Annotated in this window: 58 protein-coding genes, 1 other RNA gene and 2 pseudogenes (1 of these 61 running past the window's edge); 27 read left to right on the top strand and 34 right to left on the bottom strand. The window is 33.6% G+C overall.

The window, feature by feature from the left end; translation table 11 throughout:
• Nucleotides 1–131 precede the first annotated feature (131 nt).
• The 8 genes from ABD935_RS10150 to rpsA all read right to left on the bottom strand — a co-directional run bounded on the left by ABD935_RS10150 (nucleotide 132) and on the right by rpsA (nucleotide 7,631).
• Nucleotides 132–629, bottom strand: a complete 498-nt coding sequence (locus ABD935_RS10150; RefSeq protein WP_345191900.1) for a CAP domain-containing protein — start codon at nucleotides 627–629, stop codon at nucleotides 132–134.
• 160 nt (nucleotides 630–789) lie between these two features.
• Nucleotides 790–1,437, bottom strand: a complete 648-nt coding sequence (gene pdxH / locus ABD935_RS10145) for a pyridoxamine 5'-phosphate oxidase (protein ID WP_345191898.1) — start codon at nucleotides 1,435–1,437, stop codon at nucleotides 790–792.
• 492 nt (nucleotides 1,438–1,929) lie between these two features.
• Nucleotides 1,930–2,835, bottom strand: a complete 906-nt coding sequence (locus ABD935_RS10140) for a ribonuclease Z (protein WP_345191895.1) — start codon at nucleotides 2,833–2,835, stop codon at nucleotides 1,930–1,932.
• 4 nt (nucleotides 2,836–2,839) lie between these two features.
• The gene (locus ABD935_RS10135; RefSeq protein ID WP_345191893.1) at nucleotides 2,840–3,310 is read right to left on the bottom strand and encodes a DUF3291 domain-containing protein; all 471 of its coding nucleotides are present in this window, start codon (nucleotides 3,308–3,310) and stop codon (nucleotides 2,840–2,842) included.
• Between the two features lies 1 nt (nucleotide 3,311).
• Nucleotides 3,312–3,644, bottom strand: a complete 333-nt coding sequence (locus tag ABD935_RS10130) for a ribonuclease Z (protein ID WP_345191892.1) — start codon at nucleotides 3,642–3,644, stop codon at nucleotides 3,312–3,314.
• A gap of 3 nt (nucleotides 3,645–3,647) precedes the next feature.
• Nucleotides 3,648–4,577 (bottom strand): aspartate carbamoyltransferase catalytic subunit, encoded by a 930-nt coding sequence (locus tag ABD935_RS10125; protein WP_345191890.1) that lies wholly within the window; start codon nucleotides 4,575–4,577, stop codon nucleotides 3,648–3,650.
• A gap of 88 nt (nucleotides 4,578–4,665) precedes the next feature.
• Nucleotides 4,666–5,205: a bifunctional pyr operon transcriptional regulator/uracil phosphoribosyltransferase PyrR gene (pyrR, locus tag ABD935_RS10120; RefSeq protein ID WP_345191888.1), complete on the bottom strand. Its 540-nt coding sequence runs from the start codon at nucleotides 5,203–5,205 to the stop codon at nucleotides 4,666–4,668.
• A 581-nt stretch (nucleotides 5,206–5,786) separates the two neighbouring features.
• Nucleotides 5,787–7,631: a 30S ribosomal protein S1 gene (gene rpsA, locus ABD935_RS10115; RefSeq protein ID WP_345191885.1), complete on the bottom strand. Its 1,845-nt coding sequence runs from the start codon at nucleotides 7,629–7,631 to the stop codon at nucleotides 5,787–5,789.
• A 325-nt stretch (nucleotides 7,632–7,956) separates the two neighbouring features.
• Between rpsA and ABD935_RS10110 the strand changes: the two genes are divergently transcribed.
• The gene (locus ABD935_RS10110) at nucleotides 7,957–8,334 is read left to right on the top strand and encodes a LysM peptidoglycan-binding domain-containing protein (RefSeq protein WP_345191884.1); all 378 of its coding nucleotides are present in this window, start codon (nucleotides 7,957–7,959) and stop codon (nucleotides 8,332–8,334) included.
• Between the two features lie 479 nt (nucleotides 8,335–8,813).
• Nucleotides 8,814–9,140, top strand: a complete 327-nt coding sequence (locus ABD935_RS10105; protein WP_345191882.1) for a GIY-YIG nuclease family protein — start codon at nucleotides 8,814–8,816, stop codon at nucleotides 9,138–9,140.
• 141 nt (nucleotides 9,141–9,281) lie between these two features.
• Here ABD935_RS10105 and cmk read toward each other — a convergent pair whose 3' ends face one another.
• From cmk to ABD935_RS10085, 4 genes are all read right to left on the bottom strand, one after another.
• Nucleotides 9,282–9,977, bottom strand: a complete 696-nt coding sequence (cmk, locus tag ABD935_RS10100; RefSeq protein ID WP_345191881.1) for a (d)CMP kinase — start codon at nucleotides 9,975–9,977, stop codon at nucleotides 9,282–9,284.
• A 140-nt stretch (nucleotides 9,978–10,117) separates the two neighbouring features.
• A complete protein-coding gene (gene porQ / locus ABD935_RS10095; RefSeq protein WP_345191880.1) occupies nucleotides 10,118–11,137 on the bottom strand; it encodes a type IX secretion system protein PorQ in 1,020 nt (339 codons plus the stop codon).
• A 175-nt stretch (nucleotides 11,138–11,312) separates the two neighbouring features.
• The gene (lon, locus tag ABD935_RS10090; RefSeq protein ID WP_345191878.1) at nucleotides 11,313–13,763 is read right to left on the bottom strand and encodes an endopeptidase La; all 2,451 of its coding nucleotides are present in this window, start codon (nucleotides 13,761–13,763) and stop codon (nucleotides 11,313–11,315) included.
• Nucleotides 13,764–13,930: 167 nt separating this feature from the next.
• Nucleotides 13,931–14,581, bottom strand: coding sequence for a rhomboid family intramembrane serine protease (locus ABD935_RS10085; RefSeq protein ID WP_345191877.1), 651 nt, complete (start codon nucleotides 14,579–14,581; stop codon nucleotides 13,931–13,933).
• 56 nt (nucleotides 14,582–14,637) lie between these two features.
• Between ABD935_RS10085 and ABD935_RS10080 the strand changes: the two genes are divergently transcribed.
• Together ABD935_RS10080 and ABD935_RS16630 are read left to right on the top strand one after the other, a co-directional pair.
• Nucleotides 14,638–15,525 (top strand): lysophospholipid acyltransferase family protein, encoded by an 888-nt coding sequence (locus ABD935_RS10080; RefSeq protein WP_345191875.1) that lies wholly within the window; start codon nucleotides 14,638–14,640, stop codon nucleotides 15,523–15,525.
• 407 nt (nucleotides 15,526–15,932) lie between these two features.
• A pseudogene (locus tag ABD935_RS16630) lies at nucleotides 15,933–16,049 on the top strand (lipid A biosynthesis acyltransferase); the annotation flags it as partial.
• Nucleotides 16,050–16,059: 10 nt separating this feature from the next.
• On the opposite strand, the gene ABD935_RS10075 reads toward ABD935_RS16630, so the two are convergent.
• The gene (locus ABD935_RS10075) at nucleotides 16,060–17,592 is read right to left on the bottom strand and encodes a sulfatase family protein (protein WP_345191874.1); all 1,533 of its coding nucleotides are present in this window, start codon (nucleotides 17,590–17,592) and stop codon (nucleotides 16,060–16,062) included.
• A 259-nt stretch (nucleotides 17,593–17,851) separates the two neighbouring features.
• The gene (glmM, locus tag ABD935_RS10070; RefSeq protein WP_345191873.1) at nucleotides 17,852–19,240 is read right to left on the bottom strand and encodes a phosphoglucosamine mutase; all 1,389 of its coding nucleotides are present in this window, start codon (nucleotides 19,238–19,240) and stop codon (nucleotides 17,852–17,854) included.
• Nucleotides 19,241–19,320: 80 nt separating this feature from the next.
• Between glmM and ABD935_RS10065 the strand changes: the two genes are divergently transcribed.
• The 11 genes from ABD935_RS10065 (at nucleotide 19,321) to ABD935_RS10015 (ending at nucleotide 36,126) form a co-directional block, all read left to right on the top strand.
• Nucleotides 19,321–19,923, top strand: a complete 603-nt coding sequence (locus tag ABD935_RS10065) for an acyl carrier protein phosphodiesterase (RefSeq protein WP_345191872.1) — start codon at nucleotides 19,321–19,323, stop codon at nucleotides 19,921–19,923.
• Nucleotides 19,916–21,616, top strand: a complete 1,701-nt coding sequence (ggt, locus tag ABD935_RS10060) for a gamma-glutamyltransferase (protein WP_345191870.1) — start codon at nucleotides 19,916–19,918, stop codon at nucleotides 21,614–21,616. The genes ABD935_RS10065 and ggt overlap by 8 nt, the downstream gene beginning before the upstream one ends.
• Before the next feature lie 102 nt (nucleotides 21,617–21,718).
• Nucleotides 21,719–22,435 carry a hypothetical protein gene (locus ABD935_RS10055; RefSeq protein ID WP_345191869.1) on the top strand — a complete coding sequence of 239 codons (717 nt, stop codon included), beginning with the start codon at nucleotides 21,719–21,721 and terminating at the stop codon, nucleotides 22,433–22,435.
• A gap of 353 nt (nucleotides 22,436–22,788) precedes the next feature.
• Nucleotides 22,789–25,620: an excinuclease ABC subunit UvrA gene (gene uvrA / locus ABD935_RS10050; RefSeq protein ID WP_345191867.1), complete on the top strand. Its 2,832-nt coding sequence runs from the start codon at nucleotides 22,789–22,791 to the stop codon at nucleotides 25,618–25,620.
• A gap of 90 nt (nucleotides 25,621–25,710) precedes the next feature.
• Entirely contained in the window at nucleotides 25,711–26,400 is a 690-nt protein-coding gene (locus ABD935_RS10045; protein WP_345191865.1) for an LOG family protein, read from the top strand.
• Between the two features lie 129 nt (nucleotides 26,401–26,529).
• Nucleotides 26,530–29,361 carry a gluzincin family metallopeptidase gene (locus tag ABD935_RS10040; protein WP_345191863.1) on the top strand — a complete coding sequence of 944 codons (2,832 nt, stop codon included), beginning with the start codon at nucleotides 26,530–26,532 and terminating at the stop codon, nucleotides 29,359–29,361.
• A 167-nt stretch (nucleotides 29,362–29,528) separates the two neighbouring features.
• Complete coding sequence (locus tag ABD935_RS10035) at nucleotides 29,529–31,940, top strand: alpha-ketoacid dehydrogenase subunit alpha/beta (protein ID WP_345191862.1); 2,412 nt, start codon at nucleotides 29,529–29,531, stop codon at nucleotides 31,938–31,940.
• 12 nt (nucleotides 31,941–31,952) lie between these two features.
• The gene (locus ABD935_RS10030; protein ID WP_345191860.1) at nucleotides 31,953–32,435 is read left to right on the top strand and encodes a hypothetical protein; all 483 of its coding nucleotides are present in this window, start codon (nucleotides 31,953–31,955) and stop codon (nucleotides 32,433–32,435) included.
• A gap of 85 nt (nucleotides 32,436–32,520) precedes the next feature.
• Nucleotides 32,521–34,947 carry a phenylalanine--tRNA ligase subunit beta gene (gene pheT, locus ABD935_RS10025; RefSeq protein WP_345191859.1) on the top strand — a complete coding sequence of 809 codons (2,427 nt, stop codon included), beginning with the start codon at nucleotides 32,521–32,523 and terminating at the stop codon, nucleotides 34,945–34,947.
• A gap of 7 nt (nucleotides 34,948–34,954) precedes the next feature.
• A complete protein-coding gene (locus ABD935_RS10020; RefSeq protein WP_345191857.1) occupies nucleotides 34,955–35,803 on the top strand; it encodes a phosphatase PAP2 family protein in 849 nt (282 codons plus the stop codon).
• Nucleotides 35,804–35,895: 92 nt separating this feature from the next.
• Nucleotides 35,896–36,126, top strand: coding sequence for a putative signal transducing protein (locus ABD935_RS10015; protein WP_345191856.1), 231 nt, complete (start codon nucleotides 35,896–35,898; stop codon nucleotides 36,124–36,126).
• A gap of 58 nt (nucleotides 36,127–36,184) precedes the next feature.
• Here the strand turns inward: ABD935_RS10015 and ABD935_RS10010 are convergent, their stop codons facing one another.
• Nucleotides 36,185–37,810, bottom strand: coding sequence for an ABC-F family ATP-binding cassette domain-containing protein (locus tag ABD935_RS10010; RefSeq protein WP_345191855.1), 1,626 nt, complete (start codon nucleotides 37,808–37,810; stop codon nucleotides 36,185–36,187).
• Between the two features lie 189 nt (nucleotides 37,811–37,999).
• Between ABD935_RS10010 and ABD935_RS10005 the strand changes: the two genes are divergently transcribed.
• Nucleotides 38,000–39,424, top strand: coding sequence for a hypothetical protein (locus ABD935_RS10005; RefSeq protein ID WP_345191854.1), 1,425 nt, complete (start codon nucleotides 38,000–38,002; stop codon nucleotides 39,422–39,424).
• 34 nt (nucleotides 39,425–39,458) lie between these two features.
• On the opposite strand, the gene ABD935_RS10000 is transcribed toward ABD935_RS10005, so the two are convergent.
• Together ABD935_RS10000 and ffs are read right to left on the bottom strand one after the other, a co-directional pair.
• Complete coding sequence (locus ABD935_RS10000) at nucleotides 39,459–40,262, bottom strand: SDR family oxidoreductase (RefSeq protein ID WP_345191852.1); 804 nt, start codon at nucleotides 40,260–40,262, stop codon at nucleotides 39,459–39,461.
• Between the two features lie 223 nt (nucleotides 40,263–40,485).
• Nucleotides 40,486–40,584: signal recognition particle sRNA small type (ffs, locus tag ABD935_RS09995), an RNA gene on the bottom strand.
• An 88-nt stretch (nucleotides 40,585–40,672) separates the two neighbouring features.
• Here ffs and ABD935_RS09990 point away from each other — a divergent pair.
• A complete protein-coding gene (locus ABD935_RS09990; protein WP_345191851.1) occupies nucleotides 40,673–41,707 on the top strand; it encodes a glutaminyl-peptide cyclotransferase in 1,035 nt (344 codons plus the stop codon).
• A 283-nt stretch (nucleotides 41,708–41,990) separates the two neighbouring features.
• Here the strand turns inward: ABD935_RS09990 and ABD935_RS09985 are convergent, their stop codons facing one another.
• The 7 genes from ABD935_RS09985 to glgP form a co-directional block, all read right to left on the bottom strand.
• Nucleotides 41,991–42,974, bottom strand: a complete 984-nt coding sequence (locus tag ABD935_RS09985) for a PorP/SprF family type IX secretion system membrane protein (RefSeq protein WP_345191850.1) — start codon at nucleotides 42,972–42,974, stop codon at nucleotides 41,991–41,993.
• Nucleotides 42,975–43,010: 36 nt separating this feature from the next.
• Nucleotides 43,011–51,236 carry a T9SS type B sorting domain-containing protein gene (locus ABD935_RS09980; RefSeq protein ID WP_345191848.1) on the bottom strand — a complete coding sequence of 2,742 codons (8,226 nt, stop codon included), beginning with the start codon at nucleotides 51,234–51,236 and terminating at the stop codon, nucleotides 43,011–43,013.
• 613 nt (nucleotides 51,237–51,849) lie between these two features.
• The gene (locus ABD935_RS09975) at nucleotides 51,850–54,519 is read right to left on the bottom strand and encodes a PorP/SprF family type IX secretion system membrane protein (protein ID WP_345191847.1); all 2,670 of its coding nucleotides are present in this window, start codon (nucleotides 54,517–54,519) and stop codon (nucleotides 51,850–51,852) included.
• 1 nt (nucleotide 54,520) lies between these two features.
• A complete protein-coding gene (locus ABD935_RS09970) occupies nucleotides 54,521–55,966 on the bottom strand; it encodes a T9SS type B sorting domain-containing protein (RefSeq protein WP_345191845.1) in 1,446 nt (481 codons plus the stop codon).
• A 136-nt stretch (nucleotides 55,967–56,102) separates the two neighbouring features.
• Nucleotides 56,103–57,428 carry a hypothetical protein gene (locus ABD935_RS09965; protein ID WP_345191843.1) on the bottom strand — a complete coding sequence of 442 codons (1,326 nt, stop codon included), beginning with the start codon at nucleotides 57,426–57,428 and terminating at the stop codon, nucleotides 56,103–56,105.
• Nucleotides 57,429–57,771: 343 nt separating this feature from the next.
• Nucleotides 57,772–58,218, bottom strand: a complete 447-nt coding sequence (locus ABD935_RS09960; protein ID WP_345191842.1) for a hypothetical protein — start codon at nucleotides 58,216–58,218, stop codon at nucleotides 57,772–57,774.
• Nucleotides 58,219–58,393: 175 nt separating this feature from the next.
• Nucleotides 58,394–60,034, bottom strand: coding sequence for an alpha-glucan family phosphorylase (gene glgP / locus ABD935_RS09955; protein WP_345191840.1), 1,641 nt, complete (start codon nucleotides 60,032–60,034; stop codon nucleotides 58,394–58,396).
• A 604-nt stretch (nucleotides 60,035–60,638) separates the two neighbouring features.
• Here glgP and ABD935_RS09950 point away from each other — a divergent pair.
• From ABD935_RS09950 to ABD935_RS09940, 3 genes are all read left to right on the top strand, one after another.
• On the top strand, nucleotides 60,639–61,076 hold the full coding sequence (locus tag ABD935_RS09950) for an Hsp20/alpha crystallin family protein (protein WP_345191838.1): 438 nt from the start codon (nucleotides 60,639–60,641) through the stop codon (nucleotides 61,074–61,076).
• A gap of 156 nt (nucleotides 61,077–61,232) precedes the next feature.
• The gene (locus ABD935_RS09945; RefSeq protein WP_345191837.1) at nucleotides 61,233–63,893 is read left to right on the top strand and encodes a cation-translocating P-type ATPase; all 2,661 of its coding nucleotides are present in this window, start codon (nucleotides 61,233–61,235) and stop codon (nucleotides 63,891–63,893) included.
• 229 nt (nucleotides 63,894–64,122) lie between these two features.
• Entirely contained in the window at nucleotides 64,123–66,069 is a 1,947-nt protein-coding gene (locus ABD935_RS09940; protein WP_345191835.1) for an erythromycin esterase family protein, read from the top strand.
• Between the two features lie 163 nt (nucleotides 66,070–66,232).
• On the opposite strand, the gene ABD935_RS09935 is transcribed toward ABD935_RS09940, so the two are convergent.
• On the bottom strand, nucleotides 66,233–66,865 hold the full coding sequence (locus tag ABD935_RS09935) for a phosphoribosyltransferase (protein WP_345191833.1): 633 nt from the start codon (nucleotides 66,863–66,865) through the stop codon (nucleotides 66,233–66,235).
• Nucleotides 66,866–67,297: 432 nt separating this feature from the next.
• Between ABD935_RS09935 and ABD935_RS09930 the strand changes: the two genes are divergently transcribed.
• From ABD935_RS09930 to ABD935_RS09915, 4 genes are all read left to right on the top strand, one after another.
• A complete protein-coding gene (locus tag ABD935_RS09930) occupies nucleotides 67,298–68,149 on the top strand; it encodes a mechanosensitive ion channel family protein (protein WP_345191831.1) in 852 nt (283 codons plus the stop codon).
• 32 nt (nucleotides 68,150–68,181) lie between these two features.
• Nucleotides 68,182–71,820 carry a PAS domain S-box protein gene (locus ABD935_RS09925; protein ID WP_345191830.1) on the top strand — a complete coding sequence of 1,213 codons (3,639 nt, stop codon included), beginning with the start codon at nucleotides 68,182–68,184 and terminating at the stop codon, nucleotides 71,818–71,820.
• A gap of 503 nt (nucleotides 71,821–72,323) precedes the next feature.
• Nucleotides 72,324–73,394 carry a response regulator gene (locus ABD935_RS09920; RefSeq protein ID WP_345191828.1) on the top strand — a complete coding sequence of 357 codons (1,071 nt, stop codon included), beginning with the start codon at nucleotides 72,324–72,326 and terminating at the stop codon, nucleotides 73,392–73,394.
• A 106-nt stretch (nucleotides 73,395–73,500) separates the two neighbouring features.
• Nucleotides 73,501–73,992, top strand: coding sequence for a hypothetical protein (locus tag ABD935_RS09915; protein ID WP_345191826.1), 492 nt, complete (start codon nucleotides 73,501–73,503; stop codon nucleotides 73,990–73,992).
• A 950-nt stretch (nucleotides 73,993–74,942) separates the two neighbouring features.
• Here the strand turns inward: ABD935_RS09915 and ABD935_RS09910 are convergent.
• The 6 genes and pseudogenes from ABD935_RS09910 to ABD935_RS16625 form a co-directional block, all read right to left on the bottom strand.
• Nucleotides 74,943–75,794, bottom strand: coding sequence for an OmpA/MotB family protein (locus tag ABD935_RS09910; RefSeq protein ID WP_345191825.1), 852 nt, complete (start codon nucleotides 75,792–75,794; stop codon nucleotides 74,943–74,945).
• Nucleotides 75,795–75,961: 167 nt separating this feature from the next.
• Nucleotides 75,962–76,411 carry a DUF2267 domain-containing protein gene (locus ABD935_RS09905; protein ID WP_345191823.1) on the bottom strand — a complete coding sequence of 150 codons (450 nt, stop codon included), beginning with the start codon at nucleotides 76,409–76,411 and terminating at the stop codon, nucleotides 75,962–75,964.
• A gap of 11 nt (nucleotides 76,412–76,422) precedes the next feature.
• Complete coding sequence (locus tag ABD935_RS09900; protein WP_345191822.1) at nucleotides 76,423–77,055, bottom strand: phosphoribosyltransferase; 633 nt, start codon at nucleotides 77,053–77,055, stop codon at nucleotides 76,423–76,425.
• A complete protein-coding gene (locus ABD935_RS09895; protein ID WP_345191821.1) occupies nucleotides 77,048–77,713 on the bottom strand; it encodes a dienelactone hydrolase family protein in 666 nt (221 codons plus the stop codon). Before ABD935_RS09895 ends, ABD935_RS09900 begins: the two co-directional genes overlap by 8 nt.
• A gap of 91 nt (nucleotides 77,714–77,804) precedes the next feature.
• Nucleotides 77,805–80,198 carry a phosphoenolpyruvate synthase gene (ppsA, locus tag ABD935_RS09890; protein WP_345191819.1) on the bottom strand — a complete coding sequence of 798 codons (2,394 nt, stop codon included), beginning with the start codon at nucleotides 80,196–80,198 and terminating at the stop codon, nucleotides 77,805–77,807.
• 140 nt (nucleotides 80,199–80,338) lie between these two features.
• Nucleotides 80,339–80,428: pseudogene (locus ABD935_RS16625) on the bottom strand (hypothetical protein); the annotation flags it as partial.
• Nucleotides 80,429–80,670: 242 nt separating this feature from the next.
• Here ABD935_RS16625 and ABD935_RS09885 point away from each other — a divergent pair.
• On the top strand, nucleotides 80,671–80,877 hold the full coding sequence (locus tag ABD935_RS09885) for a dodecin family protein (RefSeq protein WP_345191818.1): 207 nt from the start codon (nucleotides 80,671–80,673) through the stop codon (nucleotides 80,875–80,877).
• 94 nt (nucleotides 80,878–80,971) lie between these two features.
• Here the strand turns inward: ABD935_RS09885 and ABD935_RS09880 are convergent, their stop codons facing one another.
• The 3 genes from ABD935_RS09880 to ABD935_RS09870 form a co-directional block, all read right to left on the bottom strand.
• Nucleotides 80,972–82,129, bottom strand: coding sequence for a baeRF7 domain-containing protein (locus tag ABD935_RS09880; protein WP_345191817.1), 1,158 nt, complete (start codon nucleotides 82,127–82,129; stop codon nucleotides 80,972–80,974).
• A 176-nt stretch (nucleotides 82,130–82,305) separates the two neighbouring features.
• Nucleotides 82,306–83,205 carry a non-homologous end-joining DNA ligase gene (gene ligD, locus ABD935_RS09875; RefSeq protein ID WP_345191815.1) on the bottom strand — a complete coding sequence of 300 codons (900 nt, stop codon included), beginning with the start codon at nucleotides 83,203–83,205 and terminating at the stop codon, nucleotides 82,306–82,308.
• Nucleotides 83,206–83,354: 149 nt separating this feature from the next.
• Complete coding sequence (locus ABD935_RS09870; protein ID WP_345191814.1) at nucleotides 83,355–84,023, bottom strand: BON domain-containing protein; 669 nt, start codon at nucleotides 84,021–84,023, stop codon at nucleotides 83,355–83,357.
• A 214-nt stretch (nucleotides 84,024–84,237) separates the two neighbouring features.
• On the opposite strand from ABD935_RS09870, the gene ABD935_RS09865 reads away from it, so the two are divergent.
• Nucleotides 84,238–85,008, top strand: a complete 771-nt coding sequence (locus ABD935_RS09865) for an RNA polymerase sigma factor (RefSeq protein ID WP_345191812.1) — start codon at nucleotides 84,238–84,240, stop codon at nucleotides 85,006–85,008.
• 52 nt (nucleotides 85,009–85,060) lie between these two features.
• A protein-coding gene (locus ABD935_RS09860) for a hypothetical protein (RefSeq protein ID WP_345191811.1) crosses the window boundary here: on the top strand, nucleotides 85,061–85,113 show its beginning. The gene runs 304 nt beyond the window's last position; only the first 53 of its 357 coding nucleotides appear in the window; the start codon lies at nucleotides 85,061–85,063; its stop codon lies off the right edge, out of view.

Raw genomic sequence — 85,113 nt, 5'->3', positions numbered from 1 at the left:
TAGAAATGTATAATCAAAATGTAGCAGCTTAAATCTCGCAATTAATTGTCCACTTTTTTATTGCAAGTCCAAGTAAATTAAAATGGTTATGGGGTTTAATGTTTTATACCAATTATTATATAAAAACACTATTATTTTTTTATAAAGATATTGGTGTAATAATATCTTCCGTCTTCGTTTCTTTCGGCTGAAATATCAAAATTTGTATAATCGCCTTCAATGTTTGCTTTATGCCCTTCACTTTTAATCCAAGCTTTTACAACAGATTCCGCTGAACTATATCCATAAGCCACATTTTCAGATACTTTTTTAGCACCTGCGTTAGATTTTAAGTAATTACTACGTCTAAAAAAGTTATCGTGAGATACTGCATCGTTATCTACCATATAATCGGTATGACTATACGCTACAGATTTTACAACCGGCATATCTGCCAAAGGCTCTAATCCTAAAGATAGTCTATGGTCATTAATAAGATCTAGGATTTCTACTTCAATGGTTTTTGCCTGAATTTCTTGAAGGCTTAATTCCATAGCATCTGCTTTATCGTCAATGTTGTCTGTTGTACAAGAGGATAGTGTCAATATAGCTAATAATGCCACTAAGGGTAGTTTGGTTAATAACTTCATGGTTAAGTAGGTTTGGTTATGTAAAAATAACCTCCTAACCCGAAGTAAATGTTAAAGAAGTGTTAAAATCGATGAAAAACGTGCTGTTTGTCGATTTTATGTGTTTTTAATCGATGAAATACATAATTTCAACTAACCTAAATGTATTTCACCGTAAATATCATGGAGATAGTCGATTAATTTGCCAATTATAATCTTTTTGAAGTCTGTACCTAATTCTGTCATGAAGCCTATTTGGTCTGCCTTGCCAAAATTCAATTTCAACAGGTTTTACAATATAGCCTCCCCAATTTGAAGGTCTTTGGATGTCCTTACCTTCATATTCGGTTTCTAACTTAGAAAGGTTTTCTTCAAGATATTGTCTGTCTTTTACAACCTCACTTTGGTTAGAAACTAGTGCGCCCAATTGACTGCCACGTGGTCTAGATTCAAAATAGCCATCGCTTAAATTTTCTGCAATCTTTTCAGCTTTTCCTTTTATGATGATTTGTCTTTCGGCGCCATGCCAGAAAAAAGACAAACAAACATTTGAGTTTGCCTCAATGGCCTTTCCTTTGTCGCTATTATAATTGGTATAAAAAATAAAACCTTCATACGTGTATTTTTTAAGCAGTACTACCCTATTCTTCGGATAGCCATCTGGTCCTATGGTAGAAATAGTCATCGCATTGGTTTCATCTTCAGCAAAATGAATATCGATTTCATAAAACCATTTTTGGAATAATTCCATAGGGTTTTCTGGCACTTCTTTTAAAAGTAACTCGCCTTTTTCATAAGACTTTCTGTAATTGCTTAAATCCTTTTCCATACACTTGCAATTTACGTGTTTTTTAAAATAGAACTCATTTAAACTTTTTTTTATTGGCTGTAAAATGAATTTTAAAATTATGAAGGTAAATTTGAATTACATTTTCTATAAATAAGATAGAAAATATAAGTATAGCATTACCCCGATAGCTATCGGCAATAGAAACGAATTTAAGGAATTTGTAATAAACGTCATTGCCAAACTGTTCCCAGGATTGTTAAAAAAAACGAGTTGATAAGTGGTTCCTTAACTTTAAAGATCATGTAGAAAGTAAATATGTTTCTAACCTGAGTTTGACGCAGGAACAAGCATAACCTAATGTAAATCATGGAATTATGTTTCAGTGTCAGGTTGAGCGCAGTCGAAACCCAAAAATTTGTTGATTTCAAAGACCTTTCGACTTCGCTCAAGGCGACAATCATCTGTTTTGTTGATTTTTATCATGGAAATGGACTTTCTTATACCAAACACAGATTTCTAGTATAAATTCATCTAAAACTTAAATGTTTTCCCATCTTCTGCTAACTCAACATGTTCAAATACGGCTTGAGCTTCTTCCTTAAAGGCATTTAAACCATCGTAACGCGTGGAATAATGACCAAGTAGCAATGTGCCAACATGGGCTTGTTTGGCAATACTAGCGGCTTGCTTGGCTGTAGCATGTTTTGTTTTTTCTGCCAAATGAGCATGTTGCTCTAAAAACGTAGATTCATGATACAGCACATCTACATTTTTTATAATAGGTACAATATCTTCTTTGTACATCGTATCACTACAAAACGCATAACTCTTAGGTTTTCGTCCCGGTTTAGTTACGGTTTCGTTTTTTATGGTAACACCATCTTCATTTACCACATCAAAACCCTGTTTAAGTTTTCTGTAATATGCCACATTGATGTTAGCATTTTCAACAGCTCCAATACTCAACTTACGTTCGCCTGGTTTTTCTTTAAACAAATAGCCGTTTGTATAAACCCTATGATTTAAAGGAATGGTGTGTACTTCTACTTTATCGTCATCAAAAATTAATTCTGATTTTTTTGAAGTCAGTTCATGGAAATATAAGTTGTAATTGGTCCAAGAATCTGCTAATTTCATTTGAAGTGTCACCACTTCTTTAATGCCTTTTGGTCCATAGATATGCAAATCGGTTTCGCGGGTAAGCAGTCTAAATGTTGAAATCAACCCTACTAAACCAAAAAAATGATCACCATGCAAATGTGAAATAAAAATGTGCTTAATCCTATTAAACTTGATTTTATGCTTACGTAATTGTACCTGTGTCCCTTCTCCACAATCAATTAAAAACATGTGGTTGTTTATTTCTAATACTTGCGATGTGGTATTATTTAAAGTTCTTGGAGTGGCACTATAACAGCCTAAAATAGAAAGCTTCATGTTTTTATATTATGGCTTTATAGTTTTGTGAATCTTCTACCGAAAATTTACTTTTAAATGAAAAAGCAAAAGGTGTATCGCCATAAGCGTTTAAATAATCCAAACGTTTTTTAGCATCCTGAAATGTGGGTTTGTAACCTTCGGGAACATACCAAAAAGCCATATGCATCATTTTCATTTTACTAAACCATTCTTTTTTACGCTTAAAAACTTCTACATGTCCAGAATTATAAGTGTAATTAAAAAGCGCATTTAAATCCTTCCAAACAGACATATTAATTACTAATGTATCATCTTGAAAAACATGTACTGCTTCATCTTTATCTTCATCTTGCAAGCGCCAAATAAAACCATCGCTTAAATCTGCTATAGCATTAATGTTATCAACATTATTTATAAAATCTTGCATAATGGGGTCGTCCATAGGTGCCAACCGTTTTGCTATATTTACTTGTGCAAGGTGAAGCTTAGCCATGTTAAAACCCTAAATCGCGTTCCATATCCTCCATTTCAATAATATCATAAGCCTCTTGAATGGTTGGCACGACAATAATATCATCTGGAACAAGATCCAAGTCTATTTTATCTGAAACAACCACAAAAGAATGTTTTGCCGCTCTGTGTGTTTTTGATATTTGAAGAAACTCAACAATATCAGCTTTAGTTAGTGCTTCTAACGATGTTAAAGTAACAATGATGTTATCATTCTTAAATTTTGGATATATAGCTTGTAGTTTTTTAACTAATTCTATAACCGTAGCTTTTTCTTGCGTGATTATAGATGTGTTTCCGTTTTGGTCTAATATCATAATCTACTGTTTTATTTTTGATGCTAATAAATAGATAACCGCCATTCTTACCGCAACCCCATTTTGTACTTGATCCAGTATTATGGATTGTTTGGAATCTGCAACATCACTGGTAATCTCTACTCCTCTATTTATTGGTCCAGGGTGCATGATTGTAATGTCTTTATCTAACGAATCTAGCAAATCTTTATTGACTCCAAATTGTTGCGTGTACTCTCTGGTAGATGGAAAATAACTAATATCCATACGTTCATTTTGCACACGAAGCATATTTGCTACATCGCACCAATTAAGTGCTTTACGTAAGTTTGTCTCCACTTTTACTCCAAGCTTATCAATATACTTTGGAATTAAAGTTTTAGGCCCACAAACCATTACCTCTGCGCCTTGTAATTGCAGTGCAAATATATTTGAAAGTGCTACTCTACTGTGCAGAATATCTCCGACAATAACTACCTTTTTACCTTTTACATCGCCTAGTCGTTCCCTAATTGAATAGGAATCCAACAAAGCTTGTGTAGGGTGTTCGTGGGCACCGTCGCCCGCATTTATGATACTTGCTTTTACATGTTTTGACAAGAACACGCCAGCTCCAGGGTTTGGATGACGCATCACTACCATATCTACTTTCATAGATAATATGTTGTTTACAGTATCTATTAAGGTTTCGCCTTTTTTAACTGAAGATTGTGATGATGAAAAATTAAGCACATCTGCAGACAAACGCTTTTCTGCAAGCTCAAAAGATAATTTTGTTCGTGTTGAATTTTCAAAAAAAAGATTGGCAATGGTTATATCTCTAAGCGAAGGTACTTTTTTTATGGGACGATTAATCACTTCTTTAAAATGATCGGCAGTTTCAAAAATAAGTTGGATATCTTGTTTGTTAAGATATTTTATTCCTAATAAGTGATTGACACTTAATTCGCTCATGTTCTTTTAGTATTCAGTTGTTTTATATTTAGGTCTCGACTGCGCTCGACCAGACAATACTTCAAGCTTCAAGCTTCAAGCTTTACTTCTATTTTTCAATTAAGTAAACCGAATCTTCATTATCGTGTTCTTTCCAATTTACTTGTACTTTTTCGTTATTTATAACATCCACTTGGCGTCCTCTATAATCTGGTTGAATGGGTAAATGCCTGCTAAAACGCCTGTCAATCAACGTTAACAACTCTATTTCATTCGGTCTTCCAAAAGATTGTATGGCTGTTAGTGCCGCTCTAATACTTCGTCCTGTATAGAGTACATCATCAATAAACACGATGTTTTTGTCTTCTACTATAAAATTGATTTTTGTAGTATTGGCTTCTAATGTTTTATCACCACGACGAAAATCATCTCTATAAAATGTAATATCTAAATATCCTAATTGAATGTTTTTCACCTTGTAGTCTTCTCTTAGTATTTTAGCTAATCTATCGGCTAAAAACACGCCACGTGGCTGTAAACCAATGAGTACCGTGTTAGAAAAGTCGTTGTGTTTTTCAATAAGTTGACAAGCCAATCGGTGAAGAATGATGTTTACCTCTTTTTCGTTAAGTAAAACTTTTTGACTCATATACTATCCAAACGTATTTGGAGTACAAAGGTAATGCAAAAAATTAGAAGTTAAAACCATTAATGTTAATCTTTATTTGGGCGCATCCCAAAAGGGTCGGGCTATACGTTGCAAGTCCTCGCACCTCCTGCGTCGGGCTGTGGGCTTTTCACTTCTATCCCTTGCGCGCTAACCGCAGCGATAGTAATATGCAGCTATTTCATTTTTTCGTTGCGCTCTCCGCTGCGCAAAGTCTCCCGACTTAGCGGAAAACTAAATTTATGACGTAATGTCCTCAAAGTCGGGAGACTTTGCGGAACTGGACTCTTTTAATGACTATACTCTCAACCCTCCTAATTTCGATTAATCGAAATTGTCCTCCTTTTAAAACAAAAGGGAGGAACAAGTTCGACTTATATTTTTGGGAAAAATTGCAACATGAGGAATTAATGAATACTATTTACAAAAAAGACCCTTCAGGTTTTAAAAACCTGAAGGGTCTAGAATTTAATAAACAAAAAAAAAGCCTTCAATTTCTTGAAGGCTTTAAATTATAAACAGATTTCCGTCTTCACGAAAATGAAAAGAATAATATTTTTAAATTATTTCTTCCCGTCCATTTTATCTTTAAGAGCTTGTAAAGCATCATTAGCATCACCTAAAGTAGGTTTAGCTTCTGCTGCTGCACTTGCCGCTTTCTTAACAGCCGCTTTTACATTCTTAATCTCTTCTTCTTTAAAGATAGCTGTATGAGATGCTACAACACGTTTAAACTCTTTGTTAAATTCAATGATTTTAAAGTCTGCGCTTTCACCTTTCTTAAGTTTGCTTCCGTCTTCTTTTTCTAAGTGACGAGAAGGTACAAAAGCAACGATATCTTCGTTAAATGTAACCGTAGCGCCTTTATCAACTATTTCAGTGATTTCTGAAGCATGAACGGTACCTAAAGCAAATTCAGTTTCATATTTATCCCAAGGATTATCAGTAGTTTGTTTATGACCTAAACTTAATTTACGTCCTTCTACATCTAACTCTAATACAACAACATCTAACTTATCACCTACAGCACAAAACTCAGATGGGTGCTTGATTTTCTTAGTCCAAGATAAATCTGAGATGTAAATTAATCCATCAATACCTTCTTCTAATTCAACAAAAACACCAAAGTTTGTAAAGTTACGTACAATACCTGTGTGCTTAGACCCTAATGGGTATTTAGTAGTAATATCTGTCCATGGATCTGGCGTTAATTGCTTGATACCAAGAGACATTTTACGATCTTCTCTATCTAAAGTTAAGATTACTGCATCTACTTCATCTCCAACAGAAACGAAATCTTGAGCAGAACGTAAATGTGTAGACCAAGACATTTCAGAAACGTGAATTAATCCTTCAACACCATCAGCTACTTCAATAAACGCACCGTAATCTGCAATTACAACTACTTTACCTTTTACTTTGTCACCAACTTTTACCTCTTCAGCAAGCGCTTCCCAAGGGTGTTTAGATAATTGTTTAAGACCTAATTGGATTCTTGATTTGTTTTCATCAAAATCAAGGATTACCACATTTAATTTTTGATCTAACTCAACAATCTCATTTGGATGGTTGATTCTAGACCAAGATAAATCTGTAATATGAACTAATCCGTCAACACCACCAAGATCAATAAATACACCGTAAGACGTAATGTTCTTAACAATACCTTCTAGTACTTGACCTTTTTCTAATTGACCAATAATTTCTTTCTTTTGTTCTTCAATATCAGCTTCAATTAAAGCTTTATGAGACACCACTACGTTTTTGAATTCGTGGTTGATTTTCACAACTTTGAATTCCATAGTTTTATTTACATACTGATCGTAATCTCTAATTGGCTTAACATCAATTTGAGAACCTGGTAAGAATGCTTCAATTCCAAAAACATCTACAATCATACCACCTTTAGTTCTGCATTTTACAAAACCATTAACGATTTCACCGGTATCATGAGCATTGTTCACACGATCCCATGCTTTAATAACACGTGCTTTTCTATGAGATAATACTAATTGTCCTGTTGCATCTTCACGTACATCAATTAATACTTCTACCTTATCCCCAACTTTTAAACCTGGGTTGTAACGAAATTCGTTTAAAGAAATAACACCTTCAGATTTTGCATTGATATCAATAATGGCATCTCTATCAGAAATGTGAACTACTGTACCTTCAACAACTTCATCATCTAAAGTGTCAACGAAATTTTCAGCTACTAATTTTTCAAATTCTTTAAGTTGTTGATCATCAACCTCATCAATACCTTCTTGGTAATTGTGCCAGTTAAAATCAGCTAAGAATTTTTCAGGATTTGCTTGTGCTTCAGATACTACTGGAGCTTCTACTTGTGGAGTTTCTTGCGCTTCTACTGATACTTCAGCATCTGCTTGTTTTGCTTTTTCAGCCATTTAAAATAAAATATGTAATAAAATCTGTTTATTCAGAAACCTTATTACATGATGTTTGTATTCTATGTGTTTCGGAAGAATTAAGCAATTAACACACAGAAGTGTTATTTATATTTATAGTTTCATCCCTTTTATCTTCCCGACGATTTGCTAAAAGGAGTGCAAAAATACATAATATTGATATAATTACCTAAAAATGAGAAAATAAAATAGTGTGACTTTTACAAAGAGATGTGTCTAAATAATTAGAAATAATATTTGAACAAAACATTCGAATAATTTATTATATTGTTGTTCACAAATAATCAGTAAAAACTCATAAATCATGATCAAAGCAAAATACCAAGACGTTTTAAATTTAGGTGAAGCGTTAAACATCCAAAACGGTGATGTAAAAGAAGAAAATGGTGTTCTAAAAATTAAAGGAACTGCCAACACCCCATATGAAAAAGACATTCTTTGGGATAAAATAAAAGAAGTAGGTGGTGAAAACCCTTCAGATATTATGGCGGATATTAAAGTAGCTGATGATAGTGTTTATCACAGGCACGTTGTAAAAAGCGGGGAAACTTTAGGAAAAATAGCTATTCAGTATTACGGAAAAGCGTCTAAATATCAAGATATTTTTAAAGCGAATTCCGATATATTAAAGAATCCCGATTTAATTCACCCAGATCAAGAATTGATTATTCCAAAATTATAGGAATACGCAATCTTTAAAATTACAGAACGAGCCTTTATTTAAAGGTTCGTTTTTTTTTACGTCATTACGAAGGAAGTATGACTGAAGCAATCTCATGAATCCAAATGTCATTACGAAGGAGGCACGACTGAAGTAATCCCATGAATTGGAACTCCAATTATACAGATTGCTTCGTGCCTCGCAATGACGTGTACGACTGAAGTAATCTCATGAATCCAAACGTCATTACGAAGGAGGCACGACTGAAGTAATCCCATGAATTGGAACTCCAATTATACAGATTGCTTCGTGCCTCGCAATGACGTGTACGACTGAAGTAATCTCATGAAGTGAACCGTCATTACGAGGGAGGCACGACTGAAGTAATCTCATGAGGTGAACTCCAATTAAACAGATTGCTTCGTACCTCGCAATGACGGAAACAACAAACAGATTGCTTCGTTTCTCTCGCTATGACGAGTAATTGTTATATTTGAAATATGAAGAAATCCTACGTTTATTTTTTAACTAACAAAAACAAAACGGTTGTTTATATTGGCGTTACAAGTAATTTAGTAAAACGCGTTTATCAGCATAAAACCAAACAGTTCAAAGGATTTACCAGCAAATACAATTGCGATATATTGGTATATTATGAAGAGTTTAGTGATATTAATGAAGCAATTCTGAGAGAAAAACAACTTAAAGCAGGAAATAGAAAACGGAAAGAGGATTTAATAAATTCTATGAATCCAGAATGGAATGATCTGTCTGAGGGCTGGTTGTTTTATTTTGATCAACCGTCATTACGAGGGAAGTACGATTGAAGTAACCTTATGAATTGGAACTATAATTTAACAGATTGCTTCGTACCTCGCAATGACGATAACGACAAACACATTACTTCGTACCTCGCAATGACGGAAACGACAAACAGCTTGGTTCACTGCGTTCGCAATGACGTAAAATCACTCCAAATCCTCAATAGTCATTTTTGCCAATTGTAAAATTTTATTGAATTGTTCATCTAAAGTCATATGGGAATTATCAATTTCAATGGCATCCTTGGCTTTTACTAATGGCGAGTCTTTTCTATTAGAATCTATATAATCGCGTTCTTGAACATTTTGAAGAACGTCTTTGTAATCCACTTTATCACCTCTTTCAATTAATTCTTGATAACGTCTTTTTGCTCTTGTTTCCGCGGAAGCGGTCATAAATAATTTAAGCTTAGCGTCAGGAAACACCACGGTTCCAATATCTCTACCGTCCATTACAACGCCTTTATCTTGCCCCATTTTTTTCTGTTGTTCCACTAACTTCTGACGAACTTCAGATATGGCTGCTACTTTACTAACATAACTTGACACTTCGAGGTTTCTAATTTCTTTTTCAATATTAACACCATTCAAATACACTTCTGCAAAACCTAAAGCTTCATTAAACTTAAAAGTAATTTCAATATTTGGTAATTGATATATTAAGGCTTCTTTATTAAAATCCACAGCACTAATAAGTCCATTTTGCATGGCATAAAACGTAACAGCTCTATACATAGCACCGGTATCTACATATACATACCCTAAATGTTTTGCCAGTTGTTTGGCGACAGTGCTTTTTCCTGTTGATGAAAACCCGTCTATGGCTATGGTTATTTTGTTCATGTTAATCTTAAAAGTTAAAAAGTGTCTAAAGTACTTAAAGTGCGCTAAAGAGGAAAATGCTAATCACTTTAATTATTGATAATGCCGAAATATTTATTTAGGTGAGACTGAATACTGCGACTGTTTACTGCAAACTGGCTTTACTGTAAATCTATTTGCAAACCAAAGAAGTTTGAATTTGCTGCACTTGTGTATTTTGCATGCGTATAGCTAAAGCGCATTTTATTCATTTTTATAGATATTCCCGCTGACAACCCAGAAAAATTACGTTGGTCTAAAATACGTAGTTCCTCCCCTCTTCTAAAATTATAAGCCAATCTAATATTAAAACCACCTTCTGGAAATAGTTCTGCACCAACAATGGTATGTCTTATTACTTGACCAATGAATCCAACTTTTTCTGAAGATTGATTACCTGACAAATCGCTTGTAGCTCGTGCTGGATTTGCTGTTGCAATTGGCCACTCTTGCAAATTCTCTAATGTAATATGCCAACGAATAGGTACATTTTCTAAACGTTGAGACATCCCAAAAGCAACTTCAAAAGGCAATTTTTCATTAAGTCCTGCATAAGTGGTTATTTGAGAGCCTAAATTCCTAATGACTAATGCGGCATTAAAATCTAAATACTCATCGATGTATATTAGTCCCAAATCTACTGCAGCTCCAAGTGAATTATATTGCTCTAATTTAGAAGTGATCAGTTTAACGTTAGCTCCAAAATAAAAATCTGAATACTCTATTTGTGTAGCATAACCAAACGATAGTGCTGCTTCGTTACCTGTAAATGTGCCTGTAGAATTGCCAGCCTCATCATAACCATCAAAGGAACCATAATTAATGTAAGTGATCCCAGCATGAAATGTTTGTGTACGTCTATCAACAGTATAAGCGTAAGCCGCTGTACCGTAACTAATACCCCCTAAATAACTGCTATAGTTTATTGCTAGTTGATTATCCATTTCAACATTTATAGTCGCTGGATTAAACAACCCTTGAGTGACATCATAATCCACATTAGTGAACACCTTTCCTCCCAATGCTGCTTGACGAGGAGATGACACCAAATTCAAAAACTGATAGGTACTCTCTCCACCAACCTGAGCCATGGTCAAACCACTAACAAACAAACAAAAAATCGAGATAATTTTTCTTAGCATATTTACGACACAAAGTAAACGAATCTATCTTAAAACGATAGCATGTATCTTTTATTTTAATCTAAAAAACATTCCTCAAGACTTTGTCTTGAGGTTTCTATTAAAATTATCATTCTCGTGAAAACGGGAATCAGAAAAAACCCCGAAATTAATCGAGGCCTCTTCATGATTTTAATTATATTTTTTTAGCGTTTTTAACTTTTTGGTTTGTAATAGCCAGTTTAATAACATCGCTCATATCGGTCACATAGTGAAATTTTAAACCTTTTAAGTACTCTGGTTTTATTTCTTCTATATCCCTTCTGTTTTCTTCACACAATAAAATCTCTTTTATTCTAGCACGTTTTGCTGCTAAAATCTTTTCTTTTATCCCTCCAACTGGAAGCACCTTTCCACGAAGTGTAATTTCGCCTGTCATGGCTAAACTTTTCTTTACTTTTCTCTGCGTGAACAAAGACACTAAAGAAGTCAGCATTGTAATTCCTGCACTCGGTCCGTCTTTAGGCGTAGCACCTTCTGGTACGTGAATATGCACATTATATTTATCGAAAACAGTAGCATCTATTCCAAATTCTTCTGCATTTGATTTTATGTATTCCATAGCAATTGTGGCAGATTCTTTCATCACCTTACCAAGATTTCCGGTAATGGTCATGAGGCCTTTTCCTTTTGTAAGGATAGATTCAATAAATAATATATCGCCACCAACACGTGTCCATGCTAAACCTGTTACTACTCCAGCTACATTATTGTTTTCGTATTTATCACGTTCTAACTTTGGCCCGCCTAAAACTTCAATAATATCTTCATTGGACACTTTGATATTATAGTCTTCTTCCATAGCAATATTTTTGGCCGCATAACGTACCATTTTTGCTACTTGCTTTTCTAAGCCACGAACACCAGATTCACGTGTGTAACCTTCAACAATTTTCTCTAATTGAGGTTTTCCGATTTTTAAATGTTTATCGGTTAAGCCATGCTCTTTCAATTGCTTTGGTAATAAATGGCGTTTAGCAATCTCTACCTTTTCTTCAATGGTATAACCCGTTACATTTATAATTTCCATTCTATCAAGCAAAGCAGGTTGAATGGTAGACAAACTGTTTGAAGTTGCTATAAACATGACTTTAGAAAGGTCGTAACTCATTTCTAGGAAATTATCATAGAACTCGCTATTTTGTTCTGGGTCCAAGACTTCTAACATGGCAGAAGAAGGATCGCCCTGATTGGAATTTGACAACTTATCTATTTCATCCAAAACAAAAACAGGGTTTGATGTTCCCGCTTTTTTTAAACTTTGAATAATACGTCCTGGCATAGCACCAATATAGGTTTTTCTATGTCCACGTATTTCAGCTTCATCACGCAAACCACCTAACGAAATTCTAACATATTCTCTTCCTAAGGCTTCTGCAATTGACTTCCCTAATGAGGTTTTACCAACTCCTGGAGGGCCGTATAAACACAAAATAGGCGACTTCATATCATTGCGAAGTTTCAACACTGCCAAATACTCAATGATCCTTTGCTTTACATCTTCTAAACCAAAGTGATCTCTATCAAGAATTTTCATGGCACGTTTTAAATCGAATTTATCTTTGCTAAATTCATTCCATGGTAAATCTAAAAACAACTCCAAATAATTGCGCTGTATCGAGTATTCCGCCACCTGCGGATTCATGCGCTGCATTTTGGCTATTTCTTTTTCAAAATGCTTTGCAACATCTTCATCCCAAAGTTTTTTGCTTGCCTTGGCTTTCATTTCATCTATTTCCTCATCATGACTAACACCACCCAACTCTTCTTGAATGGTTTTCATTTGCTGATGCAAGAAATACTCACGTTGTTGCTGGCTCATATCCATTTGAACACGAGACTGAATATCATTCTTAAGTTCTAACTTCTGAAACTCAACATTCATATACTTAAGCGTAGCTAAAGCACGTTTCTTAAGATCGTCTATTTCTAAAAGCTCTTGCTTTTCCTCTACAGAAAGGTTCATGTTTGAAGACACAAAGTTTATCAAAAATGAATTGCTTTCAATATTTTTAATAGCGAAAGAAGCCTCACTAGGGATATTTGGGCTTTCCTTGATGATTTCTAAAGCTAAATCTTTTATAGAATCTATAATTGCAGAAAACTCCTTATTTTTTATTGCTGGCTTAGCCTCAGGAATATCTCTAATAGTCGCGTTCATGTAAGGCTCTTCAGTAAGAACTTCGGCTACTTTAAATCGCTTTTTTCCTTGAATGATAACGGTTACATTGCCATCAGGCATTTTTAAAACACGTAATATTCGAGCAACGGTACCTGTTTCATGAATTTCTTTTGCTGTCGGATCTTCAATAGATTCGTCTTTTTGAGCAACTACACCAATAACTTTTCCGCCTTTATTAGCATCGTTTATTAGCTTTATCGACTTATCTCTACCTGCAGTAATTGGAATAACCACACCAGGAAACAATACCGTATTTCTTAACGATAAAATGGGTAAGGTTTCGGGTAATTCCTCATTATTTATAGCTTCTTCGTCCTCTGGTGTCATTAATGGAATTAATTCTGAGTTTTCATCAAATTCCTGTAATGACAAACTGTCAAGGGTAGTAAATTTTGATTTCTTCATAAATATAATTAGGTCAATCTGTCATTAAAACAAAATTGAACATGTCTTAGGGTTCTTTTTCAGTAAATTAAAATATTGAATATCAGTGACTTAAAATAAAATCTAAATATCCAACACTACTATAAATTCAATAGCTATGCCATATATGAAATTCTAGGATTGAAATTTTACATCATCCCCATTTTCTTCAAAACAAATAATAAAACAATTGGAATTGCCAATAAACCAATCATCAATAAATTGGTTTCAAAAAGCCATGGTGATAACATTAAAGTAATAACGTAGCCTCCAATAGCGCCACCAAAATGCGCGTCATGACCAATGTTACCTATCTTGTTTTTCATGCCGTAAATGGAATACAATAAATAGCCAATTCCAAAAATGTAAGCGGGAATCGGAATTGGTATAAAAAACATATATAGGCTCATACCAGGTTGCAATAAAATAGCGGAATATAAAATCCCCATAACGGCACCACTTGCTCCTACTGCGCTATAATGGTATTCGTTTTTATGAAAATAGAGCGATAATAAACTCCCCAAAAACAAACTACCAAAATAGATTAAAAGAAATTGTATCGGATTTAAAAGTGAGATCACTACATGTGCAAAAAAATAGAGGGTTAGCATATTTAACAATAAATGCTGAGTATCTGCATGCAAAAACCCAGAACTAACCATTCGTATTTTTTCGCCGCGTTGAACGCCACCTATGTGAAATTTATATTTCTCAAAAAAACCATAATCACTAAATCCCTTATAGGATATCATAACGTTTGCAGCTATTATAATGATGGTGATGATGTCTAAATTGGCCATAAGGTTTGAATGTTTAAAATCAAATTAACATATATTTGCAAATCTAAAATTAATTCATGCAATTACTAGCTTATATTCTTCTTTATCCATTTTTATGGCTAATTTCTATTTTGCCTTTTAGATTGTTATACTTCATTTCCGATGGTTTATATATAATAATCTACTACATTATTGGGTACAGAAAAAAAGTAGTCACAGAAAACTTGAATCTTGTTTTTCCTAAGAAAACCGAAAATGAGATTGCATTAATCCAGAAAAAATTCTATCATCATTTATGTGACATGATTCTTGAAGCGATAAAATCCATTACCATTTCTGAATCTGAAATGAAAAAACGCTATGTTTTCACCAATGTTGAAGAAATCCATAAACTTGAAAAAGAAAACAAAAGTGTGGTACTATTAATGGGGCATTATGCCAGTTGGGAATGGGTTTTTATTTTACAAAAAAGCGTTAACCATAAAGGTTATGCCGTTTATAAACAATTGAGCAATAAATATTTTGATGCCTTAGTAAAAAGGATACGAGCCAAGTATAATAGCTATTTAATCACTACAAAAGAAACCTTTCCTATACTTATTAAAGCCAAACGAAATAACGAATTAACTTTTAATGGTTTTGTGTTTGATCAATCTCCAAAAATTCAAAAAGCAATGTATTGGCAACCCTTTATGGGCATAAATGTACCTGTGCATGTTGGTGCAGAAATACTTGCCAAACGATTAGATATGGCAACGGTTTTCTTAAAAGTAAAAAAAGTAAAACGTGGCTATTACGAAGCGACCTTCACAGACATTATCAAAACACCCAAAGATTTTGATGATTTTGATATAACTGATATGGCCTTAAAACGTGTTGAAGAACAAATTCATGAAGCACCAGAATATTATTTATGGACACATAAACGCTGGAAGCATCGTGGTAAGGAGCATGCAAATAAGTAATTTCAACTATCTAGTCCTTTACTTTTTTTTTAGTGCTTTGCTAATTTAAGTGCTGTTTTAAAAAATTCTATAGATTTTGATATGTCATTTTTAGTTGTAGCCCAAGAGCAAAAAATTATTCGCATAGCTCAATAACCCGATTTCGATATCAAAACCTCCATTTTTAGGATAAAAATCAACCAATATATTTTGATTGTAAAAGCAATAATATTTGATGATAAGATCCTGCCTTTGTTGAAATAACAGGTTATAGCAGATGGGTTAGCCCCGATTGAAACGGCATCCTTTTTAAAACCTTAGAAAATAGAAACTTTGCTATTTACGAAGAATGAGCAAATTATTACATTGCTCATTCCTTAAATTAAGTTGTTTTAAAAAGATATAGTGGAAAGCGGGATTCAAAAGCATATAAAGACTATGAACTAACTGACATGTTTTTACGTGAACTTGAAAACCAAATTTATGAAGTGCCGGAATATTATTTCTGGACTCACAAACGTTGGAAACACCGAAAAACGGATTAATTCCTATTCTTTATTTAACCTTCGTTTTTTCAAAATCTGGATTAATTAATGTTATTCCTGCCTTTTGAGCCTTTACATATTCTGCTTTTGATGGTCTCGGGCGAATACGATATTTAGTTGGCATTCCAGTATCCCTATTAAAATCATCATTCAAACGAACAGCTGGTAAAAAATCATTTGTTGCTTCTCTCAATTCATGAAGTCTAGCACGCATATTATTAAGTTCTACGCTAAAATTACCTTGTAAAACTAAATTATTTAACTCAAAAGGATCATTAATAATATCATATAATTCTTCTTCAGGTCTAGGAATTTCAAAACAAAGCATTTGATACTCATTTAGATTACCTTTTTTGTATTCTGAAACCATACTTTGCCATGTTAAATCTCTAATAATATCTGCTGAAGGCGTATTTGGTAAATCTGTATAGTAGTTTTTAATGTATTTATATTTCTTAGTTCTTACAGCCCTTGTATAATCTTCAAAATCATGAAAATGATCTTCAGCATACACATCTTCTCTGATTACTTTTGATACATCTGTTAGCATCGGTTCAAAACTGAAGCCATCAAAGTCTTCTAAGGGTTCTAATCCAGCAACACGCATCATAGTAGGCGCAATATCAACAGCACTAATTAAATTATTATTCATACTTCCTGCTTTTACTTTCGCTGGCCATTTCACTATCCATGGTGTTTTTATTCCTCCATCATAAAGGGTTGTTTTATCTCTTGGGAATGCTCTACCATTATCTGAAATAAATAAAATCATAGTATTTTCACTAACACCTTGAGCTTCTAATTCTTCTACAACTTTACCAATGTAATCATCCATTCTTGCAATTTCATCATAATACAAGGCAAAATCTTTCTTAATAGTATCGTTTACAGGAACATAAGGTGGCAAAATAACATCATCATAGTTATGTGGATCATCACTCATGCCTTCATAAAATGGTCTGTGCGCATCAAATGACGCTAGCCACAAAAAGAAGGGCTTATCCTGTGGTCGTTTTTTTAACAAATCCATCCAATCGTCACAACCACTTCCATCACCAACCAATCTTCTATCAATACCTATAGGAGCATCTTTCCATTGCATTTCCAAAAGCGCATCAAAATCATCCCTTACAGGATCTCCCATATGATATTTCCCAGCTAAACCAGTCCAATATCCTGATGCTTTTAATTCTTGCACAAAAGTGTTTTTAGTATCTGGTAAAGGCCATGATAATTGTTCTGCATCGGTGTTATGTGGATAAAGCCCCGAAATAATGCTCGTTCTACTTGGACTACAAGAACTTGTTGTTAAAAAAGCTTCTTTAAAAATCATGCCTTCCTTTGCCAATGCCTCAAGATTTGGTGTTTTAACTTTTGGGTGTCCGTAAGGCCCTATGTCATTCCAACTGACATCATCTGCAATTATTAATACAATATTTGGTCTTCCCTCAGGTATATTCTTTTTTTTAGATTGACAAGACCATAAAAAAACAACAGAAAAGAATAAAGATAAAATGAATGAAAGTTTTTTGAAATAAGACATAAGAATAGAATATTTTTTAGTGTTACAATAAATTTAACCATTTAAAATTTGAAAAAAATGGTTTAGTAGAAGAATTAACCATAAGTGATATAAATTAGAACTAAACTGTTATTGTTTTATTCCTGCCAGAAAATTAGAAAAGCGCAATAAATGCGCTTTTCTAATTAATATATGATGTATTTAATTAGATTCCCCTTTTCACGGGAATGACAATTTCAAAGGAAACCCCGATTCAAGCATACGGAGAATTTTTTTTAGATTAAGCCTTCGCTATTGCTTCAATTTCTTCAATAAATTTATCAGCTAAAGCATTAGCTTCATCTTGAGATTTTGCTTCAGTATATATTCTAATAATTGGCTCTGTATTACTTTTACGAAGGTGTACCCAGCTTTCTGGAAAATCAATTTTCACACCGTCAATGGTTGTAAGTTGTTCATTTTTATAACGATCTTCCATCGTTTTTAATATGCCATCAACATCTAAACCCGGTGTTAATTCAATTTTCTTTTTCCCCATAAAATAACTTGGATAGGTTTTTCTAAGTGAGCTGACACTCATTTTCTTATCAGCTAATAAGCTTAAAAATAAAGCAACACCAACCAAAGCATCACGACCATAATGTGCATCAGGGTAAATAATACCTCCATTTCCTTCTCCACCAATAACCACTTTATTTTTCTTCATCAAGTTTACAACATTTACCTCACCAACTGCACTAGCTTCATACATACCGCCGTGTTTCTCAGTAACATCTCTCAAGGCTCTTGTTGAACTCATATTACTTACCGTATTTCCAGGTGTTTTACTCAAAACATAATCTGCACATGCTACTAAAGTGTATTCTTCACCAAACATCTCTCCGTTTTCATCCATAAAAGCTAAACGATCAACATCTGGATCTACCACAATTCCAAAATCAGCGTTATGTTTTTTCACTTCTGCTGACAAATCTGTTAAATGCTCTTTTAATGGTTCTGGGTTATGAGGGAAATGTCCATTAGGCTCGCAGTATAACTTTATAACATCAACACCTAAACGCTCTAACAATAAAGGAATAGCAATACCCCCAGTTGAATTTACACCATCTACAACCACTCTAAAACGAGCAGCTTCAATAGCCTTAACGTTAACGAGGTCTAAATCTAGAACCTCAATAATATGTAGATCTATATAAGCCTTGTTTTTTGTGATTTTTCCTAGATTATCAACATCAGCAAAAGTCATGTGGTCACTTTCAGCAATCTCTAAAATTTTGGCACCTTCAACAGCATCTAAAAACTCGCCTTTTTCATTTAAGAGTTTTAAGGCATTCCATTGTTTTGGGTTATGACTTGCGGTTAAAATAATACCTCCATCGGCATGTTCCAAAGGTACAGCAACTTCTACGGTAGGTGTTGTAGAAAGTCCCACATCAACCACATCAATGCCTAATCCAATAAGTGTATTCATGACCAAATTTTGAATCATTTTCCCAGAGATACGTGCATCCCGTCCAACCACAACTTTATAGTTTTCTTTTTCGCGTTGCTGCTTTAGCCAAACCCCATAAGCTGATGCAAATTTTACCGCATCAATCGGTGTTAAATTCTCGCCTACTTGTCCGCCAATAGTTCCTCTTATTCCAGAAATTGATTTTATAAGTGTCATAGTACCTTTTTTACAAATTAAAAGACAAATATAGTATTTCAAAATTGCATTTCTTAATACGGAATTCGTAAATTTCACGAATGAACTACTTAGCGCATATTTATCTGTCAGGTGAAAACGACTTAGTTACCATAGGGAATTTTATAGCAGATGGCATCAAGGGAAAAGCCTATAAAGAACATCAAAAAGAGATTCAAATTGGCATATTGCTCCATCGCCATATAGATACGTTTACCGATGCCCATAAAACAGTAAGACAAAGCACCAAACGCTTACATAAAAAATACGGACACTATTCGGGTGTTATTGTAGATATTCTTTACGACCATTTTCTGGCTAAAAATTGGAGTAGATATAGTGATCTGCCTTTAAGTAATTATGTTGACTATTTTTATGATTCATTGGAAGCAAATTATGACATGCTTCCGCAGCGCATCCAAAAAATGATGCCTTATATGCTGGCTGATAATTGGTTATTAAGCTATGCTTCCATAGAAGGGATAACAGTGGTTCTAGAGGGTATGAACAGACGTACCAAAAATCGTTCTAGCATGAATGAAGCCATACATGAACTTGAAGCGTTTTATACGGAATTCGAAAATGAATTTTCGGCATTTTTTGATGAGTTGATTACTTTTTCAAAAGAAAAACTAATTGAATTAAGCCAAAAATTAAATGATTAAAAATTTCGCATATATTCTAGCTTTGTTATGCTTTTTTGTGTCATGCAAAAAAAATAACGACATAAAAGAAACCCGTAAAAAAGGATTAATTACCCAAAACGCCATGGTTGTTTCGGCTCGTGTTGAAGCGTCTAAAATTGGAAGTGATATCCTAAAAAAAGGAGGTAATGCTTTTGATGCTATGTGCGCTACACAATTATCCTTAGCTATAGCCTATCCCTATGCTGGCAACTTAGGTGGTGGTGGATTTATGGTTTACAGAAAGGCGAATGGCAATATCGGCTCAATTGACTTTAGGGAAAAAGCTCCTATGGCCGCAACAAAAGATATGTATTTAGATGAAAACGGTGAAGTAATTCCTGAAAAGAGCACCCTTGGCGCTATGGCAGTAGGGGTTCCTGGAACTATTGCCGGTGTTTTTGAAGTGCATGAAAAATTAGGGTCTTTGCCTATTGAAGATATTCTAAAACCTGTTATTGCATTAGCACACAAAGGTGTTGTGGTAACTGAAAAACAAGAAAAAAGAATTAAACATTACCAACCTTTTTTCCCTAAAGCCAATAAAGACTCTATTATTCTAGATAAACTTTGGAAAGCTAACGATACCATAAAGTACCCTGCACTAGCCAAAACTTTAGAGCGTATTTTAAAACATGGTAGAGATGAATTTTATAAAGGAGAAACTGCCAAAATATTAGTGAAATTTATACAAGAAAACGGCGGTATTATTACCGAAGAAGATTTAGCAAGATATAAAGCCCAGTGGCGAACTCCTATCACATTTACTTATGATGATTTAAATATCATTTCCATGTCTCCACCGTCCAGTGGAGGCGTTTGCTTAGCACAAATCATGAAAATGATTGAACCTTTTCATCTTGATGAATACGGACACAATTCGCTCAAAGCCATTCAAGCCATTACCGAAGCTGAAAGACGCGCTTATGCCGATAGAAGTTTTTATCTGGGCGACCCTGATTTTGTTAAAATCCCCATTGAAACACTTATTAATGACGCTTATTTGAGTGGACGCATGGCAGATTTTTCATTTGAAAAAGCCACATTATCAAGTGATGTATCACATGGTAACATTCAAATAATTGAAAGCAATGAAACCACACATTATTCTATTATAGACCAATTTGGCAATGCCATTTCAGCTACCACTACTTTAAATGGTGCCTACGGCTCAAAGCTGTATTGCTCTGAACTTGGTTTCTTTTTAAATAATGAAATGGACGATTTTAGCAGCAAACCCGGAGAACCTAATATGTTTGGGTTGATTGGTGCCGAAGCGAACAGTATTATTCCAGAAAAACGCATGTTAAGTTCCATGACCCCAACTATTGTTGAAAAAAACGGCAAACTATACATGTCTGTTGGTACACCAGGTGGGGCGACTATCATAACTTGTGTTTTACAAACTATTTTAAATATTCATGAGTTTGGTATGACCATGCAAGAAGCGGTTGATGCACCACGTTTTCATCATCAGTGGTTACCAGATGTGATTATGATGGAACCCAATTCATTTGACAAATCCATCATTCAGCAACTTGAAAAATTAGGATACACTATTAATGAAGAAGACTCTCCCGTAATAGGCATAGTCGATGGAATACTTGTTTTAGATGACAACTCGTATGAAGGTGGTGCAGATCGTCGAGGAGATGATACGGCGGTCGGTTTTTAGCATTTTTTCTTTTGTAACTCATTTATAATAAATATTTTAGCCAAACGCTATACCCATTGATAGGTATAACACATTTGTTGATAATTAAATTCAAGCCCCATTTTGAAAATCAATAAAACTTTAAAAATCATTTTAGGAATTGTAATCTTCTTTACACTTCCAAGCTTACTGTTTTTTGGATTTGTTTATTTTAAATATAACGAAGATTTGCCAGTTGGTATTCAAGGTGAACAAGCTGATGCTTTGGCGCACAAAATGTTAGATGCTTTAGATTATGAAGCCTATAAAAATACCAATCAATTGGAATGGACCTTCAAAAAACGACATCATTATAGTTGGGATAAAGCAAATAATATCTGCGAAGTTTATTGGAAAGAAAACAAAGTCATTCTCGACTTAAACCATACGGACCAAAGCAAAGTATATATCCATAGTTTTAAAAACGAAAGTGATATGGCTAAGGATTTAATTGAAAAAGCCATTAAATATTTTAATAACGATTCCTTTTGGCTAGTTGCCCCTTATAAAGTTTTTGATGCAGGTGTTGAACGCAGATTGGTCAAAACAGAACATAACAAAGACGCGCTTTTAGTAACATATACTTCTGGTGGCTCTACTCCTGGCGATTCTTATTTATGGCTACTTGATGATAACGGTAAGCCAACAGCTTTTAAAATGTGGACTTCTGCCCTGCCTATCAATGGTTTAGAAGCCTCTTGGTGTGATTGGACAACTACCGAAAGCGGTGCACAATTACCAATATTCCATAAGTTTTTGTTTTTTGGTTTGGAGATTGATGGAGTTAAAGGAACGGAGTAAGTTCGAGGTAATAGTCATTCAGTCTTATATATTATTCTTAATCTATTCAATCATAAATTTTTAAATTCAACAAAAAATTTGCGCCTGTCTGCGCTAAAATTATAGCCAGCATTATTTATCCGCTAAGTTTAATTCTAAATCTTAAAATGTGAATAGTTGTTAGCACAGCTCATACAATGTGTTGTCCCCTTGAGGATTATAGAAATGAAAATATATTTTCGTTTTCAGCTATTCAACTTAATGCAATAACGCCTTCATTCAAGCAAAAACTTAGTTAGAATTTAACAAAACAACAAGACAAACCCATTTCATTTTTAAACTCAAAAAACGTAACTTCGCAACTTTGCGATTTTATGAGCCATTTCAACGAGTTTATTGAAGTTAAAGGAGCTAGAGTACACAATCTTAAAAACATTGATGTATCCATTCCTAGAGAAAAACTTGTAGTTATTACAGGTTTATCAGGCAGTGGAAAATCCTCATTAGCTTTTGACACTATTTATGCAGAAGGACAACGTAGATATATTGAAACATTTTCAGCGTATGCCAGACAATTTCTAGGAGGGTTAGAACGTCCAGATGTTGATAAAATTGATGGTTTATCTCCAGTTATTGCTATTGAACAAAAAACAACTAGTAAATCGCCACGCTCTACAGTTGGCACGATTACCGAAATTTACGATTTTATGCGTTTACTTTTTGCTCGTGCCAGTGATGCTTATAGTTACAACACAGGCGACAAAATGATTAGCTATAGCGATGCGCAAATAAAAGAACTCATTCTTAGAGATTTTAAAGGAAAACGCATCAATATTTTAGCACCTGTTGTACGTTCTAGAAAAGGACATTATCGCGAATTGTTTGAGCAGATTGCCAAACAAGGTTTTGTAAAAGTAAGAACAGATGGCGAGATTCGTGATATTGTAAAAGGCATGAAATTGGATCGCTACAAAATCCATGATATCGAAACGGTAATTGACCGATTGGTTATTGATGATTCCGTTGATAATGATAAACGCTTAACCGAAACCATTAATACCGCCATGTATCATGGCGAAGATGTACTCCTGGTTATCGACCAAGACACAAATGAAGCACGGTATTTTAGTAGGAATTTAATGTGTCCATCTTCAGGAGTTTCATACCCAAACCCAGAGCCTAATAATTTTTCATTCAATTCCCCAAAAGGAGCTTGCGATAACTGTAACGGTATTGGGACGCTCTATCAAATAAATGAAGACAAAATCATTCCAGACCATACGCTTTCAATAAAAAATGGTGCTTTAGCTCCTCATGGCCCTCAAAAAAATAGTTGGATTTTTAAACAGTTTGAAACCATTGCTCAACGCTTCAATTTTAAATTAACGGATCCCTATAAAGATATTCCAGAAGAAGCTAAGCAAATCATTTTATATGGTGGCAACGATAAATTTTCAGTAGAAAGTAAAACCTTAGGAGTTACTCGTGATTATAAAATAGATTTTGAAGGGGTTGCCAATTTTATTGATAATCAATATAAAACAGCAGAATCTAGATCTTTAAAACGTTGGGCAAAAGATTACATGGATAAAGTTAAATGTCCAGTTTGTGAAGGTTCTCGTTTAAAAAAAGAATCGCTTTACTTTAAAATAAACAACAAAAATATAGCCGAACTTGCTAATAAAGATATTGTTGAACTCGCCGATTGGTTTAACAAATTGCAAGAACATCTTTCTGAAAAACAATTAAAGATTGCTGAAGAAGTTATAAAAGAAATAAAATCTCGTCTTCAGTTTTTATTAGATGTTGGTTTAGATTACCTATCCATAAATAGAAGTTCAAAATCATTATCCGGCGGTGAAGCTCAACGTATTCGATTAGCCACGCAAATTGGATCACAATTAGTAGGTGTACTTTATATATTAGATGAACCAAGTATTGGTTTGCATCAACGTGATAATGAAAAACTTATAAATTCTTTAATATCGCTCCGTGATATTGGGAATTCAGTCATCGTTGTTGAGCATGATAAAGACATGATTGAACGTGCCGATTATGTAATAGATATTGGTCCAAAAGCAGGGAAATACGGTGGAGAAATTATTAGCATTGGAAATCCTGATGAATTAAAAACCCACGACACCCTTACTGCAGATTATTTAAACGGTAAAAAAGAAATTGAAGTCCCTAAAAAACGCAGAAAAGGAAATGGTAAATTCTTAGAACTTAAAGGCTGTACAGGAAACAATCTTAAAAACGTATCTATTAAATTGCCTCTAGGAGAAATGATTGGTGTTACTGGCGTTTCAGGAAGTGGTAAATCTACATTGATTAACGAAACGCTTTACCCCATTTTAAATGCATATTATTTTAATGGTGTAAAAAAACCAATGCCTTATAAAAGCATTAAAGGTTTAGAGCATATTGATAAGGTTATTGATATTAACCAATCGCCAATTGGAAGAACACCTAGAAGCAACCCTGCAACCTACACTGGGACTTTTAGCGAAATAAGAGCACTATTTGCTAAAATACCAGAAGCTATGATTCGTGGTTACAAAGCAGGGCGTTTTAGTTTTAATGTAAAAGGTGGACGCTGTGAAACCTGTCAAGGTGGTGGTTTGCGGGTTATTGAAATGAATTTTCTTCCGGATGTTTATGTAGAATGCGAAACCTGCCAAGGCAAACGCTTTAATCGCGAAACTTTAGAAATTCGCTATAAAGGAAAATCAATTAGCGATGTGCTAAACATGACCATGAATGAAGCTGTCGCGTTTTTTGAGCACATTCCTAAAATCCATAAAAAGCTTAAAACAATTGTAGATGTTGGTTTAGGATATATTACTCTGGGGCAACAAAGCACAACCCTTTCTGGTGGTGAAGCGCAACGTATAAAACTTGCTACAGAACTTTCAAAAAGAGACACAGGAAATACCTTTTATATTTTAGACGAACCCACTACGGGTTTGCACTTTGAAGATATTAGAGTACTCATGATAGTACTTAATAAGTTAGCCGACAAAGGCAATACCGTTCTTATTATAGAACACAATTTAGATGTTATTAAAACCGTAGATTATATTATAGATATTGGCTACGAAGGCGGAAAAGGTGGTGGCGAAATAATTGTTGAAGGTACTCCAGAAACGGTTGCAAAACACAAAAAAAGTTATACCGCTAAATTCCTTAGAAAAGAATTGAAATAGCTAATCAGTCTTTAGTCCTTTGACTTTAGACGCTTAAATAGAAAAAAAAAAACTAACGTCTAATTGCTTTAGACTAAAGACTTAAAAACAATGAGAACAGAAAAACACCATAAAGGTTGGAATGAAATAAAAACAAACGATTCTTGGGCTATATTCAAAATCATGGGCGAGTTTGTTAATGGCTATGAAAAACTCAGTAAAATAGGACCTTGTGTATCCATATTTGGGTCAGCAAGAACAAAGCCAGATAATAAATATTACTTATTAGCAGAAAATATTGCCAAACGCATTGTAGAGGCTGGTTACGGGGTCATTACTGGCGGTGGCCCTGGCATTATGGAAGCAGGTAACAAAGGTGCGCATTTAGCAGGTGGAACATCTGTTGGGCTTAATATAGAATTACCTTTCGAGCAGCATGACAACCCCTATATAGACCAAGATAAAAGTTTAGATTTTGATTATTTCTTTGTTAGAAAAGTTATGTTCGTAAAGTATTCCCAAGGTTTTGTAGTCATGCCAGGTGGTTTTGGTACGCTAGACGAGCTGTTTGAAGCCATGACACTTATACAAACGCATAAAATTGGAAAATTCCCTATAGTACTTGTTGGCACTGATTTTTGGGATGGTTTAATAGATTGGGTAAAAAAGACACTCTTAAGCACATTTGAAAACATCAGTAAAAAAGATTTGGATTTGATTCATGTAGTTGATACCGAAGATGAAGTAATAGACATACTTGATGACTTCTATAAAAAGTCCGCCTTGAGTCCTAATTTTTAATATAACAACATTCTTTTGAATGTTAAATATTGTGATAATACAATCATAAAAAAGATTAAGCCGTCATATTTTGCTATATTGCAGAGCCTCATACCAAAGAATTATTAACCATTTAATGCTATTGAAAAATTGAAATTGCGCTTATTTTATTGTATCATTTTCTCTCTAATATCTTTTACCAGTTTTTCTCAAAACAAAATTGAAGTAAAGGCGGTTTTTGATATAGAGAATAAACAAATCAAAATATCGCAAACCATTCATTATCATAATACTTCACAAGATGAATTGCAAACAATTTATCTAAACGATTGGAATAATAGCTTTGCTACAAAAAAAACACCATTAGCTATTCGTATTGCTGATGAATACAAAAACGATTTTCATTTAGCAAAAAACGAAGACAGAGGTTTTTCCGTCATTACGTCTATCAAACAAAATAACGAAGACTTAATATATAAGCAACTTAAAAATCAAATAGACGTTATTAAGGTTGAATTAAAAACACCTTTAAAACCAAATGACACTTACACTATACAATTAGAATATCTTGTGCAAATACCAAATGCCAAGTTCACAGGTTATGGCATAACAGATTCTGGAGATTTAAATTTGAGATACTGGTACATTACACCAGCAATTTATAATGGCGAATGGCAATATTATAGCAATAAAAATTTGGATGACTTATTTGTTCCAAAATCTGAAGTTTTATTACAGATTGAACACCCAAATGGTTACGCTTTAACTTCAGAATTAGATACAAGTAACATAATACAACTTACTAACAAACAAATAGTTAACTTAAAAGGAGAAAACAGAATAAACAATAAATTATTTCTTAGTAAAAAATCTGATTTTAAAACATTGCAAGCAGACGACCTTGCTATTGTTTCAAATATAAATGATGAAGGTCTTGAGATTATAGATAAAGTTTTAATCACTGAAAAAATCACGAAATTTATTTTTAATAACCTCGGTACTTACCCTCACAAAAGACTGTTATTAACGCAAATTGATTACGATAAAGACCCCGTTTATGGTTTGAATTTTTTACCAAGTTTTGTACAACTCTATCCCAATCACTTTCAATATGAATTAAGGCTTTTAAAGATTGCTTTACACAATTACCTCGAAAATACACTTCTGGTAAATCCACGAAAAGAACAATGGCTATTAGATGGTATCCAGATATATTATTTAATGAGTTACGTCGAGGAACACTACCCAAACATGAAATTTCTTGGATCTATTGCCGATTTTTGGGGCGTTCGATCTTTTCATGCATCAGACATGAAATTTAACGATAAATACATTTTAGCATTTATGCTAATGGCAAGAACCAATAGAGACCAACCCTTGGCTATGCAAAAAGATTCGTTGTTAAAATTTAATAAAAATATTGCAAATAAATATAAAGCTGGAGTTGGACTTAAATATTTAGATGATTTTGTAAACAGTGATATTGTTGAAAACAGTATAGAATCGTTTTTAAGTGAAAATAAATTAATCCCTACTAGTGCTAAAGATTTTGAAATTTATATAAAATCAAAAACCAATAAAGACATAAATTGGTTTTTTAATGATTACTTAACCACCCGAAAAAAGATAGATTTCAAAATAAGAAAGGTTATAAAAACTGAAGATTCCATTACTTTAACCATAAAAAATAAACGTAAAAACAGCATGCCTGTTTCGCTATACAGCTTAAACAATGACAGTATTGTGTCTAAAATTTGGGTTGAAAACATCAATAAAAACAAAACATTAACCATTCCTAGAAACGACGCAAATAAGCTAGTTTTAAACTATAATAGCGTTATTCCTGAAATTAATTTACGAGATAACTGGAAATCATTAAAAGGGTATTTTTTTAATAATAAGCCATTGCAATTTAGACTTTTTCAAGATATTGAAGACCCCAATTATAATCAGGTCTTTTTTATGCCTATAGTTGAGTTTAATAACATTTACGACGGTTTCACTTTAGGCGGAAAACTTTATAACAAAACATTGTTAAGAAAGCTTTTTAACTATAAAATAGCACCTAGGTACTCTTTAAAATCAAGAACAATTACAGGTTCGGCGGCCGTTTCAAAAAATCATTATTTTGAAAACAGCAACCTATATTATATTAATTATGGTATTTCTGCTGGTTATTCATCATATGCTGAAGATTTGTTTGTTAGCAAAATAGTACCTATAATACAATTTCATTTTAGGCAATATGATGATTTCCGCTCCAACAAACGAAAGTCTTTATTTTTAAGATATGTAAATATTAATAGAGATAAAGATGACAACAATATTTTAACAAGCAGTGAACCTAATTATAATATTGTTAATTTACGCTATATCAATTCAAATGACAACCTGATACATTTCAAGAAATGGTATACCGATTTTCAAGTAGGTAAAAAGTTTAGTAAGTTAGCTTTCAACTACGAATACAGACGATTATTTGAAAGTAACAGACAATTGAATATTCGGGCATTTTCTGGGGCTTTTTTAAAGAATAACACAAACTCTAATTCCCCCTATTTTAGTTTTGCGTTAGACCGACCTACCGATTATTTATTCGACTACAACTATTTAGGTCGATCTGAAGATGAAGGCATTTTCAGTCAACAATATATTGAAGCCGAAGGAGGGTTTAAATCGAAATTAGATACCCCTTTCGCTAATCAATGGATAACAACGCTTAACGCCAGTACAACACTCTGGAAATATGTATTAGCTTATGGGGACATTGGTCTTGTAAAAAACAAGCATAAACCAGCAAATTTTGTTTATGATTCTGGAATAAGAATAAATTTAGTTACAGACTATTTTGAAATTTATCTTCCTATCTATTCAAATCTTGGTTGGGAAATTGGCCAACCTAATTACGATCAAAGGATTAGATTCAAATTCACAGTAGATCCACAATCACTTTTAGGGCTCTTTAGAAGGCGATGGTACTAAATAAAATATTGAACTATTATCATTTAAACAATGATTTAAATAAATAATATTCAACAAAAATCGTTTTAAATTTATTTTTTTATTGATATCGCAACAAATAACAGGTTGATATAATTGTAAAAAAGCTTGGTTTTTACTATTTTTGTAAACATATAAAGCATTCTTCCATGCAAACCATACCCAATTTGAAAAACAACTTATCGTTCGAAGATTTTAAAACAGAAGTTATAGCTGATTATAAAATAGCTGTTGAAAGTCGAGAATGTAGCTTATTAGGACGTCGAGAGGTATTAACTGGTAAAGCAAAGTTTGGAATTTTTGGTGACGGAAAAGAAGTGCCACAATTAGCTATGGCAAAGGCATTCCTAAAAGGTGATTGGAGATCGGGTTATTATCGTGACCAAACCTTTATGATGGCCATTGGAGAACTAACAATGGAACAGTTTTTTGCTGGTCTATATGCTAATACCAATTTGGAACATGAACCCATGTCGGCAGGTCGGCAAATGGGAGGGCATTTTGTAACCCATAGTTTAAATACTAATGGTAGTTGGAAAGATCTTACTGCACAATATAATTCTAGTGCAGACATCTCTCCTACTGCTTCACAAATGCCTCGATTATTAGGTTTAGCTCAGGCTTCTAAGATTTTCAGAGAAGTTGATGGTATAAACACCACGAACTTTTCTAAAAAAGGTAATGAAGTTGCTTGGGGCACTATTGGCAATGCGAGTACTAGCGAGGGTCTATTTTTTGAAACCATAAATGCGGCTGGTGTTTTACAAGTACCCATGGTAGTAAGTGTTTGGGATGATGAATATGGTATTTCTGTACATGCAAAACACCACACCACTAAAGAGAATATTTCAGAAGTCTTAAAAGGATTTCAACGTGATAAGAATCTTAAAGGATTTGAAATTCTGCGTGTAAAAGGTTGGGATTATGCTAACCTTATTGAAACCTATCAAGAGGCTGCCGCGATTGCAAGAGAAGAACATGTCCCTGTTTTAATTCACGTTTTAGAGCTTACACAACCTCAAGGTCACTCTACTTCAGGGTCCCATGAGCGTTATAAAAGCGCCGAGCGATTAGAATGGGAAACGAGTCATGATTGTAAGGCAAAAATGCGTAAATGGATTATTGAAAGTGGCATTGCTACAAATGAAACACTAATTGAAATTGAGCGTGCTGCAAAACGAGAAGTTAGAGAAGCTAGAAAAAATGCATGGAACACCTTTTTAAAGCCTGTAAAAAAAGAACACCAAGAATTATTATCTATTCTTAAGCAAGTTGCTAACATAAGTATTAATAGGGTGTTCTTATTAAAAATTCATGAGAGTTTAGCTAACAAAGGAGAACCTACTCGTAAAGATATTTTTTCGCATGCTAGAAAAGCTTTACGTTATACTGTTGGAGAATCATTTGCTGAAAAAAAAGTACTTAGCAATTGGATTGATAAGATGTTTGAAAATATTCAGCCTAAGTTTAGTTCACATTTATATTCTGAAACGCAAGGTTCAAATATTCGAATAAAAGAAACAAAACCTACTTATAATGACGATGCCGAACTTGTTGACGGTCGTATTATTATTCGTGATAATTTTGATGCTATTTTTAATAATTACCCTGAAGCCTTAGTTTTTGGGGAAGACACTGGGAACATTGGTGATGTAAATCAAGGACTGGAAGGTTTACAAGATAAATATGGAGAACTACGTGTTGCTGATACAGGTATTCGGGAAGCTACTATTGTTGGTCAAGGTATTGGCATGGCGTTACGCGGATTAAGACCCATTGCCGAAATTCAGTATTTAGATTATATACTCTACGCATTACAAATAATAAGCGACGATTTAGCAACTTTACATTATAGAACTAAGGGCAGGCAAAAAGCACCTTTAATAATTAGAACACGTGGACACAGGCTTGAAGGTATATGGCATTCTGGTTCGCCAATGGGCGGTGTTTTAAACTTGGTAAAAGGCGTTAATTTACTAGTGCCCAGAAACATGACTAAAGCTGCCGGTTTCTACAACACCCTTTTACTTGGAGATGACCCTGCTATTGTTATAGAATGTTTAAATGGTTATCGATTAAAAGAAAAAATGCCAAACAACCTGAGCGCTATCAAAACACCTATTGGAGTTGTTGAAACTATAAAAGAAGGCTCAGATATTACTTTGGTATCGTACGGCTCTACATTGCGTATTGTTGAACAAACCGCAAAAGATTTATTAGCCGTTGGTATTGATGCTGAAATTATAGATGTGCAATCATTAATTCCATTTGATTTGAATCATGATATTGTTAAAAGCATTGCGAAGACAAATCGAATTATGATTATTGATGAAGACGTTCCCGGAGGTGCATCGGCATATATTTTAGATCAAATTTTAAATACCCAAAACGGGTTTCAATATTTAGATAGTTCGCCAAAAACGTTAACAGCAAAAGCACACAGACCAGCTTACGGTAACGATGGCGATTATTTCTCGAAGCCTTCTGCCGAAGATATTTTTGAAGCAGTTTATGGGGTTATGCACGAATCGAATCCTAATGATTTTCCTAAACTGAGATAGTTCCTTTTCAATATGAAAGCTGTATCGGTAGTTACTATTAAAAAAGAATTACAACATCAATCTAAAGAAGAATTAATAGCACTCTGCTTAAGACTATCTCGTTTTAAAAAGGAAAATAAAGAACTCCTCACCTATTTATTATTTGAATCGGAACATGAAGAAGGCTATATACAATCCGTAAAGACCTACATGGATGATGAGTTCGAAATCATAAATCGCGACAGCTATTTTTATATAAGAAAAAGTGTTCGTAAAATTCTTCGTAACGTAAAAAAGTATGTTCGGTATTCTCAAAAAAAAGAAACAGAAGCCGAATTACTCATTTATTTCTGCCAAATACTAAAAGACTACTCTCCCAGCATAACACGCAGCACACAACTACTCAACATGTACAACCGCCAATTACTTTTGGCAAAAAAGATTATTTCTGGTTTACATGAAGATTTACAGTATGATTACAATGAAATGCTTGAAGATTTACCCCATACTTATTAAATACTTTATCCATATAAACTTTCATGCTTTGTTTGAATGCTGACAGCAATATTTTATCTTTGCTCGCTTAATACGATAATGATTTATGAAGATTTCATACAATTGGTTAAAACAATTTATTAAAACAGATTGGACACCAGAACAAACCAGCGAATTACTCACAGATTTAGGACTTGAAGTTGAAGGTGTTGATGTCTATCAATCTGTAAAAGGTGGATTAGAGGGTATTGTAGTTGGCGAAGTGTTAACCTGTGTTAAACATCCAAATGCAGACAAACTTAAAGTTACCACTGTAGATGTTGGAGGAGATTCTCATTTACAAATTGTATGTGGAGCACCTAATGTTGCTGCTGGACAAAAAGTACCTGTTGCAACAATTGGAACGACTTTATATACCGAAGAAGGTGAATCTTGGACCATAAAAAAAGGAAAAATTAGAGGTGAAGAAAGCTTCGGAATGATTTGCGCCGAAGATGAACTAGGATTAGGAAAATCACATGACGGTATTTTAGTATTAGATGATAAAATTAAGATAGGTACACTTGCTGCCAATATTTTTGATATTGAAAACGACCAAGTTTTTGAAATTGGTTTAACACCAAACCGAGCAGATGCCATGAGCCATCTGGGTACTGCTCGCGATTTAAAAGCAGGTTTGGTGCAAAAGGATATTAATTTAGAATTGATTACGCCTTCTGTAAGTGCGTTTCATGTTGATAACCGCACTTTAAAAATAGATGTGAATGTTATAAACAAAGATTTAGCACCGCGCTATTGCGGTGTTACCATTTCTGGTTTAAAAGTTAAAGAATCTCCTGCTTGGTTGCAGCACCGCTTGAAAGCTATTGGATTAAGCCCTATTAACAATATTGTTGATGCCACAAATTATGTGTTACATGAACTAGGACAGCCTTTACATGCCTTTGATACTGTAAAAATGTCTGGCAATAAGGTAGAAGTTAAAACCTTAAAAGCAGGTACCAAGTTTGTAACTTTAGATGGTGTTGAACGCGAATTGCATGAAGATGACCTAATGATTTGTGATGCTGAAAAACCAATGTGTATTGCCGGTGTTTTTGGAGGTATTGATTCTGGAGTTACAGAAAACACAACCAGCATATTTTTAGAAAGCGCCTATTTTAACCCTGTAAGCATTCGTAAAACGGCTAAACGCCATGCGCTAAATACAGACGCCTCATTTAGATTTGAGCGTGGTATAGACCCAAATATTACTGAATATGCTTTAAAACGAGCCGCTTTATTAATTCAAGAGATAGCTGGCGGCGAAATAACCAGCGATATTATTGATGTCTACCCTAAAAAAATTAAAGATTTCGAGGTTCGTTTAAGTTTTGAAAACGCCAAAAAATTAATTGGAGAAGAAATCCCGAAAGAAATCATTAAACGTATTTTAACATCCTTAGATATAAAAGTAAACAATGTTACTGAAGCCGGTTTAGGCTTAACCGTGCCCGCATATAGGAATGATGTACAACGTGAAGCTGATATTATTGAAGAAATATTAAGGGTTTATGGGTACAACAATATTAAAACTACAGAAAAATTAAACGCTTCTATTTCTAATACATCTCGTTTTGAAGATTATAAAATTCAAAATGTAATTGGTAACCAATTAGCGGCCCAAGGTTTTTTTGAAATCCTTTCAAATTCGCTCACCACACCTAATTATGTTGCTTTAAGCGAACAACTAAAAGAAGAACATAATATAACTATGCTTAACCCTTTAAGTAATGATTTGTCTGTTTTAAGACAGTCGTTATTATTTTCGGGATTAGAAGCAGTATCATTTAACATTAACAGAAAACGCTCTGATTTAAAACTATTTGAATTCGGAAAAACATACCATGGTTTTGGTGATAAAAGAGAAGAGTTTAAACATTTATCCATTCTTGTAACGGGGAATCAAAATTCAGAAAATTGGCATAGTCCCAGTAAAAAAAGTGATTTCTTTTTAATGAAAGGACTTATCATTTCTATTCTTGAGCGTTTGGGCATTTCTAGATTCAAAGAATCACCAATTAGCAATGATTTATTTGCAGAAGGACTAACTTTAGGATTAGGAAAAAACAAACTGGTCGATTTTGGTTTGATAAAGAAACCCGTATTAAAACATTTTGATATTTCTCAAGAAGTAGTTTTTGCTGATTTTAATTGGGATGCTATTTTAGATGTGTTAAAGCGCAATAACATTAAGTTTAAATCGATTCCAAAATATCCTGAGGTTCGCCGTGATTTTGCTTTATTATTAGACGATAATATTTCATTTGACGCTATATATAAGATTTCCAAACAAACTGAAAAACAATTACTTAAAGATGTTAATTTGTTTGATGTTTATCAAGGCAAAAACTTACCTAAAGGTAAAAAGAGTTATGCCGTTAGTTTTACTTTACAAGATGAAAACAAAACGCTTACCGATAAGCAAATAGACAAGATTATGTCTAAGCTTCAATCAAACTTTGAAAAGCAACTTGGCGCTGAACTAAGGTAATTTTATTTTGAAAAAACTCTTAGTATTCAGCTTAATAATCTTTTGTTCATGCAAATTAAATGCGCAACAATTTTTAGCAACAGAAAAAACAGCAGATACTTCATCTATTGGCAAGCTAGCGTTATATGATTTAAAAAATGGAATCAAAAATGTTGGTCATTCCTTCTCTAGACCTTTTCATTGGAAAAAGAAGGATTTATCAACGCTAGCCACTGTTTTAGTAAGTGCTTTGGCGCTTTCAACAATTGACGATGAGGCCAGCGAACTATTTATTCGAAATGAACCACATGTTCCCATTTTATTTCAAGAAGTAGGGACACGTTTTGGAAGCCCACAAGTTTATTTTATTGCTAATGCTGGATTGTATGGAGTCGGATTATTTACTAAAAACGAAAAAATAAGAAAAACCAGTATTTTAATTATCTCATCTTCTTTTACCTCTGGTATAATTCAAAGTTTAAGTAAAACTGCTTTTGGTAGAAGCCGCCCTAAAAATGGTCTAAAAAGTACCGAATTTAGGTTTTGGTCTAGAGAACCAGGACTTCACTCTTTTCCATCTGGTCATACGGTATTATCGGTTACAATGGCTCATGCTATTGCTAAACAGTTTGATAATACTTGGACAAAAATTGGTATATACACTTTAGGGTCTGTCGCTCCAATTTCAAGACTATTTGCTGGAGCACATTGGCCAACGGATGTTGGAGTTGCTGCTGTATTAAGCATTGTTGTGGTAGATAGCATAGATAAGTTCATGTTCAATTCAAATTCTTACAAGTATAACAAAAAAGAAAAGCTCATAAGTTGGAGATTAAGTTTTACAGGTGACAAAATTGGGCTAATAGGGTCTTTTTGAGCGGTTTCAGAATTATAGACTATTCTACTTAACCTATTAATGGTATTCATTTTTTTCGTACCTTTAAGAAGGACTCTTTAAAACTTATAGCTATGTCAAACTACATTAAAGTATTTACTGGTGATATTATTATTGCACAACGTATTGTTGCTGATTTAGAGAAAGAAGACATAATTCCTGTTATAAAAGACCAAACCGATTCAGGGCTTACCCCTCTTTTTGGCTCTTCTAATTCAATACTTAAACAAATTTTTGTCCATAAAGATGAACTTGATAAAGCTGTTTTAGTTGTTGAAAATATTACTTCAGAATTACAATCTTGATGCTTTCTATCTCTTTGAAGTAACTTTCCAAAGGAGAGAAAAATAAATTACGTTATAATTACGCAGTAACCGCATACATTTTATCACGCAATTCCTTAATCTTTTTGTCTTGCATGTATTCATCAAATGTTGTGTAACGGTCTATAACGCCATTTGGGGTTAACTCCACCACTCTATTTGCAACAGTTTGAGCAAACTCATGGTCATGCGTTGTAAATAATATGGTGCCTTTAAAGTTTTTAAGCGAGTTATTAAACGCTGTAATACTTTCTAAATCTAAATGATTAGTTGGTTCGTCTAATTGTAACACGTTAGCTCTCATCATCATCATACGAGACAGCATACATCTTACTTTTTCACCCCCTGATAATACGGAAGATTTCTTAAAAGCCTCTTCCCCACTAAAAATCATTTTTCCTAAAAACCCACGGATATTTACTTCTTCGCGCTCTTCTTCTGTAGTTGCCCATTGGCGCAACCAATCTATTAACGTTAACTCATTATCAAAAAACTCACTATTATCCAAAGGCAAATAGGATTGTGTGGTTGTAACACCCCACATGAACTTACCAGCATCAGCTTTTTCTTTGTTATTCAGTATTTGATAAAAAGCCGTTGTAGCTCTAGAATCTCTAGAAAACACAACAACTTTATCGCCTTTTGCTAGATTTAAATCAATGTTTTTAAATAAGACTTCACCTTCGGTAGACGCTGCTAAGCCTTCAATATTTAATATTTGATCACCAGCTTCTCTTTCACGTTCAAAAATAATAGCCGGGTAGCGACGACTTGTTCGTCTAATATCACCAATATTAAGCTTTTCAATCATTTTCTTTCTACTAGTTGCTTGCTTACTTTTTGCAACATTGGCAGAAAAACGACGTATAAACTCTTCTAATTCTTTTTTCTTTTCTTCGGCTTTTTTGTTTTGTTGTGCATGCTGTCTTGCTGCTAATTGAGAAGACTCATACCAAAACGTATAGTTCCCAGAATAATGATTTATTTTTCCGAAGTCAATATCTGAGATATGCGTACAAACCGCATCTAAAAAGTGTCTATCATGCGATACTACAATAACACAGTTATCATAATTTGCCAAAAAGTTTTCTAGCCACGAAATGGTTTCATAATCTAAATCATTGGTAGGCTCATCCATAATCAGTACGTCAGGATTTCCAAATAAAGCCTGTGCCAATAATACACGTACTTTTTGTTTTCCATCTAAATCTGCCATCAAAGTATGATGAAACTCTTCTTTAATACCTAAATTAGATAACATGGAAGCTGCATTACTATCGGCATTCCAACCATCCATTTCTTCAAATTTAACTTGAAGCTCACCTATTTTATCAGCATTCTCATCCGTATAATCAGCATAAAGTGCATCAATCTCAGTTTTAATTTTGAATAGGGGTTTGTTACCCATCAAAATCGTTTCCAAAACTGTATGCTCGTCATATAAATTATGATTTTGCTCCAACACAGACATACGTTTACCTGTTTCTAAAGACACATGACCAGATGTTGGCTCTTGTTGTCCAGAAATAATCTTTAAAAATGTAGATTTCCCAGAACCATTGGCACCAATTATACCGTAGCAATTACCATTATTAAAGGTGGTATTTACTTCATCAAAAAGAACGCGTTTACCAAATTGTACTGAAAGGTTAGATACTGATAACATAAGGGTTATTTTAATTTTTTTGCAAAAGTAGAAAATTACACTCATAAGACGAAACTTAGAGCCTCTAATTTTAAGTATTTAAAGCTTTTAAGCAGTTTTTTGTTTAGTAAACATTTAACAACGCATTAACAGGACTTTATAAATACAAGCTATATTTTTGTTTATATAAAATACACTCAGAAGGGATTTATGAAGTTATATTTTACATTTATATTAATTCTCATAGCATTTTTTTTCGGCTGCAAAAAAGATGGTAATGAAACCACAATTGATTATGCATATCTTGGCGGCGAAATTATTAACCCAAATACAGACTACGTCATACTATATAAAGATAAAAGCATTGTTGATACCATTACGCTAGATGGTCGAAATAGGTTTCTTCATAAAGTTAACAATATACAGCAAGGTCTGTATACTTTTAGACATGGTGGCGAGTATCAAATGATTTTGCTCGAACCAAAAGATAGTGTGCTTTTTAGATTAAACACTTTAGATTTTGATGAATCGTTGGTTTTTACAGGCATAGGCGATAAAAAAAACAACTATTTGATTAATGAGTTTTTAGAAAACGAAAAGGAAGAAAAGCACAATATAAAACTCTGCCAATTAAACCCTCATGCTTTTCAAAAATACGTAGATTCTATACGAGCATCTAAAATTAAAACACTTGAAACATTCACAAGAAAACATAAACCATCTCCTTTGTTTGAAAAATATGCTCAAGCAAACATAGATTATCGGTATTATTCAAGTAAAGAAGTATATCCTTTTTGGCACTATGGTAAAAATAAAATGGCTATTTTAAAATCATTACCTGATAATTTTTATGATTATAGAAAAGACATTAATTATAACGATGAATTTTTAAGTAATTATTTTAATTACAGTACATTCTTAAGACACAACTTTAGTAATTTAGCCCTTAAATCTCATAATAACCATTCTGATAACCAATCGTTTAACAGAGGGTCGTTGTGCTACAATTTAGACAGACTTAAACTTATAGACAGCTTGGTAACAAACACTTCTATTAAAGATGATTTGTTATATCATTTCACTATGAGTTACCTATCGAAGTGTAAAAATGAAGAGAAAAACAATGCTATTTTAGAGTCTTACTTAAGTAAAAGCAAAAGTGAAGAAGGAAAAAAAATGATGGTACGCTATGCAAATTCTTTAAACAATTTAAAAGAAGGATCAAAATTACCACCTATAAATCTTGTTGATTATAATGCTGGCGAAATTGAAATTAATTCAGCAATACAAACACCAACAGTGGTTAGTTTTTGGTCTCAAATTTATTATGAACATTTTAAAGAAAGTCATTATAAGCTGAAAGAATTAAAAGTAAAGTATCCAGAAATAAAATTCATTACTATAAATGTAGATGCATATGGTTTAGATAATTCTAAGAAAATGCTTCTTGAGCATGGGTTTGATTCTACTAACGAATATCAGTTTAAAAACCCCGTAGAAACTTCTGAAATTTTAGCCATACACCCTATGACTAAAACAATCATTATTGATAAGAATAAAAAGATTATTAATAACAATACAAATCTTTTTTCAATACATTTTGAAGAACAACTGCTTGGTTTGATAAATAGATGACAAGTTAGAAGTTAGAAACTTATACTTTTTTAAATCATAACTTATAGTGGTTCATCAAAAGCTTTTCATAAACTTTATCAGGTAAAATTCGTTTTAGAACAATAGAGAATTTCTGCATAAACTCCCCTACTTTATAATGCACTTTAGGGTTTGGTGTCTTAATGATTTTATAAACAGCCTTTGCCATAATGTTTGGATTGCTGCCATTATCAACATGGGTATTCATTAAATCTAACGTATCTCCATAAGGCTTTTTGTAAGGCGAATTATCAAGCAATGGCGCATGGTATCTACCAGCCGCAATATTAGTTGCAAAATCTCCTGGGGCTACGTTAGTCATTTTAATATTAAAGTCTTTTAACTCCATTCTAAAAGCTTCTGTTAAAAGTTCTAAAGCACCTTTACTAGCACTATAAACACCTCTGTATGGTAGTCCCATATAACCCGCAATAGAAGTTATATTTATTATTAAACCAGAATTTTGCTCACGCATCTTTGGTAATACAGCTTTAATAACATTAATAGGTCCAAAAAAATTGGTATCAAAGTTGTTTTTAATTTCTTCTTCTGGAATTTCTTCAATGGGGCCTGTAATTCCAGCTCCAGCATTATTAATAACAATATCTAATTTGTTTTCTTTTTCAATGATGGTAGTAACAGCAAGTTTAATTGAGGCCATATTTGAAACATCTAAAGCCAAAATAGGAAAACAACTGTCCTTATACTTTTCTGGATTTCTGCTGGTCCCATAAACCTTAAATCCTTTTTCATTTAAGTATTCTCCTATAGACTTACCTATACCTGAAGACCCTCCTGTAATTAAAACAACTTTAGACATATTTTGAATAAAAAATTATAAGTATGAAATTGAATTTTATAAAAATACAACTTAAAATAATGAGATTTCCATCTTCATGAAAATGTTCAATAAGCTAAAAAATCTTGATTCGCAAAAGCTTTCAAGATTTAAGTTTAAATTAAGATTCCCACCTTCGTGGGAATGTACAAAATTAAAATATTTCATTTCGCTATGCTTATAAAATCTCAATTTAGCGCACAAAAAAAGGCAAGCTACCTACATCACACCGCTACGACCATTTACCTTTGCTTCGTTCCCGACCTGGAGGATTCAACAGGAGCTGGTTGTGTAGGACTTGCCAGTGGCAAAGATACAACCTTTTAAAATTTTCACAATGATTTTTTAAACTGATTTTAAATAAATATCTTGCTTCAAATTAAAAGTTTAAAATGAATACCTACAAATATCTAACAATCATATTTTTAAGCGGAATCCTTATGTCTTGTGGTTCAAACTCTGGTCAGAAAAAAAGTGATTTCACTATTGAAACAAACGCTGAAAAGGGTAATATTTCTAATAATAAAACCTTAAAACTTTCTTTAGAGAACAAAAAAAATCATACTATAGACTCCGTTATTTACACTTTAGAAGGTAACCGCACTACAGACAACTTTATATTAAAAAACGTTAAACTAGGCAAGCAAACAATTGAAGCTACGGTTTACTTTAATGGCGAAAAGGAAGTAACAACTTCTGCTATAACCATTTTGAATAGTGATACGCCAAAAGTTTACACTTATAAAATTATTAACGAATATCCACACGATATAACATCTTACACGCAAGGCATAGAGTTTTTTGGTGATACACTTTATGAAAGTACGGGTCAGTACAAAGAATCTAAACTAAGAAAACTAGATTATAAAACAGGTAAAGTCATTAAAAACATTAATCTAGCTGATGAATATTTTGGAGAAGGCCTTACTATATTAAATAACAAAGTGTATCAGCTAACATGGCAAGAAGGTACAGGCTTTGTTTATGATGTAAACACTTTTGAAAAACTAAGCAGTTTTAAATATGGAAACAGCAAACAAGGTTGGGGATTATGTAATAATGATAAAATAATCTATAAAAGTGACGGCACAGAGAAAATATGGCTTTTAGATCCTGAAACTTTAATTGAACAAGAATTTATCCAAGTATACACTAACAAAGGAAAAATTATTGGAATTAATGAAATGGAATGGATTGATGGCAAAATATATGCTAACCGCTATCAAAAGAATGGTGTAGCCATCATTAATCCGAAAAATGGTGCAGTAATTGGGGTTATTGACTTTACCCCTTTAAAGAAAAAAGTTAAACAACATGAAGGTTTAGATGTTTTAAACGGTATAGCTTATAATCCTAAAACGAAAACTATTTTTGTAACTGGTAAACGTTGGGATAAGTTGTTTGAGGTTGAAATTATTGAGAAATAGAAATCTAAAAGTAATCCCAAAACCAAATTCATTGTACACTATCAGGAAGTTGAAAACCCCTTATAATATTTTTCAAACCCTCCTAATTTCGATGAAATCGAAATTGTCCTCGCTTTAAAGAAAAGGGAGGAACAAGTTTTGATTATATTTTGACTTTAAATTGGTTAAAACATCATTTTTTTTAACCTAAGAGACACTTTTCCTCTTAAAAAGAAAGGAGTGCCTGATGCAAAATAAATGACTTCAACTCATCTGATCGGACTTGCAAGAAAAAAGGGATAAATTATTTACGCACGGCACTTTGCACGCACGGACAATTACTAATACCCTGTAAAAAGTTAAGACCAATAGTAACTACATGGGTTCCAGAATTGTATGCAGATAATTCGTTAGTGGTTATTTGATACGCATATCCAAAATAGAAAATAGACTTCTGAAAACCTACCATAGGTCCTATGTTTAATGGCTTTAAGAACTGGTCGTTAAGAAATCTATAGGATATACCTGCCCAAAAATAATCTTCGTTTCTATTATACTTTCTGAATTTAAAATTCACATCGGTACTAGAACGTCTATCACTACTAAACATTTGATAATATATTGAAGGTTCAAATTCTAATCCGCTCTTTTTCGGACCTCTAAATGTGTATCCTGAATATACTTGATAGTTTAAAAGTAAGTTTGGTTCCGATATTCTAATTTTTTCATCTAGTTTTTTAGAAAGAATATTATTTGCATTAAAGCTTAAAAAGAACCCTTTGAATCTGTATAAAGCACCAACATCAAAATTGTTATTTGAAGTCCGCCTATCATCTGTAATTAATGGATTGCTAATTGGCAAACCATCTCCATTATGAAATTTACTGGTGTCTACTCTAAAATTATTAATGTTATAAGAAATACCGAACGATAAATATTGTTTTGAATAATAATCTAGCGTAAGGTGATGTGCAAAAGAAAATTTAGCCCCGGTTTGAATCGTATTACCATTTCTATCGTTATACAATGACAACCCAACACCTGTTCGATCTGCAATTCTAGCATCACCATAAATGGATTGATTATCTGGTGCGCCTTTTATTCCAACCCATTGTGTTAAACCATTTGCTCTAATTTTTAAATTATCGCCAATACCGGCATAAGTTGGTGAGACTACAAAGTTGTTATCTGCTAAATACTGAGTAAAAACAGGTAAATTTAACTCTTGTCCATAGCCATTTGCTATAACCAGTAGAAGTAAATATATGTATAGTTTTTGTATTTGCATAATTCTTAATTTAGAGGGTAACAGCACTAATTTTTGTTATCTATAAAGGGTAAAGTGCCCAACAAAGTCGCGATCATTTTTTGGGTCATTTAGCTGCACAACGTACCAATAATCTCCTGTTGGCAATTCAATGCCCTTATATTTACCATCCCATTTATCTCCCACTCTTAGAGTTGCTATTTTTCTTCCATATCTATCAAAAATATCAACTGTTAACTCTTTATATTGCGAAGTACATCCTGGTCCCCATTCTTCACTCCTAGGAGTAAAATAATTTGGAATACATACATCAATAAATTCAAAATACCTTGTAGCAGAGGCAAAACAACCGTTGCTATCCGTTACCGTAACCGTATAGTCGCCAGATTCGTAAATAAGGAATGTGTTTTCATCTCCATAGTCTTCACCATTCAAGGTGTACACATAAGGAGCAGCACCTCCCGAAGTCGCAGCCACAATCTGGTTTATTTCTTCGCCATCATCTAATGCCAATTCTAATACATCAAATTGAGAAATATCAAACAATTCAGTCCTTTGTATACAACCATTAGTATGTCGTACATCAATAAAATGACCAATCCCTGGTGGTACATCAACAAAAACATTATTAACTTGATAAGACCCTCCATTTAATGAGTAATCCAAATCTGCTAGATTGGTTATGCTAGCATCTACTGTTACTGTAACTGTATTGGTAGACAGATTATTTGTACATCCAAATTCTACCTCAACCTCAGGGTTAATTATTACGGATTCCGGGAACGTAATATTCCATTCCGTTAAACAACCTAGATTATCACTTACAAATACTATATGATCGCCACCACCTAATCCAGTAAAATCAAATTGTGTTTGCGTTAAAGTTCCTGTAGTATAGGTGCCATTAATATCATCTAAACTTACACTATAAGGTAAATCCCCTCCAGAAATTTCAATACTGAATGCTCCATCTAAATCACCATCACAAACTTCTGGAACTAATGAGTTTGCAACAATATTAAGCATGACAGGTATTGGATCTTCAATAATAAAATCGAAAATTATGAAACAACCTAGTTCATCTTGAGCAATAGCTTGATAATTTCCAGGCGTTAGATTTTCAAAAATAGGAGATTCAAAAAACTGGTTCAATTGTGGTGAAATTGCATATTTTATAATGCCTGTTCCACCAGAAGCGGTAATTTCTAAACGTCCATTATTTGTTCCAGGACAGGTTACATTGGTAGCTATGAAATTAGCAATTAATGGTGTTGCAGGTTCTGTAATAGGGATTTGTGCACTTGTTGTTAAACAATCACCACTATCTACTTGTACTTGATATGTTCCAGAAGGAAGTTCTGTAAAAACACCAGGACTATTTTGAGTTACTGGCAAAATATCATTCCCAGATGTGTCTTGCAATGTATAAACATAATTACCCAAACCACCTTGAGCAGTCGCAATTATAACTCCAGTATTATCACCAGTACAATTAATTGTGGCATTCATCGCATCCAAATCTACTAGTAATGTTGGTAGTGGATCTATAGTAATTTCATTTGAAATATTGGCTACACAACCATTAGCATCCCTAACATAATATTGATAAGTCCCATCTGATACTGGAAATGTTACCGAGGATGTCAAAGTTCCTAGAACTGTTGTAAAGGAAGCTGTATCACTATATTCATAAGACCCTGTGCCTCCAGTGGCACTTAATGTGAGTGTTGTGTTAGTTAAACACGTTTGAGATGTTTCTTTTACTAAACTAGCCTGAATTTGAGTCGGTTCTGTTATTGTAACATTTGCAGTTGTAAACGTACAATTGTAACCATCAGCTATTACGACGTTATAAGTTCCGATTCCTAATCCATCAAAAGTTGGAGATGTTTGAGGCCCAGATGAACTTACGGTTGGCGAAACCATATTCAATGTATAAGAATAATTTGTGCCTTGCCCTCCTGTTACAGCACTTATTGTAATTGTTGCATCGGTATCGCCAAAACAAGATAATAGATTGGTGCTAGCTGTAATAGTTCCATCTATTGGAGTTGGTAAATCCAGTATTACATTTTCAGATACAATACATCCTCCAGCGTCTCTAACATTAACAGTGTAAGGCCCAGTAGATAAGTTTGTAAATGTTCCGTTAGGTGAATATGCCACTGTTGAAGTTCCAGTTAGTTCATATTCATAAGTTCCCCAACCACCGTTAGCAATGGCTGTGATTGTTCCTTTATCGTCATCACAAGTTACATTAGACGTTTCAGTAGCCACTAATGTTAATGCATCTAAAGGTGACGAAATAATCACATTTGATGTAGCAGAACAAAACGGGCTAGCAGTTTCTATAATAACTACGGAATACGTTCCTGCTAATAATCCTGTAACGGTTTCTGGGTTTGTTGATGTATTAGCAGAAACAATTCCTAAAACAGACACACTAGAACTATCAAATACTTCATAAGTATAAGGTCCTGAATACCCACTAACATTAATTTCGAATGCACCGTTATTATCTCCAAAACAGGTTACTGCTGTTGATGTTGTTGTAAAAGCTGGAGGTATTGAAGCAGGTAAAACTATCGTAACATCTTCTGAACATAAAGTTGAAGCATCAGTGATTGTAACCGTATAAGTTCCAAATGGAACACCAGAAAACATATTGCCACTTAAGGTTATTGATGCAGGATTTGGACTTATAGCATACGTATAAGATCCTGTTCCACCATATCCTGTTATAGTTATCTGTCCATCATTATCATTACAAGTTGGCAATGCAGTTACCGCTGGCGTCAACCCTATTGGAGTTTCAATATCAACAGACACTAAATTTCCGCAACCATTAGCATCTTGAATTTCAACGGTATGGGTTCCTGATGATAAATTTGAAATAGAAAAAGGTGCAGTACGTGTCTGAAAAGCACCGCCATCAATACTATAACTATAAGGTGCTATTCCTATAGTTGTTAAAGTGACATCAATTTCAAAATTACCCTCTGTTACCATACATTGATTGTTTAACGTGGCAGTAATCACAGGTTCTGGGTCTGATGTTAAAACTAAAACAGGAGTAGATTTTATACAACCATAAGCATCTATAACATGTACGTAATAACTATTAGCATTTACATTAAATGTGCTAGCAGCCCCCCAAGAAGGGTCTGTTGCCAAAGGTGCTGTTGCCGAAGTAGTTAATTGATATAAATATGGAGGTGTACCATCTGTTGCAATAGCGTTTATAACTCCTGAATTTGGATTACAATTAGCATTGTTATCAACGGTAGCCGAAATATCTAAATCTATAGCAGATTCGGTAATATTAAAAGGAATTGTTACCACACTACACCCTGTATTAGGTCCAGTGGTTTCAGTAATTAAAACAAAATAAGTCCCAAAAGATAATGGTCCTAAATTTGATACTGATAGTGTTCCACTAGCTGGTACTGTACCGGTTCCGCTAACTGCTGTTGTGATTAACGATAATGAATCAAAAATCTCATAACTTATATCAGTAGAGACTCCATAAATACTATTGACAGTAAACGAAACGTTTCCATCTGCACTACCTATACAAGTAATATTATTTGAAGTTAGAGCGCTTCCGGTCAACGTTGAATTTGTTGGAACTGGTGCTGTTGCTGTTTCATAATAACTACAACCTGTTGAAGCATCATAAACAATAAACGTATATGTCACTCCTGGAATTAAACCTGTAAACGTGGCATTTTGACTTCCAAAAGAATCTTCTGCAACCCAAGTACCTCCCGGAGGTGGTGGCGGAACAACCCCTCTATAAATATCAAAGAAGAAAGGTCCTGTGCCTACTAAAGTTGTTCCTATATCAACAACCGCTTCACCTCCAGTTATACAATCTGCTGTCGTATTTATTGAAATGTCTAAATCATTTGGGGGTGATGCCACTAATACATCTTGAACTAAATTTGAACAACCATTAGAGTCAACTACATTAATTTGATATAATCCAAAATCAACCACATCAAAAGTTGTCGAGATTGTTCCTGAAGCATTAAGTTCAGAAGCGGAATAACCATTCGTACCTGTTACAAAATAATTATATGGTGCAGTTCCACCAGTTACACTATTCACTATTACTGATCCTTTTGAAACTCCAAGCGCACCACAAGTAATAGGAAGCGCAGTTGACGATACCACAATAGGAGTTGGTTCAGCAATTGTAATTGTTTCTATATCGGTACATGAATTTGCATCAGTCAAAGTAATCGTATAATCACCAGCTGGCAATCCTGAGGTCTGTGTTCCATAATCTGTTCCTGTAGAATCATTATTTACATTAATAACAAATTGAGGCGTTCCAACAGTATTATTGATTGTTATTTCAATAGCTGCGTTAGAGTCTCCGTTACATAAAATAGGTTGTGTTTGTACAACCGAAGTTATTTCTGGTAATGAAATAACATTTATAGTTTGAATTCCTGATTCTGCAGTACATCCATTGGCATCCGTTATTTGAAATTGATAAGTACCATCTGTTGTTGCTGTATGATTAAATGATGCTCCAGTTACCGTAATTGAACTACCATAAGCGCCTCCATTAAATGATACCGCATAAGTAAATGGTGCTGTGCCACCTGAAATAGTACCTGAAATGATACCGTCTGGTGAAGTGGTACAATCTAAATCTTTCGTTACAATTGTACTTAGGTTTAATGGTGGTAACGGAGGAATTGTAAAAGATTCACTGTAAACACAATTGTAAGCATCTCTTACTTGAAATGTATAGGTATCAGGTGTTAATCCTGCAAAAACATTCGATGTTTGGTATGCTGTAGCCGAAGCTGCCGGTGCTATAATTTGATATTCTAATGGTGTTGTACCTCCTGTTATTCCTGCTAATGTTACATCAGAAGTCATTGCAGGACAACTTAAAGGTGTATTGCTAAACGTTAAATCCGTTGGTGGATTTAAGGGGTCTAATGTTATCGGTGCTAAAACAAAAGTACAACTATTAGCATCTTGTATAGTTATGGTATAAGTACCATCTGTTAATCCTGTAAACGTATTTCCTGCTTGAAATATAACACCATCAAGGCTATATAAAAGCGTTCCTGTTCCGCCAGAAGCACCAGAAACGTTAATAGTTCCATCGGCACTACAGGTATAAGGTGTTGCTGTTGCAGTTCCTGTAATTGGTGTTGGTGCAGCAATAATTATTGGTTGCGGGTCTGAAAGACATACATCAGCACCAATCATATATTGGACCACAGCACTGTAATTGCCTGTAGATAAACCAGTAAAAACCTGAGAGTTAAAAAATGTTGTTCCTCCATCTATACTGTATTCCAAAGTATTTCCATTGGCATTGGTCACATTAAATGTTATGGTACCATCTGTGGAGTCAGCACATAAAATATTTGTACTGGTAACGGTAAACTCTGGAGGCAATATACCTTCTACTGTTATTGAGGTGGTTGCACTACAGTTGTTTGAATCTATAACCGTGATGTCATACACACCTGGTGTTGATGCTGCTATTATAGGTGAGTCTTGAGAAATTGACGCACTATTTACATAATAAATATACGGAGGTGCGCCTCCAACAGGATAAACGGTTAGTTCGCCATCGGTACAGCTTAATGGTTTAGTGAGCGCTACAGTAGCTGTTAATAGCGGAGGTTCTATAATGATAATATCATCACTAAAAGTACATCCATCATCAGTAGATACAGTATAAGTATAAGTCCCTGGATTAAGGTTTGCAAATGTGTAATCACTTTCCATAATTGGACCAACACTATTAATTAAAATCCCACCTTCTGAGATACTAAAATAATACTGTGGCAAGGCATCATTAGCGGCTAATTTTATAGTACCCTTATCACCATAACAATATGGTTGAGTGACAAATGTAGAAACCATAAAATCCCTAGCTCTAACATAAACACTCGGTGTTTCAAAAATACATGGATTTGTATCCACACCTATTTGTCTAATATAAATTATATAATAATTAGCCGTGTTAATAGAAAACACATTGCTAGTTTGATAGTTTGAACCGTCAATACTATACTCATAACCACTAGGTACACCACCAACTGTTATTTCGCCTGGCGTAGTACATATAATGTCTTTAGATGTGGCTGTGGGATTTAATAAGTTTTGATAGACGTTAAAGTAAAAAATACTAAAACATCCACCAGGATAATTTATAACAATCCTGAATTGTCCAGAAGTATTCGCAACATAATCGGGCCCCATAGCTATCTGATTCCAAGTACATTCAGAATTTTCATTAGCACAATCATCTATTGTTAGAGCAGGACAACTATTTTCATCTAATTTTTCCCAAATAACAGAGGAAGCATCGCTAATTCCCGTATTAATAGATCTAGTCGCATTAGCACCACATAAAAATATGTAGGGTAAAACTTTACCATCATTTGGACAAATTGGTAATAAATCAGCAAAAGGTATGATGGGATTTGTAACTGTATTTCCATAAGGAATCACATTAATCGTTTCTTCAATGGATATACACGTAGATGAGGTTGTATTACTTACATAATAAGTACCCGTTTCTGTTGCAGTATATGTTTGATCCGTACTTATTACTGGTGTTCCTGTTTGGCTTGTAGACCATGAGTAGCTATCATAACCATCTGAAGCTGTTAAAATAACACTCGCACCACACAACACTTCATTCCTTTCGAAAGTACAATTCGATATATCTACTAAAAAATTGGTAGACCCAGGAGTTCCTAAACATTCTACTGAAGCAAAACTTCCTTCATCTTGAATGATAGCTGGGTTAATAACACCTCTATAAGTAGCAAAGGCTTGGTTTTTAATTTCATTAGAACATGCTTGACTCAAGTCATAACAATTAGGAACTACTTGTACTGCTATTCGAATAACAAATTCAGGATCGTTAACTTCTACAGAGCTATCTGGTATATTAAATATAAGCGTTCTAGTTACAGGATCATAAGATTGTAACGTTGCTCCACCAGCATTGCTTAAATCAATATCTGTTAAAGGGTCGAAAACAATATTATCTGGAAGTACATCTTTTAAGGTGAATTGAGTAACGTTATCATTACCAACACTTTGATAAGTAATTTCATAAAATAAATTTTGTCCAAGATTTACATCTGCACCATCAATATCGTCACCAGCAGTATTAACAACAATTTTGGTAAGGTCTATGTCTGGGGCAATAATATCTACGGCAAAGGCACTAAAAAAAGCGAATATAGGGTCCGCTTGTCCTCTAGCGACTTGTAATGTAAAAGAAGCTGAAGACACATTATTCTTAATATATTCAGGTTCTGCTCCAAAAATTTCCAAAAAACCAGTATCATACCCTAAGGTATTTGTTCCAGATGGTGTTCTAGGGTTTGAAATACCATTATTATTTTCAATAACAGAACCAAAAAATTTATTTGCAGGTCTCAAAGGAGTTGTAACCTCTTTACCATTAATTTCCAACTTAGTTGCCCTTTTGGTTTTATCGCCATCTAAAGCTGCATAAGCAAATTGTAAATCTATAGGGCCTGATTGTGGTGTTGTAAAACCTGTAACAGGAACCTCTTCATAATGACCATCGAAGATATGACTAAAGCCATCAAAACTTGTGAAGGATTTCATATGAAGATTAGGGTTTTCATAAATTACAAAAAGTGTCCAACCAGCACTTAAACCCGTTGAATAATTGGAGCCTTCACTAGATATTACATTTGCCACTGTATAATCACCTTCTATATTGCTTGACAAGCCTGATAATAAATCAGTTACATCTGCATAACAGGCATATGGCGTATTACCGGGTTCACTATCTTCTGCTATAATTGGATCAACAAAAGCATCATAGATGATTTCTCCATCTATATCTACATAAGTTGTGCTTTCTGGTAATTTAAATTTTACTTTATTTATGTCTGTTCTACTTCCATCTTGAAGAACAGCTCCCCAATACAAAGCTGCATATACCACTCTATAACAAGTTGTTGGATTTCCGTCTGGCTGGATTGGCATTAAAAGTTCAGCACCACTAGAGTTAAAAGTAGTTACATCATTATCAATATCAATATATTGCATGGATATATCCTGATTATCTACTGTATCATTATTGAATGGAGCATTGCTTTCACCAAGAATATTATTACCAACAACAAGCATACTGCCCTTAACATCCATGTTTTTTCTTATTGAAAACGTTTTATAAGTTTGAGCAATACCTTTGATCCCTAATAATAAAAATAAAACAATAAAAACTAATTTATAGTAAGTAGATTTTTTCATGGGGCTATATTTAGTACTTCTCTTTAGCTGCGACTGACTACAAAGAAGTATTTCTTGTTATTAAACATATTAAATTAGATAAATACTTACATGATTTGTCATTCATCTGAATTTAACGTTATTAAACGTGGTAAATATCGGAAATATATTTGTAACAATAAAGGGAGCAGGAAGATTTATGACGGTTTATCGAAATTCTACAACTTTTATCGATAAAATATAAGTATTTTGTAGTATTTTTAATTCATTTTATATAGAATTACCATTTCTATAAAACAAAATTTATTGTGTTGCTCTTTTTATTTAATAAGAAGAAATAACACTTGGTATAAGATGAAGTAAAAAACTATGTGATCTGGACTTAAGAACATAACACAAATTAAAACATAAATGTTAAGTTGTTAATATTTTTATTGTTTAGGTGTTTCAGACCTGTAAAGTTTTTGTGCTTTTTAACCCTCCTAATTTCGATGAAATCGAAATTGTCCTCCCTTTTTCAAACAAAGGGAGTAACAAGTTTAATTTATGTTTTTAGAAAAAATAAAACCAAACAGATTAATAAATCTTATATATTTATTAGCAATCCACAAAATTTTGGATAAACTCGATAAACTCAATTTTCTATTTTAACCATAGACATTTTACTATTATATGGTTTACTTCCTTTTGATTCTAATGCTGTTTTGGCTTCATTGATATTATTAAATTTATCATAATAAATATAATACTTGCTCGTATTCACGTCATAAAAGAAGTTAACATTAGCTTGTCCAGCAGATACTGTTTTGGTTAAGAACTCATCTCTTTTATTCACATCACTATGTACAGCAACAACCAAGTAATAGCCACTCTCAACATGCTTAATATCTTTTACAATCTGTATGTTACTCAGTTCTTCTCCATTATCAAAATCTTCTTTTGTTAGCGGTGTTTCACTGATATCAGTAAATTTCTTGATTCGCTCTAAAGTTGCTCTATCTTTCAAATATCGATCTTGCTCATTATCGTATGCCGCACGTTTTATTCTTCGTTTTCTTTCTATTTCTGTGGCCACTTTAATCTCATCAAGCGTTGACATTAAGTTTTCTTTAGACTGAACAGTTTGGGATTGTTCAATTTTTAATTTTTCTATCTTTTTCAAATAAGAAATATTAAGTGAATCTTTTTTGTTTCTGATTTTCTTAAGCCTTTCATTATATAAATCTTCTAATTCTTGAACCTTTTCATTTTGACTTTTTATTGCATCATCAATCTCTACTTTTAGCGATTCTAATGCCGCATTTTCTGCTGTAACGCTTTTAAAAGCCTTTGGAGCCTGAAAAATCCCTTTTTCACTTAAATCATTTTCTTCTTTTAAATTTTGAAGGTCTTGCTGTTTATTAGCTACTTTTTCACTTAACCTTAATAACAAATCTTGTTGCTCTATTTTAGAATTCGACATTAATTTAGTTAGACTTTCCATGGCTAAAGCTTCTCTATCTCTTGCAGTTGAAACCAATACCCCATCCAATTCTAAGGTATCTATTTTTTGTTTTGCTTCAGATTCTTCTTTAACTCTTGCGATTTCTACTAATTTAGCTTGTGCTTCTTGCTCAGCTTTAACTCTTGCCGCCTCTACTAACTTTGCTTGAGTTTCTTGTTCCTCTTTAAGTCTTGCTGCTTCTGCTAGTTTGGCTTGAGCTTCTTGTTCTGCTTTAACTCTCTCTGCCTCTACTAACTTTGCTTGAGTTTCTTGTTCCTCTTTGACTCTTGCTGCTTCTGCTAATTTGGCTTGGGTTTCTTGCTCTGCTTTAATTTTCGCTGCTTCTACTTGTTTTGCTTTAGCGACTTGTTCAGCCTTAACTCTCTCTATCTCTATTAACTTAGCTTGAGTTTCTTGTTCTTCTTTGACTCTTGCTGCTTCTACTTGTTCCGCCTTAACTCTCTCTACCTCTAATAACTTAGCTTGAGTTTCTGCCAATTTAATTTGAGCTTCCTCTTCTGCTTTAACTCTTGCTGCTTCCTCTAGTTTTGCCCGAGCCTCTTGTTCTTTTTTAATTCTTGCACCTTCTGCAAGTTTTATTTGAGCTTCTTGATCAGCTTTTATAGCTTCTGTCGTTGCTAATTTTTCTTGTGATTTTTCTTCTATAGCTTGAGATACTGTTTGAATTTTGGCTTCTCTTTTAGCTTTTGCTTCTGCTACCAATTTAGCTCTAGCAGCTGCTTTGGCTTTAACTTTTTCAGCTGCAACAATTTTTGCTTTGGCTTTTTCTTCTGCAATAGCATTTCGATCTACTTTGGGTTGATTAGTAGTTTTTCTCTTTGCTGCAACACGATTTCTCTTTTTCTCTGTTATAATAAGTGCGGCTTCATCATCATCACCACTATAATCATATCTATAGCGGTTTTTAAATTTATATGCTAAAGTGAAGTCATGAGAATTTCCAAAATTTGATAAATTGCCAATAGCCTTTTCGTAATTGTATTCTATAGCTATTTGAGTACTTATATTTAAACCAATACCTGCTGAGATTCCATATAGACTATTATAACCAACCTGTCCCCAAATACCTTTAGGCACCGTTAGCATCATAATTCCTGAAACAACTGTTTGGTTTTTTTTGAATTCTGACCTAACTAAACTAGAAAACTTACTCTCATCAAGAAATCCTCGCATATCTATATAGCCTGTATACATAACATGTGCCTGAATACTTTGCTCAGGATTTTCTTCAATTATTTTAGAAGTCGTTAAATTATATGCCGCAAGATTGTTTAATGACACACCAAAATCTAAAAAAGTAGTTCCGTAGTTTATGCCAGGATTTATGGTAATCAATGAATTTGATGGTATATTATTTAATGCTGGATCAGGAAAATTTGTAACCACATTACCTTCGTTTATACCACTTTTATAAAACCCAAGGTTCATACCAAAAGTTAAGTTACTATCTCTATCAAGAGCAGCATTATAAGCGAAATTCACAAGACCTCCAAAGGTGGTTAACACACCATAATTTTGTTGAAAGACACCTACTCCAATACCCATATTTTCTCGAAACCTTCCAGAATAACTAAATAAGTACGTTTGTGGAGCATCATCAAATTGAACCCATTGTCTATTATTAGAAAAACTTATGTATTTATTTTGTTCTCTAACAAAACTAAAGGTTGGGTTAATGGCATATTTATTAAATCTTAACGAATTTCTAACGGGCAATTTAAACGCAACAACTCCATCTTCTTGAGAATGGAGCTGTGTAAAACAGAAAAATAAAACTATATATAATAGATGTTTTTTCATGCTATTTGACGACCGTTATTGATCCTTTTTTTGTAACCCCATTAGCAGTGGTAATGATATAATAGTAAACTGGGTTTATAGCTTTAATATCTATTTGACCCTCAGGCCAATCATTTTGATAATCGTTTGTTTGAAGCACCACTTTCCCTTGTGAGCTCATGATAATAACTTCGGTATTTGTTCCATTTACATAGTCTTGGGGGATAACCCAGGTGTCATTTATACCATCAATAAGATTAGGACTAATTATATTTGGAATGTTGGCCACATCTGGGAATGGCGTTCTTACTACAAAATCAAATTCCTTTGAAGCTGTACAACCCGAAGTCTGTGTTATAATTGCCTTATAATTTCCTGTTTGGGATATTTCGTAAGTATTATTAACAGCACCAGAAATCATGCTATCATTTAAATACCATGTAAACTCTGGATTGTTAGCCGTTGTTGTTACAGTAGCAAACAAGGTTTCATTTTCTTCAATGGTATTAATACCTTCAACATCTACATCTATACTACTCGTAAAACCAGTACTTTCTAAGTTAATAGATGCATTGGTCATGCAATTCCCTAAATCGATATTTACAGAATACGTTCCAGATTCATCGGTCATATACATTTGTTCGGTTGCTCCAGAAATTTCAGTTCCATCTTTAAACCATTGGTAGCTATTACCATTTATAGCACTTAAAGATGTAGCACCCTCGCTTGAACAAAAAGGATTCCCTTTACTAGAACTAATACTAGACGAGCTCCCTGATGTTGACTCACTTACGGTAACACGGTTTGAAAATGAATTGGAAGTACAGGTGCCGTAATTAGTTTCAACAAAATAAGTCCCTGGTTGATTTACAGATAGACTTTCTCCATCTGCTACAAAATCGGATGTGGTTGGACCGGTTTCCTTATACCATTTATAGGTTAACGAAGTATATAGTAATGGCGAATCATTTGAATCATTTCCAGGGTTATCTATAGTTAACAAATAAGTTCCTCCGGAACAATACGCTCCTGTTGCTATTAAATTATTAATAGAAAAAGGGGTGTCTTGAATTTTGTAATATGCTGCAAAAGCATCAGAATTGACACTTGTAGCCACTGGAGCTGTACTTTTAACTCTCAGCTTATAAGCTTCTCCGCTAATTGTAGTTGGTACAGAAAAGGTTATTGTTGCAGGTGATGTTGTTATAGCTCCCGTACCAGAAGTGTAAATTGTAGTGGCACTTGAAAAATTTCCAGTCTTATCAGAAAGTTCTATTTTAAATTGATTTGTTGAACCAAGTGCTGCCTCTGGCGAAAAAGTAAACGTTATGTTATAGGTATTAAACGAAGGACTTGCACAAGCTTGACTAAAACCTAGATCAGGCTTACCAATAACTATTTGGGCATTTCCACTTTCTATTAAAGAGAAAACTAAAAAAACAATATAAATTATAGTAAAGTTTCTCATACACTTTTATTTTGCACATTAAATAAAACGCCCAGAAACCACTACCTTTTTAACTATTCATAGTACAACAAGGAACTCCTTAATTTAAGAAAAACAAGAAGTATTAGGTCTAGAGTTTTAACAAACTAATGCGCTTTTAGTTATCCCTTAAATCTGGGTCAACTTCATTTGAAGCAATTATTTTATTAATCCGTAATCTAAAATCTGGTCTTCTCTTATTTCGTAAATCTATAAATGTTTCAGCATTATCGCTTTTAGAATACACGTTAAAAAAGGCACTATTACCATACCAATTCTCTAAATCCTCATTATTAGAATTATCCTCAACAAAAATGTTTCCTTTGCAATTGTTAAAATACATGGCAGAAAATTTAATTTTCTCTAAATTCTCTTGATTAATATTAATCTTGTCTTCTAAAATTACGGCTGGATTGAAACCCGATATAACGCTTTTGTTCATATCAAGCGAAGCATTATGCCCAACATAAACAGCTTCATTTACCAAGCCCATTTCTATTTCAGATTTTAAATTTTCACTATCATTAACAAAAGTCAAATTCTTAGCTACAACAGATGTTCCGCTTTTAGTAAAATCAACCTGCTCTCTCTTATCATAGGACAGGATTTGCAAGCACCTTGAACCAGAACTATTTGATACATAAGGAAATCTTATAGCCAATGAGTTAATCAAATTAGATTGCGCTCCGTAATTAAATTTATAATCGTTGATATTTGCTCTATATGAAACCATATTATACATATTAGGTAAACCTCCACGTGCTTCAAAAGCATTTCCTCCAGAATAACTTACCATAATATTTTCTAAAATTGTTTGATTACCAACAGCACCCAATAATAATCCACTAAAATAATCACCATTATTCATTCTATTCCCTGCATATTCTATTCTAACAAACCTCAATATACCAGATGTATCCTCAAGGTTTTGACCTCCATAATTTGCATTAGCATAAATTGTTGAATTAAGTTGGGTATAAAATGATGATACTGAACCGTTACCAAACTTATTGGTAGGAGCATCTCCAAGTATAATTAGTCCTCCCCAGTCACCTGCTCTTTTAACACTTCGGTTTGAAGTAAAAATTATAGGATCTGTTTGAACGCCATCTGCAATTATACGAGCGCCTTTAGTAATAGTAAGCGATGCTTTAGATTTATACTCGCCTATTATAACCGTTCCAGGTTCAATGGTAAGTGTAGCATTATTAGTAACAAAAACATTACCTAGCAATAAGTATACTTCTCTTTTGTGTAACGTTGTATTTTCTACAATATTTCCTGTTAATATTTTTGTTGGCTCTCCATAGTCCTCTTGATTGGGTTTAAATTCTGTCCAATTATTAAGCCAATTATTTGAGCCTATAATTCCTTTTTCTTGTTGTCCAAAAGTAATTAGGCTTGCAAAAAGAAATATTAAAACGATTTGGGTAAAGTTTTTCATAGTTAAACATTTATAGTTAAAAAACTAAATATGATTTTTTTATAGTAATTATATTCAAAAATAAAAATAATCCCATGAAATACCAATTATTTCGACGAAATACATCTTTTGATTAATTTATTTAACATAATAACTCGATAAACGGTAACTTATTTGATGTAAAAAAATGAGATTACTAAATATTTGTAGTTAAATTATCTGAGTATTTGAAGAAAAAACCTTTAAATAATGAAAGTAATTATTTTATTAAATCAAAGATTAGCGCTAAACTTCAGAGTCCATTTTAGATTCCATTATAAAATCTCTTGAGCAAAGAAATTAATAGGCAATTGAAAATCAATTATTAACGAAAGTCACCATATTGATGTAAAGATTTCATTATTTCTTCATAATATAAAATGGCTGCAATTAGTTTATCGGTATCAGAATATGGTAAATATTCACTATGGAAGTCATTAGTGTCCTCTAAAAAAGTATCTGTTGATTCAAACTGATTTTCTAAGGCCTTTTTATTATCATTATTATTAGGAATCCCTAAAGAAGACATAGTAATACCTGGCTTAGTTGCAAATGCCACATACGGCAATGTTTTAATAAGAACTTGGATTCTTTCAGAATAAAGTCCTATTAAATCACCTTTTTGAAGACGACTTAAATCTTCTGCATTATGATATTTTTTTATCACAACTTTTTCGCTAATAATACTTTTTGGAGCTTTCTTTTTTTGAGCAAAACTAATACCTGTTACTAAAAACAAGCTAAAACTGAGCAAAATAACTTTTAATTTCATGTCTTCGATTTAAGGGGTCAATGCGCAAATTTATGTAATTAATCGTAAAAAACAAGCGTTTTGTCGATTTTTTTACAAAAATAATGGCGCGATCACTCCTTAAATCAACATGCTACTATATCCATTACTGAAAATAAACGCTTTTATTAAAAAAGACAACAAGTCTTATTTTACATCAAAACAGCATTTTATAATAATCATCTGCCATTCTCCTACTTGTAAATTCAGGAATAACATCATCCATGGCACTAAAAACAATATCCTGCCATTTTTGAGGGTTATCATAATATGTTGGAATAACCTTAGTTTCTAAAATGTTATATAAATTATCGGCATCAATACTATCTTGATCCCAAACAGGTAAATTATGGTCTAATGCAGGAAGTACAAAACAATTTTCTCCATCTTTTTCAAATTCAGGAATCCAACCATCATTGGTCGATACATTAACGGAACCGTTCATAGCGGCAGTCATTCCACTAGTTCCAGAGGCTTCACGTGTAATTCTAGGAGTGTTTAACCAAATGTCTGATCCACATTTTAATTTTTTGGATAAATCAATTTCATAGCCAACAAGCACAGCCAAATTGGGTTCATTTTTAGATTGATGAACAAGATGATTAAAAACATCGATAGCATAATAATCAAAAGGATATGGTTTTCCAGCCCAAATTATCTGGACAGGATATTTTTTGTTTGTTATCAATCTTTTAAACCTATCAAAATCATGTAATAGTAAATCTGCTCTTTTGTAAGCGGCAAAACGTCTAGCCCATACAAAAGTTAATACATTTGGGTCGAACTCTTTACCAGTTTGATGAGCAACTTCATCAAATAATTCTCTTTTTAATTCGTGTTTTCTGCTCTGGTAGGCATCAGCATTCTTATCTAACCAAGCGGATTTAATACTTTGGTCTTGCCAAAAATTTTGATTTTGGGCATTTGTAATGGGTATTATATCACTAACACCATAATAGTCCTTCCACATATCATTAGCCACAATAGCATGTAACTTAGAAACTCCATTGGCTTTTTTTGACATTCTTAGGGCTGATATTGTATAATTTATCATGTCTCCATTTACCATTTCGTTTTGAAGTTCATCATTAGAAAGTGAACGTCCAAAGAAACCGCATCTATTTAAATGCCGTGCTTCACGTTCTTCATTTCCCGCTTTTTCTGGCGTATGCGTGGTGAAAACCATCTGGTCTTTCTTCACGCCTCGATCTCTTAAATAATAAAACGCTGGCAATGCATGCCCCTCATTTAAGTGATAAGTATCTGCGCCACCCAAAGCTTCTACTACTTTGGCTCCACCAATGCCCAACACAATGCTTTGAGAAACTCGTGTTACTGGGTTTGAATCGTATAAATGATTTGTAATGCTTCTTGACAAATGGTCATTCCCATCAACATAGGTACTTAAAAAATACATGGGAACTGTTCCAAACACTTCGGGTTTTAAAACATAGGCTCTAACCTTTACATGCGGATTGTCATGAAGCTTAACCTCCACTTCTATACCTGTATCTTCTAGAAAATCAAAATGCTTTTCATTAAATTCTGTTCTTAAAGTTTGGTCTTCGTTTCTTGCTTGGTCATAATAGCCATATTTCCAAAGCATGCCAATACCAATCATATTCTGCTTTAATTCATATCCGGAGCGCATGTGAGATCCCGCTAAAAACCCAAGGCCACCAGAATAAATGTTAAAGGATTGGTCGATTCCAAATTCCATACTGAAGTAAGCTACTTTCTTTTTATAATCTGATGCAGGTTTATACGGGTGATACCATTTACTATATTTGCTTATCATAATAATATTAATTTTAAACCGTAAACTTATCAATAATTACCCCATAGATTTCATGATTTTTATCATAAGACCTAATACTTTTTTGTTGAATTTTAAGAGTATAAAGTTATTTATTATAAAGACTCTTTTTTTAAAGAATCAAAAATGAAATCATAATTAAAATAAAGGCCAACAGTATTTAAGCGATCTACAATATGATAGTCCAAAATTGATAATTCTTTACTAGAATTTTGAATGTTCTTAGGAAAGATAAGATGCTAAGAGAAAATAATTATAAATTATGGTATTCTGGAAAAAAAAATGTTCCAAAACTGAAATATGCAGATAAAAGGATTTTTCCTAGAAATTATTCTATTGACTGCGACAAAGATGGGCTTAAAATTTATGAACAAGCAAAATAATAATTTCCTGCAAGAACATCATATAAATAGTTTAAAATCTAATATTCTACAGAAATTGATTCAAAACATTTCAAAAAAAAACTAAATTAAAATAGGGAATGAGATATAGTAATTCATCATACTGACCTAAATCATTTCTAGAACACCCTTTTGGTAATAATTTAGCATTAATTAAATTGTTTAACCTAATAAATATTAAAATTATGTCACTAATTAAATTTAGAAACAGAAGACCATGGGGAAATCTTATAGCACCAGATTTTTTTGATACTGATGATTTCTTCGGAACACGTCTTTGGAACAACGGAGGTAACGAACCCGCATTAAACATTAAAGAAACCGAAGATGCTTTTGAAGTTGAATTGGCTGCACCTGGATATTCTAAAAAGGATTTCGAAGTTACCATCGATGATGGATGCTTAAATGTAATGGCGGAAAAGTCAAGTTCTAAAAAGGAAAAAGAAGAGGACTATATGCGTCAAGAATTCAGTTATAACGCTTTTCAAAAAAGATTGCAACTTCCGGATTCGGTAAAAGAAGAAAACGTTAAGGCCCATTATAAAGATGGTATTTTAAGTTTCAACCTTATCAAAAAAGAGGAAGCAAAAAAACAAAAGCCAAAGAAAATTCAAATTGCATAAGATCTAGTTTTCAATTGGACTTTTTTACACATCAACTTTTTTTGTTTGATATTACCGTAAAAGAAAACAATAAAGATGTACCCTCTTACCAAATCTTTAAGTTAAAGATTTGGTAAGAGGGTTTTTTAAGTTTTGTGCTTTATAAATAATATTCAAATGCCAAATATAATTCAAACCCCTTTCGCTTTTTCAATAAAAACTGTTGTAGATAAATTGGGCAGTTCAATTAAAAAAGGTTTGACAGAAAAAGAAGCGCAACAACGCATTCAGAAATATGGCAAAAATGACACAACTGTTAAGGCGTCAAAAAAAAGATGGAAAGTCCTTATCGACCAATTCAATGATCCAATTATTTTTATACTTGCTATTGCTGCACTTCTTACGTATTTTTTTAATGATGATTTACCTGATACCATTGCCATAATTACAGTCATCTTCATTACGACTACTATTGGTTTCATAATGGAATCACAGGCTATACGATCTCTTGAAACCCTTCGCAAAATAGGGTTTGTTAAGTGCACAGTTTTGCGCGATGGAAAAATAAAAGCAATAAAGTCCTCATTTTTAGTGCCTGGCGATATCATTTTAACAGAAGCTGGAGATGTTGTTTCTGCTGATGCACGCTTAATTACTGCTGATAATTTATCAATAAAAGAAGCTGCGTTAACTGGAGAAAGCATTGATGTAAAAAAAAACATAAATACCCTTACAAAAAACACGGCACTACCAGAACAAAAAAACATGGTATTTAGGGGGACATCTGTAGTACAAGGTTCTGCAAAGGCAATCGTAGTATACACAGGACGTAATACCCAACTTGGCAAAATTCAAGAATTAAGCTCCGAAATTGAAGAACAGCACACACCGTTAGAAAAAAAATTGAATGCATTGAGCAAATGGCTTATTGGGCTTACTCTCATTTTTGCAATCCTTATTGTTTTTACAGGTTATTTTAGAGGTTTGGACATGCTTTTAATTATTGAAACCGCAGTAGCACTTGCCGTTGCAGCAATACCAGAAGGACTTCCCGTTGTAGCAACTATTGCTTTGGCAAGAGGTATGCTAAAATTATCTAAGCGACAGGTTATTATTAAAAAAATGGAAGCCGTAGAAACCCTTGGAGCAACAAATATTATTTGCACAGATAAAACAGGAACACTTACTGAGGATAATATGCAGGTACACACCCTAGTCTTTGAAGGCGAAACGTTAAATGCCATTCAAAATAAAGACAGTGCCTATTTTGATTATTTACGCGAACACCAAGCATTCAATATTATCATAAAGACCAGTGTTTTATGTAACAATGTTATTTTAGATGCTGAAGAAATGAGAGGTGATAGCATTGAATTGGCACTTGTACAATTTGCTAAAAAATTGAATTTTGATCCAAAAAAAATCAAAAAAAATAATCCTGAGAGCATGGAGATCCCTTTTAATACTACAAGTAAGTTGATGGCCACATTAAACCAAAGAGAAGAAAAGGGATTTACCGTATACACTAAAGGGGCGTTTGAGACCATTATAGACTTATGCGATACCATCTTAAAAGACAACAAATCGTTAGAATTTAAAAACAAACAAGAATGGTTTAACCGTGTGAACGCTATGGCATCTCAAGGGCTAAGGGTATTAGCTTTTGCCTATAAAGACCACATAACAAAACCAAAAAAAGAGAATTTACTATCAAATCTAACTTTTTTAGGTGCTATTGGTTTTTTAGATCCAGCTAGAGAAGATGTAAAAGCAACACTAAAAACCTACAAAAAAGCTGGTATTAAAGTGGTTATGATGACTGGTGACCACCTTGAAACAGCAAAGAAGGTTGCTGAAGAAGTAGGATTGTTATCCAAAGGAGCTTCTTCTAACAATAGTGTTCACGGGCAGGAGTTGAAATTTGAAAAAGAAATGGATGATATTTTAAGAAAACGCATATCAGATGCCTTGGTTTTTGCAAGAGTTACGCCAGAACAGAAATTGAAACTAATAGCGCTATATCAAGCAAATGGCAATGTTGTAGGGATGTTTGGCGATGGCATAAACGACATCCCTGCATTACGAAAAGCAGATATTGGTATTGCCATGGGCATAAGAGGTACTCAAGCAGCAAGAGAAGCAGCAGATATTATCCTTAAAAATGACAAATTTACAACCATGGAGTTAGCCATTAGTCAGGGACGAGCCATTTACGATCATATCAGACAATTTGTGGTCTATCTTCTATCCTGTAATCTTGCGGAAGTTGTATCTGTTGGTTTAGCAGCTTTATTGAATTTACCGGCACCACTATTACCTTTACAAATTTTGTTTCTAAACTTGGTTACAGATATATTCCCGGCATTAGCCTTAGGCATGGGTAAAGGCGAAGAAGATATTATGAAACGACCTCCTAGAAAAGCCAATGAGTCAATTATGACAGCAAAACTATGGTCTTCAACTATTATTTATGGACTTTGTATTACTACCGCTGTTGTAGGTATTACTGCCTACTCCTATTTTACATTACAACTATCAGCTGCATCAATAAACAATATGGCATTCTATACCTTGGTACTAGCGCAATTACTTAATGTATTTAATATGGCAGAAAGCAATGTGTCTTTTTTTAATAATGAAATCATTAAGAATCCTTGGATATGGTACGCCATTGTTATATCGCTGCTTATCACTACAGGTGCTTATTATGTTACACCTGTTGCCAAAGCTCTATTATTAACTGGCTTAACGGCAGAACAATTTGGGTTGGTTTTCATTTTTGCGCTAGGATCAATAGCTTTAGCCCAGCTTATAAAGCGTGCTGGTGGAACGTTTTAAACTATTCATAAATGTTCAAATCCCAAACGAAAGAAATTTAATTTATACTATTCCACTATGTACCTGACAAAAATTAATTTTAAGAAATAAGCAACCAACAGTGTCACTAATTCCATAGTTTATTTTTATCGAAAACAGCCTTAGACATAGCGTTCCAAAATGACCTGTATCATTTTATAATTGACTGAACTACAATACATTTATAAACCTACTTTTAAATACAGGAAAGATGAAGGAAATAAGTATTGAAGAACAATTAAAGGATAAAGGTATTAGCAATACATTACTTTTAAAGGCCTTTCAAGATGTTCCAGAAGCCTTTTTTTTATCAGAAACTTTACATCCCTATTTTTACGAAGATGTAAGAATTGAAAAATCTATTGAAAAAACAGAGCCTAGAGTTATTGTTGTTGCCAGAATGCTAGAACAATTAGAGATAAAAAAAGAAGAAAACATTTTAATTATTGGTGTTGATTCTGTATATATTTTGGCTGTACTTTCCAAAATATATAAAGATGTTTATGCTGTTGAAACAACCAAAACATATTCAAATTGGGCATTAGAGGTCTTAAAAAACATAGACATTACCAACGTACACATAAAAACAGGTAAACTTGAAAATGGATGGAAAGAAAAAGCACCTTTTAATGCTATTTTAAGTGCTTCAGAATTCAAAGAAATACCAGATACCATAAAAAGTCAATTAAAAATCGGAGCTAGATTATTGGCACCCGTTGGCCCCGATTGGTCACATGTTATGTTAGAAACCATGAAACGAATTTCTGAAACCGAATATGTTACAAAAGCATTACGCGATAATTATTTTATTCCGAAACCAAAACTACTTCCCGTAATAAGTACTGAAACTTACCCTGAACGTGAAATTATAGATGAAATAGGCATTAGTTCCATTCCTTTTAAAACGATTAAAAAGTTTCCAATAGATGGTTTATTAGAACGGATTGGAGATGCTAAAGTTGTGTTGCTGGGTGAGGCTTCGCACGGCACTTCAGAGTTTTATACCACTAGACAGGAAATTACAAAAGCACTAATAGAAAAAAAAGGGTTCAACCTAGTTTGCGCAGAAGCAGATTGGTCTGATGCAGAGCAAATTAACAATTATGTAAGACATCAATATAAAGGGCAAGATTGGATGCCTTTTGCACGGTTCCCTGAATGGATGTGGAAAAACAAAGAAGTTCTAGATTTTGTAGAATGGCTAAAAAAATATAACTCGAAACATGATAATAGCATAGGATTTTATGGTCTCGATTTATATGGATTGGAAAATTCTATAGATTTAGTCATTAACTATCTTCAAGATATTGACCCCGATTTAGCAGTACTAGCAAAATTGCGTTATTCATGTATTATGCCCTATATGTCGAATCCCTCAGTATATGGAAAACTAGTGAAGACTGAGAAATTAAAGAGTTGCGAAAAAGAGGTGTTAAAAATGTTATTTGATTTGTTGAAAAACAAAAAAAGACTCAACCATTCACAAGCGTATTTTTATGCCTACCAAAACGCTACAGTTGTGGTTGATGCAGAACGGTATTACAAATCGATGTATTATGGTAGTGCAGAATCTTGGAACTTACGGGATTTTCACATGTTTTATACCTTAAAATCCTTATTGTCATATTATGGTAATAACTCTAAAGCCGTTGTTTGGGCGCATAATTCGCATATTGGCAATGCCTTGGCTACACAAATGTATGCGAGAGGCGAAATAAATATTGGTCATTTATGTAAGGAACATTTTGGTTCTCAATCGTACCAAATTGGTTTTGGAACGCATACAGGAACCGTTGCTGCAGCTAAAAATTGGGGCGAAAAAATGAACGTGATGACAGTGAACGATTCTGTAAGTGATAGTTATGAAAATCTTTGCCATAGAACAAACGTCCCTAATTTTACACTTCCCTTAGGTGCAGATTATTCAGAAAAAAAATTGAGGGAATTTTTGAGCACACCAAGGCTAGAGCGTGCCATTGGTGTGGTATATAAACCAGAAACGGAACGGATGAGCCATTATTTTAAAGCTGTACTTGCTTCGCAATTTGATGAGTATATTTGGTTTAATAAAACAAAAGCTATAACCCCGATTCCCCAAAAAACAGAAGCAACAAAGCGTCAGGACATGCATCCTTTTTTTGGGTTAATTGATAAATAAAACACTAAAGTTGTAGTTATCTTATATCCAATAATAATGAACTCATTTAACCTATCCCGCAAGGTTTTTAAAACCTTATGGCTAATAATATTCAATATAAGTTCTGGACTCCATGAACTTAAAAAGTAAACCTTTGTCCATAACCTGAAAGTAGCAGTTCTTTTCAGGCTGCCTCTATTTTATTCAACAAGCTTATAACTTCCGCATCATCAACTTGGTCAAAGTTTTCATAAAATTGACTTACAGATCTAAAATCAGAAGGTGAATTAAGACAAATAACCTTATCAACAAAAGGGGTATTTTGCAGTTTTTGCAAAGCGCTTTGAGAAGAAACAGGAACAGCAACCACAATTTTTTTAGGCTGTTCTTTATGTAGCATTTCTATGGTAGATATTATGGTATTACCAGTAGCAATGCCATCATCTACAATAATTAAAATTTTGTCTTTCAGCTCAAGGGGGGCTTTTTTACCATAAAGATTCTGATAGCGTTTGGTAAGCAAGGCTCTAATCTTTTTGGTTTCCGCATCAATATAACTTTTAGAGACTTGATCAGCGGCACTACTTAAAACCTGACTTTTTAAGGTAACTGCACCAATGGCAAATTCTTTATGAAGCGGATGTCCTATTTTTTTAGATAGCACCACCTCTAAAGGTAAATGCAACTGGTTTGCCACGACATAACCAATAGGCACACCACCTCTTGGTATGGCCAAAATTATAGCGTTCTTATCGTTATAGGCTTCCAGTTTAGTCGCTAACAAATTAGCTGCTTCAATTCTATCTTTATAAACCATAACTTTAGTTTTTTAAATTTTATACTAAGCTATCACTGGTTAATTTTGCTTAGTTCCAGATCAAGAAACCGATAGCTATACCTTCAATAATTTCATCTTGATTTAACACAATCAACAAACTTACTAAGCCTTATAATACTTTAAAATGACCTAGGTCACTTAAACTGATGGATATCATTTCAATATGGACACAACTAGATTAATTTTAAAGAAAAAGATAAATAAAGATAAATGGAGACCATTTTTTCAAAATTTTCAGTTACGGATCTTAGATTGAAAATTTTAATAATCATCCTGGTATCAGTATTGACAGGTCTTTTTTTGCAATGGTTGCTATTCAAATTTTTAAAACTCAGTCAAAATAGAAAACCAACAATTTTAAAAGAACAAACGTTACAGCGCCTTAAAATACCATTAAAATTTTTGTTCCCATTGTTGTTATTATATGCCCCCATAAATGCATTAGAGCTCAACCTGTTATGGGAAAAAAGTATCGAAGCCTGTATCATAATTAATTTTGTTTGGGTATTAATCGCTTTTTTGCAAGGGCTAGAGGTTCTAGTAAAACAAAAATTTCTTGTAGAAGGAAGTCAAAAAGCAAAAGAGCGTAAAGTAGTAACACAGCTGCGGTTTTTAAAAAGTCTTGCACTTATTGTCATAATAACCCTTGCCATTGCCTCTATTTTATGGAACATTCCCGAAGTTAGAAAAATTGGCACTACCATATTAACATCTGCTGGTGTTATTGGGATTATAGTAGGTGTAGCAGCTCAAAAATCGATTGCCAATTTAATTACAGGCTTTCAGATTGCTTTTACTCAACCCATTAAAATTGATGATAAAGTAGAAATTGAAGGAGAGTTTGGCATCGTAGAAGACATTACACTAACTTATGTGGTTATAAAAACATGGGATTTACGCAGATTAGTATTACCCCTAAGTTATTTTAATGACAACCCTTTTGTAAACTGGACTTTCAATTCGCCCGAGCTAATTGGTAGCGTATTCTTTTATGTAGATTATTCGTTTCCGGTTAATGTATTAAGAAAAGAGTTTATGTCCTTGTTAAAATCCAATCCGCTTTGGAACAAAAAAACTGCCGATTTATTGGTCACCAAAGTAGACCAATTAACTATAGAAATCAGAACAAGTTTTAGTGCAAAAAACGCCTCTGATATTTGGGACTTACGTTGCACTATAAGAGAACAATTAATAGAATTTATGCAAAAAAATCATCCTGCATCTTTGCCAAAAATACGACAGATGCAAGTATTTGAATTATAACTTTAAACTTAGCAATTGCTAAACACTTGAATATGAGCAATAAAATTAATAATGAAGACGTGTTTAAAACCATTTTCGAAACTTCAGTAGAAGGTATTTTAGTCGTTACAAAAGATGGTAGCATCCAAATGGCAAATGTAGCTTGCGAACAAATTTTTGGTTATGATTCAGGAGAGTTATTGGATAAGAATATTGATATTCTTATTCCAGATAATTTTAGAAAACAACATAAAACACATGTTAAAACATATTCAAAAAACCCAAAACCTAGAAATTTAATTAACAACATAGATTTATGGGGAATTAAAAAAGATGGTACTGAATTTTGCTTAGACATCAGTTTAAGTCCAACTAAAATTAAAGATGAACAACTAACGATTGCTTTTTTGAGAGATGCCACGATACGTAAAAATGAGTACGAAAAAATTCAACAAACAAATGCAGCACTTATAGAAAGTAACCGAAAATTTGATGCTTTAATTAATAATCTTCAAGGCATAGTATATCGCTGTAAAAATGACAAAGATTGGACCATAGAATATATAAGCGAAGGCTGCCAGGATATTACGGGCTATGGTCCTAAATCGTTTTTAAATGGAACAACACATTTTTCACATATCACACTTCAGGAAGATCTTACAGAAGTATGGAACAGCAAACTAAGAAAACTAGATAAGAAAAAGCCATTTATTCTTTCCTATCGCATTACCGATAAAAAGGGCAGAATAAAATATTTACATGAACTAGGTCGAGGGATATTTGACAAAAATGGAAATTTAGAAGCTATAGAGGGTTTTATTACAGATGTAACCGCTCAAAAAGAACAGGAACTCGCCTTAAAAGAAAACCAAGCTAGAACCAAAGCTTTGCTTGAAGCCATTCCAGATATGATTTTCATACAAAATCGAAAAGGTGAGTATCTTGATTGGTATTGCAACACTCCAGAAAAATTATTTATGCCACCCAAAAAATTCATTGGCTTACACATGGAAAAAGTGCTGCCGCCGCATGTGTATAACTCATTTAAAACGGCTCACCAAAAGCTAAAGGAATCTGGAGAGATGCAACTTGCAGAATATTGCGCTAAAGGCAAAAAAGACATGAACCATTATGAGGCTCGCATGGTTCTTATGAATGACCATAAGATTTTAACCATTGTTAGAGATGTAACCGAAAACAAAAACCTGGAACGAGACATTGGTATAGCAGAAATAAGAAGTAATGCCATTTTAAATGCTTTGCCAGATTTATTTTTTGTCCATGATGAAAATGTAAACTTATTAGAAATTCACGCCTCAAATCCCAGTTTATTAAACGCACCCGTAGAAGACCTTATAGGTAAAAACATTAAAGAGGTATTGCCTAGCGACATAGCAAAACAAATTAGTAATAAACTGGCAAAAGTTAGAAAAACCAAACACATGGAAATGCTTCAGATGACTGTAAATTCTATGAAAGGATTAGTAGATTTAGATGTTCGTTTTGTACCACTTGCAGATAATAAAACATTAAGCATAGCACGCGATGTTACAGATTTGAATGCTAAAACAAAATTACTACAAATTAGAAGTCGTGCATTAGAAGCTGCAGATAACAGTATCCTTATTGTCGATGCACAAAACCCCAATTTACCCATTACGTATTGTAACGATGCCTTCGAAAAAGTAACCGGTTACACCAAAAAAGAAGTATATGGTAGAAACTGTAATTTTCTGCAAAATGATGACCGAGACCAAAAGGAAATTGCCATCATGAGAAACGCTATAAAACATGGAGAAACTTGTCATGTTGTATTACGTAATTACAAAAAAGACGGCACTTTATTCTGGAATGAGCTTACCATAACACCTGTTAAGAATGAAGCGCAACAACTAACACACTTTATTGGTGTACAAAATGATGTTTCCAATAGGATAAAACAAGAAAAACTTAAGGATCAAATCAGGAGAATACTGGAACTCATAACCAAAGACAGACCCATAACACAGATTTGCAACAACATTATAGAAACGGTTGAAACACATCTTGAAGACGGTATGGCCTCCGTTTTGCTACTAGATAAAAAGTCAAAAACCCTGCACAAATTAGCGGCACTACATATACCTAAAGACTTTAGTGATTTTATTGAAGGTATTAGCATTGGACCAAAAGTAGGCTCTTGCGGTACCGCTGCTTTTTTGAAAAAAGAAATCATTGTAGCAGATATTAAAAACAATAGCCTTTGGAAAAATTATAAGGACATAGCTTTAAAAAACGGTTTAAGATCTTGTTGGGCATATCCAATTATGTCATCTACCAACCAAGTATTGGGTACGTTTGCCATCTATAACAAACACCCTAGAGAACCTTTAAAGAAAGAAAAGGAAATCATTTTAGACATGACCTATTTAGCAAGTATTGCCATAGAAAAACACTACAATACTATCTCGCTAAAGGACAGCAAAACTCAATTAGAACAGTATGCCCATAAATTAGAAGAAAAAGTACAACAACGTACTAAGGAAGTTATGGCAACGGTTAAACAATTAGTAGAATCTAATTTAGATCTAGAAGACCAAATACTAATCACAGAACAAGCCGAAAAAAATGCTTTGCTAAGCAAGGCCCTTGTCTCTGAAGTGGCCAAAAATTTCCCGAGAGGATTTATTACAGTAGTAGACAAAAACTTTCAAATAGTATTGGCCGAAGGAGAAGCTTTAGCTGAAGTAGGCTTAAAACCGTTTATTTTTGAAGGTATATCGATTGATGATATTTTTGTTTTTTCTGAAGAACGAAAAGTAAGAATAAAAGGTGATATTGTTAAAACACTATCTGGAAAGCACCTCTCTTTTGAAACTAAATACAAAAACAGATATTTCTCGGTAAACACCGCACCTTTGCTCGACGAAAACCTTGATAGAAGCAATGCTTTGTTAGTTTACAGCGATATTTCGCAACAAAAGGAAATAGAGTTTAACATACAAAAAGCACTGAAAAAAGAAAAGGAATTAAACGAATTAAAGTCGCGTTTTATCTCGATGGCTTCTCACGAATTTAGAACACCATTAAGTGCCATACTTACCTCTGCCATTTTAATAGCTAAACAAAATGAACCTGGACAGGAGCTTAAAAGAGAAAAGTATGTTGTTCAAATAGAGAAGAATGTAAAACATCTTGTAACCATCTTAAACGACTTCCTCTCATTAAGTAAATTAGAAGAAGGAAAAATAGCTGCTATAAAAGAACATATTGATCTAATTAATTTAGCTAAGGTTTTTGTTGAGGAAAGTAAAGTGAGCTTAAAAAAAGGGCAACATATTATTTTAAGCACTCCTAGAGATGAGCTTTTCCTAAATTTAGATGCTAAGCTATTCCGCCATATAATTACCAACCTCTTGTCCAATGCATCAAAATATTCTCCAGAAAATTCAAATATAGATTTTAAAATATTGCAACACCAAAATCATATTTTAATACAAATTACAGACCAAGGGATTGGTATTCCGGAAGAAGAACAAAAGCATTTATTTGAACGTTTTTTTAGAGCAAACAACGCTATTAATATTGAAGGCACAGGATTAGGGTTAAATATCGTGAAACACTATACAGAGCTCTTGGGAGGAATAATTGGATTTAAAAGTAGATTGAATATAGGCACAACCTTTTGGGTTGAACTACCAATTATGAATTGATAGTTTAGAGAAGATAGAAATAAAGATGAATTATAGGTTTTGAGTAATCAGTCATGAGTAGTTTTCCCTTGAGACCCGATAAAAAAAATTTCGTAAGCCGTCGGAATAACGTAAAATGAATTTTTGTTATCACCTCTTTTAGGGCACAACGATTTTTTTTAACAAATTGATACAAAATGAGTTACAAACAATATCAAAGATAGTTTACGGAGTCGTTTTTTAAACGCTACGTTATGCTTCTTGGTTTGAATTGTCCCCTTGAGGGTTAATGAGAAACAAAATATATTTTGTTTAGAAATTACCGAGCGAAGCCCTTAAGGGTGTTTATTAACAAGCTGACAAACAAAGAGTTTAAAAAAACACATCAATGGTAAAGGACTTTAGGCGTGTTAAAGAAAAAAATGAATAAATAACTAAAATGGTCAACACTATTTAGTGACATACAAAAAGAGAAAGAAATCATGAGGTTCTCTTTTACTTGAAAACAAATAAATAGTTTTTCGATGAAAAAAATACTGATTATTGAAGATAATGTGGATGTTCGTGAAAACACTGCGGATATTCTCGAAATGGCAGACTATAAAGTCTTGACTGCCCAGAATGGTAAAGTTGGTGTGGAAATCGCTAAACAACAACATCCAGACATTATAATATGTGATATTATGATGCCAGAATTAGATGGTTATGAAGTGCTTAAAACATTAAGGGAACATAGCAATACATCACAGATTCCATTTATATTTCTAACAGCCAAAACAGAAAAAATCGATATGAGAAAAGGCATGAATCTAGGTGCCGACGATTATTTAACCAAACCCTTTACGGACAATGAATTATTAGAAGCTATAGACTGCCGTTTAAAAAAGCACGATTTCTTAAAAAAAGAGTTTTCCAGAAATATTGAAGGTGTCTCCAAATTTATTGAAGAAGCTTCAGCCTATTTAGATTTGGAACATTTATCAAGAGATTTTACGCCAAAAATATATCAAAAGAAAGACTTGGTTTTTATGGAAGGTGATACTGCCAATTCTTTGTATTTTATTGAAAGTGGTGCCATAAAAACATATAAAACCACCGAAAGAGGTAAAGAATTTGTAACCGGCTTATATGGTTCGGGAGATTTTATAGGGCAGTTATCTTTATTGACAGACCATAGAACTTATATTGAATCTGCTTCTGTACTCGAGGATGCAGCACTATACGAAATACCGCAATTAGATTTTTTAACACTCATACACGGCAATAAAGCCGTCTCTAATAAGTTTGTAAATTTAATATCTAATGATTTGGTTGAAGTACAAGAAAAGTTAGTAAGCATGGCTTATGCTACAGTGCGCCAACGTGTAGCAAAAGCATTACTGGATTTACACAAAAAAAGAATTTTAACGAGCGAAGAAAATGAGGGTATCAGTATTGCCAGAGAAGATTTTGCAGGTCTGGTTGGAACAGCAACAGAAACATCTATACGCATGCTAACCGAGCTTAAAGATGAAGGTTTAATAACAATTGGATCTGGCAGAAAAATTAAAATTAAAGATAAAAAAGCACTAGAAAATATTGTGGTTTTTAATTGAACTGGTTTAAAAAGAAATGATTTTTCAATTGACTTGCATCATTTTCAATGCACACAAGCGTTGCTATATTAGTATAACAATAATGCTATGAAATATTTTTATTAAAATGATTTCTAAAAGTTACTATATAAAACAAAAATACGTTCACTTTAAAGCGTACCAATATCTATGGCAACTAGAAAAGGTATTGCAACACATTATAAACAGAACGGATTTACAGCTTCAAATTTCAATTCTTGGAAAAGTATCTCAGTATAATTCAGACCAGGAAAATACCATTACAAATAAGAACACTATAAATACATATTGGAAAAGGCTATTGGGGGGCACCGCTAATTTTGGCTGCTTTAATAATCCTGAAATTGGCAATGTATTTATTGCAGGCCCATTAGCATCCACTTTTCTTCATGAAATAAATGGTAAATCTTTGGCAACTTTATCAGCTGGACCCTATGCTATTTTTAGAGGATTGGGGGTTAGCGAAATACAAGCTTCAACCTATTTAAAAATGTTGAACAATAATAGTTATCTATTGATTTTAAGAGGGTATGATAATGAATTATACGAATTGGATACGATCCTAAACAGACCTATCTAGGTTTCTAATTTTAAAAAGCGCTAAACTAAAAAACGGGAAGCTTACACTTCCCGTTTTCTCTGAAGAAACTAATTTCATTTATACTTCCAATCAAAATATTCCTTTTCTAACATTAGAATACCTCAATTTTTATATAAACAAATTAAATCGCTTCATACTGGTTACAATTGCTTTACAGCAATATATAACCAATGTTTTATGATAACCTGGGACACCTAAATGTCCCAGATTACTGGTGCAAAATGCTCTTTACAGACTTAATACGTATTATATATACTTCGCTACAAAGTCAACACGATACGCTTAAAGCTTTTAAGAACTGTTTGCGACCTATAGTCTGGTGCTTGATCTCACACCAAGAACCTATGTGATTTCAAAGAATTATAATGCCAATTTAAAGCAGTAAGACAAAAGAACAAATGACATAAATCAGTAATGAACGTTTTATCTTAAATAATCAATTAAAATAGAAACTGGAAGCCGAAACTTCCAGTTTCCTTTTGAAACGATTCATTTTATCCGTACATCCAACCAACCCATCAAATCTTCCATTTCTGGAATTTTTAAAAACATCAATCTTGGTAAAACAAATTAAATCGCTTCATAATGGTTACCATTGCTTTACAGCCATATATAACCAATGTTTTTAAAATAATCTGGGACATCTAAATGTCCCAGATTACTGGATCAAAGCATTCTTTACAGGCTTAATCGATATTGCATTCGCTTCTTTACGAAGCTAACACAACAAGCTTAAAGCTTTCAAAAAACACTATGATACCAAGGTTAGTAATGTATTACTACACCAAAAACCTATATTTTAAAATTTCAAAGAACTTTTTATCCGTAAATATGTTACTAATTTACAACGGCTTTTTAGAGTATAAAATGACCTAGGTCAGTCTGAGCATTTTTTTTAATTATTTTATGAGTATAGATCATTAATCAATTTAATTTTTCGTGATTGGTGGTTCTAAAAGCTTAAAAAACTGATCTAGCTCTGGTAAAATAATTATTTCCGTTCTGCGGTTAATGGCTCGTCCTTCGGGTGTTTCATTTGTCGTTTTTGGCACATATTCAGAACGTCCACCTGCAGTCATTCGCTCTGGCTTCACATCAAATGTGGTTTGCATTAATCTCACAATAGAAGTCGCTCTTTTAGCACTCAAATCCCAATTATCTTCCATACATGTTGTATGAATTGGTACTGTATCCGTATGTCCTTCAACAAGAATATCTAGCTCAGTATGGTCATTAAATATTTTAGCAATCTTGCCAATAACCGCTTTGGCCTTTTCATTAATAGTATAACTCCCTGATTTAAATAGCATTTTGTCTGATATCGAAACATAGACAACTCCTTTTTTTACTTCTATATTAATATCTTCATCATCAAAATCATATAAGGATCTTTTGAGATTCATGACCAATGCCAGATTAATAGAGTCTTTCCTTTGCATAGAGCTGGTTAAATCTTTTATATACTTTTTCTGCTCATTTAAAGCTTCTATGGATTTTTTAATACTCTCGGCTCCAGACTTGCTTACCACAGAAAGATCCGATAATGTTTCCATTAGATTGGTGTTTGTGCTTTTAAAATATTCGACTTGTTGTTCCGCGCTTTTTGTCTTATTTTTTTCATTCGCCAAATTAGTTTCTAATATCAATCGCTCGTTTGCACAAGTTTTTAAGTCATTTTCGCAGAGTTCAGCCCTGTTTTGTAAATCTGCATATTTTTTTTGACTTACACAGGATATCAAAAAGGCAGTACATAATATAGTTGTAAATTTTAGTGGTTTCATCTTTTTAAATTTATAGTTTGTCCGAGAACTCATCTTGACTTTTTCTATTTCCTTGTAAAGGAACTCATAAAAGCCAAAGTTTTAAATGATCTGAATCAATAGAATTCCAAAAAAAGAAAATACCTAAGATAAAAGAACGTAAAAGCAAAACCCATATCTTCTCTCTTTTAGATGAAAACATGATCGAAAATAAGTCCTTTCAATCGTTTTGGCAACTCGGCTTTAATATCCTCCATCTCCCCTCTGGAAACATACGTTCTCAAAATTAAGAACGTAGCGTGTATATAATCTTCAGCAACCTCATCCGACTCAAAATCGTACAATGACGTTTTACCGTCTAGTGATCTTATGAGGTCGATAAACTCCTCTACATTTTTCACTCTTTCCTTTTTTGCCTTAATAGTCCATCCGTTTACGTAAACGGCTTTCAAAAACATGGGAAGCTGAGCAATGAACTGTAATGATTCCTCAACTGAGATTATTGAACGCAAACCATGCAAAATAGAACTCAGTATTCGACCTGCACTCTCTGGATTCTCAGAAAGACCTATCTCTTTAGCATACTGTTTGATGAACGTATTGCCTTCTGCAGCGTATTGATTGAAATTTAGTGCCATGGTTATAAGTATTAAATTAAACGTTTATTTGATTCTTCTAAAATTTGTATTGCCCTTTTATCCAAAACGGGTTCAAACACTTCATAAAACTGTCCCACAGCCCGGAAATCTTTAGGAGTATGCAAACAAACCACCTCATCAACAAAGGGTGAATTATACAGTTTCTCGCTAGCAGATACTGATGATACTGGAACTGCGACTATAAGTCTTGAAGGATCTTCATCTTTAATAAGTGCTATGGTTGCAAGCATGGTGCTGCCTGTAGCTACACCATCATCAACAATAATAACAATCTTATCCTTAAGGTCTTTAGGCTTGGAATTCTTGTAATATTGATCCTGACGTTGCCGCAATATGTCACGAATACGCCTAGTTTCCTCATCAATATAACTTAAGGATGCACCTACAGAATCTGTTATGTATTTATTGCCTATACTTACAGCTCCAATGGCATATTCTTTATTGATAGGATGCCCTATTTTTTTTGTTAACACAACATCTAATGGTGCATTAAGCGCTTTGGCTACGATAGCCCCTAGAGGAAGTCCGCCTCTTGGAATGGCAATAACAACGACTTCTTTGTTCTTAAACCCCATCAATTTTTCGGCTAACTGTTTTCCTGCATCATTTCTATCCTTAAACATTATCGACGATTTTAGCGTTTATCTTTTCTACAAACCATTTGGCAGATTGTATGGCAACCTTTTCCAATTTGCCTTTTTCTTCAAATAAATGGCTAGCATTTGGAATAATTTCCAGGCTACGCTCACATTGCAATTTTTGATACGCCTCTTTGTTCAGCTTAATAACAATAGTGTCGTCCCCTCCAACAATGAGTAAGGTGGGCGCTGTTACTTTTTTCAAATCTTCCATGGCTAGGTCTGGCCTGCCACCACGGGATACTACCGCTGCAATATCACTTTTTAAATTTGCGGCGGCTTTTAATGCAGACGCAGCCCCTGTACTAGCTCCAAAATAACCAATGGGAAAGTTGGACGTCTCACTCTGGTTCTTGACCCATTTTGTGACCTCAATGAGTCTTTTTGTTAGAAGTTCTATATTGAATCTGTTCTCGTAGACAGTGTCCTCCTCTTTGGTTAACAGATCGAAAAGTAAAGTGGCCAACCCTTTTTCTTGAAGTATTTTTGCAACGTATTTATTTCGTGGACTTAGCCTACTGCTACCGCTTCCATGAGAAAATATTACAAGTCCAATTGCTTTTTGTGGAATGCATATTTCTCCAAGAAGAATAACGTCTTTTAATGGAATAGAAATTGATTTTATATTATTATATGTTAGCATCTGAATACATGAATTAATTTAACTCAAAGTAATTTTATCTAATAAGAACAGCAATGATGTAGGTCAGAAAAATGTATAATTATGAATTTAATTATTGAATCGTTTCAACTTTATTAATAATTCTTTCTGCTGTATTAATATTTTCAATCCCTTTTAATAAAGCATCAGGATTAAATGAAATACTATTAATCCCTTCTTTTACCAAAAAAGCAGCAAATTCTGGAAAGTCGCTTGGTGCTTGTCCGCACAACCCTATTTTTGTATGTGTTTTTTTGGCAGATTGGATGGCCATTTTAATCATCTGCTTTGCGGCTTCATCATTTTCGTCAAATAGTTGCCCCATTAATTCTGAATCCCTATCAATACCTAATGTGAGTTGTGTTAAGTCATTTGAACCAATAGAGAACCCATCAAAGATCTCAGCAAATTTTTCAGCTAAAATCACATTACTTGGAATTTCTACCATCGTATAAACTTCCAAAGCATGCTCACCACGCTTTAAACCATTTTCTGCCATGGTAACCAATACTTTTTTACCTTCAGCCACAGTTCTGCAAAATGGCACCATGACTTTTAGGTTATTAAGCCCCATCTGTTCTCGCACTTTCTTAATGGCTTCACATTCTAAAGCAAAACCGGCTTTGTACAAATCGTTATAATATCGTGATGCACCTCTAAAACCTAACATTGGGTTTTCTTCTGTGGGTTCAAAATCCTTTCCACCAATTAAATTAGCATATTCATTGGTTTTAAAATCACTTAAGCGAACAATCACTTCCTTAGGGTAAAAAGCGGCAGCAATAGTTGCGATACCTTGCGATAATTTATCGACAAAATAATCGTGTTTATTAGCGTAGTTTTTGGTGAGTTTTTCAATTTCTTTTTTTACCGAATACCCTTTAATTTGATCGAACTTTACCAATGCCATAGGATGCACTTTAACATGATGGGTAATAATGAATTCCATTCGTAAAAGTCCAACACCATTATTAGGATAAAAGGATAACGGAAAAGCACTTTCTGGATCGGCAAGAATCATTTTTACTTCCGTTGCTGGCATTTTGATATTAGAAAAATCTATTTCCTTTTCTTCAAAAGATAAAGCACCTTGATAAATATATCCTGTTTTTCCTTGTGCACACGATAGCGTAATGGCATTGCCATCTGTAATTGTTGTGGTAGCATTACCGCACCCTACAATGGCCGGAACACCAAGTTCTCGTGCTACAATGGCTGCATGGCTCGTTCTGCCCCCTTTATTGGTTACAATACCCGTTACTTGTTTTAATAAAGGATCCCAATCTGGTGTTATGGTATCGGTAACAATAATCGTATTTGGCGCTAACGACCCAATATTTTTTGGGGATTTTAAAAAACAGGCCTTTCCAACTCTTATCTTTGAACCTACGGCATTACCCTGAGACAAAATTTCCCCTTCCCCTAAGAGCTTGTATTCAATATGTGTATTTTTATTGCGTGTTTGATGCACCGTTTCTGGTCGAGCCTGCGTGATAAACAACGTATTGGTAATGCCATCTTTTGCCCATTCAATATCCATAGGTTGTTGGTAGTGGTCTTCTATAAGTTTTGACCAGTTAGCCAACATAATAATTTCGTTGTCGCTCAGGATATACTGTTGTTGTTTACTTTTTACGGTTTTAATATTTTTTGTAGTGGCATTTTTCTGTTTATTGGCATAAACCATTGTTAATTTTTTATCACCCATTTTTTTCTGAATAATTGGATATTTTTCTCGAGCTAAACTGGGTTTAAATACATAAAACTCATCGGGATTAACAAGGCCTTGCACAATGTTTTCACCCAATCCCCAAACACCTGATAGTACAATAACATTTTCAAAACCAGACTCTGGTTCGATTGTAAATCCTACGCCAGAACACCCTTTGTCTGAACGCACCATCTCCTGTACCCCAACAGATAGCGCAATAGTATGGTGCTCAAACCCTTTATCTTCCCTATATTTTATAGCACGATTGGTATATAAGGAAGCAAAGCATTTTTTTACGGCTTCCAGGAGCTTATCCTCGCCTTTTACGTTTAAATACGTTTCGTGTTGCCCTGCAAAACTAGCATCTGGAAGGTCTTCTGCAGTAGCACTGCTTCGTACTGCCACCTCTTTTAAATCATTGCCGCATAAATTTAAATATGCTTTTCTTATGTTTTTGGAAAATGCAGAAGAAAAAGTTCCAATTAAAATAAGCCCACGAGCTTGTTCTCCAATAGTTTCTAAATTGGAAAAGTCCTTTCTATCGAGTTTTGTCAACAATTGTTTTAATGGCTCTTCAATTTTATTCTCCTTTAAAAACTCCCAAAACGCATATGATGTGGTTGCAAAACCATTCGGTATGTTAACTCCTTTTGAGGTTAATTGGTTGTACATTTCTCCTAAAGATGCATTTTTACCTCCTACAATATCGACATCTTTGATATTTATTTCACCGAACTTTTTAATACGAGCTTCCATACTTTCAATGCTTTCTTGTTATTTAATTCTAAAAGTACTTATGTTATAAGCGTTTTAAAATGATACCAGTCAGTCAAGTATACTTTTATTGAATCTTTTCAGTAAAGCAGCAAACGGTGAGATTTTATTATTGCAACACTCTAAATTTTAACTGCTTTTTTATGAACAGTACCTCTATCGGTTTCAATTTGTAATATGTATAGCCCAGATTGTAAACCTTCTATACTGAAATTCGTTTTATGGGTTTACGAAACTAGCGTACCAGAAATACTGTAAATAGTTGCTATTTGAGCTAAAGTGTAGTTTTTGTTACATGATTTCAGGTATTTAGTAAATCTTAAATTATAGCCAACCTTACAACAAATGATCTGCGTCAATGATTGGTTAATTTTACTTTACCTGACCTAGGTCATTTCTAGATAGGATGTTTCAAATTATTTTAGCGGTATTATTAACAATAAATGAATCATCCATGTCTGTATTAAAAGTCATTGAAGTACTTGGGAGTTCTACTGTGAGTTTTGAAGATGCCGTAAAGAACGTCATTAATGAAGCATCAAAAACCGTTAAAAACATTAAATCTGTTTATGTAAAAGATACTCAAGTAACCGTGAACAATAACCAGATAGCAGAATACCGCGTGAACACAAAAGTGTGTTTTGGTATTATGGATACATAATAGTTATTAGTTAGTTTAGTTGGTTGAAGGAGATTTCCAGAAGGTAAAATATACAATTGGTTTATCGTTTGGGAATCTCCTCATTTTTGTACTACTAATATCGATATAAAGCATTGATTTTAGAATTAGTATTGGGCATATCGTCCTTATCCAATAAATAGACCGTCCCACCACTCAAAAATGTTTTTATGGCCGCTAAATTCATTAATGATATAGTTGTATCGTTCTCTTCGCTTTCGGCAGCAATTATGGCGTCGTTTTCTAATTTATATGTGCCAAAAATATCCTCTGGATTTTCACAAAATAAAGTATCAATTTTCCCTTCAAATGCTTTAGGTAAAATTTCCACTATGCCAATAGCAGTTTTCCCTGTGCCTTGCTTTTCCATAAAACGTGCTATTTTATCTTTTCGTTCTTGGTCAAAAGTAGATGAGATTTTTTCCCACGCTAATTCATGTACATCCAAAGCATCTATGGCTTTAAGGTTGCCATTAATGTTTTCGTTAAAGAAATTTGAGAAGGTATTTATCCCTTTATAAATATCGAAAAGGTAGTCTTGGGAAGCAATAAGCAATGGTACGTTCTTGTTATTTAATATAAGCTTAAGCCCCTCGTTAATAGCTCTAAAATATTTTTTGATTTCATTTTTTCTTTTTCCAGTAGCAGCTTCTTGTCCATGGTACAATACCTGACCTGCGCCTGTTTGTTGTGTTCTAAATTGCAGGCTTTTTTCTTCATAATCATAACCTACGCTTTCTTGTATACTTTCGGGTATTAAATCCTCGATAATAATTTCGTTAACACGATGCTTTGTACATTCATATAATTTTACATTACCCAATTCCAATGTCATTAAATAAAAAGCGCCATCGCCAACAAACAGGGGCATCAACGGTTTTAGATAGAAAGCATCCGCTACATAGTTAAACGCTTCAAAATTTATGGGAAGCGTATATTTTTGAAAAAAATGGTCTGCTATAAAAATGGCTAAACCATCGGATTGTTGTCTCCAAAACAAATTCTCATCAATTAATTTCTGTACTGGAGCAGTAATGCTATCAATAGTCTTTTTTTGAAGTCCTTTTTTAGCCAATTTCTTTTTTACTTGTTGCAACTGTATTTTTAATGATAAGGCATCTTGCTCTTGTAGCACTTCCTTACCTACTCTATGTGTAGGTATAAAAATTGAAATACAATGTTCTTGATTGAAATTATGTAGTTTGGCTATTTCTTTTTTAGATAGTAAAGGCATGATATTTGGATTTACGTTTTTGAAATTATATTTTGAATTTAATGAACTCAGTACAGGTATACTATCCTGGCGTATTGCTAAAGTAGTATCAAAAAAGGTATTATAAAATGACCCTCATCATTATAGATAGCTCTTTTATTATAAAAAAAAACAGGGATAATAATTAATTAAGATTCTTAACCGATCAGCGTTTCCATTGTCTTTATGGCGTTCCCAATATCATGAGTATTTTGTTCAAAACTTTCCCAAGGATTTCCATCTGTTTCTAATCGTTTAAAAATGTTATCGATGGTGAAGGATTGCGCGTTAAGTGTGGTGTTATTTAATTCATCCCAATGCAAAGGCATTGCCACAGGAGCGCTTTCCAAGGCTCTAACAGAAAAAGGGCTAACACTTGTTTGTGCATAAGAATTTCTGAGACAATCCATATACAATCTACCTTGACGCTTATCTTTTCTAATGGCTGTTGTAAACGCTTTTGGGTTGGCACTGCAAATATAGGTCGCTACATTTTTTGTAAAATCATGTACATCATCAAAATGCCTATCCCCTTTTAAAGGCACTGCAATATGCAAGCCTTCCGAACCCGAAGTCATTACATAAGCTTTTAACAATAGCTTTTCTTCTAAAAGGTAACGCAGTGCTTTTGCGGCTTTAACTGCTAACTGGAAATTCCCTTTTGGAGGATCCAAGTCAAAAACGAGTTTGTCAGGATAGTCCATTTTTTCGACCTTGCTCAAGGTAACATGAAATGTCAAAACATATTGATTTACAAGGTATAATAAAGCCTCTTTAGAATTACAAATAATGTGGTTTACCCAACCGTCTTCTTTTTTGATTTTCACCGTTGGAATCCAATCGGGGAAATAATTAGGCACATGCTTTTGAAAAAAACCAGCTTCTCCTATGCCTTTAGGAAATCGTTGCATGGTTAAAGGACGATTATTAAGATAAGGAAGCATGACGCTTGCCATATTTTCGTAATATCTATATATCTGTTGCTTGGTAATCCCAGACTTTGGGAACACTATTTTATCCTTATGCGTTAATGCAACTTTAGGAACCGTTGTTGTCATCTTTTTTAATATTATGCTGTTCTACATACTCATATATTTCTATATTAATTACAAAACCCCATAGTAACCTGTTAAAAAAATCAGCTCCAATGCGAAACTGGAGCTGTTTTTTGGAAGTAATAAATAGTACTAAATATACTATTTCAAGCCTATGCGTAAGAAGGATAATACTCCACTTTTAATTCGTTTTTCACATGATAAACTCCAGGCGAAGCATAAGCAGTTTTACGTGCTTGATCTTTTTCTGCCAACGAACTAACAGTCCCTCGTAAGGTTACGGTATGTCCATCTACTATAACAGAAATATTTTTAGCATCTATATCTGCAGTACGCTCAAAAGCTTTTTTGATCTTGTTTTTGATGTCTGAAGCTTCCACCTTTTGTTTTAAGGTAATGTTATTGGACACATATCTCACACCAAGTAAATTTTCAACCGCTCTTTTAGCCGCTTCTCTTTGGTAAGACCATTCTACTTCTCCTGTTAAATACACCCAGCCGTCTTCAACCTTGACTAAAATTTTGTCATCAGGTACAGAAACACTCCATTCTAGTGCATCAACAGCTGCTTTGGCTATTTCTTTATCCGTTTTCTTAAAGGCATCACCATATTTCACCTCAATATCTTCGGCTACAGCCTTTACACCACTAACTTTTTTAGCGGCTTTCTCTGCAGCCATTTTTGCGTTATAGCTTTTTACTACTCCAGAGAGAGTAACAACACCATTATCAACGGTTACGCCAATTTGTTTGTCGTCAATGTTTGGTTCCCAAGCTAATTGGTTTATAACATCTTCTCTAATTCTTGCATCTGTTTTCATTTTTATTATGATTTTTAATTAAACAATAATTTATAACACAAATTTACCTTGACTCTAAGCCTTTGAAAATGACCCAAATCAGTCAGCCATAATTTTAACATTTTTTTTAAAACCCTTTTTAAAATGCAATACAACTTAAATGACCCACGTCATTTTGTCACACAAATTATAGTTGCATATTTATATGGGATATTGAAAGCAGTAAAACAAACAGATGAAAAACACCATTACATATTACCAGCAGCAAAAAGGGTTTCGCTTATCTGTTGAAGACGCATTTCAAGATCTTATTAAACTTAAAAAAGAAGGCGATAAAGTATCTTTTAACACCAAATTACTCAAGATACTGCCCGAAGTAAAAAAGTATATAAACGGAAGATTGAATGCTGCGATAAAAAAAGGACATTTCTCAAAAAACAAATATAAAGCTGATGAATTTATCGATCAACTTTTTATTGAAATCTATGACCATATAGAAGAGGTTGAAAAAGAAAAAGATTTCTACTTGTGGTTATTCAAGAAAACCAATGACCTTTTGGAAGATACTATTGTTGAAGAAGAATTTGATGATTTTTTCTTCAAGAATATTGACACATACTCCAAGTCAGAATGGGATCAAATGGCTGAAAAATATAGCACAGATGGCGATGGTGATTTGATGATGCTCGAGGAGTTAGATGATATATCATATAGCCAAAACGATTACACGCTAAACCATGTGTTTATTGAAGATGATGAAAAGGAATTGACCCAACAACTTGACAAAGCGTTAAATGATGAAGCTATTAATAGGCATATAAATATGGTGCTGCACAATTTGCCACTGCCCATGCGAACTGTTTTTGAATTATTTACCAAACAGCATCTTAATCTCCAAGAAATTGCCCAATTAAAGAACACAACGTATCATGATGTTGAAAAACGCTTTAATGACGCTAAAAAAGCACTCCAAATAAGTCTTTTTAATAGATACAAGACAACATAAAAATCAATAGACTCAACACTCATGAAAATACCAATTCCAAACTCAAAATATTATGAAAATTTCCATTTATACAAAGACGTACGACCCGCTAGATTCAATGAAAAC

Origin of the sequence: Algibacter agarivorans, assembly GCF_039543245.1 — a bacterium.
GTDB classification, from domain to species: domain Bacteria; phylum Bacteroidota; class Bacteroidia; order Flavobacteriales; family Flavobacteriaceae; genus Algibacter_G; species Algibacter_G agarivorans.
This window is presented reverse-complemented; position numbering and strand designations above follow the sequence as displayed.

Coding starts and splice junctions, on each gene's coding strand:
- ABD935_RS10150 (WP_345191900.1), bottom strand. CDS start 629: ATGAAGTTATTAACCAAACTACCCTTAGTGGCATTATTAGCTATATTG.
- pdxH (WP_345191898.1), bottom strand. CDS start 1,437: ATGGAAAAGGATTTAAGCAATTACAGAAAGTCTTATGAAAAAGGCGAG.
- ABD935_RS10140 (WP_345191895.1), bottom strand. CDS start 2,835: ATGAAGCTTTCTATTTTAGGCTGTTATAGTGCCACTCCAAGAACTTTA.
- ABD935_RS10135 (WP_345191893.1), bottom strand. CDS start 3,310: ATGGCTAAGCTTCACCTTGCACAAGTAAATATAGCAAAACGGTTGGCA.
- ABD935_RS10130 (WP_345191892.1), bottom strand. CDS start 3,644: ATGATATTAGACCAAAACGGAAACACATCTATAATCACGCAAGAAAAA.
- ABD935_RS10125 (WP_345191890.1), bottom strand. CDS start 4,577: ATGAGCGAATTAAGTGTCAATCACTTATTAGGAATAAAATATCTTAAC.
- pyrR (WP_345191888.1), bottom strand. CDS start 5,205: ATGAGTCAAAAAGTTTTACTTAACGAAAAAGAGGTAAACATCATTCTT.
- rpsA (WP_345191885.1), bottom strand. CDS start 7,631: ATGGCTGAAAAAGCAAAACAAGCAGATGCTGAAGTATCAGTAGAAGCG.
- ABD935_RS10110 (WP_345191884.1), top strand. CDS start 7,957: ATGATCAAAGCAAAATACCAAGACGTTTTAAATTTAGGTGAAGCGTTA.
- ABD935_RS10105 (WP_345191882.1), top strand. CDS start 8,814: ATGAAGAAATCCTACGTTTATTTTTTAACTAACAAAAACAAAACGGTT.
- cmk (WP_345191881.1), bottom strand. CDS start 9,977: ATGAACAAAATAACCATAGCCATAGACGGGTTTTCATCAACAGGAAAA.
- porQ (WP_345191880.1), bottom strand. CDS start 11,137: ATGCTAAGAAAAATTATCTCGATTTTTTGTTTGTTTGTTAGTGGTTTG.
- lon (WP_345191878.1), bottom strand. CDS start 13,763: ATGAAGAAATCAAAATTTACTACCCTTGACAGTTTGTCATTACAGGAA.
- ABD935_RS10085 (WP_345191877.1), bottom strand. CDS start 14,581: ATGGCCAATTTAGACATCATCACCATCATTATAATAGCTGCAAACGTT.
- ABD935_RS10080 (WP_345191875.1), top strand. CDS start 14,638: ATGCAATTACTAGCTTATATTCTTCTTTATCCATTTTTATGGCTAATT.
- ABD935_RS10075 (WP_345191874.1), bottom strand. CDS start 17,592: ATGTCTTATTTCAAAAAACTTTCATTCATTTTATCTTTATTCTTTTCT.
- glmM (WP_345191873.1), bottom strand. CDS start 19,240: ATGACACTTATAAAATCAATTTCTGGAATAAGAGGAACTATTGGCGGA.
- ABD935_RS10065 (WP_345191872.1), top strand. CDS start 19,321: ATGAACTACTTAGCGCATATTTATCTGTCAGGTGAAAACGACTTAGTT.
- ggt (WP_345191870.1), top strand. CDS start 19,916: ATGATTAAAAATTTCGCATATATTCTAGCTTTGTTATGCTTTTTTGTG.
- uvrA (WP_345191867.1), top strand. CDS start 22,789: ATGAGCCATTTCAACGAGTTTATTGAAGTTAAAGGAGCTAGAGTACAC.
- ABD935_RS10045 (WP_345191865.1), top strand. CDS start 25,711: ATGAGAACAGAAAAACACCATAAAGGTTGGAATGAAATAAAAACAAAC.
- ABD935_RS10035 (WP_345191862.1), top strand. CDS start 29,529: ATGCAAACCATACCCAATTTGAAAAACAACTTATCGTTCGAAGATTTT.
- ABD935_RS10030 (WP_345191860.1), top strand. CDS start 31,953: ATGAAAGCTGTATCGGTAGTTACTATTAAAAAAGAATTACAACATCAA.
- pheT (WP_345191859.1), top strand. CDS start 32,521: ATGAAGATTTCATACAATTGGTTAAAACAATTTATTAAAACAGATTGG.
- ABD935_RS10015 (WP_345191856.1), top strand. CDS start 35,896: ATGTCAAACTACATTAAAGTATTTACTGGTGATATTATTATTGCACAA.
- ABD935_RS10010 (WP_345191855.1), bottom strand. CDS start 37,810: ATGTTATCAGTATCTAACCTTTCAGTACAATTTGGTAAACGCGTTCTT.
- ABD935_RS10005 (WP_345191854.1), top strand. CDS start 38,000: ATGAAGTTATATTTTACATTTATATTAATTCTCATAGCATTTTTTTTC.
- ABD935_RS10000 (WP_345191852.1), bottom strand. CDS start 40,262: ATGTCTAAAGTTGTTTTAATTACAGGAGGGTCTTCAGGTATAGGTAAG.
- ABD935_RS09990 (WP_345191851.1), top strand. CDS start 40,673: ATGAATACCTACAAATATCTAACAATCATATTTTTAAGCGGAATCCTT.
- ABD935_RS09985 (WP_345191850.1), bottom strand. CDS start 42,974: ATGCAAATACAAAAACTATACATATATTTACTTCTACTGGTTATAGCA.
- ABD935_RS09980 (WP_345191848.1), bottom strand. CDS start 51,236: ATGAAAAAATCTACTTACTATAAATTAGTTTTTATTGTTTTATTTTTA.
- ABD935_RS09975 (WP_345191847.1), bottom strand. CDS start 54,519: ATGAAAAAACATCTATTATATATAGTTTTATTTTTCTGTTTTACACAG.
- ABD935_RS09970 (WP_345191845.1), bottom strand. CDS start 55,966: ATGAGAAACTTTACTATAATTTATATTGTTTTTTTAGTTTTCTCTTTA.
- ABD935_RS09965 (WP_345191843.1), bottom strand. CDS start 57,428: ATGAAAAACTTTACCCAAATCGTTTTAATATTTCTTTTTGCAAGCCTA.
- ABD935_RS09960 (WP_345191842.1), bottom strand. CDS start 58,218: ATGAAATTAAAAGTTATTTTGCTCAGTTTTAGCTTGTTTTTAGTAACA.
- glgP (WP_345191840.1), bottom strand. CDS start 60,034: ATGATAAGCAAATATAGTAAATGGTATCACCCGTATAAACCTGCATCA.
- ABD935_RS09950 (WP_345191838.1), top strand. CDS start 60,639: ATGTCACTAATTAAATTTAGAAACAGAAGACCATGGGGAAATCTTATA.
- ABD935_RS09945 (WP_345191837.1), top strand. CDS start 61,233: ATGCCAAATATAATTCAAACCCCTTTCGCTTTTTCAATAAAAACTGTT.
- ABD935_RS09940 (WP_345191835.1), top strand. CDS start 64,123: ATGAAGGAAATAAGTATTGAAGAACAATTAAAGGATAAAGGTATTAGC.
- ABD935_RS09935 (WP_345191833.1), bottom strand. CDS start 66,865: ATGGTTTATAAAGATAGAATTGAAGCAGCTAATTTGTTAGCGACTAAA.
- ABD935_RS09925 (WP_345191830.1), top strand. CDS start 68,182: ATGAGCAATAAAATTAATAATGAAGACGTGTTTAAAACCATTTTCGAA.
- ABD935_RS09920 (WP_345191828.1), top strand. CDS start 72,324: ATGAAAAAAATACTGATTATTGAAGATAATGTGGATGTTCGTGAAAAC.
- ABD935_RS09915 (WP_345191826.1), top strand. CDS start 73,501: ATGATTTCTAAAAGTTACTATATAAAACAAAAATACGTTCACTTTAAA.
- ABD935_RS09910 (WP_345191825.1), bottom strand. CDS start 75,794: ATGAAACCACTAAAATTTACAACTATATTATGTACTGCCTTTTTGATA.
- ABD935_RS09905 (WP_345191823.1), bottom strand. CDS start 76,411: ATGGCACTAAATTTCAATCAATACGCTGCAGAAGGCAATACGTTCATC.
- ABD935_RS09900 (WP_345191822.1), bottom strand. CDS start 77,055: ATGTTTAAGGATAGAAATGATGCAGGAAAACAGTTAGCCGAAAAATTG.
- ABD935_RS09895 (WP_345191821.1), bottom strand. CDS start 77,713: ATGCTAACATATAATAATATAAAATCAATTTCTATTCCATTAAAAGAC.
- ppsA (WP_345191819.1), bottom strand. CDS start 80,198: ATGGAAGCTCGTATTAAAAAGTTCGGTGAAATAAATATCAAAGATGTC.
- ABD935_RS09885 (WP_345191818.1), top strand. CDS start 80,671: ATGTCTGTATTAAAAGTCATTGAAGTACTTGGGAGTTCTACTGTGAGT.
- ABD935_RS09880 (WP_345191817.1), bottom strand. CDS start 82,129: ATGCCTTTACTATCTAAAAAAGAAATAGCCAAACTACATAATTTCAAT.
- ligD (WP_345191815.1), bottom strand. CDS start 83,205: ATGACAACAACGGTTCCTAAAGTTGCATTAACGCATAAGGATAAAATA.
- ABD935_RS09870 (WP_345191814.1), bottom strand. CDS start 84,023: ATGAAAACAGATGCAAGAATTAGAGAAGATGTTATAAACCAATTAGCT.
- ABD935_RS09865 (WP_345191812.1), top strand. CDS start 84,238: ATGAAAAACACCATTACATATTACCAGCAGCAAAAAGGGTTTCGCTTA.